We start from the raw sequence: 115,343 nt of genomic DNA on the forward strand, positions 1-115,343 counted from the left end.
TTACGTCATTGTGATGATGTTCATGTCTTTTTGATATTAGCGCACAGAAATATTTACTACAGTTTTAGCTGTCTTATATATTTGATTTTACTTACTTAAGTTATTGGTATTCAAATTACAAAGCCTGCACATCACAGCATTTTTATAAATAAACATTTGCGCTATAATCCAATATTATATTTTGTTACATTTGTGAGCCTATTATGACATCTCCTCTTTCTGTAATTATTTTAGCTGCCGGTAAAGGCACACGTATGCAATCGGCAAAGCCAAAGGTATTGCAGACATTGGCTGGGAAGTCTTTATTAGGCCATGTACTAGATACTTGTCATCAGCTCACTGTTGATGAAACCATCATTGTTCATGGCTTTGGTGGTGATCAAGTAAAGTCAGAAATTACTACTCAATATACACAAGCATCGATTACTTGGGTTGCTCAAACCGAGCAATTGGGAACTGGCCATGCAGTCAAGGTGACGCTGTCTGATTTGCCCAAATCAGGACAAAGTCTTATTCTTTACGGTGATGTGCCATTGGTAAGCTGTCAGACGCTTACAGCATTAAAAACTGCCAATACTGATGGTATGTCGATGCTGACATTGACTGTCGATAATCCATTTGGATTGGGTCGTATTAAGCGTGACCAAGCAGGCAATATTGAAGCCATCGTTGAACAAAAAGATGCTGATGCTGAAGAGCAAAGCATTAGAGAAATTAATAGCGGTATTTACTGTGTCGATAATGCGCTACTGCACAAATACTTGCCTGAGCTCTCTAACGACAATGCACAGCAAGAATATTATCTGACGGATATCGTTAAAATGGCAGTTGCCGATGGTATTACTATCGCGGCGATTGAGCCTGAGCATACGTTTGAGATTGAAGGGGTTAATAACCGCCAACAGCTTGCTAGTCTAGAGCGAACTTGGCAGCGCAAGCTAGTTGCTGATTTACAAGAAGCTGGCGTACAGTTTGCCGACCCTACTCGTGTCGATATTCGTGGTACGTTGAGCGCTGGTCAAGATGTGTTTATTGACGTCAATGTGGTATTTGAAGGTGACTGTACCTTGGGTGACAACGTCTATATCGAAGCGGGCTGTGTCATCAAAAATGCCAAGGTTGGTAATGCCTGCTACATCAAACCGTATTGTGTGATCGATCGCGCTGATATTGGTGCTGGTGTTGATATCGGGCCTTTTGCGCATCTGCGTCCTGATACCGTACTATCTGATAACAGCAAAGTTGGTAATTTTGTCGAAATTAAAAAGTCGACTATTGGTCAAGGCAGTAAAGTAAATCACTTAAGCTACGTCGGTGATGCAACCGTTGGCACAGACGTTAATATCGGTGCTGGTGTCATTACCTGTAATTATGACGGTGCCAATAAATCGCAAACCATCATTGAAGACAATGCGTTTATTGGCTCCAATGCTAGCTTAGTCGCACCAGTGACGATTGGCGATACAGCTACCGTTGCCGCTGGTTCTGTGATTACCAAAGACGTTGACAGTAGTGCGTTGGCATTTGGTCGTGCGCGTCAAGTACAAAAAAATGACTTTCAACGACCCACTAAAAAATAATTGCTCATTGGTGGTTTAGCCAACCTCAGTCATTTTTGAATAAATCTAAGCAGTACGGCAATCTTTGTGGTGCTGCTTCGCTATATTTGTCGTTTGATGACTCATCATTAATGTCCAACCAAATTCTTTGATCTTGCACTATTATATATTGAACTACTAAAAATTAAATCTAAGGAATAGCCATGTGTGGAATTGTAGGCGCCGTTGCTGAGCGAAATATCGCTAATATCTTACTTGAAGGCCTAAAACGTTTAGAATATCGCGGCTATGACTCAGCTGGTCTGACGGTTATTCGTGATGGCGAATTACACCGTGAGCGCCAAGTAGGTAAAGTACAGGCACTGGTTAATGCCGTTGCTATCAATCCAGAGTTCTTTGATGGTCATATTGGTATTGCTCATACGCGCTGGGCAACCCATGGCGAACCAGCACAGCGTAATGCGCATCCACACGTGTCAGGTAAGATTGCGGTCGTTCATAATGGTATCGTTGAAAACTACGCTGAACTAAAAGAAGAGTTAATAGCCAAGGGCTATGTGTTTACTTCACAGACAGATACTGAAGTTGTGGCGCATCTAATCCATGATATCTACAAAAAAACGCCTGACTTGTTAGAAGCGGTCCGTACCATTATCCCGCTACTGCACGGTGCTTTTGCATTGGGTATCGTACACGTAGATTGCCCTGATGAGCTCATTACTGTACGCCTAGGCTCACCTTTAGTGATTGGTGTCGGTATCGGTGAGAATTTTATCGCATCAGATCAGTTGGCGTTGCTGCCAGTGACTAACCGCTTTATGTACTTAGAAGAAGGTGATATCGCCAAATTAACTCGCAATAGCATTCAGGTTTATGCAGATGGTGTTGAAGTCCAACGTCAGATACATGAAATTGATGCAACCCAGCACAATGCCGATAAAGGCGAGTTCAAACACTATATGCTCAAAGAAATTTACGAGCAGCCAGATGCCGTCGCTCGTACGATAGAGATGGCTTTGGATAATGGTGAAACCACCAAACTACGCGACGATTTTTTACAGCGTCATGAGACACTGTTGTCAGGTATTCATCATGTGCAAGTGATTGCTTGTGGTACCAGTTATCATGCCGGTATGGTCGCAAAATACTGGTTTGAGAGCCTTATCCGTATACCTTGCTCCGTCGAGGTTGCCAGCGAATTCCGATATCGCAATCCTGTCGTCGTCGATAATACTTTGGTCATCTGTATTTCTCAATCTGGTGAAACGGCTGACACTTTATCAGCTTTACGTGATATCCAGAAGCAAACACCAGCAGGCTTAGTCAGCTTGGCACTATGTAATGTACCGACGTCATCGTTGGTACGCGAAACAGATATTTTCTTGCCAACATTGGCAGGGCCTGAGATTGGCGTCGCCTCTACCAAAGCATTTACCACTCAGCTTGTGGCCTTGATATTATTGATATTAAAAGTTGGCGTCACTCAGAAGCGCATGACTGACGAACACCTAAATACGTTATTAGGTGAGTTACATCAATTACCAGGACAACTCTACGCCAGCTTAAACCTTGATGCTCCTATCAAGACCATGAGTGAAAGCTTTGAAGATAAGAAGAGCTGTCTATTCTTAGGTCGCGGGCTACAGTTCCCAATTGCGCTAGAAGGCGCGTTAAAGCTAAAAGAAATTTCTTACATTCATGCAGAAGGTTATGCGGCAGGTGAACTCAAACACGGTCCATTAGCATTGGTCGACAAAGACATGCCCATCGTCGTACTAGCGCCCAAAGACAGTATGTTTGATAAATTAAAAGCCAACATGCAAGAAGTGCATGCGCGTCATGGTGAGCTATTTGTATTCGCTAGTGAAGCCAGTCAAATGGTCGCGGAAGATAGATTGCACTTAGTGTATGTACCCGATGTTTGTGAGACGCTTGCCCCTATCGTCTACAGCGTGCCTGTGCAGCTGTTGTCATACCATGTAGCAGTAATGCGTGGCACAGACGTCGATCAACCACGCAATTTGGCAAAATCAGTCACGGTAGAATAAAAGAATTACTCTACGAGAGCTCTGAAAAAGATAAGTATTTACCCCTGCTATTGTAAACTCAGTAGCAGGGGTTTTTTATAAGTTTAAAACGACCTACTAGCAGTTTAGAAAAAAGCAGTAAGAACTACATCAGTAAAGAATCAAATAAAAATACTTAGATCCAGCTCCAAATAATTCGCATATATTAAAAACTGGTGAAAAGCAGAATTTTGATACAAAAAAAATAGTGACACTCTATCTATTAATTAGAGTATCACTATCATTGTGCTTATCTAGTGGCTACATTTAGTCGCCTGTAACGACGTTTAGTCTCTCTCTAGCACCACTCTATAGCGAGCATTACCACTCTCTAGTCGCTCAAACGCTTCATTAATCTCAGACATTTTGTATGTTTCAGTGACTGGCTGAATATTGTGTCGCGCAGCAAAATCTAGCATTTTACGTAGCGTCGATGGTGAGCCAACTGGCGAGCCTGATAGACTGTTCTGAGCCATAATCATTGGTGCAGCCGATATCTCTAGTGGTGCTTCTAGCAGTCCAACAAAATGCAGCTTACCTTTTGGTCTTAGCGTCTTGATCACGACATCCCAGTTCATATCGACGTTTACTGTTGAGATGATTAGATCAAAAGAACCTGCGGCTTTTTCAATTTCGCTATCGTCTCTTGAGTTTAGTGAATGGTGAGCGCCCATCTCTTTTGCTTCTTCCATTTTTGATTCACTGGTAAATGCCGTCACTTCACAGCCCCACGCATTGGCAAACTGCAATGCCAAATGACCCAAGCCACCAATACCAATTACAGCCACTCTAGAAGTTGGTTTGATGTCGTACTGCATAAGTGGGTTAAACACTGTGACACCGCCACATAACAGTGGTCCTACCGCGTTAAAATCAAGCCCTTCAGGTATCTTAATAACGCTAGTATCTTTTGCACGTACTTTATCTGCAAAGCCGCCGTGGTTACCAATGATCGTACCTTCTTGCTCAGGGCATAGGTTGTGGTCTCCATCGATGCATAGATCACAAACGTTACAGTACCCTTTATGCCAACCAAGTCCGACTTTATCGCCCAATTCTAGATGCTTGACGTGCTTGCCTTTATTGAGAACTTTACCTGCAACCTCATGCCCACCGACAAACGGATATTGAGTCATGCCCCATTCGTTTTGCCACATCGATAAATCACTATGGCAGATACCGCAGCTATGTACTTCGATTTCTACTTCGTGATCGCCTAGAGCACCTGGATCATATTCATAAGGCTCAAATTTGCCACCTTTCTCTTTTGCTGCATATGCATTAATCATAGTTATTCCTTATTTTCTAGTTTTTTTAGAGATTGGTTTATCGTTCTAGAAGCTATTAATATGTTAGTAAAATTAAAATAGTGCTATAAGAGATAAACAATTTCTTCAATTAATTTGATTGGACAGACTATAGCAAAGACTGACCTAACTAATCCATTCAACTTACCAGTTTTAGACTAACGTCATACAAAGAGTCATACTTACCAAGCAGTAACTCATCAAAAATACTGCTTATCGTCAAAAAAATTGCTTGGTTACTTATATTGCTTGGTTACTTATATAGTGCATGTCTTCTTCGATACCTTATCATTTTTGGCATCTTCATTACCTGCAGTAAGAGACAGACTATCATGAGTGACATTCCTAGCCAGCCGATAGGAGAGAATGTTTCACCGATTATAATGATTGCCAATATAGTGGCCACGATAGGTTCTAGTAAAGTGATAAGCGTCGCTTTGCTCGCCTCAATCACTCTCAACGCTTGACCAAAAAGTAAATAACCAAAGAACATCGGTGCAATTGCCAGATATAGGACAACGCTTATATGTTTTGCATCTAAAAACAGGTTTTCCCCTGTTAATAATAATGATGGCAACAATAAGATTGCCGACAGACCAAACATGCTGGCCATCGCTGATTTCGAGTTTACCCCGTTCTCTATCATTTGACGTGCTGACCACGAATATGTGGCATAGGTCAATCCTGCAACTAACCCTAACAACACGCCTAATATTTGATTATTTGCTTGTGCATTTATATCTAAATATTGGGTTTTCCCTAAAGTCAGCAAAATAACGCCAACCACACCAAATATAAAACTTACCACCCATCGACTAGTGACTTTTTTATTGCTAATCAGACGCTCCATGATAACAGTGAAAAATGGCGCACTGGCAATTGAGATCACTGTACCAATAGCGACACCTGCCAATCTCATAGAGGAATAAAAAGCTAAAGGATAGATAGCAACGCATAGGCTACCGATGAATAAGAGACTGGGTTTAGAAATTAGTTTCTGTCTATCGCTTAATAAATTATTCTTAGCATTCAATACTAGCAATACACCGCCTACCCCCATCGAAAACGCACCAACGGCTAATGGACTAACGTCAGGTATAAAAGCAGAGGCTGTACCTGTCGTTCCCCAAAGGACACTGGCAGCTATCACACATAAAATAGCACTTAGACTAGATTTATTCTGCAGCATAGTAGCCACCTCTAACGTTATAATGAATAACATTATTATAGAGAGTTACAGAATATAATTTTTGCAGATTAGACGGTTTGCATGTCTGGTTAGACGTGTTTTAATTTGGAAGGAGCAATACCGAAATATTTAGAAAAGCGGCGGCTAAAAGCGCTAACATCCGTATAACCAACCAGTTCGGCTATGATAGCGATAGGTGAATCAGTATGTAATAATAAAGCTTGCGCCTTTTGCATTCTGATCTTTGTGATGTACTCAGTGACGGTTTGGCTTGTTTGCGATTTAAAGTTCTTTTTAAACTGTGTAGCACTGAGACAAGAGATATCCGCCAACACTTCGACAGAAAGGTTTTTAGCAAAATTGTGGTGAATATATGCGACGACTGCTCTAATTCGAGCGTCATATTGCACAAATAGATTTTGTTGTTCTAGGAGTTTATAAAAGGTATCAAACATTAATCTCTCTACTTCAGGATTGATTTGATACCTTAACTGACTCTCTGAAAACTCCAAAAATGCCAACAATGGCGAATTTATAGAAAAGACAACTTGTGATGAATGAAGCACATTTTCTGGCAACAGATCTGTATCCACAACGATAAACTTTGCATTCTCTTCAGCGCTAAAGTAGTGCTTTTCATTTGTCTTAACCACAACATATTCGCTTGGGATAACTTTTCCAATATAACTCCCAACTTCGATATTTATTGCCCCTCGCAAAGGCAAAACAATCTGATGAAAGTCATGAGAATGCCCTCTAGTTTGACGAGTATATGACCTAATTGAGAGCGTGTTAATCATTCAGCATTTTCCACATTGCTACTATTGTGTCGTGTCTTGGCTCACTATTTGGTTAGCTATTTGGCTTACTATTAAAGGTCACTAGGTTTACCATGTGGAGCCAGCCATTTAGCAAACCATCCAGATAAATCATCCATTAAGGTATAGACGACAGGAATAACAACCAAGCTCAATAGTGTAGAGGTTACCAGACCCCCCAATACCGCTGCTGCCATCGGTCGCCTAAAAGTAGGATCTGCATCGCCCCAACCAAATACTAGAGGCAGCATACCTGCACCCATCGCAATGGTTGTCATGATAATAGGCCGTGCACGCTTGCGACATGCATCTACGATAGCCTCAAAACGCGCCAGCCCTCGGCGCTGGGCAATCAACGCGTAATCAACCAATAGGATTGAGTTTTTGGTCGCAATACCCATGAGCATAATAAAACCAATCATCGAAGGCATCGATAAGCTGCTATTGGTAATAACCAAGCCGACAAACGCCCCACCAATCGACAGAGGTAACGCCATCAGAATGGTAAAAGGCTGCAACAAACGACCAAAAAGTAGAATCAGCACGCCTAAAATACAAACCACACCGACGGACATCGCAATGATAAAGCCACTAAAAAGGTCTGCCATGTTTTCGGCTTGGCCTTGATCAATGATGGTAATCGAAGGCGGCAGTTGCTGCATGGTCGGCACTGCTTTGACCGCTTGTACCAAATCGCCAAGCTCACCACTCGCAGGTTGTACTGTAATACTAATGGCACGCTCTCGATCCAGTCTGCTAATCTGCGCAGGCCCAGTGCCAAAGTCTAGCGTAGCAACCTCACCGACGCGCACGCCTTGACCGGCAGGCATGGTAGTCGGCACGTACAAACCTTCTAGCTGACTAACATTTTGCTTAGCCACATCAGGTAAACGTACCACGATTGGTACTTGACGCGTATCAAGATTGAGCTTGGACAATTGCTGCTCGTAGTCGCCCACCGTAGCCACACGTAGAGTCGTAGCGATATCTTGCGTGGTCACCCCTTTATCCGCCATTGCCAATCTATCTGGCGTTACCGTTAGCTCTTGGCGTGGTAAACTGCGATCACTGGTCACAGCGCCTGCACTTGGCAGACCTCGAATCTCAGACATGATTTTTTGTGCAGTTTGTTCAAGCAGTTGCGGATTGGTACTAGTCAATGAAAAATTATAGCCGCTCTCACCACCACTCGATAGCCCGACTGTAAACCGTGCTCCTGGCACTTCTGTCATTAGCTTACTAATTTTGCGCTCTATCTCTTGCTTGGTGCCTCGTTCTGCACGCGGAGCAAGCACGATATCGAGGCCCGCGATGTTTTCAGCCTTACCGCCACCACCATCTGACGCACCCATCGACGCCTGCGCCTCTCCCACTGAGGTAAAGATATTGGTCACCTCAGGCATGGCCAAAATGCGATCACTTGCTAGCGCCGCCACGCGCTCAGTATCTGCCAACGATACATCAGGCGTCAGCTCAATAGCCACTCGAGTTTGATCGATATCATTATCAGGGATAAATGACGTCGGTAGCAGCTTAACTAGAGCTAGCGATGCTACAAATAAAACAAGGGTTGCACCCATGGTTAGCCAACGATGATGTAGAGTCCAAGACACAATCTTAAGATAGTACTTCATCATCGCGCTTTGTTTTTCGACGTGCTTTTTCTCAGGCCGTAATATATAAGCTGCCATCATAGGGGTAATCAGGCGCGCTACCATCAGCGAGGCAAAAATTGATAAGGCAGCCGTCCAACCAAACTGACGGAAAAACTGTCCAACGATACCGCCCATAAAGGCCGTTGGTAAAAATACTGCAATCAAAGTAAAAGTTGTGGCGACAACGGCCAGACCAATTTCATCAGCGGCTTCCATCGCCGCTTCATAAGGCGTCTTACCCATGCGTAGATGGCGTATGATGTTTTCTACTTCAACGATTGCATCATCGACCAGCACCCCAATAACCAATGACAATGCCAGTAGTGAGATGATATTAAGACTAAAGCCAAACAGATACATACCCAAAAAGGTTGGAATCACTGATAACGGCAAAGCGACCGCGGCAACGATAGTCGCGCGTATATTGCGCAAAAACAGGAAGACTACCACTACAGCCAACAGTCCACCTTCGATGAGCATTCTTAACGAGGCTTCATAGTCTTCTGCAATGGGTGTGGCTCGGTCATAGACTTTCTCAATACTGATATTACCGACATCCGCTGTCAGCTTGGCAAGCTCCTCATCAACCAGCTCCATCACATCGACCTCACTGGCACCGCGCGATCGAGTTACGTTAAATGCCACCACGGTTTGACCGTCTAGCTTAGCAATAGAGCTTGGATCTGCTGCGCCATCAGTGATTTCTGCCATACGACCTAAAGCTTGTGTGCCCCCCGTAGGGACAGCCACTTGCAAATCGTTTAGCTCATTTGCTCGTTCAACGGCACCGAGAACACGGATGGTCTGAGTCGTATTGCCAACTTCCGCCTCCCCGCCAGAGCTGTCTTGCTGGATACCAGCGATTTGCTGCGATAATTGCGAAATAGAAAACTTTAGACCACTTAACGCAATTGGGTCGGCAGCAACCGTAATTTCACGCTGCAACCCGCCAACACGGCTCACGGTACTTACGCCTGGTATGTCAGATAGCCGTTTAGTAACGGTATCATCAACAAACCACGATAGATCCTCCACACTCATATTTTCAGCAGCGACAGAATACGTAACCACTGGAAACCCAGCAGTAGATACTTTGGTAATGATAGGGTCGTTAGCCGCAGCTGGTAGATCACCACGTACTTCGCCGACTGCTGACCGCACATCGTCTACCGCTTCTTGAATGTCTTTTTCTAAGGTAAATTCAGTGGCAATGGTCGCCGCACCCGTCTGTAGCGTGGTACGAATATGGCTCACGCCTTCGATACTGGTCAGTTTGTTTTCAATTTTTTTGGCGATATCGTTTTCAAGCTGTGAAGGCGCAGCACCGGGTAGCGTGACCGTGACCACTACAGCTGGCAAATCTATATCCGGAAACTGCTGGACTTTCATTTTCATGAAACCGTAAATGCCGCCCAACGTCAGCAGTACAAACAGCAAGATAGCAACGAGCGGGTTCTTTATCGAATAAGCGGAGACGTTTAAGCTCATGGCTGTGCCTGCACTGGCTTACTGGTTTGAGTTACACCATCAACAACACGCACTAGGTCACCATCATTTAAGAAGCTGCCACCCTGCTTTACGATACGGCTGTCACTTGGCAAAGGCTCTAGCACTGCTACACTCTCGCCCAATCGCTCACCCAATGTCACTCGCTGCTGCTTGATACGTCCCATCGATCGATCATCTCGAGTAGTCGACTCGGTAACGAGCATCACATAATCATAACCATCATTACTGACCACTGCGCTATTAGGAATCGTTTGCGTACTGGTACTTCCTAATAGGAATTCGCCTGTTTGATACATGCCTGCACGTATCTTTGAGTTGCTAGCTAGGCTAGCATAAATCGTAATTTGGCGGTTATTGTCTGCGGTTGGTGCGATGCGGTTTACTTGCCCCATCACTGTATCACCACCCGGTAGATTGACTTGTACAGGCGTACCGACGTTTATATCACCGACAAGCTTAGGATCTATATCTGCTCGCCACTCCAAAACGCCGCCTTTGATAATTGTAAATAGTGGATCCCCGCCTGCCACCTGCCCGACTTCTACCATTTTTTCACTGATAATACCGCTGATAGGAGCGACGACTTTTGCGTTCTCTAACGTCAAACGCTGATTGCTCAAACGGGCTTTAGACGCTTGCAAAGAAGCTCTGGCACGGACTTCCGAGGTACGGTAGCGATCGGCTTCTTGTTTGCTAATGGCATCGATATCGATCAATGGCAACACACGTGCAGCATCAGCGCTGGCATTGGCAAGGGTAGCTTCCGCTTCTGCGACATCTGCTTGCGCCTGTAGCACTTGCTGCTCCATAGCATCAGTATCGAACACGGCTAAGACTTGACCCGCTCTGACGCGGTCGCCTTCTTCGACCAAAATACGCTCGATAGCCACACCATTGACTTTTGCACTGATGTTCGCAGTATCCTTAGCATTGATGGTTCCATCTGCACTGAGCGTGCTGCCGATATCATCTTGGCTTGGACTGACTGTTTCTACTGAGAGTACCGATTGCTCAATACTGGCATCGCTACCAGTTGCCTGATCGTTTGCGACAGAATTAGAAGTTGCTGACTCATCTGTAGGTGCATTACTATCATTGCCCCAATACTTGCCAAGCAGCACCCCTATCACTAGTACGGCTGCCAATACGGGCCACAACCATATTGGTGGTTTTGCAGATGGTCTTTGAAGTGAAGTGTCAGTTTGACGATATGGCGGCAACTCAGATTCAGCTGCCGGCTTAGAATGGGTTTCTTCAAAATCGCTCATGATAACTCTCTGTAGGTACAGTCAATATTGAAATACTCGATATGGAATGACTAAAAATATCAATCAGTCACAGCAATAATAAAAAGTGGCACGCAATCGAAGCAATGTTTGGACAGCCTGATATATGGCTATGAGCGTTACTTACAGCGAGTATTACGATGTTCTCTAAAGCACTGTTTATTATTATAATAGTTCATCAAATTATCGAGAATAGCATATATTTGGTCATCATCTTATTTTTATATATAGTGTCTAGCGTTCATAAATTTAATTGAAACTTAGACCGAATATATATGCAGTATTAAAGGCATATTGACCAATTTAAGGCAATAAGATCGCGTATAGCCAGTCGCTGAATATCTGATGTATTCAACGACTGACTATGGATGGAGTGTTGTCTATAAAGAATTTTAACGTTGCGGCCATGCTGTTTGATTATATCCAGAGCTAGGTTCAATGACGCAATGAACCTATTTGCCAATACCGGTACTACACACTAAGCACTAAGCACTAAGCACTAAGCACTAAGCATTGGTATAGCGACTTGCCTCAGGCATCCAGCGATGAATCAATTGACTGACATCTGCTTTTCGCGCAGGGTCTGCTATCAAATGCTTCGCTAACCGCTGAGCAATAGCGAATAATTGCTCATCACGGATCAGATCAGCCAGATAGTAGCCAACGTTACCTGTTTGACGTTTGCCTAACAGCTCTCCTGGCCCACGTAGCTCTAAGTCTTTTTGAGCAATGACGAAGCCATCAGTACTATCTCGTAGGACATTTAGTCGCTCTGTGCCAGTCTCCGATAGCGGCTTTTGATATAACAGTACACAGAAGCTTTTGGTCGAGCCACGTCCGACTCGCCCGCGTAGCTGATGCAATTGGGATAATCCCAAACGCTCCGCATTTTCGATAACCATCAATGACGCATTGGGCACATCGACCCCTACCTCGATGACAGTCGTCGCAATCAGCAAGTCCAAATTACCTGCTTTGAACTCCTGCATAATGGCTTGCTTATCAGCAGACTTCATTTTGCCATGCACTAGTCCAATACGAATATCTAGACGTTCATTTAAATCCTCATAAGTAGCTTCAGCTGCCTGCGCATCCAATACGCTAGAGGCCTCTACCAGTGAGCATACCCAATACGCTTGCCTGCCCGCTTCGCAATTAATCGCAATACGTTCTATGACTTCATCGCGTCGATTGCGATCGATAGTTACCGTCGTAATTGGGGTACGCCCCGGTGGCAATTCATCAATGATTGAGGTATCCATATCGCCATAAACGCTCATCGCTAAGGTTCTTGGAATCGGTGTTGCAGTCATGATTAGCTGGTGCGGGGTGCTATTAGCAACGCCTTTATTGGTCAATGCCATGCGCTGCTCAACACCGAATCGATGTTGCTCATCAATAATAACCAAACCTAACTTAGCGAACTGAACTTGCTCCTGAAACAATGCATGAGTACCGACCACCACTTGCACGGTGTTTTCTGCAACCGCTTCCAATGCTTCACGGCGCTGTTTGGCCGTTTGCTTACCGGCAAGCCAACCGACACCAATACCTAATGGCTCAAACCATTGTTTAAAATTCAGTAGATGCTGCTCTGCCAAAATCTCAGTCGGTGCCATTACCGCGACCTGCCAGCCACTATCGAGCGCATAACCTGCCGCCCCTGCTGCCACCAACGTCTTACCAGCACCCACATCTCCCTGTACCAGTCGTAGCATCGGAATTGAGGTCGCCATATCCGCAGTGATGTCTTTCATAACTCTTTTCTGCGCACCCGTTAAATCAAAAGGCAATGCGGAAAATAGCTTGTCAGCAAGAGGACTGTTGGTAGTGCATTTAGGCGCTTTATGCTGATGTAACTGCTGGCGACGATATAGCAAACTGAGCTGATGCGCAGTCAACTCTTCAATAATCAAGCGCTGGCAGGCGGCATGCGTACGGGCACTGAGTTGAGTGAATAGTTTGTATTGCTGAGACGCACTGGTATAAGTAGGCGGCGTATGCAGCAGTACCAATGCTTCAAATATCGTTAAATTATAGACATTATGCTGAGCAATACTGGCAGCGACGTTATGTATATCATTATCTGCCTGATAGGTAGAAGGGTTGGGTTTATATACGCTATTGCCAATCGCATTATCAGGCACGCTGCGTGCTAACGTTGAGAAAATATCTTCGGTATATTCGGCCTCTGATACTGTTGATTTAGATGGCTCAAAAGGCACTAATGGCAAATCGGATACAACTGCAAAGTCTTCAGCTGTAAACAATGTCATTGGCAGACCTTGGCTTCGAACCGTTTGCAATGCCAGCTTAATTAAAGTGCGCAGCTTGTTTTGATGTAAGCCTTTGACAGTAGGATAAATAGGCTGCAATCCCGTATCGGTCATGACTGTATTGTCAGTGATAACTTGATATTCAGGATGATGTATCTGCTTACCGTAACGGCTGACTTTAACCTCACCAAACAGCTGTAAGCGTGTTCCCAAATTCATAGTCTGTACCAGACCACGATAGACCTTAAAAAACCGCAACGATATCGTACCCGTATCATCGTCCACCGTCACAGTCATCCCACTACGCTTGGTATCAACATGGACGATGTGACCAGTAATTAGCGCTGATTGTCCATGTTCTACATCTGCGATTGATACCAGTCGACTGCGATCCTCATAATCACGGGGCAAATGTAGTAGCAAATCGAATATCCGCTTGATATTCAATTGCGCCAACTGCTCTGCGACTTTTACCCCTACACCTGCTAGCGCAGACACTGGCATATCTAGTGCTGACAGCGGTATATCAGATCTAAAGTGATCTAATGAGTTGGCTGAGGCATGACTCTCCGATATTGGCATTAAAGATCCTAACAATATTATTTTTAATTTTTGTATGCTAAATCAAACATTTTTAGTAGGCTGCACATGATGACTTGTACCACAGAATAGCGATAACGATAGTACGTATAAAAAATTCGACTCATTTCATTATAGCTGACAATACAATTGCTTATGCTAGGCTATTTAGTAAAATAGCATCTATACAGTCCATCTACTATAGATAAACCGCTTCTTCTCATCATATCAATAACTGATGTCTTATTTTTTGAATTCTGGCAATTTCGTAAGGTGTTTTTCTATGCTTATTTCTATTTTGCCTCGTCAGTTTCGTCACAATCTGATTCGTCATAATTTAAAACTACTGAGGTTGAGCTTAATACCAATTCTCGGTTTTTATATTAGTGCGTGTAGCATCTTGCCATCGACTACTCCCGCCACACCAGAGCCTGTTATTAAGGTCCCTACTGTCGCACTGGTGTTGGGTGGTGGCGGTGCGAAAGGGTTTGCCCATGTGGGCGTCATTAAAGCACTAGAAGAAAACGGTATCAAACCAACATTGGTAGTCGGGACGAGTGTGGGTAGCTTGATTGGCAGCTTATACGCCAGTGGTTACACGCCTGCACAGCTTGAGCAATTGGCATTGACCACTACTGATAGCCAGCTCACAGACTTTACCTTGTCCAATCAAGGTTTCATCGAAGGTATTAAGTTAAAAAACTTTATTAATAACAAAGTGAATGCGCGTGCCATAGAGGATTTCCCCATTGCTTTTGCGGCAATCGCAGCAGAAAAACACACTCTGAAGAAAACAGTCTTTACCACTGGCGATGCTGGGCTTGCCGTGCAAGCGTCCTGTAGCGTGCCTAATATTTTTATTGCCCCGCGCATTCCTGAAAAGGTCGGTAAAAAATATATCGACGGCGGTGTGGTCAGTTTAGTACCCGTAGATAGCGCCTATGACTTAGGTGCTGATATTGTCATTGCTGTAGATGTGACGGGAGTTCAAGGCAGTGATAGTACTAATAATCTAATACCGACTATGAACTCATTGAGTGACTTTTGGGGCTTTCTAGAAACCAATATTCTAGCTACCAACCTGACTGCTAATCGCTCCGCATCAAACCAGAGCGAACGAGATCGAGCAGATATTGTTATTACTCCCAATGTCAGTCGTAACAGTTCGATAGATACGAAGCAGCGGCGTAGTCTAATACAAGCAGGTGCTCAAGCTACAACGCCACAAATCAATGCAATTAAACAACTTATCCAAGAGAAATCTAGTAGCAAATATGCCACGCTGTAGCTCAGTATTTTTACTTACTTATCAGTAAAATTATCAAACGCCCTAACACATCATAAAAAAAAGCACCGCAGCTATAAACTGTGGTGCTTTTTTATTGGTAGCTTTCAGTACTAAATGGATAGTTTTCGGTGCTAATTGTATCAATGCTAGCTAAATTCTAATCCAAAAATTCAGGACTATTTGACGCGCGCGCGGTATTTTACAGCGACGGTATCATTTAGACCTACGCCTTCTAGGTCCCAACGTACCGCTTTATAGTATTTAAGCGCAACGTCTTGTAGTTGATTATCTACCTTGGTACGTAATGGCATACGAGCAAAGTTATTGCCATCTACACTGCCGTACGGGAATTCAGGAGCAACCGTTTTTAGTAGTTCTACCTGCTCTGGGATACTCATCGTAACGGTCATTTTACGGACGCGATCTGCATTGGTATTGGTAAAGTACCCCTGATACTCCAATACATTACCTGACTGCAAACGAGTATTGGTATCTACAGGGACAAGCACTTCTTGACCGTTGGCATCAACACTGACCAATGACGCTGTGATTCTGCTGTTAACGGCCTGAGCACTTGAGTTGCTGCTCTTATTGGCACTTGTCTGAATAGCCATTGAGCTATCAACCGCTTGCTCTGGTGTTGGCAGCATCGCTGAAGCTTGTGTGACTACCATTGCACCGATGAGCGTACCGGCAACAACGTGAAATAAGCGGTGGCCGCTCCAAGCACTGAACGGGCTAGCAAACTGGTTACTTTTTTTCATGATTTTCATTATCCCTGGTTGATATATCGGTAAAACACAGATGGTGCAACTTAAGTTATTTTTATAATTTGTTCAACAGATAAAAAGCATTACGATGTATATAAGATATCGCTGTGAAATAGTTCATACAATCTATCAAACACATGAACTCATTTATCTAACCTGATTATCTTCGCTCAGCATCTGTAAAGCAATAGCGCTTAGCATAACAAAAAGCATTTGTACGTACATTAACCCAGTGTTTAGGTTGTGTATATCAGCGATTGGCAATCAGAATGCTTGAATACAGCTGAAATAAAAGATAGCTCATAACCGCGTTTTTTGCTATGGTAAATCTTTAGCGTTAGGCATTTTTTTGCTGCGCCCCTTTTCTTATTCTAACGACTACTGCTCCCATTATGACTACTAGCTCCATGCCCCAGATCAACCCTGAATACGTCCATTGGTTCCGTAACTCTGCACCCTACATTAATACCCATCGCGGCAAAACTTTCGTGATCATGTTTGGTGGTGAAGCGGTCAATCATGCGAACTTCAGCACACTTATTCATGATTTTGCCTTGTTGCATAGCTTGGGTATCAAGCTAGTACTGGTACACGGGGCACGACCTCAAATCGAAAAGAACTTAAAAGACGCTAATATTGAATCGCCGCTACATCAAGACATCCGTATTACGCCACGTGCAGCGATGCCATCTATCTTACAAGCCGTTGGTGCTATTCGTTTACAGATTGAAGCTCAGCTATCAATGGGGCTAGCCAACTCTCCGATGTATGGTTCGCGTATTGATGCGATATCGGGTAATTTCGTGACAGCTCGCCCATACGGTATCCGTGAAGGTATTGATTACCAAATGACGGGTGAAGTGCGTTCTATTGATGTAGAAGCCATCAAAAACAACCTACTTCACGACCATATCGTTGTACTAGGCTCGATGGGCTACTCTGCGACTGGCGAAGTATTTAACTTATTAGCGGAAGATGTTGCTCTAAGCGCTGCCGTAGCACTTGGCGCTGATAAGCTTATATTCTTAGGTGAAGAAGCGGGTATCAACGACGACGATCGTTTATTACGTGAAATGATTCCTAATGAAGTTGATCGCTTCTTACGTGATCGTGATCTAAATTGTGAAATCAATTATTTCTTAAACTGTGCAAGCTTGGCCTGTCGTCAAGGTGTCCATCGCACGCATATTATTTCGTATGCCAAAAACGGCGCATTACTAGAAGAGCTATTCACACGTGATGGTTCTGGTACGCTGATTAGCCACGACCCTTATGAAGAAATTCGCCGTGCCAATATCGATGATGTGGTTGGTCTTATTGAGCTACTGTCACCTCTAGAAGAGCAAGGTATCTTGGTCAGCCGCTCACGTGAGCGCTTGGAGCAAGAGATTGATAACTATAGTGTGATTGAGCGTGATGGTATGATTTTGGGCTGTGCAGCATTGCATACGCTAGATTCAGAGTCAGCGGAAGTTGCCTGTGTTGCCGTACGTCCTGAATATCGTAGTGGTAGCCGCGGCGCAGATTTGTTAGCGTTTCTAGAGCAGCAAGCGCGCAGTCATGGTTTGTACAAGCTGTTTGTTTTGACCACTCGTACCGCGCATTGGTTCGTTGAGCAAGGCTTCGCTGAAGTTGAAGCCAGTGCTTTACCTGAAGCACGTTTAGAGAAGTACCATAACGGCCGCAACTCTAAAGTCTTTCAAAAGAATCTATAGTTTATCGCCAACTTGATATCGGCTTTATAAGATCGATATCAGTCTGAGGTAAAATATTAATCGTAAAAAAGCCTTCATATAATTATGAAGGCTTTTTTTAAGTTAAGTACCTAAACAATATTTGCTTTAGATACTTATTTTACTTTTAATAGCTCAACAGTAAAGATAAGCGTGCTGTTAGGCTCGATACCAGCGTTACCCGCTTCGCCATAAGCGATGTCTGATGGGATATAGAACTCGTATTTTCCGCCTTCTTTCATCAGCTGTAGACCTTCAGTCCAGCCAGCGATTACTTGGTTTAGTGGGAACTCAATTGGCTCACCGCGCTCATAAGAGCTATCAAATACTGTACCATCAAGCAATTTACCTTCGTAGTTTACTTCAACCACGTCAGTTGCTTTTGGTGATTTACCAGTACCTGCTTTGATAACTTTATACTGTAGACCAGACTCTGTTTGCTTCACGCCTTCTTTTTTAGCGTTTTCTGCTAAGAATGCAGTACCAGCGGCTTTATTTTCTGTCGCTTTGGTTTCCATGTCTTTAACAAACTGCTCTTCTTGTTCTTTTTGATAGTCCATCAATACTTGTTGCATTTGCTCTTGGGTCAATGCTGATTCATTGCCTTCGTAGCCATCACGGAAGCCTTTTTCAAAAGTATTTAGGTCTAGATCTTTGACAGCGTCTTTATTGCCTTCTGCCATCATGAAACCTAAGCTATAACCTACTTTTTCACTAGCTGAGCTTTGTTCAGTAATGGAAACGCTTTGAGCGGCTGTTTCTTGATTGCCATTGTTGGTGCTACAGCCTGTTACTAACAACATAGCGCTAGCAAGTGCACTAACGCCTAAAGTAGTGATTTTTTTCATAAAGTACTCTCTAATTGTAAGAATAGTGGCGAGATGTCACATTCCTCTATAATAACAAATCTTAGTTTTGGGAACCACGCTTTGCACGAAATTATCGGGTCAATGTATAGTCTATGTTAATATCTTCTATCATAATAACAAGTTATCACACAAATATAGTAACAGGTAAAGCTTTCTGTCTTTAAATCCATCAATACATCAGCTAAGCTGAATTAGTTAAGGAGATAAGTAACCGAGCGTTAATTTTTATCAAAAATAAGCAGATATCGATAGCGAAGTCACTGTAATATAAATAAGAGATACTGCTGATAATAGTTTATGCTCAAAAACGATAATATCTCTATATAACTGATTCTAAAAATACTATTTATGACAACCATCTGTATGTCTTGCTCACTAATCGCTGTATGAACATTGTTTTTGGCGAGTTATATAAGATGCTTCAAGGAGGATAAGATGAACCCAATGTATACATCTTTTAACGGCTATCTCGGTGGACCTATCGGTTCCATCATTGGTGCTATTTTGATATTCGTTATTGGTTGGCTAGTAGCCCTTGGTATCGCAGCACTGGTACGCGGCGTACTCTCTAAAGTTAATCTCAATCAGCGTATGAACTCTTCAACTGGTAAGACCTACGACCTTGAAGGTATCATCTCCAAAATTGTTTTCTGGTTTATTTTCATCATTGCTATCTCAGGTGCACTTAGCCAATTAAACTTAAACTCTATCTCAGCACCATTCGCAAATATGGTTAATCAAGTATTGGCATTTATCCCTAATCTTATCGGCGCTATCGCACTTGGTGTGATTGGTTGGGTCGTGGCTACTGTTGCACGCACAGCGATCAACGCTGCACTCGCAAAAACCTCTATGGATGAGCGTTTAAGTGCACAAGCTGGTGTAAAACCAATGAGCAGTACGATTGCTGATATGGTTTACTGGTTCATCTTATTGGTTGTGTTGACCATGGTACTTGGTCAATTAGAGCTTGATGGTTTGTTTGCACCACTGACTAATATGGTCGACAAAATCTTTAGCTTCATCCCTAATATCTTGATTGCTGGTGTGGTCTTCGTCGTTGGTTATATCATTGCCAAAGTCGTACGCGGCATCGTAACCAACCTTGTTTCTACTTTTAATGTACAAGAATTGGCGTCAAAAGCAGGTTTAAGTGAGCAAAACAGCTTACCTAACATTGCAGGTTCATTAGCATTTCTTGTGGTTATCATTCCAACCATTATTGCTGCTTTAAACGCATTGAAAATCGAAGTAATTGCTCGCCCTGCGACCAATATGCTTAACAAAATCATGGAAGCATTGCCAAACATCTTTATGGCAGTCGCTATCCTAGTAGTAACTTTCTATGTTGTACGTATGGTTGCCAACATCATTAAAGGTTTGATCGAGAACACTCAAATCAATCAATTGCCTGCGAAAGTTGGTCTACAAGAAACCATGGGTGATAAGAAAATCTCTGACCTAGTTGGTTATGCGATTATCTTCTTCGCTATGCTATTTGCCGCTATCGCAGCTGCTGACTTGTTAGGTTTCGAGCCTATCTCAGCTATTATTACGATGTTTATCGCATTCGGTGCAAACATCATCCTAGGCGCAATTATCCTATTTATCGGATTCTGGCTTGCCAATATCATTGCAGGTGTGGTTGAACGTTCTGAGCAAGGTTCACAATTCCTAGCAAACATCGTACGTGTATTAATCATGGGCCTAGTATTAGCAATGGGTCTAAAAGCGATGGGTATTGCCGATTCAATCGTTAACTTAGCATTTGGTCTAACACTAGGTGCGGTAGCCGTTGCCTTTGCTCTATCATTTGGTCTTGGTGGTCAAGAAGCTGCAGCTCGCTTCCTACGTAAAATGCAGGACAAGATGGACCATGAACGTACTGAAGCGAAAGCAAAATCTGCGCTACAGCCAAGTTCATCAACTCAAGAAAAGGTTGCTGATTCAGTTCGTGAAAACACGCCATCTGCTGCTAGTACACCTACCACTGATTTACGTACCGATGTAGTTGATACACCACGTGTTGATACTAATGACATCTACAACAGTGATGACGTACTTCCTGGTAGCGGTCTCAATGACGATATCAATAAATAAGTATTTTTGATTGTTTAATTTAGATACGAAAAAGACAGCCTAGGCTGTCTTTTTTTATGTCAGTAAATATATTAATAAATCCATGGTTCTTCTTATTAATAAACGGGTAGAAAGCTAACTACGTCTATCTACTGCTTATCTTTTCGCGCTGGAATTGTTAAGCTCATCTGTACTTGAGGCAATTTTTCTTTTTGCGCCTTCACAGGTTTACTATCTTCTACGCTACTAGCAGGTGTCGTACTTTTCTTATCTAATTCTTGTTGTTTTAGTTTCTGCATTTGCTTAGTAAGTTGGCGCTCCCTTTGAGTCATTGCATCAACTGGCTGAATCCACAAATCAATATCGAAAAAATTCTCATTATTCTCAGTGATAAAGTCGATACCAAGCACAACTACATGATGTAGTTCAATAATTGGCAAACGTGTGGCAATGTCCTGTGCAATCTTTGCTAGCTTTGGTTGGACAGCGGCTTTGCTATTAGGACCCTTTGACTCCTGACCATAAAAAACCAGCACATAATGACGGCCCAAACTTTCATAAGAATGTTGATGTACGACGTAGCCATCTTTTTGCAGTGCTGCGCTTTGTTTAGGGTGTCTATATAGCGTACGAATAAGCTCGTGACGTGAAAACAAAGACTCATCTAGTAGTTGTTGTTGCCAGTGAGCTAGCGGTGTTTCTGTCTGTTCGTCATTATTAGTTACGTGCTTTTTACCATACGTATCTATCATCTGCATACTTAGCTGAGACCATATCGTGGCCGCTTGTATCATATGCTGATGGTACATCTGAGCAGTTGAACTTTGGTTCTTGTAGGCAAGCGTGATGGCGACCAATGCTGAGTTAGGTTCGTCTTGTACTTCATTTTTGATGAGCGCATTATCAACTACAATAGCAGGAGCAAACAGGTCTGGGCTTCGTAAGAAGCGCTCAACCAAAGCGTCTTCCGATTCAAAACTTGGGATATGGTTTACGGCCGATTGCTGCAGCTGCTCCAGATGATAAGCTAAGAAACGCCATAATTCACATGGGGTGCGTACTGCTGCTGCTATCGAATACCAGTCATCCCAGCTAAAGACTTGCAGCTGCTGCATGCTTTCGCTCATGTCGACAACCAAGTCTTCTAAAAAATAACGAACCCCAAAATTGTGTTTAAGTCGTTGTAGAGCACTGTTTAAATTATTTGCACTGTCATTGTTATCATCTTGATTAAGACTGCTACTTCCTCCGACAAGCTGAATGTCAAAAATCATAGCTTCATAACCAGCTAAGGCATTTTCTTCATTTTGAGACGATAATGACTTGTACCATGTAAGTGCTGACTTTACCGCAGTCATACGTACAGCCTTAATATCAACTGATTCTGTATCATAGGGTAGATATAGTGTCAGCTCCAATAGCTGCAGCTTGCCAAGTGGCAACTGATACTGGTAGTGACGAGCGATATACTGAGCATTGTACTCATGTTCAATCGTATGCATACCTGCTAGAGTCACTGCCATAGCATCTGCTTGTAAATAACTGACTAGCTCCGTCGTCAGATAGCCCCAGTCGGGCATAGTAGTAATCGAATGGGACACAAGTTCCAACCTTCTATTATCGTATGATGAATATTGCACATGCCAGCTCGTAATAAAAACATGATTATCGCGTATTACAAATATTTGAATGATGCAAAATTATGCTACATAAGCACTATCAGAGACAGTCGCTTTCAAAGCGATCACTTGTTATGATGATATCAAAGCAGTATTGCTTGCGTGCAAGTTTATGGATGACAAACTGTACTTAGTTGTATTTATCGAAACCGTAGTCATTGAAATGTTAATCATCGAATTTTTAATGACTATTATATAATAATAAGGATTAAACATTATGAAGCGTTTTAAAGAAAAGACCGTCGTTGTAACGGGTGCAGGTTCTGGTATTGGCCGTGCAACTGCCATTCGCTTTGCTGAGGAAGGCGCTAGTGTGGTTCTAGTAGGACGTACGGCAGCAACACTAGAAGAAACTGCCAAAGAGTTGCCGCAAGATCGTACCTGGATTCATACCGATAATTATCTCATTATTACATGCGACATCAGTGTCCAAAGCCAAGTACAAGAGATGGTTGAGCGCGCTATCGACAAATTCGGCAAGATTGATATCTTGGTAAACAATGCTGGCAAAGCAACTCAAGGTAAGATCACAGAATTATCTGCTGATGATTGGCGCTCTGCTATCGATGTGAATCTAAATGGGACTTTTTACGTCTCTCAAGCGGCTATGCCTCACTTAATTGCATCAAAGGGTAATATCGTCAATATCTCATCGCTCTCAGGTGTAGGTGGTGACTGGAACATGGCTGCCTACAATGCCGCTAAAGCGGGTGTGACCAATTTGACCCGCACATTGGCATTGGATCATGGTTCAGATGGTGTTCGCGTCAATGCGGTTAATCCAAGCGTCACCAAAACCGATATGACTACGGCTATCCAAGACAATGAATCTAAGACGGATAAATTCTTAGCTCGCTGTCCGCTTGGACGTTTGGCAACCCCAGAAGATATCGCCGCTGCCATTACCTTCTTAGCAAGTGATGATGCTTCTATGATTACTGGTGTCAATCTACCTGTAGACGGCGGTGTTAGTGCCTCTAACGGCCAACCACAGTTCTAAATTGTTAAGCTGATAGACATCCAAATATTATTCAAAAAAAGCCCCTGATATGATCATATCAGGGGCTTTTTCAACATCAATTATCAGAACTTAGTCGTAGGTGGCTGTTAGCCTGCGTACCCGCAATACAACCAGTTCTGTTGACTTAACTAATTGAACTAATATTTATACTATTTGGCTTATTCAGCTGCATTATTGATGTCTTGTAGTGGCTGCGACAAACGCTCAAGGTGTCTTGGTAGGACCCCTTTATACTGAGAATATATTTTTGGTAAATCCGCTTCGATATCACCCGTAGGATAAACCAGCGACATAAACCGTATTTCTTTAGTATTATAGTCCATCGCTACTGGCAAAATCGGTACACCAGCACCCACCGCTAAATAATAAAAACCTGTCTTCCACGACTCAGTATATTGCCGTGTCCCCTCTGGCGATAACCCCAGAAATAATGGTTCACCAGTTTTGAACTTATCAATACTGGCTTGCAGTACAGAGCCTTTATTACCACGATCGATAGGAATAACCCCTATCCAATTTAATAATTGCGCAAATACAGGCACTTTAAATAGCGTGTGCTTGCCCATAATACTGATTTTGATATCTAATGCAAAAAGACTTGGAATCGCATAAATACCATCCACATTAGAAGTATGTGGTAGAGCAAGCACTACAGCTTGTGAAATATTTGGAATCTCGCCTACCGTACGCCAACCTGACGCCTTTAACAGCGCGGATGCAATAACAGGCGCAAACTTGTTACCACGCTTTGGAACCTTGTCTCCCAAATGCTTTTTGCTAAGTTTTGGGAGTACTTTGGAGCGCGCAGGTTTAGAAACAACAGACTTAGAACGGTTAAAAATCTTCGGTATCATGACAGCACAATATAATGAAAGGTACTGACATAATACCATTAAGCCTTTGTGGCTAGGCTAAATTTTGCGTGCTTTTATTATGTGATAGATTGTTTAACCATAAATATAAGTAATGACCTATTTCGATATTTTGCACACATATTTCTTTAAATTCATTGCTACTTGTTAAGAAATATCGGCCAAATCACCTTTGCTCTCAAGCCACGACTTGCGATCAGAGGCACGCTTCTTAGCCAGTAGCATATCCATCACGCTATTGGTCAGTACCATGTCATCCATATCTAACTGTACTAAGCGGCGTGTATCACGGCTCATCGTCGTCTCACGTAGTTGCTCAGCGCTCATTTCACCAAGTCCTTTAAAACGTGTAATCTGGGCTTTTTTATTACCCGGTACGTTAGCCAAGATATGTGCAAGCTCCGGCTCATCCAATGCATAATGAACTTCTTTACCCACATCCACTCGGTACAATGGCGGCATGGCCACAAATAAATGACCCGCATCCACTAGCGCAGGGAAGTGCTTCACAAACAAAGCGCAGATCAATGTCGCAATGTGCAGTCCATCAGAGTCAGCATCCGCTAAGATACATATCTTGTCGTAACGCAGCTCGGACAAATCATCAGAGGCAGGATCGACACCGATAGCTATGGCAATATCATGAATCTCTTGACTTGATAACACCGTATCTGATGATACTTCCCATGTATTTAGGATTTTACCGCGCAGAGGTAATATCGCCTGATAATGACGATCTCTTGCTTGCTTAGCACTACCACCTGCAGAGTCACCCTCTACTAAGAATAGCTCGGCACCATCACGCAAATCACCACGGCAGTCTGCCAATTTACCAGGCAATGCTGGTCCCTGAGTAATCTTTTTACGAGCGACTTTTTTGGCAGATTTTAGACGACGACCTGCTTTATTAATCGCCAATTCAGCGATTTGCGTGCCCATTTCCGCATGTTGGTTTAACCATAGGCTAAAGGCATCTTTTGCCAACGTCTGTACAGCGCCCGCCGCTTCGCGACTAGATAAGCGCTCTTTGGTCTGTCCAGAAAACTGTGGCTCAGAGAACTTCAGAGACAGGATATAATTCACCCCATCCCAGACATCTTCTGCGGTTAGCTTCACACTACGTGGTAGCAAATTATGAATATCACAGAACTCACGCAGAGCTTCTAAAATTCCCGTACGTAGACCATTGACGTGCGTACCGCCCTGAGCTGTGGGAATCAGGTTCACATAGCTTTCTTGAATCGGCGTACCACCATCAGGCAACCAAGACAAGGCAAAGGTAATAGCCGCTCGTTCGCCCGCTTTCGCATCGTAATTATAATAAAACGGCGCTTCAGGCAATGTTTCCAAACCATCTAGTTGTTCGCTTAGATACTCGACTACCCCATCCGTAAACTGCCAAACGACTTTTTCATCATTGATATCGTCAGTAAACTCAATCGTCAGTCCAGCGGCCAAAACAGCCTTTGCTTTTAAATTATGCTTGAGCTGTTTTACATTAAGTTTAGGTGTATCAAAAAAACTACCATCCGCCCAAAAATGTACTCTGGTGCCACGTTTGCGTTTGTTTGAGCTGACTGCTTCTGTTAATGGCGTAACTGGTGCACCATTTTCAAACGCCATATCAAACTGTGTGCTATCACGCCATACCGTAACCTCAACGCGAGTTGATAGCGCATTGACAACAGAGATACCTACACCATGCAGACCACCTGACACTTCATAATTAGAAGTCGAAAACTTTCCACCTGCATGCAAGCGGGTCAAAATCAGCTCAATACCAGATTGACCAAACTCAGGGTGAATATCAGTTGGCATACCGCGCCCATCATCTTCGACAGACAACGATCCATCACTATGCAATTGCACCTTGATGGTTTTAGCATAACCAGCTAACGCTTCATCAACTGAGTTATCAATGACCTCTTGCGCCAGATGATTCGGGCGCGTGGTGTCGGTATACATACCCGGACGACGACGGACTGGCTCAAGACCTTCTAAAACTTCTAACGATTGCGCATTATATTGACTCACAAATGCATCCTTAACTGTTCGCGTGCGTTTAATTCTATTAAACCATTATAACGAAAAATAGCGACGTTAACGTTAATACTCCATCGCTTACGTCATATAATGTCGTCTATTTAGGCTTGTACTAAATTCTGTAAGATATTCATCACCATCGGTAGCTGATCATTAAAATCACTGAAGCGATGATCGCCACCCTCTTGCACCGTTACCGATGCGCCATGACTTTGATAAAAATCTCTAGACAGTTCAGAATTTAACAGCTCGTCGCTTTCTTTTAGCAGCACAGCAACTTTATCGGGATAATTTACTGATAACAGCTGATTATCTGCAAACCACTGTAAATCTACAGGCGTAATACTCCAGCCGCCCGCTGTCGTATGCAGAACTTTGCTAGTAGATGACTCATTTAAATTATCTTGACTTGATACTGATTGATTAGAGAAACGCTGTAAAGTGATATGGGGCTGCGTACTAGGATTGAGCAGTAAAACTGGGCAACCTATCTGATTGCTTATCAAAGTAGAAAAATACCCACCTAGCGAGCTACCGATTAATACCGTATTTGATAACTCAGTCTGCTTATCTGCTGATTTTCTATCTGCACTATTATTTAGTGCTTTGATTAAAGACAGTAATTGCTCACACACTTGAGCAGGGGTTTTATTTAAATCAGGACGCAGCACATTAATATCAGGATGATGAAGCTGGCAATATTTTTCTAACAACACCCCTTTAGTCGAGTTGGCATCACTGTCCAATCCATGGATATAAATCAAGTTCACGTATCATCTCACTTATTAATTTTGTTATGATTATCTTATAAAGGCTATCAAAGCTAAGCATAGCACCCGCTAGACGGAAATAATAACAATAAAATGGCACACTATTAGTCAGTATTTGCGACATAATAATGTTGTACAGTGATTTTATGCAGGTCAAAGGAATGACGGTAGTCATTATGGAGGAGTCATGAATCAACAGTTTGAGCTGTTCGAGATTGCCAATCCATGTATTGGTCTTTGTCAAAGCAATAAGAAGGGTTATTGCTTTGGTTGCCTACGTAGTCGAACTGAGCGCCAGCTATGGCATGACATGACGACAGAGCAGCAACGCGAGGTGCTAAGGCTTATCGCAGGACGTAAGCTGCGTATAGAGCAAATGAGACAGCGTAAGGGCGAGCAGTTAGGATTTGATTTTGAAGAAGACGTTGAGATGGGTGAGTTGTTTTAGGTTAGGCCAAATGTCATATTTAGAAGTCATTATTACGCTCATTATAATCAACCTCTGCTGCGTTTATAAGTTCTTCCAATGAAGATACGTGCCAAACCTTGCCTAGGTCTGATTCCGCATTAACTCGACCAGAGTATATACCTAGAAATTCCCAAGTAGTATTACTAGACAGACTAGCACTGATACGTTTATCTTTTATTGATCGATGACCTGATGTCCTGAATGCAATGACAGGAGAACCAGACTGACCCTGTCTAGTCCTACAGTCAATTAAAAAAACAGGATTACTTTTTGTAATCAAACCAAGTTCCTGCGCTAAAAACCCAGTTGCCCAAATAGGCAGCTTTCCAGTTGTTGACATTCCAAAAGGAAAGCCTATTACACTTAAGGTTTCTGCTGGACTTACCACCATACCAACTCGATCTAAATCTAATTTGAGGTAATATGGCAATTTAAGTACATCACTGCCCCAGTTCAAATTCAAAGCTACGATATCAGCCTTTTCACCTAACTCCGGATGTTCGATCCAAAATGGAGTTTCATCTTCCCTGTATAATGGAAGCTTAACTTTGATCCAGTTGCCTACGTCATCTCCTGAACGGTGAAAATAAATAACAATATTATTAGGAACGCCTAGAGTTGCACTTAAGCATTTACCTGTTTCTTGATGCCTGCCAGTCACATTATGACGATTAGTGACCAAAGCACAATGAGACTCTCTAGTATTTGAAATAAGAGTCGCTGTACCAGTACTTAATAACTGATCATTGAAGTACATTTCTATGAATAATGACTTTAGCGATGGTAACTCAACATCTAAAGGATAGTTACCTTCCACCGCTTGTTTAGATTCCATTTTAAACACCTACAATGTTAATGATTATTGGTTTGAATACTCATCAAGCGTCAAATATAGTCTAGATTTAATTTTACTCAAAGCTCACCAAATTATTGATTAAGACATATTCAAATTAATTATTTAGGCTAAATTCCGAACGATAAAATCTCGAAAACTGTATATCAATTTTTTTAGTTACTAATTATTATATTCAACATTATTTCCAGCGTCGGCTTGGTTTCTATGACCTAATCATACTGTTAATTTTTTTTGATCTAACTTATTATGTGCATTAATTTTAGCTAAATCTGAAGCCGTATCATACATCGCTATAAAAATCCCTAATACCAGTCATAGTATATTTTTTGTTTTCCACAAAGAAAAGCCCCTTGATACATCAGTATCAAGGGGCAAATCAGAATAGAGAGCTGACGATGACCTACTCTCACATGGGCGAACCACACTACCATTGGCGCTACGATGTTTCACTTCTGAGTTCGGGAAGGGATCAGGTGGGGCCATCGCGCTATTGTCGTCAGCAAAGGGGGTTAGATATGAGTCTGTTATTGTTTTTATTGACATCAAGTTTGAGCTTGTTGTCGATCAACTTGTAACCTAACTGAATCAAGGTTAAAGGTGATATCGAAATATTCTTTCTTTATTCTATAGCCTGAGCTATACAAGATAGATTAATTAGACTTGTATACAAACCACTTGGGTGTTGTATGGTCAAGCCAAACGAGCAATTAGTACAGGTTAGCTACACGCATCGCTGCGCTTCCACACCCTGCCTATCAACGTCCTAGTCTTGAACGGCTCTTTAGGGAAATCTAATCTTGAGGTGGGCTTCCCGCTTAGATGCTTTCAGCGGTTATCCCATCCGAACGTAGCTACCGGGCAATGCCACTGGCGTGACAACCCGAACACCAGAGGTTCGTCCACTCTGGTCCTCTCGTACTAGGAGCAGATCCTCTCAAATTTCCAACGCCCACGGTAGATAGGGACCGAACTGTCTCACGACGTTCTAAACCCAGCTCGCGTACCTCTTTAAATGGCGAACAGCCATACCCTTAGGACCTGCTTCAGCCCTAGGATGAGATGAGCCGACATCGAGGTGCCAAACACCGCCGTCGATATGAACTCTTGGGCGGTATCAGCCTGTTATCCCCAGAGTACCTTTTATCCGTTGAGCGATGGCCCTTCCATACAGAACCACCGGATCACTAAGACCTACTTTCGTACCTGCTCGACTTGTGGGTCTCGCAGTTAAGCGCGCTTTTGCCTTTATACTCTACGACCGATTTCCGACCGGTCTGAGCGCACCTTCGTACTCCTCCGTTACTCTTTAGGAGGAGACCGCCCCAGTCAAACTACCCACCATACATTGTCCTCGGTATTGTTATACCTGAGTTAGAACCCCAACATGACCAGGGTGGTATTTCAAGATTGGCTCCACCGAGACTAGCGTCTCGGCTTCAAAGCCTCCCACCTATCCTGCACAAGTCAGGTCAAAGTTCAATGTAAAGCTGTAGTAAAGGTTCACGGGGTCTTTCCGTCTAGCCGCGGGTACACAGCATCTTCACTGCGATTTCGATTTCACTGAGTCTCTGCTGGAGACAGCGCTGCCATCATTATGTCATTCGTGCAGGTCGGAACTTACCCGACAAGGAATTTCGCTACCTTAGGACCGTTATAGTTACGGCCGCCGTTTACTGGGGCTTCGATCAAGAGCTTCGCTTACGCTAACCCCATCAATTAACCTTCCAGCACCGGGCAGACATCACACCCTATACGTCCACTTTCGTGTTTGCAGAGTGCTGTGTTTTTAATAAACAGTTGCAGCAGCCTGGTATCTGCGACTGCCAACAGCTCAAGGAGCAAGTCCTATCACCATCAACAGCGTACCTTCTCCCGAAGTTACGGTACCATTTTGCCTAGTTCCTTCAGCAGAGTTCTCTCAAGCGCCTTGGTATTCTCTACCTGATCACCTGTGTCGGTTTAGGGTACGATTCGTTTATAACTATTGCTTAGAAGCTTTTCCTGGAAGCATGGTATTTGCCACTTCGCTGTACAAGTACAGCTTGCTATCAGATCTCGGTATAAAATAGCCCGGATTTACCTAAGCTATAAACCTACATCCTTTCACCTGGACAACCAACGCCAGGCTGACATAACCTTCTCCGTCCCTCCATCGCATTATAAACAAGTATCGGAATATTAACCGATTTCCCATCGACTACGCCTTTCGGCCTCGCCTTAGGGGTCGACTCACCCAGCCCCGATTAACGTTGGACTGGAACCCTTGATCTTCCGGCGTGCGAGCTTTTCACTCGCATTATCGTTACTCACGTCAGCATTCGCTCTTGTGATACCTCCAGCATGCTTTACAACACACCTTCACAGGCTTACACAACGCTCCCCTACCACTTGAAAACAAATTCAAATCCGCAGCTTCGGCTCCTAGTTTGAGCCCCGTTACATCTTCCGCGCGGGCCGACTCGACTAGTGAGCTATTACGCTTTCTTTAAAGGATGGCTGCTTCTAAGCCAACCTCCTAGCTGTCTATGCCTTCCCACCTCGTTTCCCACTTAACTAGGAATTTGGGGCCTTAGCTGGCGGTCTGGGTTGTTTCCCTCTCCACGATGGACGTTAGCACCCACCGTGTGTCTCCCGGATATCACTCATCGGTATTCGGAGTTTGCATCGGTTTGGTAAGTCGGTATGACCCCCTAGCCGAAACAGTGCTCTACCCCCAATGGTGTTCGTCCGAGGCGCTACCTAAATAGCTTTCGGGGAGAACCAGCTATCACCGAGTTTGATTAGCCTTTCACCCCTATCCACAAGTCATCCCCTGGCTTTTCAACGACAGTGGGTTCGGTCCTCCGGTGCCTGTTACGGCACTTTCAACCTGCTCATGGATAGATCACTCGGTTTCGGGTCTATACCCTGCAACTAAACGCCCTATTAAGACTCGGTTTCCCTACGGCTCCCCTAAACGGTTAACCTTGCTACAGAATATAAGTCGCTGACCCATTATACAAAAGGTACGCGGTCACCCAACAAGTGGGCTCCCACTGCTTGTACGCACACGGTTTCAGGTTCTATTTCACTCCCCTCACAGGGGTTCTTTTCGCCTTTCCCTCACGGTACTGGTTCACTATCGGTCAGTCAGGAGTATTTAGCCTTGGAGGATGGTCCCCCCATCTTCAAACAGGATTTCTCGTGCCCCGCTCTACTTAATATGTTAACTCTAATGTTTCGAATACAGGACTATCACCTACTACGGTCAGCTTTCCCACGCTGTTCTTCTACATTAGAATTAATCGGCTTCTCCCCGTTCGCTCGCCGCTACTAGGGGAATCTCAATTGATGTCTATTCCTAAGGGTACTGAGATGTTTCACTTCCCCTCGTTCGCTTCCTAATAAATTAGGATACCTACCTTATGGTAAGTGGGTTTCCCCATTCAGAAATCTCCGGATCACAGGATATTGCCGCCTCCCCGAAGCTTATCGCAGGCTGTCACGTCTTTCATCGCCTCTGACTGCCAAGGCATCCACCATGTGCGCTTCATTACTTGACCATACAACCCCAAGTAGTCTTTCGACTTCTAAGTGTCATACAATCTAATTATGATAACGATATCACCTATGTTTATACGCTTGATTCAGTTCTCTTTACTTTTTTTAATAACTCACCCCTGGGATAACAACTGATGTCGTTAAGAGGTGAGTTATTAAGGTTAAGAAGTGCGCGTGAACACGCTCTTCTTAACCCAGACTCATATCTATGTTTTTAAATAGTCTCTATGCTCTCGTCGAGTCACAGATTCTGTATAAAACAGAAAGAAGTAATCATTAACAATCACTTATTTCTATTTAATACCTATTTATTTATTGGCATCTAAAGCTTACTTAACCGTCTTAGTAGTGGTGGAGCCAAACGGAGTCGAACCGTTGACCTCCTGCGTGCAAGGCAGGCGCTCTACCAACTGAGCTATGGCCCCATTGTAAAATGGTGGGTCTAGGTGGACTTGAACCACCGACCCCCGCGTTATCAACACGGTGCTCTAACCAGCTGAGCTACAGACCCTAATACGTTTGTTAAAAACGTAAGCTTAAACTAAAGAACAACTTGTTGTGAATTCTTGCTGACCGAATGCGTCTATAAGGAGGTGATCCAGCCGCAGGTTCCCCTACGGCTACCTTGTTACGACTTCACCCCAGTCATCAACCACACCGTGGTGAACGCCTCCCCGAAGGTTAAGCTATCCACTTCTGGTGCAATCAACTCCCATGGTGTGACGGGCGGTGTGTACAAGGCCCGGGAACGTATTCACCGCGGCATTCTGATCCGCGATTACTAGCGATTCCTACTTCATGGAGTCGAGTTGCAGACTCCAATCTGGACTACGATAGGCTTTTTGAGATTCGCATCACATCGCTGTGTAGCTGCCCTCTGTACCTACCATTGTAGCACGTGTGTAGCCCTGGTCGTAAGGGCCATGATGACTTGACGTCGTCCCCGCCTTCCTCCAGTTTGTCACTGGCAGTATCCTTAGAGTTCCCGGCTTAACCCGCTGGTAACTAAGGACAAGGGTTGCGCTCGTTGCGGGACTTAACCCAACATCTCACGACACGAGCTGACGACAGCCATGCAGCACCTGTATTCTAATTCCCGAAGGCACTCCCGCATCTCTGCAGGATTCTAGATATGTCAAGACCAGGTAAGGTTCTTCGCGTTGCATCGAATTAAACCACATGCTCCACCGCTTGTGCGGGCCCCCGTCAATTCATTTGAGTTTTAACCTTGCGGCCGTACTCCCCAGGCGGTCTACTTATTGCGTTAGCTGCGTCACTAAGTCCTCAAGGGACCCAACGACTAGTAGACATCGTTTACGGCGTGGACTACCAGGGTATCTAATCCTGTTTGCTACCCACGCTTTCGAGCCTCAGTGTCAGTATGATGCCAGGAAGCTGCCTTCGCCATCGGTATTCCTTCAGATCTCTACGCATTTCACCGCTACACCTGAAATTCTACTTCCCTCTCACCTACTCTAGCCTAACAGTTTCAGATGCAGTTCCCAGGTTAAGCCCGGGGATTTCACATCTGACTTATCAAGCCACCTACGCTCGCTTTACGCCCAGTAATTCCGATTAACGCTTGCACCCTCTGTATTACCGCGGCTGCTGGCACAGAGTTAGCCGGTGCTTATTCTGCAGCTAATGTCATCGTCTCCGGGTATTAACCGAAGAGTCTTCTTCACTGCTTAAAGTGCTTTACAACCAAAAGGCCTTCTTCACACACGCGGCATGGCTGGATCAGGGTTTCCCCCATTGTCCAATATTCCCCACTGCTGCCTCCCGTAGGAGTCCGGGCCGTGTCTCAGTCCCGGTGTGGCTGATCATCCTCTCAGACCAGCTACAGATCGTCGCCATGGTAGGCCTTTACCCCACCATCTAGCTAATCCGACTTAGGCTCATCTAATAGCGAGAGCAGTAAACTGCCCCCTTTCTCCCGTAGGTCGTATGCGGTATTAATACGAGTTTCCCCGTGCTATCCCCCACTACTAGGTAGATTCCTAAGTATTACTCACCCGTCCGCCGCTCGACGCCTGGTAGCAAGCTACCATCGTTTCCGCTCGACTTGCATGTGTTAAGCCTGCCGCCAGCGTTCAATCTGAGCCATGATCAAACTCTTCAGTTTAATCTTGCTATGAAGCTCTTTAAAGAAGCTTCTAAACTTGGCTCATTTAATCTGGCAAAATCGCTAAAAATTATGTTCGTAATGAATTAACTTTGAGTTTTTCTGCTGTCTTAAATGATAATTTTTATAGTTAATAATCTTCCCGAAAAGAAAAGATAGTCAACTTTATTTTTTAGCATTCTGAATCAGCAAAAATCCACACAAGTTGTTCTTTAGTTATGCTTTTAAATAATGTCTGACACTGTCGTCCAGTGCTAGTATTTCAAACTAAACAAGTCAGCCAATGTGGCTTATCCTATTTAGCGAGCTGACCATCATATCATGTTTTAATAGTCTGTCAACTTCTTTTTTTAATTTGTTTCAACAAGTTAACTGGGTTATTAATGTGTAATCTACACACTAGCTACTTCCAGCTCGTCTTGATGAGGTGCGTATTATAGACGCTATATTTATTTAGTCAAGAAGTATTTTCTATTTAATTTAAACAATCTACATCGTTCAAATCAGTAAACCACTTCCCTTTCGACTGGGTGGCATTATACGCTTGTTTGAGTCTGGGTCAAGGTTAATTGCGCTTTTTTTATAATTATTTTACTGAACGAGATTAGTGGCTATTGATCGAAGAATCCGCCATCAAACCGCGCACAAAGAAAAGCCCCCATTGCGTTAGCAAAGGGGGCTTTATCTAGAATAGAGAGCTGACGATGACCTACTCTCACATGGGCGAACCACACTACCATTGGCGCTACGATGTTTCACTTCTGAGTTCGGGAAGGGATCAGGTGGGGCCATCGCGCTATTGTCGTCAGCAAAGGGGGTTAGATATGAGTCTGTTATTGTTTTTATTGACATCAAGTTTGAGCTTGTTGTCGATCAACTTGTAACCTAACTGAATCAAGGTTAAAGGTGATATCGAAATATTCTTTCTTTATTCTATAGCCTGAGCTATACAAGATAGATTAATTAGACTTGTATACAAACCACTTGGGTGTTGTATGGTCAAGCCAAACGAGCAATTAGTACAGGTTAGCTACACGCATCGCTGCGCTTCCACACCCTGCCTATCAACGTCCTAGTCTTGAACGGCTCTTTAGGGAAATCTAATCTTGAGGTGGGCTTCCCGCTTAGATGCTTTCAGCGGTTATCCCATCCGAACGTAGCTACCGGGCAATGCCACTGGCGTGACAACCCGAACACCAGAGGTTCGTCCACTCTGGTCCTCTCGTACTAGGAGCAGATCCTCTCAAATTTCCAACGCCCACGGTAGATAGGGACCGAACTGTCTCACGACGTTCTAAACCCAGCTCGCGTACCTCTTTAAATGGCGAACAGCCATACCCTTAGGACCTGCTTCAGCCCTAGGATGAGATGAGCCGACATCGAGGTGCCAAACACCGCCGTCGATATGAACTCTTGGGCGGTATCAGCCTGTTATCCCCAGAGTACCTTTTATCCGTTGAGCGATGGCCCTTCCATACAGAACCACCGGATCACTAAGACCTACTTTCGTACCTGCTCGACTTGTGGGTCTCGCAGTTAAGCGCGCTTTTGCCTTTATACTCTACGACCGATTTCCGACCGGTCTGAGCGCACCTTCGTACTCCTCCGTTACTCTTTAGGAGGAGACCGCCCCAGTCAAACTACCCACCATACATTGTCCTCGGTATTGTTATACCTGAGTTAGAACCCCAACATGACCAGGGTGGTATTTCAAGATTGGCTCCACCGAGACTAGCGTCTCGGCTTCAAAGCCTCCCACCTATCCTGCACAAGTCAGGTCAAAGTTCAATGTAAAGCTGTAGTAAAGGTTCACGGGGTCTTTCCGTCTAGCCGCGGGTACACAGCATCTTCACTGCGATTTCGATTTCACTGAGTCTCTGCTGGAGACAGCGCTGCCATCATTATGTCATTCGTGCAGGTCGGAACTTACCCGACAAGGAATTTCGCTACCTTAGGACCGTTATAGTTACGGCCGCCGTTTACTGGGGCTTCGATCAAGAGCTTCGCTTACGCTAACCCCATCAATTAACCTTCCAGCACCGGGCAGACATCACACCCTATACGTCCACTTTCGTGTTTGCAGAGTGCTGTGTTTTTAATAAACAGTTGCAGCAGCCTGGTATCTGCGACTGCCAACAGCTCAAGGAGCAAGTCCTATCACCATCAACAGCGTACCTTCTCCCGAAGTTACGGTACCATTTTGCCTAGTTCCTTCAGCAGAGTTCTCTCAAGCGCCTTGGTATTCTCTACCTGATCACCTGTGTCGGTTTAGGGTACGATTCGTTTATAACTATTGCTTAGAAGCTTTTCCTGGAAGCATGGTATTTGCCACTTCGCTGTACAAGTACAGCTTGCTATCAGATCTCGGTATAAAATAGCCCGGATTTACCTAAGCTATAAACCTACATCCTTTCACCTGGACAACCAACGCCAGGCTGACATAACCTTCTCCGTCCCTCCATCGCATTATAAACAAGTATCGGAATATTAACCGATTTCCCATCGACTACGCCTTTCGGCCTCGCCTTAGGGGTCGACTCACCCAGCCCCGATTAACGTTGGACTGGAACCCTTGATCTTCCGGCGTGCGAGCTTTTCACTCGCATTATCGTTACTCACGTCAGCATTCGCTCTTGTGATACCTCCAGCATGCTTTACAACACACCTTCACAGGCTTACACAACGCTCCCCTACCACTTGAAAACAAATTCAAATCCGCAGCTTCGGCTCCTAGTTTGAGCCCCGTTACATCTTCCGCGCGGGCCGACTCGACTAGTGAGCTATTACGCTTTCTTTAAAGGATGGCTGCTTCTAAGCCAACCTCCTAGCTGTCTATGCCTTCCCACCTCGTTTCCCACTTAACTAGGAATTTGGGGCCTTAGCTGGCGGTCTGGGTTGTTTCCCTCTCCACGATGGACGTTAGCACCCACCGTGTGTCTCCCGGATATCACTCATCGGTATTCGGAGTTTGCATCGGTTTGGTAAGTCGGTATGACCCCCTAGCCGAAACAGTGCTCTACCCCCAATGGTGTTCGTCCGAGGCGCTACCTAAATAGCTTTCGGGGAGAACCAGCTATCACCGAGTTTGATTAGCCTTTCACCCCTATCCACAAGTCATCCCCTGGCTTTTCAACGACAGTGGGTTCGGTCCTCCGGTGCCTGTTACGGCACTTTCAACCTGCTCATGGATAGATCACTCGGTTTCGGGTCTATACCCTGCAACTAAACGCCCTATTAAGACTCGGTTTCCCTACGGCTCCCCTAAACGGTTAACCTTGCTACAGAATATAAGTCGCTGACCCATTATACAAAAGGTACGCGGTCACCCAACAAGTGGGCTCCCACTGCTTGTACGCACACGGTTTCAGGTTCTATTTCACTCCCCTCACAGGGGTTCTTTTCGCCTTTCCCTCACGGTACTGGTTCACTATCGGTCAGTCAGGAGTATTTAGCCTTGGAGGATGGTCCCCCCATCTTCAAACAGGATTTCTCGTGCCCCGCTCTACTTAATATGTTAACTCTAATGTTTCGAATACAGGACTATCACCTACTACGGTCAGCTTTCCCACGCTGTTCTTCTACATTAGAATTAATCGGCTTCTCCCCGTTCGCTCGCCGCTACTAGGGGAATCTCAATTGATGTCTATTCCTAAGGGTACTGAGATGTTTCACTTCCCCTCGTTCGCTTCCTAATAAATTAGGATACCTACCTTATGGTAAGTGGGTTTCCCCATTCAGAAATCTCCGGATCACAGGATATTGCCGCCTCCCCGAAGCTTATCGCAGGCTGTCACGTCTTTCATCGCCTCTGACTGCCAAGGCATCCACCATGTGCGCTTCATTACTTGACCATACAACCCCAAGTAGTCTTTCGACTTCTAAGTGTCATACAATCTAATTATGATAACGATATCACCTATGTTTATACGCTTGATTCAGTTCTCTTTACTTTTTTTAATAACTCACCCCTGGGATAACAACTGATGTCGTTAAGAGGTGAGTTATTAAGGTTAAGAAGTGCGCGTGAACACGCTCTTCTTAACCCAGACTCATATCTATGTTTTTAAATAGTCTCTATGCTCTCGTCGAGTCACAGATTCTGTATAAAACAGAAAGAAGTAATCATTAACAATCACTTATTTCTATTTAATACCTATTTATTTATTGGCATCTAAAGCTTACTTAACCGTCTTAGTAGTGGTGGAGCCAAACGGAGTCGAACCGTTGACCTCCTGCGTGCAAGGCAGGCGCTCTACCAACTGAGCTATGGCCCCATTGTAAAATGGTGGGTCTAGGTGGACTTGAACCACCGACCCCCGCGTTATCAACACGGTGCTCTAACCAGCTGAGCTACAGACCCTAATACGTTTGTTAAAAACGTAAGCTTAAACTAAAGAACAACTTGTTGTGAATTCTTGCTGACCGAATGCGTCTATAAGGAGGTGATCCAGCCGCAGGTTCCCCTACGGCTACCTTGTTACGACTTCACCCCAGTCATCAACCACACCGTGGTGAACGCCTCCCCGAAGGTTAAGCTATCCACTTCTGGTGCAATCAACTCCCATGGTGTGACGGGCGGTGTGTACAAGGCCCGGGAACGTATTCACCGCGGCATTCTGATCCGCGATTACTAGCGATTCCTACTTCATGGAGTCGAGTTGCAGACTCCAATCTGGACTACGATAGGCTTTTTGAGATTCGCATCACATCGCTGTGTAGCTGCCCTCTGTACCTACCATTGTAGCACGTGTGTAGCCCTGGTCGTAAGGGCCATGATGACTTGACGTCGTCCCCGCCTTCCTCCAGTTTGTCACTGGCAGTATCCTTAGAGTTCCCGGCTTAACCCGCTGGTAACTAAGGACAAGGGTTGCGCTCGTTGCGGGACTTAACCCAACATCTCACGACACGAGCTGACGACAGCCATGCAGCACCTGTATTCTAATTCCCGAAGGCACTCCCGCATCTCTGCAGGATTCTAGATATGTCAAGACCAGGTAAGGTTCTTCGCGTTGCATCGAATTAAACCACATGCTCCACCGCTTGTGCGGGCCCCCGTCAATTCATTTGAGTTTTAACCTTGCGGCCGTACTCCCCAGGCGGTCTACTTATTGCGTTAGCTGCGTCACTAAGTCCTCAAGGGACCCAACGACTAGTAGACATCGTTTACGGCGTGGACTACCAGGGTATCTAATCCTGTTTGCTACCCACGCTTTCGAGCCTCAGTGTCAGTATGATGCCAGGAAGCTGCCTTCGCCATCGGTATTCCTTCAGATCTCTACGCATTTCACCGCTACACCTGAAATTCTACTTCCCTCTCACCTACTCTAGCCTAACAGTTTCAGATGCAGTTCCCAGGTTAAGCCCGGGGATTTCACATCTGACTTATCAAGCCACCTACGCTCGCTTTACGCCCAGTAATTCCGATTAACGCTTGCACCCTCTGTATTACCGCGGCTGCTGGCACAGAGTTAGCCGGTGCTTATTCTGCAGCTAATGTCATCGTCTCCGGGTATTAACCGAAGAGTCTTCTTCACTGCTTAAAGTGCTTTACAACCAAAAGGCCTTCTTCACACACGCGGCATGGCTGGATCAGGGTTTCCCCCATTGTCCAATATTCCCCACTGCTGCCTCCCGTAGGAGTCCGGGCCGTGTCTCAGTCCCGGTGTGGCTGATCATCCTCTCAGACCAGCTACAGATCGTCGCCATGGTAGGCCTTTACCCCACCATCTAGCTAATCCGACTTAGGCTCATCTAATAGCGAGAGCAGTAAACTGCCCCCTTTCTCCCGTAGGTCGTATGCGGTATTAATACGAGTTTCCCCGTGCTATCCCCCACTACTAGGTAGATTCCTAAGTATTACTCACCCGTCCGCCGCTCGACGCCTGGTAGCAAGCTACCATCGTTTCCGCTCGACTTGCATGTGTTAAGCCTGCCGCCAGCGTTCAATCTGAGCCATGATCAAACTCTTCAGTTTAATCTTGCTATGAAGCTCTTTAAAGAAGCTTCTAAACTTGGCTCATTTAATCTGGCAAAATCGCTAAAAATTATGTTCGTAATGAATTAACTTTGAGTTTTTCTGCTGTCTTAAATGATAATTTTTATAGTTAATAATCTTCCCGAAAAGAAAAGATAGTCAACTTTATTTTTTAGCATTCTGAATCAGCAAAAATCCACACAAGTTGTTCTTTAGTTATGCTTTTAAATAATGTCTGACACTGTCGTCCAGTGCTAGTATTTCAAACTAAACAAGTCAGCCAATGTGGCTTATCCTATTTAGCGAGCTGACCATCATATCATGTTTTAATAGTCTGTCAACTTCTTTTTTTAATTTGTTTCAACAAGTTAACTGGGTTATTAATGTGTAATCTACACACTAGCTACTTCCAGCTCGTCTTGATGAGGTGCGTATTATAGACGCTATATTTATTTAGTCAAGAAGTATTTTCTATTTAATTTAAACAATCTACATCGTTCAAATCAGTAAACCACTTCCCTTTCGACTGGGTGGCATTATACGCTTGTTTGAGTCTGGGTCAAGGTTAATTGCGCTTTTTTTATAATTATTTTACTGAACGAGATTAGTGGCTATTGATCGAAGAATCCGCCATCAAACCGCGCACAAAGAAAAGCCCCCATTGCGTTAGCAAAGGGGGCTTTATCTAGAATAGAGAGCTGACGATGACCTACTCTCACATGGGCGAACCACACTACCATTGGCGCTACGATGTTTCACTTCTGAGTTCGGGAAGGGATCAGGTGGGGCCATCGCGCTATTGTCGTCAGCAAAGGGGGTTAGATATGAGTCTGTTATTGTTTTTATTGACATCAAGTTTGAGCTTGTTGTCGATCAACTTGTAACCTAACTGAATCAAGGTTAAAGGTGATATCGAAATATTCTTTCTTTATTCTATAGCCTGAGCTATACAAGATAGATTAATTAGACTTGTATACAAACCACTTGGGTGTTGTATGGTCAAGCCAAACGAGCAATTAGTACAGGTTAGCTACACGCATCGCTGCGCTTCCACACCCTGCCTATCAACGTCCTAGTCTTGAACGGCTCTTTAGGGAAATCTAATCTTGAGGTGGGCTTCCCGCTTAGATGCTTTCAGCGGTTATCCCATCCGAACGTAGCTACCGGGCAATGCCACTGGCGTGACAACCCGAACACCAGAGGTTCGTCCACTCTGGTCCTCTCGTACTAGGAGCAGATCCTCTCAAATTTCCAACGCCCACGGTAGATAGGGACCGAACTGTCTCACGACGTTCTAAACCCAGCTCGCGTACCTCTTTAAATGGCGAACAGCCATACCCTTAGGACCTGCTTCAGCCCTAGGATGAGATGAGCCGACATCGAGGTGCCAAACACCGCCGTCGATATGAACTCTTGGGCGGTATCAGCCTGTTATCCCCAGAGTACCTTTTATCCGTTGAGCGATGGCCCTTCCATACAGAACCACCGGATCACTAAGACCTACTTTCGTACCTGCTCGACTTGTGGGTCTCGCAGTTAAGCGCGCTTTTGCCTTTATACTCTACGACCGATTTCCGACCGGTCTGAGCGCACCTTCGTACTCCTCCGTTACTCTTTAGGAGGAGACCGCCCCAGTCAAACTACCCACCATACATTGTCCTCGGTATTGTTATACCTGAGTTAGAACCCCAACATGACCAGGGTGGTATTTCAAGATTGGCTCCACCGAGACTAGCGTCTCGGCTTCAAAGCCTCCCACCTATCCTGCACAAGTCAGGTCAAAGTTCAATGTAAAGCTGTAGTAAAGGTTCACGGGGTCTTTCCGTCTAGCCGCGGGTACACAGCATCTTCACTGCGATTTCGATTTCACTGAGTCTCTGCTGGAGACAGCGCTGCCATCATTATGTCATTCGTGCAGGTCGGAACTTACCCGACAAGGAATTTCGCTACCTTAGGACCGTTATAGTTACGGCCGCCGTTTACTGGGGCTTCGATCAAGAGCTTCGCTTACGCTAACCCCATCAATTAACCTTCCAGCACCGGGCAGACATCACACCCTATACGTCCACTTTCGTGTTTGCAGAGTGCTGTGTTTTTAATAAACAGTTGCAGCAGCCTGGTATCTGCGACTGCCAACAGCTCAAGGAGCAAGTCCTATCACCATCAACAGCGTACCTTCTCCCGAAGTTACGGTACCATTTTGCCTAGTTCCTTCAGCAGAGTTCTCTCAAGCGCCTTGGTATTCTCTACCTGATCACCTGTGTCGGTTTAGGGTACGATTCGTTTATAACTATTGCTTAGAAGCTTTTCCTGGAAGCATGGTATTTGCCACTTCGCTGTACAAGTACAGCTTGCTATCAGATCTCGGTATAAAATAGCCCGGATTTACCTAAGCTATAAACCTACATCCTTTCACCTGGACAACCAACGCCAGGCTGACATAACCTTCTCCGTCCCTCCATCGCATTATAAACAAGTATCGGAATATTAACCGATTTCCCATCGACTACGCCTTTCGGCCTCGCCTTAGGGGTCGACTCACCCAGCCCCGATTAACGTTGGACTGGAACCCTTGATCTTCCGGCGTGCGAGCTTTTCACTCGCATTATCGTTACTCACGTCAGCATTCGCTCTTGTGATACCTCCAGCATGCTTTACAACACACCTTCACAGGCTTACACAACGCTCCCCTACCACTTGAAAACAAATTCAAATCCGCAGCTTCGGCTCCTAGTTTGAGCCCCGTTACATCTTCCGCGCGGGCCGACTCGACTAGTGAGCTATTACGCTTTCTTTAAAGGATGGCTGCTTCTAAGCCAACCTCCTAGCTGTCTATGCCTTCCCACCTCGTTTCCCACTTAACTAGGAATTTGGGGCCTTAGCTGGCGGTCTGGGTTGTTTCCCTCTCCACGATGGACGTTAGCACCCACCGTGTGTCTCCCGGATATCACTCATCGGTATTCGGAGTTTGCATCGGTTTGGTAAGTCGGTATGACCCCCTAGCCGAAACAGTGCTCTACCCCCAATGGTGTTCGTCCGAGGCGCTACCTAAATAGCTTTCGGGGAGAACCAGCTATCACCGAGTTTGATTAGCCTTTCACCCCTATCCACAAGTCATCCCCTGGCTTTTCAACGACAGTGGGTTCGGTCCTCCGGTGCCTGTTACGGCACTTTCAACCTGCTCATGGATAGATCACTCGGTTTCGGGTCTATACCCTGCAACTAAACGCCCTATTAAGACTCGGTTTCCCTACGGCTCCCCTAAACGGTTAACCTTGCTACAGAATATAAGTCGCTGACCCATTATACAAAAGGTACGCGGTCACCCAACAAGTGGGCTCCCACTGCTTGTACGCACACGGTTTCAGGTTCTATTTCACTCCCCTCACAGGGGTTCTTTTCGCCTTTCCCTCACGGTACTGGTTCACTATCGGTCAGTCAGGAGTATTTAGCCTTGGAGGATGGTCCCCCCATCTTCAAACAGGATTTCTCGTGCCCCGCTCTACTTAATATGTTAACTCTAATGTTTCGAATACAGGACTATCACCTACTACGGTCAGCTTTCCCACGCTGTTCTTCTACATTAGAATTAATCGGCTTCTCCCCGTTCGCTCGCCGCTACTAGGGGAATCTCAATTGATGTCTATTCCTAAGGGTACTGAGATGTTTCACTTCCCCTCGTTCGCTTCCTAATAAATTAGGATACCTACCTTATGGTAAGTGGGTTTCCCCATTCAGAAATCTCCGGATCACAGGATATTGCCGCCTCCCCGAAGCTTATCGCAGGCTGTCACGTCTTTCATCGCCTCTGACTGCCAAGGCATCCACCATGTGCGCTTCATTACTTGACCATACAACCCCAAGTAGTCTTTCGACTTCTAAGTGTCATACAATCTAATTATGATAACGATATCACCTATGTTTATACGCTTGATTCAGTTCTCTTTACTTTTTTTAATAACTCACCCCTGGGATAACAACTGATGTCGTTAAGAGGTGAGTTATTAAGGTTAAGAAGTGCGCGTGAACACGCTCTTCTTAACCCAGACTCATATCTATGTTTTTAAATAGTCTCTATGCTCTCGTCGAGTCACAGATTCTGTATAAAACAGAAAGAAGTAATCATTAACAATCACTTATTTCTATTTAATACCTATTTATTTATTGGCATCTAAAGCTTACTTAACCGTCTTAGTAGTGGTGGAGCCAAACGGAGTCGAACCGTTGACCTCCTGCGTGCAAGGCAGGCGCTCTACCAACTGAGCTATGGCCCCATTGTAAAATGGTGGGTCTAGGTGGACTTGAACCACCGACCCCCGCGTTATCAACACGGTGCTCTAACCAGCTGAGCTACAGACCCTAATACGTTTGTTAAAAACGTAAGCTTAAACTAAAGAACAACTTGTTGTGAATTCTTGCTGACCGAATGCGTCTATAAGGAGGTGATCCAGCCGCAGGTTCCCCTACGGCTACCTTGTTACGACTTCACCCCAGTCATCAACCACACCGTGGTGAACGCCTCCCCGAAGGTTAAGCTATCCACTTCTGGTGCAATCAACTCCCATGGTGTGACGGGCGGTGTGTACAAGGCCCGGGAACGTATTCACCGCGGCATTCTGATCCGCGATTACTAGCGATTCCTACTTCATGGAGTCGAGTTGCAGACTCCAATCTGGACTACGATAGGCTTTTTGAGATTCGCATCACATCGCTGTGTAGCTGCCCTCTGTACCTACCATTGTAGCACGTGTGTAGCCCTGGTCGTAAGGGCCATGATGACTTGACGTCGTCCCCGCCTTCCTCCAGTTTGTCACTGGCAGTATCCTTAGAGTTCCCGGCTTAACCCGCTGGTAACTAAGGACAAGGGTTGCGCTCGTTGCGGGACTTAACCCAACATCTCACGACACGAGCTGACGACAGCCATGCAGCACCTGTATTCTAATTCCCGAAGGCACTCCCGCATCTCTGCAGGATTCTAGATATGTCAAGACCAGGTAAGGTTCTTCGCGTTGCATCGAATTAAACCACATGCTCCACCGCTTGTGCGGGCCCCCGTCAATTCATTTGAGTTTTAACCTTGCGGCCGTACTCCCCAGGCGGTCTACTTATTGCGTTAGCTGCGTCACTAAGTCCTCAAGGGACCCAACGACTAGTAGACATCGTTTACGGCGTGGACTACCAGGGTATCTAATCCTGTTTGCTACCCACGCTTTCGAGCCTCAGTGTCAGTATGATGCCAGGAAGCTGCCTTCGCCATCGGTATTCCTTCAGATCTCTACGCATTTCACCGCTACACCTGAAATTCTACTTCCCTCTCACCTACTCTAGCCTAACAGTTTCAGATGCAGTTCCCAGGTTAAGCCCGGGGATTTCACATCTGACTTATCAAGCCACCTACGCTCGCTTTACGCCCAGTAATTCCGATTAACGCTTGCACCCTCTGTATTACCGCGGCTGCTGGCACAGAGTTAGCCGGTGCTTATTCTGCAGCTAATGTCATCGTCTCCGGGTATTAACCGAAGAGTCTTCTTCACTGCTTAAAGTGCTTTACAACCAAAAGGCCTTCTTCACACACGCGGCATGGCTGGATCAGGGTTTCCCCCATTGTCCAATATTCCCCACTGCTGCCTCCCGTAGGAGTCCGGGCCGTGTCTCAGTCCCGGTGTGGCTGATCATCCTCTCAGACCAGCTACAGATCGTCGCCATGGTAGGCCTTTACCCCACCATCTAGCTAATCCGACTTAGGCTCATCTAATAGCGAGAGCAGTAAACTGCCCCCTTTCTCCCGTAGGTCGTATGCGGTATTAATACGAGTTTCCCCGTGCTATCCCCCACTACTAGGTAGATTCCTAAGTATTACTCACCCGTCCGCCGCTCGACGCCTGGTAGCAAGCTACCATCGTTTCCGCTCGACTTGCATGTGTTAAGCCTGCCGCCAGCGTTCAATCTGAGCCATGATCAAACTCTTCAGTTTAATCTTGCTATGAAGCTCTTTAAAGAAGCTTCTAAACTTGGCTCATCTAATCTGGCAAAATCGCTAAAAATTATGTTCGTAATGAATTAACTTTGAGTTTTTCTGCTGTCTTAAATGATAATTTTTATAGTTAATAATCTTCCCGAAAAGAAAAGATAGTCAACTTTATTTTTTAGCATTCTGAATCAGCAAAAATCCACACAAGTTGTTCTTTAGTTATGCTTTTAAATAATGTCTGACACTGTCGTCCAGTGCTAGTATTTCAAACTAAACAAGTCAGCCAATGTGGCTTATCCTATTTAGCGAGCTGACCATCATATCATGTTTTAATAGTCTGTCAACTTCTTTTTTTAATTTGTTTCAACAAGTTAACTGGGTTATTAATGTGTAATCTACACACTAGCTACTTCCAGCTCGTCTTGATGAGGTGCGTATTATAGACGGTTTAACTTTTGTGTCAACCCGTTTTATTAATGTTTTTAATCTTATTTTAGGAGATGAATAAATCTGTATTTTTTTCAATAGGTTATGAATTCGATGTTATTTATTTTCTTAAATACTAGTGTGCAATACCATTTAGTTCATCAGTTTCCATTAAAGACAAGCTTTATCTAATCCTCATAACTGGACTTATTCATCTTGATATTCTTACATATTTCTCTTAAGCAGATGATCTATGATGTTTTTGAATGTTGATATTCATATAACTAGCACTATATAGAAGCTAAGTTATTCGGGGTTATATGATGCTTTCAATATATTGTCCTATATAGTTCAGTATTTGATACTACCTTTATCATAAGATATGGCTCTTATATTAGTCGTCGCGCAATCCCTTGATATCTAGTGTTGATAGACGGTTTTTGCTATAATAGGTATTTTGCTGCATTACTTATATATGTTGGCTGTTGTATTATTCATATAGCGAAATGTATTTTGCTGTAATGCTATTGATTAACTGGCTTTAAGCCTTACATCAGCTCTAGCTTATATAGTCATAGTAAGACTCTAGGTAATGCGTCCCTCTCACAACATATCACGATGATTAGATATAATTGATGTGGTCTCACGGTTATATGATTGATGGTTGCAATCATCACTGCCAACGGACCCAATAATAGGCGAATAGATTATGGTAGCGATTACTTTACCCGATGGTAGTGTAAAAGACTTTGAAGGTCATACAACAGTCATGGAAGTGGCGCAAAGTATTGGGACAGGACTCGCTAAAGCGACGGTTGCTGGACGTGTGAATGGTCATCTGGTAGATGCACATGATCCTATCATCGCTGATGCCAATGTTGAAATCGTAACGCCAAAAGATGACGACGGTGTCGATATTATCCGTCACTCATGTGCTCACCTATTAGGTCATGCTGTTAAGCAGTTATATCCTGATGTGAAGATGGTCATCGGTCCTGTCATTGATGATGGTTTTTATTACGATATCTTTAGTGAAACGCCATTTACGCCTGAGCATATGGAAGCCATTGAAAAACGCATGATGGAGCTGATCAAGCAAGATTATGACGTTATCAAAAAAATGACGCCACGTGCCGAAGCGATTGAGATATTTGAATCACGTAATGAAGACTATAAACTAAAGCTTATTAATGATATGCCAGGTGAAGAAGCCTTTGGTCTGTATCATCACCAAGAATATGTCGATATGTGCCGTGGCCCGCATGTGCCAAACACACGCTTTTTGAAAGTCTTTAAACTGACCAAAATGTCAGGTGCTTACTGGCGCGGCGATGCGAAAAACGAGCAGTTGCAGCGTATCTATGGTACTGCGTGGGCTGATAAGAAACAGTTAAAAGCTTATATCCAGCGTATTGAAGAAGCAGAAAAACGTGACCATCGCAAAATTGGTAAAGCGCTGAACCTATTTCATATGCAAGAGCAAGCGCCAGGTATGGTGTTCTGGCATGCTAATGGTTGGACGATTTATCAAGTACTTGAGCAGTATATGCGCAAAGTACAATATGATAACGGCTACGAAGAGATTAAGACGCCTCAAATCGTTGATCGTAGTTTGTGGGAGCGCTCAGGACATTGGGGCAACTACGCAACCAATATGTTCACGACTTCTAGTGAAAACCGTGATTATGCAGTAAAACCGATGAACTGCCCTTGTCACGTGCAAGTGTTTAACCAAGGTCTAAAGTCTTACCGTGACTTACCACTGCGTATGGCTGAGTTTGGCTCTTGTCATCGTAATGAGCCATCAGGTTCATTGCATGGTTTGATGCGTGTGCGTGGCTTTACTCAAGATGACGCGCATATCTTCTGTACGCAGGCACAGATTCAACAAGAAGTTGCTGATTTTATTAAGCTAACGCTTGCCGTCTATGAAGATTTTGGCTTTGATAACATTATCATGAAGCTCTCTACCCGCCCTGAAAAACGCGTTGGTAGTGATGAGTCTTGGGACTTTGCAGAAAAAGCGCTAGCAGATGCGCTTGATAGCTCAGGGCTAGACTGGGATTACTTACCTGGCGAAGGTGCATTCTATGGTCCAAAGATTGAGTTCAGTCTAAAGGATTCATTAGGACGTGTATGGCAGTGCGGTACCATTCAGGTCGATCCAAACATGCCTGAACGACTAGATGCTGAGTTCGTCAATGAGCAAAACGATCGTGAAGTACCTATTATGTTGCACCGTGCAATCTTAGGTTCGTTTGAGCGTTTCATCGGTATTTTGATCGAAAACTACGCAGGTTGGATGCCAGTATGGCTAGCACCGCAGCAAGTTGTAGTCATGAACATCACTGATAAACAAGCTGATGTATGTGAAAACGTGGTTAGCGAGCTTAAAAATGCAGGTTTGCGCGCTATTAGCGACTTGCGTAACGAAAAGATTGGATTTAAGATACGAGAGAAAACATTAGAACGTATTCCCTATATGCTAGTATTAGGGGATAAAGAAGTCGAATCGGGCAGTGTTAACGTCCGAACTCGCGAAGGTGAGAACCTTGGCGTGATGAGTGTTTCTGAATTTATCACATTAGTACAGACCGCTGTCAGTAAAAAAGGCCGACAGACCCCAAAAACAGATGAGGAGTAATACCTATTAAACAGTCCAACCGTTTGAACATCAACGAAGATATCAATGTCAAAGAAGTCCGTCTCGTTAAAGAAGATGGCGAGCAAATGGGCGTGGTTGATATCGCAACCGCGATGAAAGCGGCACGTGATGAAAATCTAGATTTGGTTGAATTAGTTCCTGAAGCTAAGCCGCCAGTGTGTAAGATCATGGATTATAAGCATTTCCTCTATGATCAAAAGCAAAAGGCTAAAGAAGCTAAGAAAAACCAAAAGCAGACTCAGCTTAAAGAGATGAAGCTACGTCCTAGTACCGAAGAGGCCGATTATCAGGTTAAACTGAGAAAAATCGTGAGCTTCTTGGAAGATCAAGACAAAGTTAAAATTAGCATCCGTTTCCGCGGACGTGAAATGGCGCACCAAGATATCGGTCGCAAACAACTTGATCGTATCATTGAAGATACTGCTGATATCTCAAACGTCGAACAGTACCCTAAGATGGAAGGTCGTCAGATGGGTATGCTGCTTGGACCCACTAAGAAAAAGTAATCTGTCTATTGGATTGCTTTGAGTGGTGGCTGTTAGTCTATATAGCTATTTATAACTCTAACCATCAATATGCTGCGGGATATTGATGGTTTTTTATTATTTGGACTCAAAAACTGCTGTAATGAACGCAGCTATATTGAACATAAATAGCCTAGCATCATTGACTGACGCTATTTTACAAAATCCACCTTCTCAACTTTCTGATTACACGGTAATCTAAAGGTCTAGTTATATTTACTAGTTAGTATTTAGCAGTAACTAATGATCATTTGATAAAAATTAATACGAGCTAAAGACAAACCTATAAATGTATAAAAGCTAAGTGTATAAATAAAAACAATGTATATCACGACTGTCAGAGTCGTTGACAAAAAACACTTCCCTTCTCCGATATCAGAGGATATTTCATGCAAGAATTGACGCCACCAGAAAACGCTACAACTCCCAGTATTTCTCTCACAGCGCCTGAACCTGTCAAAGAAATACAGAAAAGTGAAGCAGATCAGATGGTCAAATTGGATGAAAGCCAAATTCCTGAGCTCGATGCCAAGGTTGATGCTTTTGTTGATCATGTGCTTACCAACTCTGTGCATAGCGATGAGTTTCGACAGAATGTGCAGTCTATTCATAATCTAGGTACCAAAGAGATTCGTGAATCTGCACAAGTATCTAACCGAATGTTAGATTTGCCCGCAAAAAGTCTGAATGACAGCTTATTCGACAACTCTCCTATTGCTAAATCGCTAACGGAACTACGTGGTATTGTTGAAGACTTAGATCCGAGCAAAAAGGAGCTTACCAGCTCACGCAAGCTGTTCGGTCTCATTCCATTCGGCAACAAAGTACAAGATTATTTCCGTCAGTATGAGTCAGCGCAGTCGCACATCAATGCGGTCGTTACCAGTCTCTATAATGGTAAAGATGAATTGCTCAAAGACAATGCGATGATTGAGCAAGAAAAAGTCAATATGTGGGAGCTGATGCAGTCTATTCGTCAATATGTCTACGTTGGCAAAAAGATTGATGAGCAACTTGAGCAAAAGGTCTATGCGATAGAAGCAACAGATCCAGAAAAAGCTCGCATCATTAAAGAAGAGATGTTGTTTTATGTCCGTCAAAAAAACACTGATTTTTTAACTCAGTTAGCAGTGAATGTACAAGGCTATTTGGCGCTTGATACTATTCGCCGTAATAACTTAGAGCTGATCAAAGGGGTCGATCGCGCAACCACGACTACTGTGTCTGCATTACGCACGGCTGTTGTCGTCGCACAAGCAATGACCAATCAAAAATTGGTACTAGATCAAATCACTGCATTGAATAAAACCACCAGTAGTTTGATTGAATCAACTTCAGCGATGCTTAAACGTCAGTCAGGTGAGATTCATGAGCAGGCGACTAGCAGTAGCATTGAGCTTGATAAACTGCAAAATGCCTTCAATAATGTCTATGACACTATGGATATGATTAGTAATTACAAAATTGAAGCGCTAGAGAATATGAAGCAAACGGTCAATACACTTACCACTGAAGTAGATAAAGCACAAAAATACTTGGATAAATCAAATCAGACTACGGTATTAGAAGTCTCAAAAGAGTTGGATAGTAAAAAAATCACTAACCAATCTAGCAATGTCGATATTGATATTTGATTTATCCCTATAGCGGTCGCTAGAAAACTGACCGCTTCCTGCTACCGAATACACATAAGACAATTGACGCAAGATATTGCAACGTCGTTCGTGTTAAGATAGCCACTATTAATAATTTTAAAAATAGATACGGTAATTTATGAGTTGGAATGATCCAAACGCCTCAAGTGAGGCAAAAAAATATGACAACCCGATTCCTAGTCGTGAGCTGATACTAAGCACGATTAATGAACATGGGGAGGTCACGCATCAACAATTGGCAAAAGCTTTTAACATTGATGATCCTGATCAGTTTGATGCTTTGGGCAATCGCCTAAAAGCAATGGCGCGTGATGGCCAAGTGAATCGTGATGGTCGTCCTTATCGCTATCGCACAGTGACCAAGCAAGATATCGTCTCAGGTACAGTCTCTGCCCATCCAAAAGGTTTTGGATTTGTGGTGCTAAGTGATATGCCAGATTTGTTTTTACATGAAAAACAAATGCGCTGGGTATTCAATGGCGACACGGTAGCAGCCGTCGGCACTTCGACAGACAATCGTGGACGTACTGAAGGGCGTATCGTTGATGTTGTCGAACGTCGTCAAAACAACTTTATTGGTACACTTGCTCGCGATGAAGACGGCTATTGTGTTGAGCTTGGTAGCCCGAACAATCATCAACCTATTACGGTTACTGATGACAATGTTCAGGCTCTAAATATCAAGCAAGGTGCTCCTGTCAAAGTCGATATCATTGACTGGCCAAACCAGCATGAATTTGCCACTGGTAAAATCACTGAAGTGCTGTCTGATGATAATGACCGTGAATTGATTATTGAGACTACCCTGCTCAACTATGATATTCCATCAGATTTTAGCGAAGCTGCGCTCAAACAAGCTGATGACTATCAAGAGCCAACTGAGAAAGACATAAAAGGTCGTACAGACATACGTCATCTACCGCTTGTCACTATCGATGGCGAAGATGCTCGTGACTTTGACGATGCTGTATTTGCTGAAAAGCGTTCTGGTGGTAACTACCGTGTCGTGGTTGCGATTGCGGATGTCAGCTATTATGTGACACCGAATTCACCACTTGACCAAGATGCCTATGAGCGTGGTACTTCGGTATACTTCCCGCATCGTGTGATTCCGATGTTGCCTGAAGTGCTATCTAACGGTCTATGTTCATTGAACCCTAATTTAGATCGCTTATGTATGGTTGCTGATATCAAGATATCGCGCGCCGGTAAAGTGACTGGATATGAGTTCTATCCGTCAGTGATGCACTCACAAGCCCGTCTCACCTATAATCAAGTAAATGATTATCTTGTGAACCCGAATGATAAGAGATTACCTAAATCACTAACAGGTAATAAAGAAGTTAAAAAATCTGTTGATACGTTACATCAATTGTATGAGCTACTGCTTAAGAAGCGTGAAGAACGTCATGCAATGGAATTTGAAACGGTTGAGACGTATATCAAGTTCAACGAAAAAGGCGGAATCGAAGCGATTTTACCGCGCACTCGTGGTGACTCTCAGAAGCTTATCGAAGAATGTATGCTGCTTGCCAATACTTGTGCGGCAAACTTCGCGCTTAAGCATGAGTTACCAGTTTTGTATCGTAACCATGATAAGCCTGATAATGAGAAGTCGATGCGTATTCATGAATATGCGAAAAACTTTGGCTTACCATTCCCAGAAGAAAATCCAACTCAAGCGGATTATCAGCGCATTATCGAAGCGACTAAAGATAGACCAGATGCCATCAGTATTCATAGCATGCTACTGCGTTCAATGATGCAAGCAAACTATGCACCTGACAATATTGGTCACTTTGGTTTAGCATATGACGAATATAGCCACTTTACCTCGCCGATTCGCCGTTATCCAGATTTGATGCTGCATCGCGCGATTAAGGCAAAAGTCACCAACAGCCAACAACCTGTTATGGACTTTTCTCTTGAAGGTGCTGGTACACAAACATCAGATACAGAACGCCGTGCAGAAAAAGCATCACGTTATGTAGAGTCTTGGCTCAAGTGTCACTATATGACCGATCATGTCGGTGAAGAGTTCGAAGGCGTTGTGACTACGGTTACTAGCTTTGGTCTATTTGTCACACTGACTGACTTATATATCGATGGTTTGGTTCATATTTCAAACGTTGGCGATGACTTTTTTGTCTACGATGAGCAGCAGCAGCAGCTTATCGGTAAAGATAAAGGCACGCTATTTGGACTGGGCGATTCGGTTAAAGTGAAGGTTGCGGGTGTCAATATGGATCTGCTACAAATTGACTTTGATTTGAAGGCTAAATTGCAATCTAGTGCAATGAACCAAAGCAAAAAAGGTCAACCGAAGAAAGAGCAGCCTAAGAAAGCCCCAGCGAAAAGAAGCAGCAACCGCAGAGGCGCTGCCAAAAAAAGCTAAGCTTAGACTGATACTTAGATACTGGTGTTGTAACACAATAAAAAAGGCTAACGTGATCGTTAGCCTTTTTTATGCTATGTACTTTTCAATCATCAATGATATAGCTATTTATTGTGCCTATTGCGCATCGTCCAATTGCTCTACACGGTCTTGCTCGGCTTGCTGTGCTTGATCAATTTTGCTAGTAGCACTATCTACGATCGCTTTCGGCTGTTGACTAAGTGGCTGGCTAGTAATATCTGTATCAGAGGTAGCTACTGTAGAATCAGGCTGTTCAGCCGCTACACTACTGGTTGCAATCTCTCTATTTTGTTCGCGACTATTGCCATTGATAATGTTAAAGCCAAGCAATGCCACAATACCAATTATTGCAAAGATAATAACGTGTTTCATTTCCATAAAAAGCCCCGTATTTGAATAACCACCAAATATAGATTCTGTTGCACTTTTTATGCCTAAATCTTATTTAACGTCTAGTACCTATTCTTGTGGACTATTATTATTCAATAAATCAGTCTCATCTGAGCTTTGAGCAATCTCTTGCTCAACCTTTTCCATCAGCTTATCGTCAGGACGGGCGTCGAGAACCTCATTAGCACTGCGACCTTGTAAAATGGTTTTGGCTCGAGCCTTGGCTTGTTTTTTATCTTGGTCATCCGTATGACTCTCGTTGACCTGATTTGTTTCAGCAGGTTTAGGGATAGTCGGCGTAATCGTCATATCAGATTGAATATTATTAGCATTGCTGACACTGCTTTGCATGTGCTCAAAGGCTTTTTCTAACTTATTGTTGAAGCGCAAACGATAGATAGGCTCAGGTAAGCTAAAGCCTTTATCTTCTAGTGCGTGCTTGGTCTCACGAATGGCGATACTGCGTGCTTTAGCAAAGTCAGTCTCTGATTGGTCTACCCAAACCTGAAATTCCAAAACAATATTAGAATCACCCACATTGGTAATAACCGCAATCGCTTTGGGCTCGTCCAAGACAAACGCCAGCGTATGTATCGCATCCAATCCGACTTTGATTGCTGCTAATGGATCATCATTGGCATCAACGCCCAATTCAAAGGTAAATCGGCGCTCAGGGTTTTTGGTGTAATTTAGAATGGTACCTTTAAAGACTTCAGCATTAGGAATACGTAACTGATTACCATCTAATGTCATCAGTATCGTCGCGCGCGAGGTCAAACGAACCACGATGCCCTCTTGCCCATTAATTACGATATGGTCACGAGCACGAAAAGGTTGGCGAATACTCAGCATTAGTGAAGCGATATAATTCTCAATGGTATCTTTGACTGCGAAACCAACCGCAATACCAATGACACCTGCACCACCAAGCAATGTACCTAAAATAGTCTCTGCACCTATCAGACTTAGCCCTAGAATCAGACCAAAGATAATAAAGATGACTTTGACCGTTTGTGACAGCAGCTCAGCGACAAAAGGATTAGGAGTCAGACGTTGCCACATCTTTTTGCGATTAGATAACCAACTGCCAAACCATGCTACCAAGGCAAATATAACGATGCCGACCAATAGTAGTGGTAGCGCCTTCACTAGATTGGTCACCTGCGCTTTTAGACCTTGATAGACCGTTGAGACATTCTCTTGAACATCTAGCGTGCGGTTAATTCTGTCTTCTACAGTGACGACATCTGTTAGTCGGTTGGTTAAGTTAATCGCTTGCTGTGCTTTTTTTTCGTTGGCTGTTTCTCCCGTTAGGGTAACGACCCCTTGGGTGACACTAACATTGACGGCTTGTAAGCCTTCGATTTCAGAGAAGATACCGCTGATACGTTGACGAATATCGTTGTCTTTTTGTGGTGTGGGTGTGGTCTCGATTTGAGCATTATTAGTGCTTTCACCACTGATTACTGGCGGTGGATCAGGCGTTGGCAATGAGCTGGCAGGTTCTGTGGTTTCACCTGTTGATGCTTCATTTTCTGATGTGGCAGAATTATCGTTAGATACACTTGCCTCTGTCGTCTCTACACCTTCAGCTGTCTCTATACCTAGTGCTGCTGAGATACCAGAAATTTCTTCACTGGCAGCATGCGCTGAGAACGTAAAAAGGATGCTTAGTAGCAACACTATTTGACCCCACGCTTTTATAAAACTGCGTATTATTGGACGGTCAATATAAGTGGCCATAAGCATCCTTTATTTTTTACGGATTTTTCTCGCTTAGCTGATTGCTGATGATTAGCTGCCTGATTTTATTTAGCTATCTAAATAGAGCTGTGCTTCGCTCAAGTTCAGCGTGCCTTCGTAGATAGCGCGACCAGTGATGATACCTTCGATACAATCACCATACGGCTTTAACAGCTCGATATCTTTCATATCGGTAACGCCACCCGATGCAATCACAGGTAATCCGCCTTCACGCGCCAGATTAACGGTTTGTTCGACGTTGACGCCTTGCATCATGCCATCACGGGCGATGTCAGTATAAACGATTGATGACACGCCGACGTCTGCAAAGCGCTTAGCAAGTTCGGTCGCTTTGGTGTCTGTCACGTTTGCCCAGCCATGAGTGGCTACCATACCGTCTTTGGCGTCGATACCGACGATGATATGTCCTGCAAATTCGCGGCAAGCTTCCGCGACAAAATCAGGATCTTCAACAGCTTTTGTACCGATAATGATATACGTCAAACCTGCGGTAATATACTGCTCGATAGTGTTCATGTTACGTACACCACCACCCAATTGAATAGGCAGGTTCGGATAGGCTTTGGTGATATCATTGACCACTTGTCTATGTACTGGCACGCCATCAAAAGCACCATTCAAATCGACCAAATGCAAGCGACGCGCACCTTCATCTACCCAACGTGCTGCCATGGCAACTGGGTCATCAGAGAATACCGTATCATCTTCCATACGGCCTTGTTTTAAACGTACACACTTACCATCTTTTAAATCAATAGCCGGGATAATGACAGGCACAGCACACATATAGCATTCCTTATAAAGCACAAGATTGGCAATAAATTTAGTAAATTAAAATTTTGAGAATGAAACGTTATTGAAGCGTCAAATAACGAGAGAAAACGCTGCTTAAAAGTAGCATAAATTATGGACAGATCGAAAACCAAGACATCGCTAAGTTAGCAATCTGTTTGAATACAAATAAGAAAGACAGAAACTAGACAATCATAACCATAAGTTTTAATACGTAGAATCACTACCAACAATCGTTAAATTCTATTACTGACTGGCAATTTTAGGTCAATTTAGCGTATAATCCTAGGTAAATTTTTATTTGTTTCTATGTGATAGTAACCATGTGTTACGCTTTTTGTTGAGTTGTTACAACTCACTAGTACAGCATGGTGATCAGGATGGATCGAGCAATCGTTCAATACGCCAATAAAATATTGGCCAAGAAATTGCTAAAAAGGACTATCTGAAAAAATCTCAACCAATAGTCTCTAAACCATCGATTCTGCGGTATTTAACCTTAATTAGATGTCTTGCAAGTCCCTATCACTAGCTAACTATATTAAAACTGTTACGATTGAAACTATAGCAGCTTATAATAAGCGAGGTTTGCTTATCAGTTGCTTAGCTAGTTTGTCTTTTAACCAGTATATCATCTACCTTAATAGATCGTTATTTGGCCACACTCTTATTCTATCGAATATCTTTAAACGGTATTCGTAAACGAGAGATGGTCAAACATGCTGGTGTTACAAGTTTTAAATTTCAATGAAACGTGTGATAAAGCCATTTGTATTTAAACCAGTCTCTTTTAGCCATGTGCTGTAGCGATTGATTTCGATGAAACGGTTTTAGCATACACCTTGGTAGCCAGTCGCCACTTTGGTAATTCGAATAAGACATTAACGTGTTGTTAAGGAGTCTAAGGTCAGCGTTAATACTCTTACTAGTAGTTATGATCATGTATTGTCTTCACAGAGCTTTCATCCCTATTTCACTATAAAGGAAATAGACGATTGAAGGCTTTGTTGAGTGATACAAACGTTCATGCTACCGATATACCAAACAGGACGTCTGGTATCGTTTTAGACTATGGACTAAGTTTTCGCTTATGATTACCATCAAAAAAGGTTTGGATTTGCCCATCACTGGTGAACCCTCCCGCGAGATATCTGAGCACCAACCGACACATGTAGCACTTGTTGGCTATGATTACGTGGGCATGAAGCCCACTATGAATGTCAAAGAAGGTGACATTGTAGCCAAAGGTCAGCCCGTTTATGAAGACAAAAAACGTGTTGGCGTGATCTACACTGCCCCTGCTGCCGGTAAGGTCGTCGCTGTTAAACGTGGCGAACGTCGAGTGTTTGAGAGTCTTGTGATTGCGGTCGACCCAAATGGTGAAGAAGTAGACTTTGAGCGCTATGACTCACAGCAGCTTGCTGACCTAGACTCTGAAGTCGTTGAAACCCAACTGATTGCCTCTGGCGAATGGACGGCGTTCCGTACGCGTCCTTATAGCCGCGCACCCGAAATCGGCGCTCGTCCACATGCTATCTTTGTCACAGCAATGGATACTAATCCACTTGCCTTTGACCCGATGCTTGTGATCAATGAGCAGCTACAAGCGTTCAATGATGGACTTGCTGTATTATCTACGCTTAGTCCAAAGACCTTTGTCTGCCATCATGGCGATACCCAACTGACGCCAGTTACAAAAACTGCAGCGAATAACGTCACTGAGTATCATGGTTTTGCTGGTAAGCATCCTGCTGGTCTTGCTGGTACGCACATTCACTTTTTGCATCCTATTAGCCGCGGTGTAACCGTATGGACGATTGGTTATCAAGACGTGATTGCAATCGGTAAATTGTTCACGACAGGTCGTCTATATACGCGCCGCATGGTGAGCTTAGCAGGTCCTGCTGTCACTAACCCGCAGTTGGTTATGACTGAGCGCGGTGCTGATATCACTGCATTGACCAAAGGTAAGCTGGCTGCTGGCGAGAACCGTATCATTTCAGGTTCAGTATTGTCTGGTCGCAAAGTGTTTGAAAACATCGCCTATCTAGGTCGTTTTCACAATCAGATCAGCGTATTGACTGAAGGCCGTGAGCGTCCTGCGTTCCACTTCTTTACTCCAGGTAAAAACCGCTTCTCAAAACTGCCTATCTATATTTCGCAGTTTTTTGGTGGCAAAAAATACGACTTTACTACGACCAGTAACGGCTCACCACGAGCGATGGTACCAATCGGTGTCTATGAAGAAGTCATGCCACAAGATTACCTACCAACTCAATTACTACGTGCATTGATCGTCGAAGACATCATTAGCGCCGTAGATTTGGGTGTGCTTGAACTGGACGAAGAAGATTTGGCACTATGCACCTTTGTATCTCCTGGCAAATATGAATTCGGTGATATTTTGCGTGATAACTTAACGCGCATTGAGCTGGAGGGCTAACCACGATGAAATTTTTACACAATATGTTCGATCGTATGGAGCCATCTTTCACCAAAGGCGGCAAACACGAAAAGTACTACGCTATTTTTGAGATGTTTGATACGTTCTTACGTCAACCAAGCTCAACCACATATGCGTCATCGCATGTACGTGACGGGATTGACCTAAAACGTATTATGATTACTGTATGGCTATGTACCTTCCCAGCAATGTTTTGGGGTATGTACAACATCGGTCATCAAGCACTAACCGCTATCGCTCAGCTTGGCTTGCAGCCTGAAGGCTGGCGTACTGTGATCACTAGCATGGCAGGCTATAACCCAGATAGTATCTGGGCAAGTTTCGTCTATGGTGCGATGCAGTTTTTGCCTATTTATATCGTGACGTTTGCGGTAGGTATTCTCTGTGAGATTATCTTTGCTGTCGTCCGTGGACACGAAGTTAACGAAGGTTTCTTTGTGACTTCAGTTCTATTTGCATTATGTCTACCACCTGATATTCCTTTATGGCAAGTTGCCCTAGGTATTATCTTCGGTGTAGTCGTCGCAAAAGAAGTGTTCGGTGGTACTGGTAAAAACTTCCTTAACCCTGCCCTATCGGGTCGTGCATTCTTATACTTTGCTTATCCAGCCTATATGTCTGGTGACTCAGTATGGACAGCAGTAGATGGTTTCTCAGGTGCAACCCCTCTTGGCCTTGCAGCCCTTGGTGTGGTTCCTCAGGACTTCGTCGATGTCTATGGTAATGCCATCACGTGGAGTGATGCATTCTTAGGTAACATGCAAGGTAGTATCGGTGAAGTATCGACGCTAGCTATCCTAATGGGTGCTGCAGTGTTGCTATGGACGCGTATTGCTTCTTGGCGCATTATGGCAGGTTGTGTGGTCGGTCTGATTGCGACGTCTCTTGTATTCAACATGATTGGCTCTGAAGACAATACGATGATGAGCTTGCCGTTCTACTGGCACTTGGTTATCGGTGGCTTTGCTTTCGGTGCTGTATTTATGGCAACCGACCCAGTATCAGCTGCGCATACAAACAAAGGCCGCTGGGCTTACGGTATCTTGATTGGTTTTATGACCGTATTGATTCGCGTCATCAACCCTGCTTTCCCAGAAGGCATCATGCTGGCCATTCTATTCGCCAACTTATTTGCTCCATTGTTTGATTACTTTGTGACTCAAGCAAATATCAAACGCCAAACCGCTCGGAGGGTTCGCTATGTCCAAGCCCAAAAGTAATAACGCGAAAACCATCAGTGTGGCTTTGACGCTATGCTTGGTGTGTTCAGTGTTGGTCTCAGCAGTGGCTGTTGGTCTAAAGCCTGCGCAAGTCGAAAACGCACGTTTAGACCGCAACAAAAACATCTTAGTTGCGGCTGATATGTATGACGCTGAGTCTGATACAGCAGATGATGTCGCCGAACGTTTTAAAGACTTTGAAGTAAAAATCATTGATCTAAACGAAGGTACTTATCTCGATGATGATGCGCTAAAAACTGCTGGCATCCCTGATCGTAATGCTTATGACGCCAGTCAAGCGACAAAAAACCAAGCTCTAAGTGAAGACTTGGGTGACAACGATCCTGCTGGTATTGGTCGTAAGCCAAAATATGCCAAGGTCTATGTTAAAAATGATGACGCCGGTCAACCAGAAACGGTTGTATTGCCAATTCAGGGCTACGGTCTATGGGGCACTATCTATGGTTTCTTAACGCTCGAAAGTGATATGAATACCATCAAAGGTATCAGTTTCTATGAGCATAAAGAAACCCCAGGTCTTGGCGCTCGTATCGAAGAGCCAGAATGGCGTGCAAAGTGGAGCGGTATCGAGTCTTATGACGAGAATGGTAACGTTGCCACTGGTGTAACCAAAGCTGGTAACCCAAAAGAAAACTGGGTTGATGGCATCAGCGGTGCAACATTGACTAGCCGTGGAGTCAGCAACATGATTCAGTTTTGGTTAGGCGAGCAAGGTTATAAGCCTTATCTAGATACGCTACGCGAAAAGAGCGGCCAAACGGTTGAAGGTGCAAACACGCAAGCAAGTCAATCAAAGCTGGCAGCTCAACCTAAAACCGAATTGGCAGCCAAGCTACCAGTAGCAAACGGCAAGGAGGCATAACATGGCTGACACTAAAAGCATTTTAACCACGCCTATCTTTGATAATAACCCTATTGCCCTACAGATCCTTGGTATCTGTTCGGCATTGGCTGTCACCACCAGCATGGCTAACGCTATGGTCATGTGTGTGGCATTGACCTTAGTAACGGCATTTTCAAGCTTCTTTATCTCGATTATCCGTAAGCAGATTCCATCAAGCATTCGTATCATCGTACAGATGACGATTATTGCTTCGTTGGTTATCTTGGTTGATCAGGTACTAAAAGCAGTTGCTTATGACGTCAGTAAAGGTTTGTCAGTTTTCGTTGGTTTGATCATCACGAACTGTATCGTTATGGGCCGTGCTGAAGCATTTGCTATGAGCAACCCACCAATCCCAAGCTTTTTAGATGGTATTGGTAACGGTCTTGGTTACTCAGCAGTATTGCTATTCGTCGCAACTATCCGTGAGCTATTGGGCGCTGGTACTTGGTTCGGTATTACGATTCTACAGCCAGTCACTGATGGCGGTTGGTACATACCAAACGGTTTATTATTGTTACCACCATCAGCGTTCTTTATCATTGGTTTGTTCATCGCTGTTGTCCGTATCTGGAAACCAGAACAAGTTGAAGAAGCTGAGTTTGTAATGAAGCCGCAATCTAAAGGCATGGCACATGGAGGCGGTCACTAATGGGACATTATGTTAGTTTATTTATAACCTCAGTCTTTATTGAGAACATGGCGCTTGCCTACTTTTTAGGCATGTGTACTTTTTTGGCCGTATCCAAAAAAGTCTCTACAGCGATTGGTCTAGGTGTTGCGGTTGTTGTCGTGATGGCAATTACCGTTCCACTAAACAATTTACTATTCCAGTTCATCCTAAAAGATGGTGCGCTGGCATGGGCAGGGTTCCCTGATATCGACTTGAGCTTCTTAGGATTGCTAAGTTATATCGGTTTGATTGCAGCCACCGTACAGATCCTAGAGATGTTCTTGGACAAGTTTGTACCGAGTCTATATAACGCACTTGGGGTATTCTTACCGCTAATCACCGTAAACTGTGCCATCTTAGGTGGTGTACTATTTATGGTTGAGCGTGACTATAACTTTGGTGAATCTGTTGTCTATGGTGTGGGTGCAGGCTTCGGTTGGGCACTTGCTATTACAGCATTGGCGGGTATCCGTGAAAAGCTAAAATACTCAGATATTCCAGCACCGCTGCGTGGTCTTGGTATTACTTTTATCACGGTTGGTCTTATGTCGCTCGGCTTTATGTCGTTCGGTGGTATGTCCATCTAAACCGCTAAGCTCAAAGCTTTCATTAGCTATTTGACTTATTTAATTCATTTATTCGGTAGAGGTTTGGGTACAGCATAGATTATGCCCCCTCACCCCTACCCCATAGATTAAGGATACCTACCATGGATTACGCTACGGCGATTGGTGGCGTTGCTATGTTTACCTTGATCATCATGGGCCTCGTCGCTATTATTTTAGCGGCGCGCTCAAGACTGGTCAGTTCAGGCGATGTCACTATCCATATTAATGATAATCCCGATAATGATGTGGTGACACCAGCTGGCGGCAAACTACTACAAACGCTAGCGGGCGAAGGTATATTTTTATCTTCAGCTTGTGGTGGTGGTGGTACTTGTGCGCAGTGTCGTTGCCGCGTTATTGAAGGTGGTGGTTCTATTTTGCCCACCGAAGAAGGCTATTTTACCCAAGGTGAAATCCGCAATCACATGCGCTTAGCTTGTCAGGTAGCTGTTAAGCAAGACATGAAAATTGAGATTGATCCTGAGTTCTTTGATGTACAGAAATGGGAATGTGAAGTTATCTCTAACGATAACGTTGCCACTTTCATTAAAGAGCTGGTACTAAAAATTCCAGAAGGCGAAGAAGTAAACTTCCGTGCTGGTGGTTATGTACAGTTGGAAGCGCCACCGCATGAAGTGCACTACAAAGACTTTGTGGTTGATGAAGAATATAGAGAAGACTGGGAAAAATTCGGTATCTTCAACTATGTCTCAAAAGTTGATGAGCCAGTTATTCGTGCTTACTCAATGGCTAACTATCCTGAAGAGAAAGGCCTCATCAAATTTAACATCCGTATCGCAAGTCCACCGCCACGTGGTCCTGACGGTATTCCACCAGGCAAAATGTCTTCATGGGTATTTAGCTTAGTACCTGGTGACAAAGTGACAGTTTCAGGTCCTTACGGTGAGTTCTTTGCCAAGAAGACCGAAGCTGAAATGATCTTTGTTGGTGGTGGTGCTGGTATGGCCCCAATGCGCTCGCATATCTTTGATCAGCTCAAACGCTTGAACACTGATCGTAAAATTAGCTTCTGGTATGGTGCTCGTTCTATTCGTGAGATGTTCTACGTTGAAGACTATGATCAGCTAGAAGAAGAGTTCGATAACTTTGAGTGGCATGTTGCACTGTCTGACCCATTACCAGAAGATAACTGGGAAGGTCCAACAGGCTTTATCCATAACGTATTGCTCGAAAACTATCTGAAAGATCATCCAAACCCAGAAGACTGTGAATATTACATGTGTGGGCCACCGATGATGAACGCTGCCGTCATCGACATGCTACACAGCATGGGCGTGGAAGACGAAAACATCATGCTTGATGATTTCGGTGGTTAAGTTAGATACTTAATCTAGCAGCACAAATCTAAGAATAAAAAAGAGTCTCAATTGAGGCTCTTTTTTTTTGCGATTTTTACACATAACTGTGTCTTTGTAGGCTACAAATCTAGCTAGTAGAGTCGCTTTATTATCCTATATCATGGACTATCTAAACATTGAGAAAGGACTCTTATGAAAACGAAATACAAAGATCTAACCATTTGGATTACAGGTGCTTCTAGTGGTATTGGACAAGCATTAGCCGTTGCCTTCGCCAAACGCGGAGCTAGGATTATTCTAAGTGGACGTGACAGTGATAAGTTGGAGGTGGTCAAAAATAGCTGCAAACGCGCTAACAAGCATATCGTTGTTCCTTTTGATATCAGTGATGCCAATCAAACCAAAGAAGCTTATGACACTGCTAAAGCTCAGGCGGGGAAAATCGACTGGCTTATCAATAACGCTGGTATCAGCCAACGCTCACTCATCATGGACACGGCTGAAGAGGTTGAGCGTCAAATCATGGAAATAGATTACTTTGCTCAGACGCGTCTTACTAGACTTGCATTGCCTGACATGATTGCACAAGGCGGCGGCAAAGTCGTGATGGTCTCGAGTGTGGCCGGCCTATTGGGTACACAATATCGCGGTGCTTATGGGGCAGCCAAGGCAGCGCTGCATATGTGGGCAAACAGTTTGAGAGCTGAGCTACATGACCAAGGTATCGAAGTAGCCACGATATTCCCCGGGTTTATCCAGACTAATATCTCTATCAATGCGTTGACTGGCGACGGTAGCGCACAAGGTACGATGGATGAGGCAACCAATAATGGTCTGACTGCGACTGAGTTTGCCAAACAAGTCGTGAAGGCGCTCACCAAGGGAGAGGAATATATCATCGTCGCTGGTCGTAAAGAAAAACTGGCCACACGGGTCAACCGCGTCTCTCCGCCAAAACTCTATAAACTCATACGTGAGTCACAAGTGAAATAAGCTACTTAACCGAACGAATTGTCGCTGAATGGTGCCTACATTGGTATTTTTGGGTTCAAGGGGTGTAAAATAAGCGTGGCTTGTTTTACACCCTACTCATTTCTACGCCATACCGAAAATATTATGAAAAACACTATATCTAGCTCATCTTCTAAAAAACCTCTGCACCTTACCTTAGTAGGCGTCGTCGGCCTTGCTAGTACTTTAGGACTCAGCGCTTGCCAGCAAACCCCAGACTATAATTATCTGATCGGTGAGACGATGGGGACGAGCTACCATATTAGCTATCAGTTGCCTGATGATGCAGACGAAGCTGCCATACAAGCTGCGGTAGACGAGCGCCTAAAACAAATTAACGATAGCATGTCTACTTATCAAAACGACTCGACTATATCTACATTCAATCGTTTGGGCAAAGACAAACCTATCACCATCGATGCGGATTTTAGTCGTGTGCTAGATGTTTCGCAAATTGTCTATCAGCAATCAGGCGGTGCTTTTGACCCTACTGTTATGCCACTCGTAAACACCTGGGGCTTTGGGAGTACCATGACAGTCGAGCGCCTACAAAGTCCACCGACTGCCGTTGAGATTGCGCAAGCCAAAGCGTTGGTCGATTTTGAGAGCATCATAAAGAAAGACGACACCATCTATAAAACCAAAGACGGCGTTGGTTTAGATTTTTCTGCTGTTGCCAAAGGTTATGGCGTCGATGTCATCGCTGATGTGTTGAGAGATGATTATCAAATTCGTAACTATATGGTTGAGATTGGCGGTGAAATTGCCACCTCTGGTGTCAATAATCAGCAGCAGCCATGGCAAATTGCGATTGATGCCCCTATTGAAGGCAGTACTGTCAGCGAACGTCAGACCATATCTGCTATTCGCCAACCAAAAAATACGGCTAGTCAAATGCATCTAGCGACCTCTGGTAACTATCGTAATTCTGTCATATTCGATGGCAAACGCTATAGCCATACTATCGACCCGACAACGGGCAATCCCATTGCAGGTGGTGCACCTTCAGTCACTGTCGCAGCTGACTCTGTCGCGTTGGCAGATGCATGGGCAACCGCTCTTACCGCGATGCCTTATCACAAAGCACTAGATGTCGCTAAAACACAAAATCTAGCAGCCATGTTTGTGGTACTAGCTGACGATGTAAAAGCAAAGGGTTCTGACGATATGTCTAACGAAGCTGCTGACGATAACATTGACGATTGGCAAGTGGTACAGACACCAGCGATGAAGGCGTTACGTGCTGATAAAAAGCTATAAACGTTCTCCAAACTATAGATGGCACACTCTAGAAGTCACTGGTAAGTGATAGATGTGAAACAAGAGAATACGTTAACGCACAACGAGCCACACTAAAATTTGCTATACTATTATACAGTTGTTATTAACGGTGCTTAGCTGTCATTGACTTAGGTAACACCACTAATAACTGCCCTACTTTTTAAAATGAGGTTTCCTCTATGCTTAGCCAACTGCTTCCTATGCTTGCCATTACTTTCACCGTATTTGTCCTATTCTTCATTTTTATGGGCGTCGGTTATATGGTCAAAAAAAAGCCGCTTAGAGGATCTTGTGGCGGTGTTGCCAAATTGATGGGCGACGAAAATTGCTCGTTTTGTGGTAATGATCCCAATAAGTGCGATTCACTAATCGCTGAACAACAAGAGAATGCATTAAGAGCTGCTCAATTGGGTAAATCAGTTTAATAGCCTATTGGTTACCATACGCTGGTAGCATTTACCTGACATATGTTCTTATAATAGCGTCAAGTCATTCAAAAGTGACTTGGCGCTATTTTTATTGTGCGATAAGACTACTTATTTAAGTTTCCTTATTATCGCCATCTTTTATTATCACTGTTCTAAAGCCGTAACTCGAAGTAACCACCCATATATTTTGACTAACCTGCCTGCCAATTTAGCAAAGTCAGTTAAGCAAACTGTATGTCTTACGCGCTACATATATTTTTCGGTAACATTTAAGATATCGATTACCGTTTAGGTACGTGTCTGGGTAAATGCCTTCTGGTGTTATTTTATAAGCGGCAATGTCTTGGCGCTGTTTAATAACGTGTTTTTTTTCGCTGTCATCGTTGTGCTGCTATGTCTACCTCGTCCAATCTATCTGCTTCATCTAGCCTGCCCTCCTCACGCTTTACCTTTTGGTTGGTACTGTGTGCCATGGTTCTGCTAGCCACCAATATGCGTGCACCTATCGTCGCGCTAGGTTCTATCGCCCCAGTGGTAAAGGACGCGCTTGGTATCTCTGAGTTTCAGATAGGCTGGCTAGGGGCAGTACCTATGCTGAGCTTTGCCGTTGGTGCGCTGATTTCCCCAACCATTGGCAAGCGATTCGGGCTAGAAAACACACTGATTGCTATGATTGGGCTGTTAACGGTAGGAATGGTTATCCGTACCGTTATCCCGACGTGGAGTGGATTTTTAACTGGTACTTTGTTGCTTACCCTCGCCATTGGTTTTGCTAATACTTTGGCAGCACCTGTTATTAAGCAGCGTACCCCTCAACATATTCCGCTAATTACAGGGTTGTTCAGTTTAACGATGACCACAGCAGCAGGTATCGTTGCAGGCGTCGTATTACCGTTATCTGAGCAAGTTGGTTGGCAGTGGGCATTAGGCGGTTGGACGGTACTAGGTGTTTTTGCTTTCGTGATTTGGTTGTTCTTACGTGTGCGGTTGGGTTCATCCAACCATCAAGCAGTTATCCCTGCGGCGTTAGGTTCTTCTGAAATTTCTATGTGGCGAACCACCTTTGCGTGGCAGATTGCTATTTTTATGGGATTGCAGTCATTATTGTTTTACACCGTTGCCAGTTTTCTACCCTCGATTTGGGTTAGTAAGGGACTATCTGCCGTCAGTGCTGGACAGATGGGCTCTGTATTTCAGTTTATGGCACCGGTTTCTATATTAAGTTTAACTTGGCTAGTCAATCGTGGCCGCCCCATTCAAGCATTAGCAGTATTTGCAGCTGTGCTAAATGTCGTTGGCATATTGGGCGTCAGCTATCTATCGACTGATTTGGCATGGCTATGGTCAGGCATGATGGGCATGGGCTGTTCAGCGATTTTTACCTTAAGCATGATGCTATTCTCGATGCGTACCTATACGACCAATCAGGCAAGTGAGCTGTCTGGTATGGCTCAAGCAGTGGGTTATGTTATTGCGTTTTTTGGCCCATTGGGTACAGGTTGGCTGCATGAAATGACTGGTAGCTGGAGTATGCCGCTTTTTATTATGCTGATACTGATGATTGTCAACGTCGTGATTGCTTGGCTTGTTAGTCGTCCAGTGATGGTCGATGGCAAATATATTTGATTGCTATCAGCTTTCATTTCTATCAGTTTTTGTGGTCTACAAGGCTATGATTGCTAACGCGCAATAAAGCGGCCTTAAATTAACCTTAGGGCAATATAGGTCGCTGTCTTATTTTGCTATAGTCAGTTCAATATAATTTAGATACTTAATATAAGCTGGATACTCAATGTAATCTGGATAAAATAAAGGCGAGTAAAAGCACTACCAATCGTAGACTGAACGAGCCTGACGATTCATTTGACTGATACTGTATCTGGTTTAGATAGGATTTGACTATACCCTGGTTTGATTGCATATAGGACATAACACCCATGATGAATTTTCCCTCTCGTTTTGCTCAGCGCTTGCCTGCTATCGCCATGCTCGCAGCTGTAATGGCTATCAGTGGCTGTCAAAAAGAGGCCGAAACCACATCTGCTGATGACACGCAGAGTACCAGTACTGAAGCGACTAACAGTCAAGCCAGCACTGCTCCAGTAGCCACTGAAACCTCAGCAACAACTGATCAACAGGTCAAATCCTCATCACTTACTATTCTAGCGCTTGGTGACTCACTGACAGAAGGTCTGGGAGTGGACAAAGACGACAACTATCCTGCTCAGTTAGAAGATCGTCTGCAAGAGATGGGCTATGCTAACGCCAAAGTTATCAACTCAGGTCTAAGCGGTGAGACCAGTACTGGTCTGGTCAATCGATTGGACTGGGTATCGCAAACCAAACCTGACATCACCATATTGACCATCGGTGCTAACGATGCGATACGCGGTATCGATGTGGCGACCATTGAAGCCAATATCCGTACTGCGGTTAAGCATCTGCAGGACAATGGCAGTGTCGTCATCTTAGGAGGTATGTCGATCTATGACAATCTAGGCAGTGAATACGTTGCGGCATTCTCAGACATTTATCCTCGTATTGCTAAAGACATGAATCTGACGCTTATTCCGTTTTTCTTAGAGGGTGTCGGCGGTGACCGAGAGCTTAACCAAGCAGATGCGATTCATCCGACTAAAGAAGGCTACGAGATTATCGTTAACAACAATATCTTGCCTATTCTAGAGCCGAAATTAAATGAACTAGAAGAGCTAAAAACAACCGGTACAGATAAAACAGCTGCAACGGCTCAAGACAATACGACAAAAAATAAGACAAACGAGACTACTTAACGAGACCATTAAACGAGACACTGTAATGACATCATCATCTTCGACTGCCACAGCAACGCCACAAGCAGATGCTAAGACACAAGCTCTACTGACCGCCTCACAGTTAAATAAAACCGTGCAAGTCGGTGAGCAAAAGCTGTCCATCATCAAAGACGTAGATATTTATGTCAACGCTGGCGAGTTTGTGGTCATCATGGGTAAATCAGGCTCAGGTAAATCTACTTTGTTAGGTTTACTCGCAGCATTAGACTATCCCGATAGCGGTACGGTATCGCTGGCAGGTCAAATGCTCAGTAGTCTGGACGAGGATGCTCTGGCGGTGATACGTCAACAGGATATGGGCTTTGTCTTTCAGTCATTTCATCTACTGCCCACACTAACCGTCGCTGAAAATATTGCCTTTCCACTTGATATTGCCAGACGTCCAAACCCATCACGCGTAGACGAGCTGATAGATGCGGTCGACTTAGGTCATAGACGTAACAGCTTACCCAATCAATTATCAGGTGGTGAGCAGCAGCGTACAGCGGTGGCGCGAGCACTGGTATCGCATCCAAAGATTGTGTTTGCTGATGAGCCAACGGGCAACTTAGATGAGCAAAATGCCGATCAAGTTATGCAGCTGCTATTGGACTTACGCCAACAGGTTGGCTCGGCACTGGTGGTCGTGACTCATGACCCTGCACTTGCCGAGATGGCAGATCGCGTCATCACCATGCATGACGGCCGCATTGTACCTACATGAATAACTGGATTGTATCTTAATGAATAGTAAGCCCACAGACAACAAATCGCCTGATACAAAAAAGACTGATACCAGTATGCATCAAGAGTCCAGTTATCCTAGCAGCATCCTTAGTCAACTATTTACCCGTACTCTAGGTTTTCAAACTCTAGGCTCGCAAGCACTCAGCCGTAGCTGGTGGCAGCACTGGGTGTATCCCGTGTTGTTTCTACTGACCTTGACCTTGTCACTTGCAACCTACTTGACTCTCGACTCGGTGCAGCAGTCTGTCGATAGTTATATCAATGACAATCAGCGCGCGCTCGTTGGTGGGGATCTAATCCTAAACAGTAAGCAAGACTGGCCAAGCGAAGTATTGTCACAGGTAGAAACTCTCCCTGATACACAGACGGTGTATGACTATCAGTTTAGCGCCATGCTGGTCAATGATGAGCAAACCTTGCTTGCCAGCGTCAAAGCCGTCTCGCCGTCGTATCCCTTATACGGCACAGCGGAGCTTGCCTCAGGACAGCCGCTGTGGGATCAGCTAACATCTGACAGTGTGATCGTCGCGCCAGAAGTGCTCAGTAGTCTACAGGCTGATGTCGGCGACCGTATCACCATTGGCGATGCGCAATTTACGATCAGTGATGTACTGACCAAAGAGCCTGACCGTCCGCTGACTACCTTTGGTTTTGGTGGGCGTGTGTTGATGAAACAAGATGCACTTCCGGCGACCAACCTATTGGGTCAACGTAGCCGCATAAACTATCGTATTGAGATGGCAGGCGACCCAGAGCTGATAACCACGCAGCGTGATGCGCTTACAGATATCCTGACCAACTATCCTGATATCGAGCTATCTGATGCAGAGTCTGCAGATACCTCGGTCTCGCGCATCTCTGACAATGTGCTGATGTTCTTAAAACTGCTAGTCATCGCGGTGTTGCTACTATCTGCGGTCGCCATGTACGGTGTCATTAGTGCGTTTGTCAGTAAGCAGCAGTCCAATAATGCCATTCGATTGGCGTTAGGCGAGCCGCTTGGCTCACTCAAACGTAGCTATTATCAGCTGCTTATTGTCACGACTGTCATTGCTTGTATCGCAGCGGTTGCCCTTAGTCTGGGCTTGCTCAAAATAGGTCAGCCGTATCTGGTGGCTATCTTGCCTGCTGATGTGGGTCTCGCCATCAATCCAATCAGTGCGATCAAAACTATTGTAATTGCTTTAGCCTTGACGCTACTGATTGCACAGCGTGGTTTAAGCGCACTTAACACGACCAAACCGGCTACCCTACTCAATCAAGGGGCGAGCACGCAAACGCAAAACTTGCCGTGGTATCGACGCGTGCCGCTACTATGGTATGGCTTGGTGCTGGCAGGACTGTATGCCTTCTTTGCCTATGAAGTTGGCTCACTGTCATTAGGCGCACAGCTATTGGGCGGCTTGATTGGCTTTGTGGCGATATTTTGGCTATTGGCGCGTGGGTGGCTATGGCTGCTTAATAAGTTAGCGAGCAATACCAAGGTCAGTTGGATGCAGCGTATCGCCATTCATAACCTCGCGCGTAAAGGCAACCAATCAGCGTTGTTCTTTGTCACCTTATCGCTATCGGTGGCGGTGCTGACGCTTATCACCACGCTCAATCACAGTATCAATGCGCAGTTTATCAATGCCTATCCTGAAGACGCGCCCAATCTGTTTTTACTCGATGTACAAAGCGAACAACATGACGATATTGATGCGATCATTGAGGCACCCGTCACTTATTATCCCGTCATTCGTGCCCGTGTGGAGACGGCCAATAATGTGGCGGCAAAAGACATCGAGCCTGCTGATGGCTTTGATGATCCTACGCGTGTCTTTAACTTAAGCTATGCAGATACGGTCATGGAGACCGAATACATCACTGAATCGCTCACAGATGACGCGCTATACACCCCTATCGATGCGACAAATGAGCAAATCAAACCCTTGTCTATCTTGGACACTGCCGCCAGTATGCTTAATGTTGGCATGGGCGATCAGGTACGTTTTAACATTCAAGGTATCGAAATCATCGGGCAGATTACCAGTATTCGCAAGCGCTATGAGCGTGGCCCAAGTCCGTATTTCTATTTCTTATTTGAGCCGTCCGTGCTGTCCGCTGCCCCGCAGATTCAGTTTGCCACTGCCCACGTATCAGAAGACGCCATTCCAGAACTACAAGGCAAACTGGTACGCGAGTTCCCTGCGGTAACCACAATCGATGGGACTGCTATTGCGAAGCAAATCCAAGAGCTGGTGGTACAAATGAGCCGCTTAGTCTATGTGTTCACCTTGCTTGCCCTGCTCACTGGAGTCATGGTGCTGATCAGCTCGCTGTTGTCTACTTCGCAAGATCGTATGAAAGACAGCGCGTCATTTAGACTGCTCGGTATGCAAAAGCGCGACTTATATATGCTCAATATCTTAGAGTTGGGCGTGCTTGGGATTAGCGCGGCGACGTTTGCCGTGGTCATTGCTAGCGTTGGTGCATGGGCGGCAATCACTCAGTGGTTTAATCTACAGTTTAGTGTGCCGTGGACGAGCTTGGCGATTGGCGGTGTGGCGTTAATCGTATTGCTGTTTGCCATTGCCGTTATTTATGTGAGATTAGTGATTGGACGCGGAATTATGGCAAGGGTCAGGGCGATGATTTAATTGTATTAGATTTTGGCTTTATACAAGAAAACCTCTTTATAGGGTTTTTTTTAATTCGCTATCATTTATCAGTCGCAGTAACGTCATGTACTTGCTAATATCTATTAACATTTTATCACTCAATCTCTTAAAGGTACAAAATGATAATCCAACCAGATTGGAGTGTATTTAAAGCAAAATTCAGTGCTAATCCTCATGATACTTTCGAATGGTTTAGTTATTTATTATTTTGTCGAAAGTATGACCTTAAAGAAGGATGGTTTGGTTATAAAAATCAGTCAGGAATAGAAAAACAACCACTTGTACTGGGTAATAAAGTTATAGGCTTTCAGTCCAAATTTTACGACGTACCTTTATCATCTAAAAAAGATGAATTGATTAAAACTTTAAATACTTCTAAAGAACATTATCCCAATTTAACTCACTTAATAATTTATACGAATCAATTATGGGGACAAGGTAATGCTAAAGATGGTAAATCTACAGCTCTTATAGCTATTGAAGAGCGCGCATCTGAATTAAATATTGAAATTATTTGGAATGAGCATTCATTCTTCGAATCAGAATTTGTTTGTATAGAAAATAACGACTTAGCCAGACACTTTTTTACGAATGATGATTATCAAGGTTGGGATAGATTTAAGGATTGGTCTAGCACCCAAGCCAATGTAGACTCTCTATATTTTACTGATAACGATATCAAGGTAGTACTACCTAATCAGAAAAGAGAAGATGCAAGTCACGTAATCAACGGCATAAACGCTATACGTAACGAGTTAAAACAGCCTAAAACCTCTGTTCGGCTTGTAGGCTTATCTGGTGTCGGTAAAACTAGATTAGCTCAAGCACTATTTGACGACCGTATAGGTAAGAATCCACTAGACGTTAGAGAGGTTTGGTATTGTGATTATGGTGAATCACCATCCCCTCTTCCACTACACTTTATAGAAGATCTTAAACAGAAAAATAAGAAATTTATCGTTATCGTTGATAACTGTGGGCGTGACCAACACGAAATATTAACTAAATCTATCACTAATGATAATAGTCAGATTTCTCTACTGACTATCGAATATGATATTTCTGATGACTTACCCGAAAAAACGTCAGTTTTTAAACTTGAGCCAAATAGTCCTACTCTTGTTCAAAAGGTAATAGAACGCCATTACCCTAAAATCAACAGTCCTATCCCACATGATATTGCGCAGTTAACAGGTGGCAATTATCGACTAGCTCTTGCTATCGCGTCGACTGTGAATAAGGTAGATAATATTGCTATATTAAATGATAAACAATTATTTGAGCGTTTGTTTTATCAAAATGGCCAGATCAATGAAGAGAACTACAAGATTGCTCAAGTTTTCTCATTGGTTTTTTCATTTAATATTAAGGATTTATCAGAGCCAAACTCAGAACTCCAAATATTGTCTGATATCGCTGAAGTATCACCTAGAACTGCAAAACAAGTCATTGAGCAATTAAAGGCTAAAGATGTTGTTCAACAACGTGGTGATTTTAGAGCCATACTACCTCATGTCTTAGCAAACCATCTCTCTAAACAAGCCTTACAGTGGATTGATGATGATGAACTACACGACATATTTGTTAAAATGCCAAGTCGATTACAACGCTCGATGATTAAACGTTTAAGTTACTTACATGATAATGAAGTAGTATGCAATTTTGTTCAAAAAATATTAACTAAGGAAGGATTTATAGGTAAAAAGCTTCTTGATGGATCTATCTCTGAAGAAGAAATTAATTACTTGCGACTACTATCCCATATTGAACCTAGAGCTATCTTAGAGTTAATAGAAGAACGTCATACTCGAGATAATCTCTTTTTAACTTCTGAAAACCCTCACATCTCTAAAATCGAATATCTTATTAAACTTCTATCTTATAAATATGAGAACTTCAGTCAGTCTTTTAATTTACTATTAGCTATAGCAAAAAATAAGCCAAAAGACTCATCTACTCAAAGCACTCTAACTTCAATGTTTAGTCTTTATACATCTGAAAGCTTAGCTACATTGGATTTGAAAAAACCACTACTACAACATCTATTCGATAATAAAGACTTTGAGATACTCTTAAACATATTAAAATCAGCAATAGATTTTAATTCAGGTGGTGTTTTATATTCAAACTTAGATAATGGTGAAAAAAGAGATGGATATGGCTATCACCCCAAGACTAATGGTGAAATTTGGAATTGGACTGAATTTTTGTTAAACCTTTTGAATCAACTCGATATTTTGGGGTATAAAGAAGCTAAAGAGATTTTTACCAGTCAGCTAAAGCCACTCATTCGAAGTTGTTATCAAGGTGGGTTTATGGATAGATATGTACTAGATTTCCATAGTAGGAAACCGTTTATCAAAGCCTCAATTGCCTTGAATGAGCTTATTTCATATGATTATGAAGAATTACAAAGCAATCACCCTCAAACCCTTAAAAACTTACAGAATTTAATTATTACGCTTCAACCTAAACTAGGTGAATTAGAACAGTTAATTCAGCACTATATACTGATAGGTGGTTTTGAGTTAGCAAGGTATCAAAGAGAGGCTGAAAAAAGATTAAGCCTTAAAGTTCCTAACTTTGATAGTTATGATGAATTTATTCAATATATTTCTAAAGAATTAATGAACAGTAATGACTTGCGCTCCTGTCTTGCACTATTACTAAGTAGTGATAACCCACACCTCAAATATACTGGCATAGTAATCTATCCAAAAATAGTAGAAAACAGCAATTTAAATGACGTCTTACAGGGACTGACGGACTTGTCAATAAGTAGGCGTCCTTACTTATTACTAGGCTTGTTAAAGGAATTGAAAAACAACTCCCTTAATGACTATAAATCAACTATCTTAGAGTTAGTGAAATCAGATGAATTTAAGCAAGTCGTACCTTGGTTAACTTTTGAGCTAAGTCAAACAGATGACGACTTTGACTTTCTGTGTGAATTGTTAGACTTAAAACTAGATATTGATTTTTACGACTATGCTTGGATTTCTGTAAAAAAAGAACGTGGGGAAATATCATCAGAGCAATTCGAAAAAGTTTTTGATTCTTTGATCCAGAATAGTTATGAAATTGCTATTGATCAAACCTTTCAACTTGAATCAACCTACATGAAAAGCCTGTCAGATAAATATATTTCTCCCTTTTTAAAACGTGTACCTTCAATCTATAGTAGTCATAAAACCTTTGACATAGAGGGTATGCTTAAGCTTTTACTCTCTAACAATAAGAGTATTGAAAGAGCTTTTGACGTATTCATTGAGCTATTTAACTCAGAAAAATATTTATCATTAAACCAAGAAAACCAAACTTTTGTAGCTTTAAAAGCTCTATTAAAAACTGATACTAAGCAGTTTATCAAAAGATTTGTAGAGAATGGATATCTAATATTCAATTTTATATCGTGGGGCCACTCAGATTTGCTATTTTATGCTGAAGAAAGTGCAGTAACTGATTGGATAAGTGAAGATGAGCAAGTAAGGATAGATTTTTGGATTAGATACGCGAATTTATTAAGGATTGAAGATCAAATAGGAATTAGAAAATTCCATTGGAGTCACTTAATAGTTTATCTAATTGATAAGAGCAACAACCCTGAGTCTGTTATAGATGCAGTGTTAGCCCATAATGTTTATGAAATACACAGTTATACAGGTAGTTACTCCAATGGCATGCGAGATCAACTTGATGTCTTCGACTCACTTAAAGAACATTTAATTAAGAATAGCTTAGAAAAGTATATTCTATATTTAGAAATTAAACACACTGAATGGTTAGAGGCTATTAAAGCTCAAGAGTTAAAAGAAGCTGAAAAAAGGAAAAAAGACGAAGGTTTTGATTATTAGACAATTGCAATAAATACGTTGTACTTCTTTTATCCATCTAAAGCCTTATTAAGCTCCTCAAAACAAAAAGTCTTCTATCCATACAGAGGACGTTTTTGCTTCATTCAATGTATCAGAATATAAACCAATATCAGCCATGCAGTTTGCTTATTTATTGGGGGGATTACCTAGCCCTCATTTGCTATACTAGCCTAATTTTTATCAATCAAATTCCTTCTTATAACACCCTCCCAAACAGCATGGTAGCCTTATGAAATTCTCAAAGTTCGGTCAAAAATTCACCCAGCCTACTGGCATCTCACAATTGATGGATGATCTGGGCGACGCGCTAAAAAGCGATCAGCCAGTCAACATGCTAGGCGGTGGTAACCCTGCCAAAATTGATGCCGTCAATGAGCTGTTTTTGGAGACCTATAAAGCGCTGGGCGTTGATAACGATACAGGCGTACCCAATAGCAGCGCGATTATCAGCATGGCGAACTACTCCAATCCGCAAGGCGATGCCGCCTTTATCGATGCGCTCGTTGGCTTCTTTAACCGTCATTATGATTGGAACCTCACTTCAGAAAATATCGCTCTGACCAATGGCTCACAGAATGCGTTTTTCTATCTGTTTAATCTATTTGGCGGTGCGTTCACAGATGAGCAGAACGAATCTGTCGATAAGTCCATTCTACTGCCATTGACCCCTGAGTATATTGGCTATAGTGATGTGCATGTGGAAGGTCAGCATTTCACCGCCGTATTACCGCATATCGATGAAGTGACGCATGATGGCGAAGAAGGCTTCTTTAAATATCGTGTGGATTTTGACGCGTTAGAGAACTTGCCAGCGTTAAAGGAAGGTCGTATCGGCGCGATTTGCTGCTCACGTCCGACCAATCCAACTGGTAATGTGCTAACTGATGACGAAATGGCGCATTTGGCTGAGATTGCCAAACGCTATGACATACCGCTGATTATCGATAACGCCTACGGTATGCCCTTCCCCAATATCATCTACTCTGACGCGCACCTGAATTGGGATAACAATACGATTCTATGCTTTAGCCTGTCGAAGATTGGTTTGCCTGGTATGCGTACGGGTATTATTGTGGCCGACGCCAAAGTAATCGAAGCGGTTAGCGCGATGAATGCCGTGGTCAATCTAGCACCGACACGCTTTGGTGCAGCGATTGCCACGCCATTGGTAGAAAACGACCGTATCAAGCAGTTATCTGATAACGACATCAAGCCGTTTTATCAAAAGCAGGCCACCCTTGCCGTTAAGCTGTTAAAAGAAGCCTTGGGCAACTATCCGTTGGTCATTCATAAACCTGAAGGCGCGATATTCTTATGGTTATGGTTTAAAGACTTGCCGATTAGCACGCTGGATCTATACGAGCGCCTAAAAGAAAAAGGCACGCTTATTGTACCAAGTGAGTACTTCTTCCCTGGTGTCGATGTTAGCGATTATCAGCATGCGCACGAGTGTATCCGCATGAGTATCGCCGCCGATGAGCAGACGCTAACTGATGGTATCAAAGCCATCGGTGAAGTCGTACGTGAGCTTTATGATGAAGCCGAAAAATAAGATGAGCTGCTAAAATCATAAATTCAAATAGCAAAACGAAAAAACGGACTAATTAATAGTCCGTTTTTTTATGGCGTTTGGTCAATGAAGTCGATTTATTGGTTGGTCGAAATATAGTCGTCCACTTATTCAGTGCAAAGAGCACATACGGCAGCATACAGGTATTAATCAAATCACGAATACTTGCGAGTATTTGATCACGGCTCAAGCCTGCCAAGCCAAGCGATTCAATCGTATCTCGATTGTCCAGATACTCACCCAACAGCGCAATGCAAGTCACGACGATCAATGCAATAAATGACCGAATACCTTGGCTTTTGATAATAGGACGCAGCGCAACCAGACACAGCAGATAAACACCGACACCGACATAGATATGTAAGGCATCTTTGGCAAGGCCAGTTGTTTCCACAACATTCATTTTAAAGGCAGTAAAATCCACTGAGATATTCCAAGTATAAGCGAGTAGAAAATAACTGAGCGTATCACTAAACCATGATGGCTAAACTATAATAGCTAAAGAATAGTAGCTACAAAGTGATGGCTGAGCATAAAAAAGGCAGATTATACAATTGATAATCTACCTTCTACTAAATTAAATATTCACTTCACGTTTATCGCCTACTCACACATTCCACTCTACAAAGTTCTTGAGCAGTTGCAAGCCAGCAGTATGGCTCTTTTCTGGATGGAACTGGGTGGCAAATAGATTGTCTTGGATCACACTGGCACAGAACGGTTGACCATAGTCACATACCGCCGCTACTTGTGAGCTATCGGCAGGCTCACAGTAATAACTATGCACAAAGTAAAAATGCGCGTTGTCTTCGATACCGTGCCATAGCGGATGGTCAAAATCCATATCGCTAATGGTATTCCAGCCCATATGCGGTACTTTTATCGTTGCACCCTGCTTGTCTTTCCACGTAGGGTCAAACGCTTCTACAGTGCCGTTTAAGATGCCCAAACAGTCCGTGCCACCATTTTCAGCTGACTGCTCAAACAATGCCTGCATGCCCACACAGATGGCCATAACGGGCTTGTTAAACACTGCATGACGTATCACTTCATCAATGCCCGCCTCTTGCATGCCAGCGATACAATCACGCATCGCACCCACACCAGGGAAAACGATTTTATCAGCCGCCGCCACGACTTTTGGATCATTGGTGATAGAGACTTCTGCCCCGACTACCGATAGGGCCTTGCTAGCAGAGTGCAGGTTGCCCATACCATAATCTAATAGTGCTACTTTAGTCATCGATTGGTTCTCATTTTTAAATATTTTGACTACTGTACTATTTATATTATTGACCATTTATATTGTTGGCTATTACTAAGGTGTAGATAAGGTTTTGCTACAAGGAAGTCAAGCGCAGGCTGTACAACCAGTACGCTAAGCTTGACTGACACCGTAGAAGAGCCTTAAATGCGCCTTAGAAAGCCTCTTTGGTCGATGGCAAGGTGTTTAGCGCACGCTCATCATATTCACAGGCCATACGTAATGCACGAGCAAAGGCTTTAAAGGTTGATTCGATCTGATGATGGCTGTTTTTGCCTTTTAGATTATCCAAATGCACAGTCATCCATGAGTGATTGACGAACCCGTAAAAGAACTCACTGAACAAATCAACATCAAAACGGCCGACGTGCGAGCGTGTAAATGGGATATCCATGTGTAGACCAGGACGCCCTGACAGATCGACGACAGCACGGGTCAATGACTCATCTAGCGGCGCATAAAAATGCCCATAACGACGAATGCCTTTTTTGTCACCCAATGCTTTGTTAAATGCTTGGCCAAGCGTAATGCCAGTGTCTTCGACGCTATGATGGTCATCAATAAACGTATCACCGGTACATTTGATGTCTAGGTCAAACAAACCGTGACGCTTGATTTGATCAATCATATGATCCAAAAATGGCACACCTGTGTCTACCGTGCCTTTACCTGTACCATCTAAATTAACGGTACAAGTGATTTGCGTTTCGGCAGTGATACGCTCAACGGTCGCGATACGTTCAGGGCGACCATATAGATTTACGTTTTTTGACTCAGTTTGCTCAGGTGTGGCAGCAGTCGTCGTTGCATTGGCTGTCATGGCTACTCTCTATCAGTTTTTATCAGTGAAAAGCGGTCAATAAATAAGGAAAAAACCTGCCCAAAATATTTTACTAGTGTCTGGGACAGACCTTAGCAGAAAATGATATATACAAAAGATATCAACATATTAGGGCTGATACATACTAAATATTATATAGCCTCATCATAGCAAACCCTAACATTTACTGCCACGACCAAGCGGTAAACCACGCACAAAATCACCTCATTCTGCTAAAATAGTGTGTTCAGTATTATCAATCATGACTCGCGCTGACTTTGAAGACCCTTACTTACGGCACTACACGCTATGACATTGTGCTGTCTCATATTGCTAATTTATACTATAGAAACCCTCTATTTATAGGAACTGCTATGCCTTTAGAAGCGATCGCCATTAATAGTTTGGATGCGCCACTTATCAAAAAACCTGCTCGCGACAATGAGCTAGCAGAGCGTTTGCAGGCGTTGTACGATAGTGATGATGCGCAGCCTGACGGTATCGAGGTATTAAATATCGTTGAGCAAGGGTTTAAACGTGGACAGTACCTGTATGTTGGGATGTTCAATGATAAGCCTATCGCTGCGGTCGCCTGCTTTGATGACGGGCAGACCAATGCTAAGCGTCTACAATATCTCACTGTGCATCCAGAGAATCGTAAACGTGCTATCGATGCTAAGTTTATTAAACTGGTCTATGATTGCGAAGTTAGAAAAGGCGTACGTGAATTTGTCCCCGCGGACGCCGATATTCACCGTATCATGAGTGAGTACGAACTGTTGCGTGTAAAAGACTAAACTGAGCGCTAAAATGGTTAATTTTGCCAATATCTAATTATTTATCGTCTTTTATCAGATATAATGCAAAAACAGCTTGACAGAAGCGCGTATATTTAGTTTAATAGCGACCTCAACGAAGACGGCTCGATAGCTCAGTAGGTAGAGCAACGGATTGAAAATCCGTGTGTCGGCAGTTCGATCCTGCCTCGAGCCACCATTCGTTAATAGAATTCTAAAAAGCCCTGAACAGCAATGTTTGGGGCTTTTTTTATGTTTAAATTTTACCCTACTCTTTAGCGTTCATTCTATTCATGCGTCGCTCTTATTTGTAGAGCCGACCACTATTCGTAAAAACGACAACTATTCGTACAACCGACCACGTAGTAGTAAATTACAGCGCTCACGCGAATCCAAGTCGTATATAGTTGCGCGGTAATCAATACCGTGACGCCCCTCAAAGAATATCACTCGGTCGCCTACTGCCAAAAAACAAGACGTACGCGCATCATAGATAAAGCCATCTATCACAAATGCCAAATCGCGATCTATCTCGCGTACCGTATAAGTCTCCCCTTGCGGAATCAAACGTTCAAACCACGCGCTGTGGGCAGCCGTAGTAGCTAGTATGCTTGTCGTTAACAATAGCCATGCCACCAGTGTATTTTTGGGCAATAGCAAGCGGCTCGGCTTCTTGACACTTATCTTATTTCTCAACATAGTATCTCTCGTGGCATTGCGTTCATCATATTTGTAGCCTTCATATGTCTCGCATCTGACTTTACCATAACAATTTCTACTTAACGCTCTTAATGCTAAATACCTACTGTCACGGTTGCATAACATTTTTGTGCTTTTATCTAAACAGCTTGGCTAAGTATACTCAATAACCATATACGAATAGATAAGAATAATAGGTCATAGATATGAGAGAGTTTGATTACGACTTGGATTATAAGAGTTTGGATTTGCGCGCTCAGCCTGAGTTGTACCGTGTTGGTCGCGGTGAGCAAGGCGTGTTACTGGTAGAGCCTTATAAGTCTGAGATTTTACCCCATTGGCGCTTTGCGACTCCTGACATCGCCCGCGAAAGTAGTGAAGCTATCTATCAGATGTTTTTAGATTACTTGGCTGACGATGACTTCGTCGGTGCAGATATGGCGCGCAAATTTATCCAAATGGGCTATACCCGTGCTCGTCGTTATGCCAATCACAAAGGTGGCAAAAAATATAAAGGCGCGGTACCTGATGATAAAAAAGGTCAAAGCGGCGCCCATGGCCGCGAAGAACTGCCACGACAAGAGGAAGATCCAGTCAAAGCAGAATCTGCACGGATCTTTAAAGTTAAATGGGATGAATGCCGCGAGAACGAAGATTATTTAAGAATGAAGAAAGAGCATCGTGAACGCTATAAAGATGTCGAATAGTTGCTAATACTCAAGATATTAAGCACAACAAGTAACTAAATTGACTGGTCTCGAAATACTACTGTGCTAAGGTATGGCCAATATAATAAATATAACGATTTTTAATAGTGAGGAACAATGAATAAGCAGCTTTTAATTTTTGATTTTGATGGAACACTCATTGATAGCGTACCCGACTTGGCCGACGCAACTAACGCCATGCTAACCACATTGGGCAAAGACACCTACCCTATCGAGACGATACGCAATTGGATAGGAAATGGTTCGCGACTGCTCGTAGAGCGCGCGTTGGTTGGCAAGGTAGAAGTAGCAGAAGGTGAGCTAACAGTCGAGGAAGCCGATCACGCAGAGCAAATATTTTTTGAGGCTTATAAGAATCTTAGTGGCAGCAAAACCGTTGCCTATCCAGATGTTGATGACGGACTCAAAAAACTGCACGCAGCTGGCTATACACTTGCTTTAGTCACCAACAAGCCCATTCGCTTTGTACCGAAAATATTACAGTCATTTGGCTGGCAAGACTTATTTAGTGAAGTGATGGGCGGTGACAGTTTACCTGTCAAAAAACCAGACCCAACGCCCCTACTGCATGTCTGTGAGACTCTCAATGTCAGTGTCGAGCAGTCAGTGATGATTGGGGACTCTAGGAACGATATGTTGGCTGGACAGAACGCCAATATGGACACGCTCGGCCTGTCTTATGGCTACAACTATGGGCAAGATATTCGCGAATTAAATCCGACTGAGGCATTTGACCACTTTGCTGACTTGGTTGCTTGGATTATGAAAGATAAAGGCTAGTCTATAAAGAACCTATCAAATCATCATGATGTAACTTGCTCAAACATAGGTTACGCTTTGCTGCGATAGCTCAGCGCCTCAGATACGTGGGCGCTGTTGATATCGGTACTGTTAGCCAAATCAGCGATTGTACGTGCGACTCGTAACACTCGGTGGTAGCCACGCGCGGACAAATTCAAACGCTGCTGAGCAAGTTGCAGTAACTGCTTTTCATTGTCGCCTAGCTGGATATACTCATCGATTTCGCTAGGGCTAAGCTCATTATTAACCTTTTGCTGGCGCTGCATTTGATGCTGATGCGCGACCACTACCCGATCCCGTACTTGCTTGGAGGTTTCACCTACCTGACTATTTTGCAGATCGGCAATCGGTAATGCAGGTACGGTGATATGCAAATCAATACGATCTAAGAGAGGCCCAGATAATTTGTCTTGATAGCGTTTGATCTGCTCAGGTCGACAGTGACAACGTCCTGATGTATCGCCATCATAGCCACATGGGCAAGGATTCATCGCAGCGACCAGTTGAAAATTCGCCGGAAAAGTCATTTGAGAGTTAGCGCGGCTAATAGTAATTTGCTTAGCTTCTAGCGGCTGACGCAATACTTCCAGTACGCTTCGATCAAACTCAGGTAACTCATCTAGAAATAACACGCCTTTATTAGCTAGCGTAATCTCCCCCGGTTTTGGCCGTGAACCACCACCGACCAACGCCACAGCAGATATCGTATGATGCACTTGTCTGAACGGCCGCGTCCCATAATCGTAGTCGCTGTCTGCCACCGAGTAGGTACTGGCAACCTCTAGCGCATCTTCATCACTCAAGTCTGGCAATATCGTTGGCAATCGTGATGCCATAAGCGTCTTACCAGAACCCGGTGGCCCTGTAAATAACAATGAATGACCACCCGCAGCGGCAATCTCTAACGCGCGTCTGGCATGGTGCTGTCCCTTGACATCAGCTAAATCCACTTGATAGCCAACATGCTGCTGTGCAGGACTAGGCTGTACCACTGACAAACTCTCATAGCTTGCACTTGGGTTAACGAGTGACTGCAGATGATCGCAAACCGCTTTTAGACTCTGAGCAGCTAGTATCGTTACGCCATCAACGCGGCTGGCCTCACGACCATTATCAATCGGTACGATCAGTTGCGGTGTTATCGGCGGCGAGGTATCCGAGTTATTTTGCTCTTGGTCACTCGCTGCTACTAACTTCGACAATGCTAATGCCAACTTCTCAGCTTTGATTGCTCGTGCGACTGCCAAACTACCAGTTACTTGTCGCAATTGACCATTGAGCGCTAATTCGCCAATAAACTCATATCCTGATAGCACCTCTGGCTCAAGCTGTCCGCTTGCTGCCAGTATACCGATAGCAATTGGTAAGTCTAAACGCGCCCCATCTTTAGGTAAATCAGCAGGAGCTAAATTGATTGTGAGGCGGCGGTTAGGAAACTGGAAACCTGAATTGAGAATGGCGGAGCGTACCCTGTCCTTACTCTCACGCACGGCGGCCTCAGGTAGCCCAACGATGGTCAATGCAGGCAGTCCTTGCGATAGATGCACTTCAATGATGACCTTGGGAGCATGCAGACCAACCACCGAACGGGTATAGACTTGGGCAAACGACATCAGCATCTTCCTAATACAGAGTGTCATTGATAATAAAGTATTATTTATCAACGCGCAAATGTCGTGTTTTATTGTTGGTATAGAGAGAATCACCAAAACCTCAGCGTCGTTCTGGGGTTTTTTATGTATAAATAACGCTCTATTTCAATAGTTAAGAATACTCACTGACCACCCCACTGCTAATAAGGATTTGTTATACTATCTACTATACATTTAGCGATACATACTGCTGCCGATGACGTATTCAAATTTTATTATCGATCATTCATAAAATTTGAAAATAAACACCACATCCGAAATCATTTTTAATCCAAAAACCAGCAGTATCTAGAGTAAAGACGAGGAATATCGCATGACAGACTATTCAGAACAGAATACTCAGCAGCCCTACAACCGTGCGGACGAGCCGCCCACGACTGTGCGCCCTGTTATGCAACCTGACAACCCTTATGCCAGTACACGTGGCAGTATTACTAGCAAGCAGCTACCAGCATTTGATGAAGCAATTATCAATAAGTACAATCGCTCAGGGCCACGTTATACCTCTTATCCGACTGCTTTAGAATTTACTCCAATACCGGATAGCTTCGAGAATATCGGTCTTGAGACAAAAATCCTACAGAATCGTGAAGCGCGTGCTCCCTTATCGCTATATTTTCATATTCCGTTTTGTCGCCACCTTTGCTACTACTGTGCTTGTAATAAGATTATTACCAAAAAAAATAGTGATTCTGGTGATTACTTGCAGTATTTAATTACTGAAATTACGCATAAGCGCCGTTTGTTATCTACGCCAGAAGGCAGCGACAAACCATTGGTCAAACAGCTACATTTGGGCGGTGGTACACCAACGTTTTTGCATGACGAAGAGATGGTGCAGTTATGGGAGTTTTTACAGACTCAGTTTGAATTTTTGCCAGAAGATGATGGTGACTACTCTATCGAAATTGATCCTCGTGAGCTGAGTGAAAACACCTTACAGATATTGCGTAATCTCGGTTTCAATCGTATCAGCTTAGGCGTGCAAGATTTAGATGAAACGGTGCAAATCGCTGTTAATCGTGTGCATTCAGCAGAGCTTATTGAAAGCGTGCTAACAGAAGCACGTGAGCTTGGTTTTCGCTCTATCAATATTGATTTGATTTATGGTTTGCCGCATCAAACACCTGATACGTTGGACAAAACTGTAAATCGTATCATCGAGATGTCACCAGACCGCCTGTCAGTCTTTAACTATGCGCATTTGCCTGAGCGATTTAAGGCCCAACGTCAGATAAAAGATGAAGACTTGCCCAGCCCAGCTGCCAAACTGACGATGCTCGGCAATACTATCAACACATTGACCGAAGCTGGCTATCAATATATCGGTATCGATCATTTTGCCAAACCGGATGACGAGTTGGCTATTGCCCAGCGCGAAGGTAAATTACATCGTAATTTTCAGGGTTACACCATCATGGGTGATTGTGACTTATTAGGCTTTGGTGTCTCATCAATCAGTCAGATTTCTAATGCCAATACGCGCTATATTTTGCAAAACGATACTAATCTACAGAGCTATCAAGCCAAGATTGATATGGCGAAAATCAATCCAACTGTCATGCCTGCGGTAAAGTACATAAAAACCTCTATCAAAGACCGCTTGCGTGAATACGTCATCATGAACCTACTGTGTCATGATTACCTCGATTTTAAAGATGTGAATCAAAAGTTTGGTATCGATGCCATCACCTACTTTATTAATGAGATACAGCAGTTAGGCGCTATGCAAGACGACAGGCTGATAGATATGGATGCAGCAGGTATTCGCGTCTTACCCAGAGGTCGCTTGCTTGGCCGTAACGTCGCCATGGTATTTGATGAATACTTAGAAAAGAAACACCAAAACCGCTTTTCAAAAGTTATCTAAGTTAGCGAGTCATTCCTCAATTATTAAACATAAAAAAGACCTCAAGCGAGGTCTTTTTTTATTATTGCTGTGGCTTTTTAAACTTTTAATTTATCACCGACCATACCTTTTACGGTACTTAAAATATCTGCTGGTAGTACCACCATTTTGGAGTTATCGGACTCAGCCAACTCTCGTATCGCTTTGATATACTGCTCACCCAGCAAGTATACGATCGGCATCTCTTCCTCTCCCATCGCGCTAGTAATCAAACGAATCGACTCTTCAGAACCTCTGGCTAGTACCACCTGCGCTTCAGCATCACGGCGTGACGCTTCCAGGCGACCATCCGCTTCTAAGATAGCAGCTTGCTTTTGACCATCAGCACGGGTCACGGTTGCACGGCGTAAACGCTCTGCCGCTGCTTGCTCTTCCATGGATGCTTGCATGGTCTGCGAAGGATTAATATCTTGAATCTCTACTGTCTTAAGGGTAATACCCCAATCCGCGATATCTTCTGAAATCGCATGTTTTAGCTTGGTTTTGATCTCGTCGCGACTAGACAATGCACTATCAAGATCCATTTCACCAATAATCGAACGTAGCGATGTTTGCACCAGATTACGAATACCGTACTCATAATCTTCGATGCCATAGACCGCTTTATCAGGACGCACGATATTAATATAAGCGACAGCGTTTGCAATAATAACGACGTTGTCACGAGTAATGACTTCTTGTGACGGAATATCAAGTACGATGTCCTTGGTCGTTACCTTATAAGCCACATCATCTACATAAGGGATGATGAGGTTGAGTCCAGGCTCTAGCGTTTGGCTATATTTGCCCAGTCGCTGCACAACCCATTTATAACCTTGCGGTACAATACGTACGCCTTTAAATACGGTGAATACCACCAGTGCAATCAATACCACCATGACAATACTAAAGCTTTCCATAACTCATCCCTTATTATTATACCTGCATACTTTTATGCATCGCTGCCTGCGCTTTTGTACTGCTCACAATCAGCTCATTACCCACGATATCTGTCACGACCACTCTATCGCCGATTGCCACCTGCTCCCCTCTCGTACGGCACATCCATTCAGCCGCACCAACGATAGGAACACTAAATCTAACCGTGCCAGCTTTATCTAGCTGCGGTGACACGATAATCATGCCGACCTCACCAACTATGACACTACCGCCTAGCCCAGCTTTGGTACGATCTACTGACAACGGTTTGATAAACTTGAACCAAGCCAGCAAAAACACAGCTGAGAGCACTAACCAGACAATAATCTGAACAGAGACAGAAATAGGCAGCAGCCATGATAGCGCTGCTACGATGATGGCGGCGGCACCAAACCACAGACTGGCAAACGTCGGTACAAACATTTCAACTATTAATAATAAGAAGCCTAATACTAACCAATGCCAAGGTTCAATCATCCAAAGTATCTCCATCCTTGCCACCATTCCTATCTTTATCAATCCAGTTTTTAATGTAGCACATTTTTAAGGATAACAACGCTTTAACGATAATGATATATTACTTATTGGATGCTTATAAATTACCGTCCTAAAAGCTTCTGCATAAATTTTAAGCAAAAAAAACGACCACTTAAAGTGATCGTTTCTTTATTATAGCTGTTTAGCTAAAAGCTTATTTTCTAAGTGCTTAGAATTTTAGCTGTGCGCCAACAGTCATAAGATCTGTATCATCGCCTAGCATATCGTATTCAGCTTCAACACTGAAGTCAGAGTTTACTGCATAACCAAGACCTACACCGCCAGCAAGGTTGGTATCATCTTTTGAACCGTCGTATAAACCTAAAGTAGTATTAGATGCTTCTACTTCAGTTTTTGCAACACCTAGCTTACCTTTTGCGTACAAGCCGCTATTTGGGAATGCATAACGGTAAGTACCATAAGCGCCGTATGTCTTAGCATCGATGTCACCGCCTCTATAGTCAGCATCATCTGAACCTACATATTCTGCTTCTACACCGAAATTAGGATCAAAGTTATAACCAGCAGTCACACCATATGCAGTTGGGTCATCAGCACCATCGATATCTAGATCGAACTGACCAACTTTAGCAGCAACGTATGGCTGACCTGTGTAGCCATTGCCATAGTTAACAGCGGCTTGTGCGCCTACAGAAAGTAAAGAACCAGTTGCTAGTGCAAGTATTGTTTTTTGTAAAGTTTTCATTATTAGCTCCTTGAAAGAAATTTGGACAAACAAGTTATTTATTTATATTGGCCTTGTGGCCCTATCGCCTTGTCTGCTAACGATGAATACATAGTAACAAACTATTTCAGACACTCTGTCAGTGTTTAATGGTACGAAAGTTAAGATTTGAAAGTGTTTATCAGTGTGTGGGTTACAAAGGCTTAGATATGAAACCTTTTGTTACATCCACTCAGTTTATGCAATAATCCGTACTCATTTCACAGTTTTCTTGCTAGATAAGTCAGCTAAACATGGCTGATATAACAATAATTAGAGAGAGAAAATGCAAAATTCTATCACTGAGCGTGTGCAAAGCGCACTTGCAGACTTAAAAGCAAAGCAGCAGTATCGTCAATTACCAAACTTGCAGCACGATGGACGATACGTCGTTAGTGCAGGTAAGGCTTTACTCAATATTGCGAGTAACGACTATCTTGGCTTAGGTGGTGATACTGAGCTGCAAGCTGAATTTCTAGCTCAAGTGGGACAGCTATCTACTACGCACACTCCTAAAATGAGTGCCACTTCCTCACGCCTACTCACAGGCAACGATATGCAGTTAGAAGCTCTAGAAGAGGAACTGCAAAACTGGTATCACAGTGTCATAGAGAAACAGAGTTTAACCGATTCAAAGTCGGTGCTGGTGTTGAACAGTGGCTATCACGCCAACCTAGGTATCTTGCCAGCATTGACAGCTTTGCCAGTCAAGACACTCGTTTTGGCTGATAAGCTAGTACATGCCAGCATTATCGATGGGATGCGCTTGAGCCAAAGTAAACTTGTCACCTATCGTCGTTACCGTCATAACGATTACGAACATTTGGCCAAGTTTATTGAACAAGCAGACGAGACGGTTGAACGCATCATTATTGTCACCGAGAGTATATTTAGTATGGATGGTGACCGTGCTGACTTGCCTCAACTAGTACAATTAAAATCCAAAGATGCTCGTATTGAGCTGTATGTCGATGAAGCACACGCTGTTGGAGTGCTTGGCGATACAGGTTTAGGATTGGCGGAAGAAACGCAGACCTTGGCGGATATTGATTATTTGGTGGGTACCTTTGGTAAAGCATTTGCTTCAATGGGTGCTTATATAATGTGTGATAAAGTCGTCAAACAGTGGCTGATCAATGCCATGCGTCCACTGATTTTTAGTACTGCACTCCCTCCTATCAATCACGCATGGACACGATTTATCTTAGCAAAAATGCCGACCTTAACTGACCAACGTGCGCATCTAGCACAGCTATCTACCACGCTTAGTCAAGCCATCGACCCACGACACCGTGTATCGCCAACTGTAGAAGATATAGATTATCAGTCTCCTATCATTCCTTATATATTAGGCGATAATGCGAGTACCCTTGCCAAAGCACAACAGTTACAAGCCGCTGGATTTTACGCGCTGCCTATCAGGCCACCTACTGTGCCTGCAAACACTGCTCGCATTCGTTTAGTTATGAATGCCAAACTGACTAACGAAGACTGCGAGCGATTGATACAGCAGTTGTAACCTTATCGTTTGACACAAACTTTACTCCTACTATTGATAGATAACTGGCGCACTTGGACATAATAAAGCCTATGACAACATTCGACACAGCTGACGACCTCAGTGTTAGAAAACAAACCATCGCTCGCCACTTTGCTAATGCAAGCGATTATGACCAGCATGCCAGTATCCAGCAAACCGTTTGTCAGTACTTATTAGACAGTATTGCTCATACCAAGCAAAGTAGTGTGCTAGAAGTGGGTGCAGGTACAGGTCAAATGACGCGCCTACTCGCTGATCATATTCAAGGCCAGTACTGGCTCATCAATGAGTTATGTAGTGAGCAGACTGCTACATTGCAATCAATACTGCCGACTGCTGAGATCATTATCGGCGATGCTGAAACGATAGATTTAGCAGAAAATCATAGCTTGATAGTTAGTGCCAATGCCGTGCAGTGGTTTGATAATCCATTGAGTTTCGTCACGCAATCAGCGCAGCGTCTACAATCTGGAGGCCAGCTAGTCTTTAGTACTTTTACGCCAAATAACTTTTTACAAATTAAGACTCTCACTGGCCAAGGACTTCACTACCCAGATATTGACGAATGGCAATTGGCATTAGATAGTGCTGGCTTTGAGAATATTGAACTCTTAATTCGGCGCTTTGATTTACCATTTCCTACCCCCTACGCTATCTTAAAGCATATGAAACTCACCGGCGTATCGACCAATCAAACGCAAGTTAAATCAGAAGATACTCAAACCTTTGTATGGACAAAGTCGCGTTTACAGCAATTTGAGTCAGACTATTGGCAACATTTTTCAGAAGTGGACGAAACAGGACAGCTCATGGTTAATTTAACCTATGAAGTGCTCATAATAAGTGCGTTTAAACCATAAGCACATAACTTATTAATAGAAACAATAGTTAGCAGAAACAGTAGCCGATAGGAAAAACAGCCATAAAAAAACGCACCCCAAAGGATGCGTTTTTTAATTTAACTAGTTATCGATTTGTATCGACTATACCATTTTCAAAAACTTGAGTAGCAAGGAAAACGAGCGTAAGTACTACATTGAGTAGACTAAGCGAGTTTGACGCAGCTAATCGCGTTTTTGGATTTGGTATTATTTTTTGTCTTCGTCTACTTCAGTGAACTCAGCATCAACGACGTCGTCATCAGCTTTGTTGCTACTAGCATCGTCAGCACCTTGTTGGAACTGGCTTGGATCCATACCTTCTGCGCCAGCGCCGCTATCAGCGTAGATTTTTTGGCTGATTGGCAAGAATGCATTGTCTAATGCTTCAAGCTTAGCTTTGATTTCGTCATGGTCATCTTCTTTCGCTGCTGCTTCAAGCTCAGTGATAGCAGATTCTACTGTTGATTTTTCTTCATCAGTGACTTTATCTTCTGCTTCTTTTAGCGCTTTTTGTACAGCATGAATACGACCATCTGCTTCGTTACGAACTTGCGCTAGGTTAGCGAATTTCTCATCTTCAGCAGCATTGGCTTCTGCATCGCGAACCATTTGTTCGACTTCTTCGTCCGACAAACCAGAATCCGCTTTGATTTGGATACTTTGCGCTTTACCAGTACCTTTATCCGTTGCAGAGATGTTCATGATACCATCAGCATTGATGTCGAAAGACACTTCGATTTGCGGTAGGCCACGTGGTGCTGGTGGAATATCCGTCAAGTCAAAACGACCAAGCATTTTGTTTTGATTAGCGATTTTACGCTCACCTTGATATACCTGAATCGTTACAGCTGGCTGGTTGTCTTCAGCCGTTGAGAATACCTGTGATTTCTTAGTAGGAATCATAGTGTTTTTCTCGATAACTGGCGTCATAACACCGCCCATCGTTTCGATACCTAGGGTCAATGGCGTTACATCAAGTAGCAATACGTCAGTTTTGTCACCCGACAATACGGCACCTTGAATCGCTGCACCAGCTGCAACTGCTTCATCAGGGTTCACGTCTTTACGTGGCTCTTGACCGAAGAAGTCTTGTACTTTTTGCTGTACTAGTGGCATACGAGTCTGACCACCAACCAAGATTACATCGTTGATGTCGCCAATTTTTAAGCCAGCATCTTCAAGTGCAGTCTTACAAGGACCCATTGTACGTTGTACCAATTCTTCAGTTAGGCTCTCTAGTTTCGAGCGGCTGATAGTAACAACCAAATGCTTAGGGCCACTGCTATCAGCAGTGATGTATGGCAAGTTTACTTCAGTGCTTTGTGCACTTGATAGTTCAATCTTCGCTTTTTCAGCGGCTTCTTTTAGACGCTGCATCGCAAGAGAGTCACCTTTTAGGTTAACGTCTTGCTCTTTTTTGAATTCAGCAACTAAGAAATCAATCAATGCTGAGTCAAAGTCTTCACCACCTAGGAAAGTATCACCGTTGGTTGCTAGTACTTCGAACTGTTGCTCACCATCTACGTCTGCGATTTCGATAATTGAGATATCAAAAGTACCACCGCCCAAGTCATATACAGCAACAGTGCTATCGCCCTGCTTCTTGTCCATACCATAAGCAAGTGCAGCAGCAGTTGGCTCATTGATGATACGTTTTACATCAAGACCAGCGATTTTACCCGCATCTTTAGTTGCTTGACGCTGTGAGTCATTGAAGTAAGCAGGTACAGTTACAACCGCTTCAGTCACGCTCTCACCAAGATAATCTTCTGCTGTTTTTTTCATTTTTTTCAAGATTTCAGCAGAAACCTGTGGTGGCGCAAGCTTTTTACCGTTGATTTCTACCCATGCATCGCCGTTGTCTGCTTTAGCGATTTTGTAAGGAACCATACCGATATCTTTTTGCACGACTTTGTCATCAAAACGACGACCGATCAAACGCTTGATCGCAAACAAAGTGTTGCTTGGGTTGGTTACTGCTTGACGCTTAGCTGACTGACCAACAAGCGTTTCGTCATCTTTATAAGCGACGATCGATGGTGTTGTACGAGTACCTTCAGCATTTTCGATGACTTTAACTTTGTCACCTTCCATTACTGCTACACACGAGTTAGTAGTACCTAGATCAATACCAATTACTTTACCCATAATCAATTGCTCCTAATTTGTTTTTAACTATAAATACTTATTTATCCAGACCGTAGTCGGTCACTTGTTGCTATATATCGGTTTACCCGTCGTATTTTTCAAGGTAGTAATCACGCAAAAACTGTGTTTCATGTCATTTTTTGTGAAAAACCTTCATATTAGTAGGGTTTAGCCCTAAAAATATTACTGACCAACACGAACCATGGCCGGACGTAATAGACGGCCGTTTAGGCTATAACCTTTTTGTAAGACTGTACCAACTGTGTCTGCCGCTGCTTCTGGGTCAATGCCCACTGCTTCATGGAAGTCAGCGTTAAATTTTTCGCCTTGTGGATCGACCACTTCTACGCCGTTTTTGGTCAATACTGCTACCAATGCTTTGTGCGTTAATTGCACACCCTCAGCGACTGGATCATTGGCATCGGCATTTTCGATAGCGCGCTCTAAGTTGTCAACGATGTCTAACAATTCTTTAGCAAATTTCTGTAGCGCAAACTTTTTGCTCTTATCCGCTTCTTGCTCCATGCGTTTTTGCGCATTGTAAGCTTCAGCATTAGCGCGTGCAGTACCTTCTTTGGCTTGTTTTACTTCGCCTTCTAGCTCAGCAATACGCGCTTTGAAAGTATCAAGGTTGATTTCGTTTTCGATAGTCGTTTCTTCACCTGAATTATTCTGTGGATCAAACTCTTTCATGGTTTCTTCTAAGATACTGTCATTGTGATCAATATTCTCATGTGCCACATTTTGGTCAAGATTTTCGTGGTTCGGGTTTTGCTCGCTCATGATAGCTCCTTGGAATTTCAATAATGAAGATTAAGAGACAGCACAGTAGACCGAATAATTACTGGTCCTACTATGCCATTATTAAATGCTCGATGTTTCTGACTCATTGTTTTTTTAATACGCTTCAATAGCTGCTTGATAAAGGTGATAAGGACAAATTTCAAGCCTAGAGCAAAGGAATTTTTACCATTTATGACAAATATTCATGAAGTGTCATTAATACGATGCGTCAAACATTTTTGTTCCATGTCAATAAATCTCAATATTTACTCACAAAAAGAACAAAAAACCGCTATTTATTCCCATTGCTTTACGCTTATTAATCAAGCTATTACCAAACGATACGCTATTACTCTGCTGTCTATTTTATCATTGCTATAAATATTATCGCCCACACTCAAATGCACGCTAAAAATCATTTATGAGAGCTGTTATGTCTAATTCAAAAAATTTATCTATCAATACTTTGCTTAATAAAGCATTGATGACATTGCACTTAGCGTCAAAAGAAAATCCAGTGTCAAAAGAATCATCAAATCAAGATGCGAAAGCGTATGACTCATTAGAAAAACGTTTGAGCGTTAAAGAGAAAATACTCGCTTATAACCCTGTGGCAAACTATCAGCCGCATACATTGCATTACGCAATGAAAAGTCTCGGCTACTTACCAGACCCTATTTTGGAAGGCGCGATTGGTTATCTTAAAGGCCCTAATTCAAAACAGTATCTGCATGCAAACGCTCATCTACGTCTCATCCTTGCAGTAAATAGTTACCTCAAAACGCCGTTAGAACTAACCCCAATGCCGGAATTGCGTGAGAGATTTACTGCTGATGCGGTAGCCATGCAATCACCTAGAATATGGCAGCAAGCCAATACGACTATGCTAGGCAATATAAAGCCCTTCACTAAAAAAGGTGACTCAGCTGTTAGTTGGAAAGATGAAACGATTGCCAATGCGGATGATGGCGACATGACTGTTCGTTGCTATAAAGCAGGCGGCAAAAAATCTGGTTTTAGAAGGAAACGTATCCATAACCCTGATGAAACAGTCATGCTGTTTTTTCATGGTGGCGGGTTCTGCATTGGTGATGTCGATACACATCATGAGTTCTGTCATGCGGTCTGTGAGCAGACTGGCTGGTCTGTGGTTAGTGTCGATTATCGCTTAGCGCCTGAATGCCCTGCTCCAGCAGCCTTAAAAGACTGTATCACTGCATATGCTTGGTTGGTTGAGCATTGTCACACGTTGGGCGCATTACCTTCTCGTATCGTCTTGGCTGGTGATAGCGCAGGTGGTGGTCTATCAACTTTAATTGCGCAGCAGCTGACCGCGCCGAGTAAAAGCGCATGGGCAGACCTAGGCATAGATGGTCAGAAAATATTTAGTCTATTAGAAAAACTACCCGAACCTCTAGCGCAGATGCCTTTGTATCCAGTCACTGATATTGAAACGGATTACCCTAGTTGGGAGCTATACGGCGAAGGTCTACTATTAGATCATGCTGATGTAGCAGTATTTGATGCTGCTTGTTTGGAAAATAGCCCACTGCCTCGCTTGCATATACTGAATTCACCTATGCTGGGCGATAACAGTAAAGTTTGCCCAACTTACATTGTGGCTTCTGAGCTCGACGTATTACGTGATGAGGCATTTGCTTATGCAAAGCAGCTGAAAGGTTACGGCGTTGCTGTAGAGACCTATACTGTGCTTGGTGCACCGCATGGCTTTATTCATTTTATGAGTGTTCATCAAGGTCTTGGACAAGAAACAAACAATATCATTCATGGGTTTAATAGCTTTGTACGTGAAATCATCAGTACACAGTCACGCTTAGCTGCATAGACCGTTAATTAGTTAGTTATCGGTTTGTATAACTAATTAATTTGTATTGCCAGATAGCGTAATCAACCAAATCTCTGAGCGCGATCCCAATCGAAAGGGAATGCCCCAAAAGCCATAACCAGAGGATACGACAAAGTGTCCTTTACCAATCTGCTCATAGCCATAGCCTAATCTATTAATAGCATTTACGATGAAATTAGCGGGAAATACTTGACCATTGTGAGTATGTCCCGAGACTTGTAAATCAATAGGTAATTGACTGTGATTATCTATATCACTCGGTCTATGATCTAACAATATCACTGGCTGCGACGTATCTACTTGCGCAAGCAGCTCGGTAGTCGCTATACGTTGACGTTTATGATTATCAAAACGTCCAACTAACCATACTGGTTGTCCCTCATGCTCGATACAGAGCACCTTATCGTTCAACAGTTGTGTACCTGCATTTTGCAGCGCTTCGCTAATAGGTCGCTCGTGACCATATAAATCATGATTGCCCAATGTCGCATAGACACCACCTGGCAGACTATTGCACAATTCTGCTAGGTTTTGCTCCATATGATATTCATTAAAGGCCTCTGTATTATCATCCATAATATCCCCTGGCATTAGTAGCATATCTGCACCAGAGCGAATCATAAGTTGCTGCAATCTATCTATGGCTTTTACACCAAATAATCGCCCTATATGCAAGTCACTAGCGACTGCAATGCGTAGCGGCTTGGTTAAAGGTTTATCTATCTTAATAGACAACTTGCGTATAACAGGAGCATAGGCACTATATAATGAATAAATAAATAGTCCTATAAATAGGAATAGCGCTAGTACTCTTAGACCTATAGCCATCTCATTCGATTGGTGCAACGTACTGCCTGATAAAGCATTTACTAGTAGATACCCTCCGTAGAGTAGACTCACTGCCAACGCTGTCAGTATCATAAAATGCATGATTAGCATCCACCCACTAATCCAACGATAACTGTTAGCAAATGCTCTTTTTACGCTCAATACTAATAGGCCATTAGTAATAATGAATACACTGGCCCATATCATGGTCTGTAATGTTGGCGTTATCCAAGGCTGGAGCCACCACTGTATGCTCAATACTGTACCTAAGCTAAACAACTGTAATAGCAAAAAGATGGTGAAGAAAAATGCGTAACGCATGGACTGCCCTTAGACATAAATACGGATCGGTAAGCGATTATCAGAAGATAGTTTGTAATGTTTCACATGAAACAACTGCTATATAACTATTTCCGATTTTCTAATGCTTGCTGGAGTGTCGAGTGTTTGAACGAATAACCTGCATCCAATAGCGCCTGTGGCAGTACCTTTTGACCATCGATAAGTAAGGTCGACATTTCGCCAAACATCAGCTTAAGCAAAAACTCTGGTAAAGTAAAAAACGTTGGGCGATGTAGCCATGAACCAAGTGCTTTGGTAAAAGTATGATTGGTCACAGGATTCGGAGCAGTAAGGTTATATACGACTGCATTTCTATTATTTGCGGTACCGCTTGCAGATTTGATAGTGCTGTCACTAATAGGTGTATTGTCTTGGGCTAAGCTTTCAATGTGATTAACGTCTGGTTCTTTAGTAAGTTTAAGCTGCTGCTCAATAATAAAGATGACCGCACTAACCCAATCTTCACGGCTGATCCAGCTCATGATTTGTTGTCCATTACCCAACTGACCACCGACACCAAATTTAAAGGGTAGTAATAATTTAGCCACCATACCACCTTCAGGATGGATGACTACACCTGTTCTGACGATAGCTACAGGAACATCGTGATCGGTTGCTTTAAGTGCTAATTGCTCCCATTCATCACATAATGTATGAGCAAAGTCTGTCTCATAATCGCTGTTTTCAGTCAGTGGCTTATCGCCTTGTGTACCATACCAGCCAATCGCTGATCCGCTCATCAGTAACTTGGGTTTTATACTAGCACGTGCGATAAAATCCAATATTGACTGAGTAGGTTTGATACGGCTCGCCATCAACTGTTCTTTTCGCTCATCGCTCCAACGAGAGTCAGCAATCCCAGCACCTGCTAAATTTAATATGACATCAAAGCTCATATCAGAATTCGCAAGTTCATCATAAGTCATCATATTGATATCATCGGGATGTGGTTGACCGCTATTACGAGTTAGCCAAGTAATCGCCACGTCTTTATTTTGCGCGCGAGACCGTGCTAGTAGCTCTCGACTGAATGCACTTCCCAAAAACCCTGAACCGCCACTGATCAAAACATTCATACCCTACTCCCTATATGCCTCAAATATCACCACTATGACTTATCTTTGAGTTACTCATCGTTGAATTACTTATCGTTCAATAAAAACCAGACCGTTATAACCATCGTCTGCTTTTTTGTGGTTTTTATCAAAACGACTTTTACATGTTTTTGGTAAAGGAAGGTAGAAAAATAGGCAAGCTAGCAAATAATTAATCTATAAACGCTCACGTAGATAAGGCACAGCGAAACCTATCACTTTGCATTGCAAGCAATCGCATCTGAGAAATTTAAGAGTTCGTATAGAGATCGCTATCGAATGACGAAACCTGTCGTTGCGTCCCGAATCTGGCTAGGCAAGGTATAACCTAAAGTATCGCCCTGCAAATAACCAATTTGCTCATCAAAATAAGCATAGGCGGCTTCAAAAGTGCTAGCAGGCGTTTGCCCTGATGGGTTGCAGCTTGTAGAAACTAATAGACCAAATGGATTCTGCTCACTGACCATCTGCTGGCAAAGCTGGCGAACTGTAGGATGCGAGATAACTCGGACTGCAATAGTCTGATGCTGACCTGTGATCCAAGTGGGTACAGTGCTCGCAAGCGGCTGAGGAATCGGTAATAACCAAGTATGTGCTTGGCGATTGTCCTGTTCATCTCCGCTATCATCTGTCTGCCAACTATCAATAATATGCTGGCACTGAACATCATTTAAAGAGGCTAGTAAGGGGGCTAAGCGAGACACACTATCAGTAACGACTATCATGCCTTTGGCTTGTGGACGTTGTTTGATATCCAAAATACGCTGAACAGCTGCTTGGTCATAAGGGTCGCAACCAATACCCCAAACGCTTTCTGTAGGGTACGCGAGCAGTTGCCCTTCTTTTAGCCATTTAGCAGCTTGGGTAGCAGAATTAGTAATAAGAGGTGTAAGTTGGCTCATGACTTAAATGGTTCGTAGAAGTAAATTCTAATAATACCACAAGAGAGATATTGTCTAGGAGAGTCTATAACTAAGGGCTGTCTATGCCAGTGTCTAATAAGGAATATTTACAATACTTTAAACGCGCAAATATCGTCCACCTTGTTCGCTGATAAGACCCATTAGTTCAAGCTCCATTAGCTGACCAATCAACTGCGGCGGTGCAAGCTTGGTTGCACTAATAAGCGCATCTAAATCTTGCCCATGCCAGTCAAGCTGCTCATAGATTGCAGCTAAATGCTCAGGCACAAAGACTGTGCTGCGCGCAGGTTTTATCTCAAAGGATGATTGCTGGCTAGTAGATTTGATTGAGTTTTTCTCTATCTCAAACTCGTCAGAAGTCTGAGTAATATTCGAGAGATTGCTATTAGAATTGGTAGCGTTCGCTGTTCTATAAGTGCCTTTATCATAGTCAAGCTGACCATTGACGTCTTCTAGTACTTGCTGAGGATGATAAACCAAGGTTGCGCCTTCACGTATCAAATGATGACAGCCCTCTGCATTGCTATTGTCAATATGACTGGGAATAGCAAAGACCTGTTTACCTTGTTCAGACGTGAGACGTGCTGTGATAAGCGAGCCGCTTTTAATTGTCGCTTCTGTTACAATGGTTGCGAGACTCAGCCCAGCTACCAGACGATTACGACGCGGAAAAGTATGTTTATGAGGCTGCGTATGCGGTAGTAGCTCACTGATAATGCAGCCACCTTGCTCAATAATTTGAGTAAATAACTGATCTCGATGATTGGGATAGTTTACATCGATCCCCGTACCCATTACACCAACCGTCCGTCCCTGATAGTCAGGGTCTGCCTGTGCTAGTGCACCTAAATGTGCGCGTTTATCTACACCCATAGCTAAGCCGCTAGTAACAATATAGCCTGCCTGCGCTAGGTATTGCGCCATATCAAACGTGATTTTTTGCGCATGCGCGGTGGGTTTGCGGCTACCTACTATAGCTATTTGTGCTTGATGTAGGCGCGCGCTATTCCCACGATAAAATAATAATGGCGGCGGGTCGTAGATTTGTGAGAGTTGGGCAGGATAATCGGCGTCATCAGCGAACAGCAAACCATAACGCCCATCTATCAATGCTTGCTGAATCTTATCGATATTGGCGAGTGTTTGCTCTGGCTGTTCATGACGTTTGAGATGAGTATGATGAATACCGAGCTGCTTCCATGCCTCTACTTTAGCTTGCCAAGCAAGCTGCGGATAACTGAAAGAAGTGATCAATTTGTGATAAGCAGATAACGATGCATTCACCTCGTACCACAGCGCTAGGATAGCGCGCTGATCGTCGGATAAAGAAGAGGTGACTGCCGTCATTGTCATCTGTCTCGTATAGGCAAGCTTAGATTAGTATTTAGTTTAATATATTGCTTAATAAAACCTTATAGTTATTTATAAATAAGGAGGTGGTAATAACTGATCGCCAATATTAAGTGGCAGCTCAGAATCAAGTACATAAGCATAGCTGATGTGGTCAAAGGTATTAAAAACCATTACCATACCGCTAGGCTCGTTTGGTAGACGTACCGGTGTGTCATTATCTTTAGTATCACGTACCAAAGGCCCTTTTTGATAAACCGTCAGCACATCACCTGGCTTAGCACCTTGTAAGCTGCCTAAATTGATGGCGACCACACTACCCTTCGCAGCCGAGCTGATAGAGTCCATCACACGTACGATCATACCGCCGCGACTGACACTTGCAGGCGTTGGATAAAAGACAGGAGGAATAGCGTTGTCTAACTCTACAAACACCCGATCCCCTTCACGCACTTCTTTGCCATAACTATCAATAAGCTGCAAGCTAGTCACACCATTACTTTCTGTAGAAGTAACGAGACCAGTCGCCACCTGCGTAACTTCTAAGCCGATCACTTCTTGCGTTTTGGGGTCTACATATAGCTCACCCTCACGGTAGACACCGTAACGCTGGCCTACGATAAGCGGTACGCCTTTAGCATAGACTTTATCACCGCGCGCAGTAATTAAGTTACGGTTTTTAGAAGCTAAAATATAAGGCGTGGTATTAAAGTCTTGAGGATTAACGATAAGCGTTTTATCAAGCCAATGCTGAATAGCCGACCACGGAATAGGAGGAATGCTATTGGCCGTCGAGGTAATCGCGACCGTGCTCGTACTTACATTTCCAGTAAGCTGCTTTTCAACGCCAGCACAGCCTTCACCAGTATCAACGCCAATCAGCGTTTTACCTTGAATCACACAAAGGATAAGAACGTCATTAGGGTAAATAAGGTTTGGATTTTTGATTTGCTTATTGGTTGCCCAAATTTCTTTCCAGCGCCATGGGCTATCTAGATAGCGACCTGAGATGTCCCATAAAGTATCGCCTTTTTTGACGATATAACGATTGGGCGCATCAGCTTTGATAGTTGGCGGCGGATTGTTAGCTTGAGCCGTGCTCATCAACATGGCACTACTAAACGTCGTAATTAACAGTGCTTTTGCTATCTTTTTTAAGCTCATCTTCATCGTTATATCCACAATATATACCACTGTGTTCGACACAAAGAGCTGTACTTAACTTATCACTGCAAAAAACCTCTAAAATTAATAAAAGTTTAATTATGTCAGCAACTTATCAGTAAAATTCTCATGGCGATTATAGGGTAACTGTTCAGTGTAATTGGCTAGAATAATTCCTAAAAAAGCGCCTAGCACGATGATGACTTGCTGACGCTGTTTCTAATATTACAATTATATCTACCATAACACAATCATAAACACTTTATTACAATGGTGTAACTTTCACGCGGATACTTTTCTTTGTTGATGATAAGCATAAAGACCGTAATTACTTAAGTAAGATTCGGCGTGACATGTTGGCGGATTTGTTCAGCGACCAGTTCGGCCTTATTATCCAGTACCACTACATGCTGTGGTAAATCTTCTAACCCTTCAGTGTGTGCTGGACGAGCAATGTCTATCTGACCAATGGCCTCAACGATAGTATCTGCAAACTTAACAGGTAGTGCCGTCTCTGCACAAACAATGATTTCGCCATCCAGCTGTAGCTCTTTAGCAACTTTAATTCCGTCTGCGGTATGTGGGTCAACCAATTCACCATGCTGCTCATAAAGCGCTTTGATAGTCTGCAAGCGGTCGCTATGAGTAGATTTACCAGCAGCAAAGCCATAGCGATTATTAACTGCTTCCATTAGCTCAGATAAATCGAAACCTTGACCAGATTTCACCCCTTCAAATAACTCATGAACGCGTACGCTGTCTTTTTCTAATAGCAAATAAACAAAACGCTCAAAGTTAGATGCTTTTGAAATATCCATCGACGGACTAGAGGTTACGTAGGTTTTTTCAGTCGGACGTGGTTGATAAGCACCTTGGTTAAAGAAGTCATTTAAAACGTCGTTTTCATTGGTTGCGACAATCAGACGGTCAATTGGCAGTCCCATTTCGCGAGCGATGTGACCGGCACAAATATTACCGAAGTTACCTGATGGTACGCTAAAGCTGACTTTTTCATCGTTGCTCGTCGTGACCGCAAAGTAAGCTTTAAAATAGTAAACAATCTGCGCTAGGATACGACCCCAGTTGATAGAGTTTACCGTACCTAAATTATAAGCCGCTTTAAACTCTGCATCTTGCTGTAGCGCTTTAACGATGTCTTGGCAATCATCAAACATCCCATCGATAGCAATGTTATGAATATTATCATCGGTCAAACTATACATCTGCGCACGCTGGAATTCACTCATTTTGCCATGTGGAGATAGCATAAAGACTTCGATGTTTTCTTTGCCACGCAATGCATACTCTGCTGCACTACCCGTGTCACCACTGGTCGCACCAATGATCGTAATACGTGCGTCTTTTTTCTTAAGCACATATTCAAAGGCATTACCCAAAAACTGCATAGCAACATCTTTAAATGCCAATGTCGGACCGTTTGATAGTCCTAGAATATATAAGTTATCTTCAAGTTTGCGGACAGGAACAATCTCGTCAGAGCCAAACACCTCAGTGGTATAAGTGCGTTCAATGAGGTCTTGCAAATCAGCCACAGGAATATCTGTCGCAAAACGCTGCATAATCGCCATCGCAAGCTGTGGATAGCTGAGCGTACGCCACTCATCAAGCGTTGCACTATCGATATTCGGATAATGCTCAGGCAACATCAAACCACCATCTGGGGCAAGACCCATCAAAAGCACATCACTAAAATCCATCGGCGCTGTCTGACCACGGGTACTGATATATTTCATTAGATTGTCCTGTCTACAATAATGTTGTTCAATATTTAAAAACGGTTTATTCAGCAGTTTTTTGTAGCAATGCATAATAAAAACCATCGCCACTCGCGCTATCAATCGGCAAGCACTGACGACCGATTGCTTGTTCGATGCCCCAGTTGCAATCGTCGGTAAACTCAATCACTACCGCATCATTATGATGAGTGATAAAGTCCTGCATTTGCTCGACGTTTTCTTGCTTTAAGATGGAACATGTCACGTACAGCAAATAACCACCAGCTTTGAGTTGTGGCCATAAGTTATGCAAGATATCTGCTTGCAACAGTGCCGTTTGCTCGATGTCTTCTTCAGTACGTAAGATACTGATATCTGGATGACGGCGAATCACGCCAGTCGCGGTACAAGGAGAATCTAATAATATCGCATCAAACACGGGCTCATTTGTCGCCGCTTTCTTATTTTTGCCATGCTGCCATCTGGTTGCATCTGCACAGACGATATTAAGTGCGACGCTTTTCTCTGCTTGCTGCAAGTCATGCTGACTCAGATTTAGGCGCTGTAAGTTCTCGCGAATACGCTCGATACGCGGTGCTTCATTATCGATAGCCGTTACCTTGATATCAGTAATCGCAGGTGACGTTTCAGATGATATCTCATTATTGCCTTGTTTCACGTGAAACAACGATGACTCGTCACTAGCGCTCATGAGCTCTAACCAATGAGCAAGCTTGCCACCAGGTGCCGCACATGCATCTAGAATATGTATCTCATTATTCGTATTTTCCGTATCAGATTTTTCAGCACTAAGCTTAGCCATTAATGCTTTATTGATAATCGGTGCAGCTAACTGAGCATGCATATCTTGAACGCTAGCTGTTCCTAAAGCAAAATCAGGCAAAGCGTTAACGGCAGTGCTTTGATGTAGTCTAAGACCTTTGGTTGATAGCGTAGCAGTGGCAGACTCTGATGAGTTCGCTACCTTAAAGCCAGTCGTTAGCTCAACGATATCTGCATCAATTTCTGCGCCATCCAATGCATGCTGATAATCCTCTACCGAAGTAACCGCCGAATTCACTCGTAAAAACATCGGGGCTGGTTGGCGCAAGCCTTGTGTCAGCTCATCATATTGTTCGCTCCAATCTTGTTTAAGCTGATAAGCGAGCCAATTCGGTAGACTATGCTTTTTATCGCATTTCTTACGGAATTTGCTTGGATTCTTGGCGACTTTACGCAAAATAGCATTTACTAAACCAGTCGAGTGAGCGAATTCAATCTCTTTGGCTGCTTCAACGGTTTCATGAATCGCAGCATGGTCAGCCACTTCTAAATATAGCAACTGTACTAAGCCGACTTGAATAGTGGTACGTACTTCAACTTCGTCGATAGGGTTGTCTGCTAAGCTGTCGAGCAAACGTGCCAGCGCATGCCACTGGCGCAATGTCGTGAGCAGTAAGGCATGGGCGAAACCTTTATCGCCATCGTGCAAACTATTCAATAATGGATCAAGGACGCTTGAGAGCGACTGACCATTTTGAATAGCCAGTAAGGTGCGAATCACACGCACGCGTACGCTGCCATTCATAATAAGATTGCTTGATGGTTTGAGCTTATTGTTTCTAGGCGCAGTACTGTTTTGTCTCATTAAATTTCATTTCCTTGACGTATGATCGATAGCGTCTTGTGCAAGTAGGTTAAATATAAGTAACGTTATTTTGTTTCTGACGTAAATTGATCGCCGTCATTTAACTGGTTACCGTGGCAAACTTGTTCGGCAGTCATTGGCTTACCACCCGCAAACTGCAAGTGAGTAATGGCTAAAGTGGTGGCTGATGATTCAGCGTCACTCTCTTTACCACAAGCGACTAAAATCGCTTTTCGTCCAACACTGATAACCGTTCCAGCAGGCTCATTGGTTTGCTGCGATGTATTTACAGGTAAGCTAGCCAGTACTTTAACGCGCTGCCCTGCTAGGAAAGTATAAGCACCTGGCCATGGCGTCAGCCCACGGATTTGGCGTTCAATAGCGGCAGCAGGCTGCGACCAATCAACTTCGCCTTCGGTTTTGACCAGCTTTTCAGCGTAGTTGGCTTGACTATCATCTTGAGCGATAGCTTGAGCTTGATAAGTGGGCAAATCCTTTAGCACCGTACTAATAGCTGTCGCACCAAGTGCAGCCATCTTATCATGTAGGCTAGCAGCGGTATCATCAGAGGCAATACTTTCGCTGACTTTATAAAGCATGTCACCTGTATCAAGACCTTTGTCCATCTGCATAATGGTAATGCCGGTCTCATCATCTCCGGCTAAAAGTGCACGATGGATAGGTGCAGCACCGCGCCATCGTGGCAACAGTGAAGCGTGAATATTCAAGCAACCGTGAGTAGGCGTCTCTAATACACCGATAGGTAGAATCAATCCGTAAGCGGCGACAATCATCACATCTGGTTGATAGGTGTGCAGAGTCTGCCTAGCAGCTAGCCCTTCTGCACTAGACTTTTTAAAAGTGACTGGCTGCTCTACAGCGATATCATTTGCCAATGCAACTTCTTTTACCGCGGATGCTGACAACTTTTGACCACGACCTGCTTTACGATCAGGCTGCGTGTAAACAGCGACTATCTCTATATTCAGCGCTTCTTGCTGCTTAATTAATGACTTAAGGCTAATAGCAGCAAATTCAGGCGTACCCGCAAATACTACCCTTAATCGGTTAGTAGTTGGGTTATCATAGTCAGTAAGCGAGTTAGATGTATCAAAGGTAGGAGCAATTGTAGTCATAATCATGCATTATATAAGGTTTATTTGTTCATTATAGGTGAGTTTACGGCGCAGTGCCATGATTGTAATGACCTCACTTCATGATAACCAATGACATTATTTGTCTTTATAATACCAAGAACATCGAACGTTCTATTTATAGTTTTTACAAAACAATTTGGTGTTAATAACCACTCTTTATAAACAGTAAGCCGTTATTCTGCTATAAATAGAAGGTAACACTAAAAATTTTAGGCAATTCAACTGCCGTATAATTCACCTACTATATGTAGAAACTTCGTTTTTATTTCACTATATTCTTTCGTGTCGAGATAGGGCCACGCTTTCATGCAACAGTTTCAGTCCTTACAGCGCTTATTGATTTTTTATGCCTTGTCTCTCACGGTTATGTTACTGCTGTACTATGTCACAATGTTTGATGGGATGAAAAAACATAGTGAGCAACACAGCATAGATACTTTTTATGCCCTACAGCACAGTATCATTGAGCATGCAGTGCCTGTAGATAGTGAAATAAAAAAAATCTTAGAACAGCCTACTTTTGAGCATCTTAGTTATCAGCTGATTTTAATGACGCCTTCTGGGCAGACCTATATTCATCATAATACTCGTCCCAATGAATCTGCTGTTTCTACTGTTGCTTTCCCTACCATCGGCACTACCACTTTTAGCAGTAATGATCATAGCGCTTATACCGTCAATAGCAGTGAACTAACAGGAATCATTAATCTAAAAAGCGGACATCAGATTTATATCGTATTACGCCATGAGCCTTTTGTTGTCGACTGGATATCTTACCGTTACTGGCTTCCTTTGATGGTCGCGATCGTACTGTTCTTCATGGCATTGCTCTATATGCTCAATCGTCGTACTAACTGGGAGCAATTACTGGTTTATACCGATAATTTGAGTAGCCGCGCCAAAGAATCTTATACGCCGCCACCGTTTTTACAAAAGAAATCTACTACCGAGTTCATGTTATTAGGTCATGCGCTAAGTCGCGTCAGCTACCAGCTACATAATGACTATCGGCGTATCAAAACATTGACTCATCGTTTAGAACGCTTGGTTGATCAAGCACCCTTACCGATGTTGATGAGTATACGACATGGTCAAATTAGTTTCTATAATCAGCGTTTTGAGCAAGTGTTTACTCCTCCTACACAGAGAGAGCAAAGCTATGAGCTAACTGATTTTGTTGAAGGGAAAGATGAGGCCACTCAAATACTGTTAAAAACTATTTCAAGTTTGCGCGTTACTCGCACACTGATAGTTTATGGCTTGGAGAATAAACAAGCCTACCAACTACACGTAACACCATGGTTCGGTGAACATGGGCAAGTTCATGGTTTTACTGTGATTTTCAATAATGTCGATGAGATTTTCCATCAGTCTGAACAACTACAGCTGCACAACCAACAACTGCAATTACAAATTGATGAATCAAACGAAGCCCAAGCATTTATAGGTCGTAAGTTAAGGTTACCACTAGAGAAGATAGTTGATTCGTTGGAACCCATCGACCCTTCAACATTGACGGCTCAAGGCAAAAAAACTCTAAATACATTGATTACAACCAGTCAAAGCATGTTGACTGTGCTCAATGAGACGCTAGCAACAGAGGAAGTTGAAGTCAGAAAAACACGTCTGAGTATCGAAACGGTTGATATTTATAAGGTAAGCAAAGAGGTTAGCAATTTAGTCACACAAGAAATAAGACAACAAGGGTTAGAATTGATTTATTTCTTTGCACCGGACTGTCCTCGTTACATCGAAACTGATTACATTCGACTGCACCATATCCTATTAAACTTGTTAAAAAACGCTATTAGTTTTACAACATCAGGCTATGTCGCGCTCACTGTTGATCGTGTATCTGAAGATAAGGTAACGCGAATAAGTAATCAGCATTTAACTCCTAACAATAACACGACAATGCCTGCGCAGACATCTTATTGGATTCGGTTTAGCGTAAAAGACACTGGAGTAACTATTATTCCTGAGAGAAAAAATCAATTAGTCAATATCTTGAATCAAAGCAATCATAACTTAGTTGAGGACAGTAATATTGGCTTGAGTGATGCCAATAGCTTTGCTCAGTTACTCGGCGGTTTTATCGAACTAAGTAATACGGTGGATAAGGAAACGATATTTAGCCTCTACCTTCCTTATGCTCATATCACTTATCAATCGGTATATCATCGTTGTTCGCAGCTACCCCATATCCACCTTATCGCTATCATCAATCAGCCTCTAGTTGCTGAACATTTACAACGTTTGTGCGAGTACTTAACGATATCCGTGACTATCTACAGCACTTTAGAAAGAGCCACTGTACAGCAGCTAAAAAATAAATTAAAGCAAGATGAGCAAACCGTCATTCCTGTCTTGTTATTAGATTATGAGTACAGCCAATCCATCACCTTACCAGCTCATGCGAGCAACAAGTATAGCGAGCAACAAGAAGTGTTAAACGACCTAGTCGCTACGCCTTCACTACCGAAGATATTACTTAGCATGAAACTTGAAAGGCATATCCCTTCTACTTTACTAGGCCAATATGATGGATTTTTGACCAAACCCTTGGACGCAAGTTTACTACTTTCTGAACTGCTACGTTTAACCTTGTTTGCAAGGAAAACACTAAACATACTGGTCAAACATCAATATGACAGCAGTCTATCTTTTGTAGAAGATACACCTAAGAAAGAAATCTTGTCTCCACTTATCTTAGTAGTAGAAGACAGTCCTACTAACCAAAAGATAGCCTGTAAGATGTTAAGTAAGCTTGGTTATCGCAGTATCGTTGCAGAAGATGGACAGCAAGCACTTGAGAAACTTAAAAGCCAACGTGAAGAGATTTCTTTGATTTTGATGGACTGCCGAATGCCCGTTATGGATGGCTTACAAGCCACACAAGTGATTCGTTCACAAGGTGATAAAATACCGATTGTGGCGCTAACTGCAAATAATACAGAAGAAGATCGCGAGGCTTGTATGCAAGTCGGTATGGACGAGTTTTTATCTAAACCCATTAGCAAAAAAGACTTAGAATCCGTTCTGCAGAGTTTTATACAATAAATCTCTAGTGCAAATAAAAAACACCCTATCGATATCACTCAGTCTAAGTAATATCGATAGGGTCAAAAACTTGGTACGAGGATAATATTTCGGTAAGCTTAATTGTTATTTCATAAACCCATTATCGGCCAGAAATGCTTCTGTGATTTGGCTTTGCGGGCTTGACGCGTTCATACCGCCAGATTGAGATTTATTTAATAGACGCTCTAGATAACGGGCAACGATATCTACTTCAATATTAACTTTATTACCTACTAACCAATGCTTAGCGATATTTGTCACTTGAGCAGTATGCGGAATGATATTTAGAGAAACGATGTTGTCACGTACTAAGTTAGTCGTTAGGCTAATACCATCTACTGTAATAGAGCCCTTGGTCGCTGTATAGTGCGCTAGATCTTGCGGTATCTCAATCTCTATATAAATAGAACGAGCATCTTGTTGTAATTTGCTAACGACCCCTACTCCATCCACATGACCAGCGACAATATGACCACCAAAACGAGTCGTCGGTAGCATGGCCTTTTCTAGATTGACGGTATGTCCTGCTTTTAACCCTTCCAATGCTGTTCTAGCAATAGTTTCACGTGAGACATCAACAGAGTAACAGTTACTTCCGAGCTCCACCACAGTTAAACAAATACCATTTGATGCAATAGAATCGCCTAGCTTCACGTCACTGAAATCTAAGTCATCAGACTCTACTGTCAAACGTATATCACCGCCTGTCGCCTGCATAGATTTAACTTTTCCAACGCTTTCTATAATTCCAGTAAACATATTACCCTCATCTCATTACAGTATTGCCTTCATAGGCGAATATTTTAGTTTATCAAATCATCTATCAATTCTTTATCACAATTTGTTCAAATATCTGACAGTGAAACATCGTTAGACTTGACCTTTAATAGGATAGATTGTGGATAAGTAAGGATAAATCAATAGAAGTATAGCTAGAAGTTGCTATAAATACATAGTTATCCACAACAAATGAAAATTTCACATGAAACCTATTTATTTATGAATAAACTGTTAAGGTATTGATTTATATAAATATTTATTAAAATAATCGAGATATAAATATCTTTTTTGTTTCATGTGAAACAAAGTTATACACAGTTTCATGTGAAACACGTAAATTAATAATTGATTTATCCATATTCTAAGCTTTTTTTTATAATTTGTGGAAAACCTACTCATACGAAGAGTATTTATTTATAAAGGTAATAAGGTTAATTTAAGATCTGGGCCAAGCTGCTGATGACTTTCTATATCAAACCGTAACTGCTGAGCAAGGGACATAGGATTAAAATCAACCATTGGACGAGCGTCATCACCAAGTAAGCAAGGTGCTTGATAAACGATTAACTCATCTACCAACTGTTGACTCAAAAAGCTACCTGCAACGCTAGCACCTGCTTCCACCAACACATCATAGCACTGGTGCTCACTAACCAGTTTCGCCAACAACGCCGACAAATCGTCTTCATGCCAATAGATAGTATCTGGATGCCGGCATAGCTGATACTCAGACTGTAGGCTGTGCTTTAAACGCTGACGCCTATCAAGTATGACTATTTTAGGATTAGGTATTTTCTCAGGTGGCACGTCCAATTGTTCTGAGCGCACATTGAGCTGCGGGTTATCAGTTATTACAGTTTCACTACCTGTAATAATCGCACCACTTTGTGCTCGTAGTTTTTGTACATCTTCGCGAGCAGCGATCGAGGTAATCCACTTAGATTCGCCAGATGCCATCGCTGTACGGCCGTCTAAACTGGTCGCTATTTTCAATCGTACATAAGGCATTTGAGTACGCATGGCTTTTAGAAAACCACGGTTTAGTACTTCTGCCTGCTCTGTCAGAACACCGACTGTCACTTCTATGCCAGCTTGCTCTAATAGTTTCACACCACGACCTGCGACCTGCGGATTTGGATCTAGACCTGCAATCACAACGCGCTTTACCTTAGCAGCAACCAGTGCCAATGCACATGGTGGTGTACGTCCCGTATGACTACAGGGCTCTAATGTAACGTAAGCAGTTGCATCTGCTGCCTGTGTACCAGCCTCTTTCAGTGCAAATACTTCTGCATGTGGCTCACCAGCTTTAGGGTGAAATCCTTGACCAACAATCTGCTCTGCCTGAACAATAACGCAGCCCACTGCAGGATTGGGTCTAGTAGTATATAAACCGCGCTTCGCTTGTTCGATAGCGAGCATCATAAAGTAGCGGTCTTGTGCATCTTGAGCATGGCTTTGAATAGACATAAGGCTAGGCTTAATAAATGATTGAGGGTTCTATATAAGAAAGTAAGGTTTGAAAGCTGATTGGTAATTCTGATAAGTAATTAGGATTCACTTATCAGCTAGGGTTTACTTAAAAGCTTGCTTCACTTACTTTTCATTTGGACGAATATTGGCAATCTCTTGATGAAATGCATCGATATCTTGAAAGTCGCGATACACGCTAGCAAAGCGTACATAGGCGACATCATCCAAAGTTTTGAGTTCACTCATGATGATTTCACCCAAGACTTTACTACTGATTTCTCGCTCACCCATCTGCCTAACACGCTTTTCAATACGACTAATCATCGCCTCTTGCTCATCGATAGTGATGGGACGCTTTTGTAAAGGTAGTAAAATAGAACGGCGCAGCTTTTCATTATCGTAAGGTTCAATCTTGTTGCTTGATTTGATAATCCTTGGCATGACAACTTCTACCATCTCAAAAGTCGTAAAACGTTCTTGGCAGCTGTTACACGAACGGCGTCGACGCACTTGTGCACCTTCCGCAGCAAGACGTGAGTCAATAACCTTGGTCTCTGACGCATTACAGTACGGACAGTGCATAGCATTTCCTTATTTTACGATTGAGAATAAGAGCAGTGTTTCTAAGTTAGCTAGGTTTATTGGATAATAACAAAGACTACTTACCAGTTATTTACCAATACAAAAGCTACCAAATATCTTACCCAATAAGTCATCGGCGCTGAACTCACCTGTGATTTCACCCAAGCTCTGTTGGGCCTGACGTAAACTATCAGCAACCAATTCACCCGCTTCGAATACGGTTAATTGTTCATGAGCTTCTGCCAAGAAATTAGCAGTTCGTCTAAGCGCATCGAGATGTCTGGTACGAGCAATTAAGCTATTCTCTGGTGGATGAAAGCCTACTTTCTCACATAGTGCTTCAACCAAATTATCAATACCAATACCTGTTTCACATGAAACATTAACTTGCTGATAACCTCTATTCTTGATTTCAGCTTGAGTCTTAGCAGCACTTTCTTCTCTATTATTATCGCTCAATAAGTCGCTCTTATTAGCAATGATTAGTAAGCGTTTAGCTTCTGGCAGTTCACCAAATAATTGTTCAGCAAGCTGTAACGGGGTGCTCTCTTCTTCAACATCACGAGTCACATCATAGACCATCAGTAGCATATCAGCCTGCGTGATGGCTGTACGGGCACGTTCGATTCCGATACGTTCCACAGTGTCTTCTGTCTCACGTAGGCCTGCTGTGTCAGTCAGATGTAGCGTCAAACCATTGAGCACGACTGTCTCTTGCAGCGTATCACGCGTAGTACCGGCGACATCAGTCACGATAGCACGCTCTTGCCCTGCAAGACGGTTAAGCAAGCTAGATTTACCTGCGTTTGGCCTACCTGCTAGCACGACATGGATACCATCGCGCAAAAGCTGACCTTGCTTTGCCGTTGCTAAGACTTGTTGTATCTTATCTTGCGTTTGCTCAAGTTTGCCTTGTATAACGCCATCAGACAAAAAGTCCACGTCTTCTTCATCAGGGAAATCAATCGCAGCTTCGACATGTAAACGAAGGTGAATGAGTTGTTCTAGTAGCTGGTTAATTTTTTGTGAAAACTCACCACTTAAAGAACGAATCGCACTACTGGCGGCGGCAGCACTGGTGGCATCAATCGCATCAGCGATCGCTTCGGCCTGCACCAAGTCCAATTTATCATTATCAAAGGCACGATAAGAGAACTCTCCTGCACTTGCTTGCTTGGCACCTAGCTCAAAAACTCGCGCGAGCAATTGGTTTTGCAAAATAACACCACCATGCCCTTGCAGCTCAATCACATCTTCACCTGTGAATGAGTGCGGACCTTTGAAGAATAATACCAATCCCTCATCGATGACAGTGCCATCAGCTTGATAAAAACGACAGAAGCTAGCCATCCGCGGCGTAAAAGCAGACTTACCTGTTAGAACGCATGCCATGTCGTAGGCACGACTGCCTGATAGACGTATGACACCCACACCCCCTCGCCCGAGCGGCGTTGCAATCGCAGCAATTGTGGTCAATCCAGATGTATTAGACTTTTCAGAAGAATTAGGTACGGCTAATGCTGTCTCTAAGGAATCCACAATGACTCTCAATATTTAAAAGCTCCATTATAGACGTCTGGACTCATACTGACAAAGCAAACTTTGAAATGTAGCCGCATCAGATATATTTTCGTTTTAATATTTATAAGCTGTGGATAATGTTGATAAGCTGTGGATAACATTTACCACTTGTCCACCACGTATAAAAAAACCACCGCTTGCGCGATGGTTTTTTGTATTTCTGAAAAAGAACTAGTTAATCGACCACTTTTAACGTACGACGCTTTTGCTCTTCATCAACTTTCTTATTGACAATATATTGCTGAGTCATACTAAACAAGTTATTGACTGTCCAATATAAAACCAAACCTGCTGGGAAGAACAGCATGAATGCAGTAAAGATAATCGGCAAGAACTTCATTACTTTTGCTTGCATCGGATCTGCTGGCTGCGGGTTCAACTGCTGCTGCACAAACATCGACGCACCCATTAGCAACGGCAAGATAAACCATGGGTCCATCGCTGACAGATCTTGAATCCACAAAATCCATGGTGCATGACGCAGCTCAACACTCTCTACCAATACCCAATATAAAGCTAAGAAAATCGGCATCTGCATCAAGATTGGTAGACAACCTGCCATCGGATTGACTTTTTCTTCTTTGTATATCGCCATCATCTCTTGCGACATTTTCATACGATCATCGCCATGCTCTTCTTTAAGCACTTTGAGTCTTGGCGCAATGGCACGCATTTTAGCCATCGAGTAGTAGCTCTTATTAGAGAACCACATCAAGGCAATTTTTACTAAGATAGTCAGTAAAATAATTGACCAACCCCAGTTACCAACAACCTTATGCACACCTTCCAAGATAGCAAACAAGACCTTTGATATTGGCCACAGCAGACCATAATCAACTGTTTTGTTAAGGCCTACCGCAACGTCTTTCAGCTCAGACTGAACTTTTGGACCTGCATACAGTGTTGCATTTAAAGTAACTTGTTTGTTTGGTGCTACGTTCACTGGTTGGCTATTAAAGCCGATAAAATAGTCATTACCTGTTTCACGTGTAAAGAATTTACCAGTGAAGTTTTCAGGCGTCCAAGCA

At 43.4% G+C, this 115,343-nt stretch carries 74 protein-coding genes, 7 tRNA genes and 9 rRNA genes (2 of these 90 running past the window's edge); 36 read left to right on the top strand and 54 right to left on the bottom strand.

The window, feature by feature from the left end; translation table 11 throughout:
• The 3 genes from IEE84_RS12585 to glmS all read left to right on the top strand — a co-directional run.
• Window positions 1-34, top strand: the end of a protein-coding gene (locus IEE84_RS12585) for a phosphatidylglycerophosphatase A family protein (RefSeq protein ID WP_191114394.1). 572 nt of this gene lie to the left of the window's left edge; only the last 34 of its 606 coding nucleotides appear in the window; its start codon lies off the left edge, out of view; the stop codon is at window positions 32-34.
• A 169-nt stretch (window positions 35-203) separates the two neighbouring features.
• On the top strand, window positions 204-1,580 hold the full coding sequence (gene glmU, locus IEE84_RS12590; protein ID WP_191114395.1) for a bifunctional UDP-N-acetylglucosamine diphosphorylase/glucosamine-1-phosphate N-acetyltransferase GlmU: 1,377 nt from the start codon (window positions 204-206) through the stop codon (window positions 1,578-1,580).
• A 182-nt stretch (window positions 1,581-1,762) separates the two neighbouring features.
• Window positions 1,763-3,607: a glutamine--fructose-6-phosphate transaminase (isomerizing) gene (gene glmS / locus IEE84_RS12595; RefSeq protein WP_191114396.1), complete on the top strand. Its 1,845-nt coding sequence runs from the start codon at window positions 1,763-1,765 to the stop codon at window positions 3,605-3,607.
• Between the two features lie 305 nt (window positions 3,608-3,912).
• On the opposite strand, the gene ahr is transcribed toward glmS, so the two are convergent.
• From ahr to recG, 6 genes are all read right to left on the bottom strand, one after another.
• Window positions 3,913-4,914, bottom strand: a complete 1,002-nt coding sequence (gene ahr / locus IEE84_RS12600; protein WP_114701908.1) for an NADPH-dependent aldehyde reductase Ahr — start codon at window positions 4,912-4,914, stop codon at window positions 3,913-3,915.
• Between the two features lie 271 nt (window positions 4,915-5,185).
• On the bottom strand, window positions 5,186-6,121 hold the full coding sequence (locus IEE84_RS12605) for a DMT family transporter (RefSeq protein ID WP_191114397.1): 936 nt from the start codon (window positions 6,119-6,121) through the stop codon (window positions 5,186-5,188).
• A gap of 89 nt (window positions 6,122-6,210) precedes the next feature.
• Window positions 6,211-6,921, bottom strand: a complete 711-nt coding sequence (locus tag IEE84_RS12610) for an AraC family transcriptional regulator (protein WP_191114398.1) — start codon at window positions 6,919-6,921, stop codon at window positions 6,211-6,213.
• 71 nt (window positions 6,922-6,992) lie between these two features.
• Window positions 6,993-10,082: an efflux RND transporter permease subunit gene (locus tag IEE84_RS12615; protein WP_191114399.1), complete on the bottom strand. Its 3,090-nt coding sequence runs from the start codon at window positions 10,080-10,082 to the stop codon at window positions 6,993-6,995.
• Window positions 10,079-11,371, bottom strand: a complete 1,293-nt coding sequence (locus IEE84_RS12620; RefSeq protein ID WP_191114400.1) for an efflux RND transporter periplasmic adaptor subunit — start codon at window positions 11,369-11,371, stop codon at window positions 10,079-10,081. The genes IEE84_RS12615 and IEE84_RS12620 overlap by 4 nt, the downstream gene beginning before the upstream one ends.
• A 524-nt stretch (window positions 11,372-11,895) precedes the next feature.
• Window positions 11,896-14,247 carry an ATP-dependent DNA helicase RecG gene (recG, locus tag IEE84_RS12625; RefSeq protein WP_191114401.1) on the bottom strand — a complete coding sequence of 784 codons (2,352 nt, stop codon included), beginning with the start codon at window positions 14,245-14,247 and terminating at the stop codon, window positions 11,896-11,898.
• A gap of 280 nt (window positions 14,248-14,527) precedes the next feature.
• Here recG and IEE84_RS12630 point away from each other — a divergent pair, with 280 nt between their 5' ends.
• Window positions 14,528-15,532, top strand: coding sequence for a patatin-like phospholipase family protein (locus IEE84_RS12630; RefSeq protein ID WP_191114402.1), 1,005 nt, complete (start codon window positions 14,528-14,530; stop codon window positions 15,530-15,532).
• 176 nt (window positions 15,533-15,708) lie between these two features.
• On the opposite strand, the gene IEE84_RS12635 is transcribed toward IEE84_RS12630, so the two are convergent.
• On the bottom strand, window positions 15,709-16,296 hold the full coding sequence (locus tag IEE84_RS12635) for a hypothetical protein (RefSeq protein WP_191114403.1): 588 nt from the start codon (window positions 16,294-16,296) through the stop codon (window positions 15,709-15,711).
• 398 nt (window positions 16,297-16,694) lie between these two features.
• On the opposite strand from IEE84_RS12635, the gene argA reads away from it, so the two are divergent.
• Entirely contained in the window at window positions 16,695-18,017 is a 1,323-nt protein-coding gene (gene argA, locus IEE84_RS12640) for an amino-acid N-acetyltransferase (protein WP_057762129.1), read from the top strand.
• Between the two features lie 134 nt (window positions 18,018-18,151).
• Here the strand turns inward: argA and IEE84_RS12645 are convergent, their stop codons facing one another.
• Window positions 18,152-18,883 carry a BamJ family beta-barrel-assembly machinery protein gene (locus IEE84_RS12645; RefSeq protein ID WP_057762133.1) on the bottom strand — a complete coding sequence of 244 codons (732 nt, stop codon included), beginning with the start codon at window positions 18,881-18,883 and terminating at the stop codon, window positions 18,152-18,154.
• Window positions 18,884-19,339: 456 nt separating this feature from the next.
• Here IEE84_RS12645 and IEE84_RS12650 point away from each other — a divergent pair, with 456 nt between their 5' ends.
• Complete coding sequence (locus IEE84_RS12650; RefSeq protein ID WP_057762135.1) at window positions 19,340-21,004, top strand: mechanosensitive ion channel; 1,665 nt, start codon at window positions 19,340-19,342, stop codon at window positions 21,002-21,004.
• A gap of 128 nt (window positions 21,005-21,132) precedes the next feature.
• Here IEE84_RS12650 and IEE84_RS12655 read toward each other — a convergent pair whose 3' ends face one another.
• The gene (locus tag IEE84_RS12655) at window positions 21,133-22,584 is read right to left on the bottom strand and encodes a hypothetical protein (RefSeq protein ID WP_191114404.1); all 1,452 of its coding nucleotides are present in this window, start codon (window positions 22,582-22,584) and stop codon (window positions 21,133-21,135) included.
• A 295-nt stretch (window positions 22,585-22,879) separates the two neighbouring features.
• Here IEE84_RS12655 and budC point away from each other — a divergent pair, with 295 nt between their 5' ends.
• Window positions 22,880-23,662, top strand: a complete 783-nt coding sequence (gene budC, locus IEE84_RS12660) for a meso-2,3-butanediol dehydrogenase (RefSeq protein WP_057762139.1) — start codon at window positions 22,880-22,882, stop codon at window positions 23,660-23,662.
• 179 nt (window positions 23,663-23,841) lie between these two features.
• On the opposite strand, the gene IEE84_RS12665 is transcribed toward budC, so the two are convergent.
• The 3 genes from IEE84_RS12665 to IEE84_RS12675 form a co-directional block, all read right to left on the bottom strand.
• Entirely contained in the window at window positions 23,842-24,537 is a 696-nt protein-coding gene (locus IEE84_RS12665) for a lysophospholipid acyltransferase family protein (RefSeq protein WP_057762140.1), read from the bottom strand.
• Window positions 24,538-24,702: 165 nt separating this feature from the next.
• Window positions 24,703-26,589 (bottom strand): DNA topoisomerase IV subunit B, encoded by a 1,887-nt coding sequence (gene parE / locus IEE84_RS12670; protein ID WP_191114405.1) that lies wholly within the window; start codon window positions 26,587-26,589, stop codon window positions 24,703-24,705.
• A gap of 110 nt (window positions 26,590-26,699) precedes the next feature.
• Complete coding sequence (locus IEE84_RS12675) at window positions 26,700-27,368, bottom strand: YqiA/YcfP family alpha/beta fold hydrolase (protein ID WP_191114406.1); 669 nt, start codon at window positions 27,366-27,368, stop codon at window positions 26,700-26,702.
• A gap of 187 nt (window positions 27,369-27,555) precedes the next feature.
• Here IEE84_RS12675 and IEE84_RS12680 point away from each other — a divergent pair, with 187 nt between their 5' ends.
• The gene (locus tag IEE84_RS12680; protein ID WP_191114407.1) at window positions 27,556-27,816 is read left to right on the top strand and encodes a DUF1289 domain-containing protein; all 261 of its coding nucleotides are present in this window, start codon (window positions 27,556-27,558) and stop codon (window positions 27,814-27,816) included.
• Window positions 27,817-27,835: 19 nt separating this feature from the next.
• Here IEE84_RS12680 and IEE84_RS12685 read toward each other — a convergent pair whose 3' ends face one another.
• The 16 genes from IEE84_RS12685 to IEE84_RS12760 all read right to left on the bottom strand — a co-directional run bounded on the left by IEE84_RS12685 (window position 27,836) and on the right by IEE84_RS12760 (window position 46,306).
• Window positions 27,836-28,672, bottom strand: a complete 837-nt coding sequence (locus IEE84_RS12685) for a trypsin-like serine peptidase (protein ID WP_191114408.1) — start codon at window positions 28,670-28,672, stop codon at window positions 27,836-27,838.
• Between the two features lie 408 nt (window positions 28,673-29,080).
• Window positions 29,081-29,194: ribosomal RNA gene (gene rrf, locus IEE84_RS12690) — 5S ribosomal RNA — on the bottom strand.
• A gap of 185 nt (window positions 29,195-29,379) precedes the next feature.
• Window positions 29,380-32,235: ribosomal RNA gene (locus IEE84_RS12695) — 23S ribosomal RNA — on the bottom strand.
• Between the two features lie 347 nt (window positions 32,236-32,582).
• Window positions 32,583-32,658, bottom strand: a tRNA-Ala gene (locus IEE84_RS12700).
• Between the two features lie 9 nt (window positions 32,659-32,667).
• Window positions 32,668-32,744 (bottom strand) — tRNA-Ile (locus IEE84_RS12705).
• 75 nt (window positions 32,745-32,819) lie between these two features.
• Window positions 32,820-34,358: ribosomal RNA gene (locus IEE84_RS12710) — 16S ribosomal RNA — on the bottom strand.
• 696 nt (window positions 34,359-35,054) lie between these two features.
• Window positions 35,055-35,168, bottom strand: a 5S ribosomal RNA gene (gene rrf / locus IEE84_RS12715).
• A gap of 185 nt (window positions 35,169-35,353) precedes the next feature.
• Window positions 35,354-38,209, bottom strand: a 23S ribosomal RNA gene (locus tag IEE84_RS12720).
• 347 nt (window positions 38,210-38,556) lie between these two features.
• A tRNA-Ala gene (locus tag IEE84_RS12725) sits at window positions 38,557-38,632 on the bottom strand.
• Window positions 38,633-38,641: 9 nt separating this feature from the next.
• Window positions 38,642-38,718: transfer RNA gene (locus tag IEE84_RS12730), tRNA-Ile, on the bottom strand.
• A gap of 75 nt (window positions 38,719-38,793) precedes the next feature.
• Window positions 38,794-40,332 (bottom strand): 16S ribosomal RNA (locus tag IEE84_RS12735).
• A 696-nt stretch (window positions 40,333-41,028) separates the two neighbouring features.
• Window positions 41,029-41,142: ribosomal RNA gene (gene rrf / locus IEE84_RS12740) — 5S ribosomal RNA — on the bottom strand.
• Window positions 41,143-41,327: 185 nt separating this feature from the next.
• Window positions 41,328-44,183: ribosomal RNA gene (locus IEE84_RS12745) — 23S ribosomal RNA — on the bottom strand.
• A gap of 347 nt (window positions 44,184-44,530) precedes the next feature.
• A tRNA-Ala gene (locus IEE84_RS12750) sits at window positions 44,531-44,606 on the bottom strand.
• Between the two features lie 9 nt (window positions 44,607-44,615).
• Window positions 44,616-44,692 (bottom strand) — tRNA-Ile (locus IEE84_RS12755).
• 75 nt (window positions 44,693-44,767) lie between these two features.
• Window positions 44,768-46,306: ribosomal RNA gene (locus IEE84_RS12760) — 16S ribosomal RNA — on the bottom strand.
• The 16S, 23S and 5S rRNA genes sit together here with 6 tRNA genes alongside, the layout of an rRNA operon.
• A 1,132-nt stretch (window positions 46,307-47,438) precedes the next feature.
• Here IEE84_RS12760 and thrS point away from each other — a divergent pair.
• The 4 genes from thrS to rnr all read left to right on the top strand — a co-directional run bounded on the left by thrS (window position 47,439) and on the right by rnr (window position 53,968).
• Window positions 47,439-49,373 (top strand): threonine--tRNA ligase, encoded by a 1,935-nt coding sequence (gene thrS, locus IEE84_RS12765; RefSeq protein ID WP_191114409.1) that lies wholly within the window; start codon window positions 47,439-47,441, stop codon window positions 49,371-49,373.
• A 23-nt stretch (window positions 49,374-49,396) separates the two neighbouring features.
• Window positions 49,397-49,900: a translation initiation factor IF-3 gene (infC, locus tag IEE84_RS12770; protein WP_057762155.1), complete on the top strand. Its 504-nt coding sequence runs from the start codon at window positions 49,397-49,399 to the stop codon at window positions 49,898-49,900.
• A 407-nt stretch (window positions 49,901-50,307) separates the two neighbouring features.
• Window positions 50,308-51,552: a toxic anion resistance protein gene (locus tag IEE84_RS12775; RefSeq protein WP_057762157.1), complete on the top strand. Its 1,245-nt coding sequence runs from the start codon at window positions 50,308-50,310 to the stop codon at window positions 51,550-51,552.
• 139 nt (window positions 51,553-51,691) lie between these two features.
• Window positions 51,692-53,968 (top strand): ribonuclease R, encoded by a 2,277-nt coding sequence (rnr, locus tag IEE84_RS12780; RefSeq protein WP_191114410.1) that lies wholly within the window; start codon window positions 51,692-51,694, stop codon window positions 53,966-53,968.
• 117 nt (window positions 53,969-54,085) lie between these two features.
• Here the strand turns inward: rnr and IEE84_RS12785 are convergent, their stop codons facing one another.
• The 3 genes from IEE84_RS12785 to hisA all read right to left on the bottom strand — a co-directional run bounded on the left by IEE84_RS12785 (window position 54,086) and on the right by hisA (window position 56,929).
• On the bottom strand, window positions 54,086-54,367 hold the full coding sequence (locus IEE84_RS12785) for a hypothetical protein (protein ID WP_191114411.1): 282 nt from the start codon (window positions 54,365-54,367) through the stop codon (window positions 54,086-54,088).
• An 81-nt stretch (window positions 54,368-54,448) separates the two neighbouring features.
• On the bottom strand, window positions 54,449-56,122 hold the full coding sequence (locus IEE84_RS12790; RefSeq protein ID WP_191114412.1) for a mechanosensitive ion channel domain-containing protein: 1,674 nt from the start codon (window positions 56,120-56,122) through the stop codon (window positions 54,449-54,451).
• A gap of 69 nt (window positions 56,123-56,191) precedes the next feature.
• The gene (gene hisA / locus IEE84_RS12795; protein WP_102091064.1) at window positions 56,192-56,929 is read right to left on the bottom strand and encodes a 1-(5-phosphoribosyl)-5-[(5-phosphoribosylamino)methylideneamino]imidazole-4-carboxamide isomerase; all 738 of its coding nucleotides are present in this window, start codon (window positions 56,927-56,929) and stop codon (window positions 56,192-56,194) included.
• Window positions 56,930-58,025: 1,096 nt separating this feature from the next.
• Between hisA and IEE84_RS12800 the strand changes: the two genes are divergently transcribed.
• The 15 genes from IEE84_RS12800 to IEE84_RS12870 all read left to right on the top strand — a co-directional run bounded on the left by IEE84_RS12800 (window position 58,026) and on the right by IEE84_RS12870 (window position 78,490).
• Window positions 58,026-59,378 (top strand): Na(+)-translocating NADH-quinone reductase subunit A, encoded by a 1,353-nt coding sequence (locus IEE84_RS12800; protein WP_191114413.1) that lies wholly within the window; start codon window positions 58,026-58,028, stop codon window positions 59,376-59,378.
• Window positions 59,379-59,383: 5 nt separating this feature from the next.
• Window positions 59,384-60,619, top strand: a complete 1,236-nt coding sequence (locus tag IEE84_RS12805) for an NADH:ubiquinone reductase (Na(+)-transporting) subunit B (protein WP_191114414.1) — start codon at window positions 59,384-59,386, stop codon at window positions 60,617-60,619.
• Window positions 60,600-61,502 (top strand): Na(+)-translocating NADH-quinone reductase subunit C, encoded by a 903-nt coding sequence (locus IEE84_RS12810; protein ID WP_191114415.1) that lies wholly within the window; start codon window positions 60,600-60,602, stop codon window positions 61,500-61,502. Before IEE84_RS12805 ends, IEE84_RS12810 begins: the two co-directional genes overlap by 20 nt.
• A 1-nt stretch (window position 61,503) precedes the next feature.
• Window positions 61,504-62,175 carry an NADH:ubiquinone reductase (Na(+)-transporting) subunit D gene (locus IEE84_RS12815; RefSeq protein WP_057762168.1) on the top strand — a complete coding sequence of 224 codons (672 nt, stop codon included), beginning with the start codon at window positions 61,504-61,506 and terminating at the stop codon, window positions 62,173-62,175.
• The gene (gene nqrE / locus IEE84_RS12820; protein WP_011281361.1) at window positions 62,175-62,783 is read left to right on the top strand and encodes an NADH:ubiquinone reductase (Na(+)-transporting) subunit E; all 609 of its coding nucleotides are present in this window, start codon (window positions 62,175-62,177) and stop codon (window positions 62,781-62,783) included. The genes IEE84_RS12815 and nqrE overlap by 1 nt, the downstream gene beginning before the upstream one ends.
• A gap of 122 nt (window positions 62,784-62,905) precedes the next feature.
• The gene (gene nqrF, locus IEE84_RS12825; protein ID WP_102078341.1) at window positions 62,906-64,141 is read left to right on the top strand and encodes an NADH:ubiquinone reductase (Na(+)-transporting) subunit F; all 1,236 of its coding nucleotides are present in this window, start codon (window positions 62,906-62,908) and stop codon (window positions 64,139-64,141) included.
• 174 nt (window positions 64,142-64,315) lie between these two features.
• Window positions 64,316-65,116, top strand: a complete 801-nt coding sequence (locus IEE84_RS12830) for an SDR family oxidoreductase (protein WP_191114416.1) — start codon at window positions 64,316-64,318, stop codon at window positions 65,114-65,116.
• Between the two features lie 123 nt (window positions 65,117-65,239).
• Entirely contained in the window at window positions 65,240-66,394 is a 1,155-nt protein-coding gene (locus tag IEE84_RS12835) for an FAD:protein FMN transferase (protein WP_191114417.1), read from the top strand.
• A gap of 200 nt (window positions 66,395-66,594) precedes the next feature.
• Window positions 66,595-66,840 (top strand): (Na+)-NQR maturation NqrM, encoded by a 246-nt coding sequence (nqrM, locus tag IEE84_RS12840; protein WP_057762175.1) that lies wholly within the window; start codon window positions 66,595-66,597, stop codon window positions 66,838-66,840.
• Window positions 66,841-67,236: 396 nt separating this feature from the next.
• The gene (locus IEE84_RS12845) at window positions 67,237-68,469 is read left to right on the top strand and encodes an MFS transporter (RefSeq protein ID WP_191114418.1); all 1,233 of its coding nucleotides are present in this window, start codon (window positions 67,237-67,239) and stop codon (window positions 68,467-68,469) included.
• Window positions 68,470-68,783: 314 nt separating this feature from the next.
• Complete coding sequence (locus IEE84_RS12850) at window positions 68,784-69,635, top strand: arylesterase (RefSeq protein ID WP_416383499.1); 852 nt, start codon at window positions 68,784-68,786, stop codon at window positions 69,633-69,635.
• 25 nt (window positions 69,636-69,660) lie between these two features.
• Window positions 69,661-70,380, top strand: coding sequence for an ABC transporter ATP-binding protein (locus IEE84_RS12855; RefSeq protein WP_191114420.1), 720 nt, complete (start codon window positions 69,661-69,663; stop codon window positions 70,378-70,380).
• 19 nt (window positions 70,381-70,399) lie between these two features.
• Window positions 70,400-73,042: an ABC transporter permease gene (locus IEE84_RS12860; RefSeq protein WP_191114421.1), complete on the top strand. Its 2,643-nt coding sequence runs from the start codon at window positions 70,400-70,402 to the stop codon at window positions 73,040-73,042.
• Window positions 73,043-73,182: 140 nt separating this feature from the next.
• On the top strand, window positions 73,183-76,917 hold the full coding sequence (locus IEE84_RS12865) for a hypothetical protein (RefSeq protein WP_191114422.1): 3,735 nt from the start codon (window positions 73,183-73,185) through the stop codon (window positions 76,915-76,917).
• A 250-nt stretch (window positions 76,918-77,167) separates the two neighbouring features.
• A complete protein-coding gene (locus IEE84_RS12870) occupies window positions 77,168-78,490 on the top strand; it encodes a valine--pyruvate transaminase (RefSeq protein ID WP_191114423.1) in 1,323 nt (440 codons plus the stop codon).
• A gap of 52 nt (window positions 78,491-78,542) precedes the next feature.
• On the opposite strand, the gene IEE84_RS12875 is transcribed toward IEE84_RS12870, so the two are convergent.
• From IEE84_RS12875 to hisB, 3 genes are all read right to left on the bottom strand, one after another.
• Window positions 78,543-78,911: a hypothetical protein gene (locus tag IEE84_RS12875; protein WP_224738026.1), complete on the bottom strand. Its 369-nt coding sequence runs from the start codon at window positions 78,909-78,911 to the stop codon at window positions 78,543-78,545.
• 204 nt (window positions 78,912-79,115) lie between these two features.
• Window positions 79,116-79,751, bottom strand: coding sequence for an imidazole glycerol phosphate synthase subunit HisH (gene hisH, locus IEE84_RS12880; protein ID WP_191114425.1), 636 nt, complete (start codon window positions 79,749-79,751; stop codon window positions 79,116-79,118).
• A gap of 175 nt (window positions 79,752-79,926) precedes the next feature.
• The gene (hisB, locus tag IEE84_RS12885) at window positions 79,927-80,592 is read right to left on the bottom strand and encodes an imidazoleglycerol-phosphate dehydratase HisB (protein ID WP_220455963.1); all 666 of its coding nucleotides are present in this window, start codon (window positions 80,590-80,592) and stop codon (window positions 79,927-79,929) included.
• A 374-nt stretch (window positions 80,593-80,966) separates the two neighbouring features.
• On the opposite strand from hisB, the gene IEE84_RS12890 reads away from it, so the two are divergent.
• Together IEE84_RS12890 and IEE84_RS12895 are read left to right on the top strand one after the other, a co-directional pair.
• Window positions 80,967-81,389 carry a hypothetical protein gene (locus IEE84_RS12890; protein ID WP_165597781.1) on the top strand — a complete coding sequence of 141 codons (423 nt, stop codon included), beginning with the start codon at window positions 80,967-80,969 and terminating at the stop codon, window positions 81,387-81,389.
• A 123-nt stretch (window positions 81,390-81,512) separates the two neighbouring features.
• Window positions 81,513-81,588, top strand: a tRNA-Phe gene (locus tag IEE84_RS12895).
• A 143-nt stretch (window positions 81,589-81,731) separates the two neighbouring features.
• Here the strand turns inward: IEE84_RS12895 and IEE84_RS12900 are convergent.
• Window positions 81,732-82,088 carry a hypothetical protein gene (locus IEE84_RS12900; RefSeq protein WP_191114426.1) on the bottom strand — a complete coding sequence of 119 codons (357 nt, stop codon included), beginning with the start codon at window positions 82,086-82,088 and terminating at the stop codon, window positions 81,732-81,734.
• A gap of 206 nt (window positions 82,089-82,294) precedes the next feature.
• Between IEE84_RS12900 and IEE84_RS12905 the strand changes: the two genes are divergently transcribed.
• On the top strand, window positions 82,295-82,795 hold the full coding sequence (locus IEE84_RS12905) for a DUF4385 domain-containing protein (RefSeq protein ID WP_165597783.1): 501 nt from the start codon (window positions 82,295-82,297) through the stop codon (window positions 82,793-82,795).
• Window positions 82,796-82,912: 117 nt separating this feature from the next.
• Window positions 82,913-83,596, top strand: coding sequence for a phosphoglycolate phosphatase (locus IEE84_RS12910; protein ID WP_191114427.1), 684 nt, complete (start codon window positions 82,913-82,915; stop codon window positions 83,594-83,596).
• Between the two features lie 50 nt (window positions 83,597-83,646).
• Here the strand turns inward: IEE84_RS12910 and IEE84_RS12915 are convergent, their stop codons facing one another.
• Window positions 83,647-85,230, bottom strand: coding sequence for a YifB family Mg chelatase-like AAA ATPase (locus IEE84_RS12915; RefSeq protein ID WP_191114428.1), 1,584 nt, complete (start codon window positions 85,228-85,230; stop codon window positions 83,647-83,649).
• A 430-nt stretch (window positions 85,231-85,660) separates the two neighbouring features.
• Here IEE84_RS12915 and hemN point away from each other — a divergent pair, with 430 nt between their 5' ends.
• Window positions 85,661-87,139: an oxygen-independent coproporphyrinogen III oxidase gene (gene hemN / locus IEE84_RS12920; protein ID WP_416383500.1), complete on the top strand. Its 1,479-nt coding sequence runs from the start codon at window positions 85,661-85,663 to the stop codon at window positions 87,137-87,139.
• A gap of 77 nt (window positions 87,140-87,216) precedes the next feature.
• Here hemN and IEE84_RS12925 read toward each other — a convergent pair whose 3' ends face one another.
• The 3 genes from IEE84_RS12925 to IEE84_RS12935 form a co-directional block, all read right to left on the bottom strand.
• Window positions 87,217-88,077, bottom strand: coding sequence for an SPFH domain-containing protein (locus IEE84_RS12925; RefSeq protein WP_057762202.1), 861 nt, complete (start codon window positions 88,075-88,077; stop codon window positions 87,217-87,219).
• A 16-nt stretch (window positions 88,078-88,093) separates the two neighbouring features.
• Window positions 88,094-88,573: an NfeD family protein gene (locus IEE84_RS12930; protein ID WP_057762204.1), complete on the bottom strand. Its 480-nt coding sequence runs from the start codon at window positions 88,571-88,573 to the stop codon at window positions 88,094-88,096.
• 229 nt (window positions 88,574-88,802) lie between these two features.
• The gene (locus IEE84_RS12935) at window positions 88,803-89,339 is read right to left on the bottom strand and encodes a porin family protein (protein WP_057762208.1); all 537 of its coding nucleotides are present in this window, start codon (window positions 89,337-89,339) and stop codon (window positions 88,803-88,805) included.
• Window positions 89,340-89,643: 304 nt separating this feature from the next.
• On the opposite strand from IEE84_RS12935, the gene IEE84_RS12940 reads away from it, so the two are divergent.
• Window positions 89,644-90,876, top strand: coding sequence for an 8-amino-7-oxononanoate synthase (locus tag IEE84_RS12940; protein ID WP_191114430.1), 1,233 nt, complete (start codon window positions 89,644-89,646; stop codon window positions 90,874-90,876).
• A 71-nt stretch (window positions 90,877-90,947) separates the two neighbouring features.
• Window positions 90,948-91,757, top strand: coding sequence for a methyltransferase domain-containing protein (locus IEE84_RS12945; RefSeq protein ID WP_191114431.1), 810 nt, complete (start codon window positions 90,948-90,950; stop codon window positions 91,755-91,757).
• Window positions 91,758-91,985: 228 nt separating this feature from the next.
• Here the strand turns inward: IEE84_RS12945 and dnaK are convergent, their stop codons facing one another.
• A complete protein-coding gene (gene dnaK, locus IEE84_RS12950) occupies window positions 91,986-93,926 on the bottom strand; it encodes a molecular chaperone DnaK (protein WP_191114432.1) in 1,941 nt (646 codons plus the stop codon).
• A 183-nt stretch (window positions 93,927-94,109) separates the two neighbouring features.
• The gene (gene grpE, locus IEE84_RS12955) at window positions 94,110-94,709 is read right to left on the bottom strand and encodes a nucleotide exchange factor GrpE (protein ID WP_057762215.1); all 600 of its coding nucleotides are present in this window, start codon (window positions 94,707-94,709) and stop codon (window positions 94,110-94,112) included.
• 433 nt (window positions 94,710-95,142) lie between these two features.
• Between grpE and IEE84_RS12960 the strand changes: the two genes are divergently transcribed.
• A complete protein-coding gene (locus IEE84_RS12960; protein ID WP_191114433.1) occupies window positions 95,143-96,555 on the top strand; it encodes an alpha/beta hydrolase in 1,413 nt (470 codons plus the stop codon).
• Window positions 96,556-96,591: 36 nt separating this feature from the next.
• Here IEE84_RS12960 and IEE84_RS12965 read toward each other — a convergent pair whose 3' ends face one another.
• The 8 genes from IEE84_RS12965 to fmt all read right to left on the bottom strand — a co-directional run bounded on the left by IEE84_RS12965 (window position 96,592) and on the right by fmt (window position 106,797).
• Window positions 96,592-97,725 carry a metallophosphoesterase gene (locus IEE84_RS12965; protein ID WP_191114434.1) on the bottom strand — a complete coding sequence of 378 codons (1,134 nt, stop codon included), beginning with the start codon at window positions 97,723-97,725 and terminating at the stop codon, window positions 96,592-96,594.
• A gap of 86 nt (window positions 97,726-97,811) precedes the next feature.
• Entirely contained in the window at window positions 97,812-98,822 is a 1,011-nt protein-coding gene (locus IEE84_RS12970; RefSeq protein ID WP_191114435.1) for a TIGR01777 family oxidoreductase, read from the bottom strand.
• Between the two features lie 290 nt (window positions 98,823-99,112).
• A complete protein-coding gene (locus IEE84_RS12975; protein WP_191114436.1) occupies window positions 99,113-99,742 on the bottom strand; it encodes an L-threonylcarbamoyladenylate synthase in 630 nt (209 codons plus the stop codon).
• Window positions 99,743-99,859: 117 nt separating this feature from the next.
• Window positions 99,860-101,110, bottom strand: a complete 1,251-nt coding sequence (gene dprA / locus IEE84_RS12980; protein WP_191115488.1) for a DNA-processing protein DprA — start codon at window positions 101,108-101,110, stop codon at window positions 99,860-99,862.
• A gap of 75 nt (window positions 101,111-101,185) precedes the next feature.
• Window positions 101,186-102,283: a LysM peptidoglycan-binding domain-containing protein gene (locus IEE84_RS12985; protein WP_416383470.1), complete on the bottom strand. Its 1,098-nt coding sequence runs from the start codon at window positions 102,281-102,283 to the stop codon at window positions 101,186-101,188.
• A 326-nt stretch (window positions 102,284-102,609) separates the two neighbouring features.
• Window positions 102,610-104,031, bottom strand: coding sequence for a threonine synthase (gene thrC / locus IEE84_RS12990; protein WP_191114438.1), 1,422 nt, complete (start codon window positions 104,029-104,031; stop codon window positions 102,610-102,612).
• Window positions 104,032-104,077: 46 nt separating this feature from the next.
• A complete protein-coding gene (locus tag IEE84_RS12995; RefSeq protein WP_191114439.1) occupies window positions 104,078-105,661 on the bottom strand; it encodes a transcription antitermination factor NusB in 1,584 nt (527 codons plus the stop codon).
• Between the two features lie 65 nt (window positions 105,662-105,726).
• A complete protein-coding gene (gene fmt, locus IEE84_RS13000; protein ID WP_191114440.1) occupies window positions 105,727-106,797 on the bottom strand; it encodes a methionyl-tRNA formyltransferase in 1,071 nt (356 codons plus the stop codon).
• Between the two features lie 327 nt (window positions 106,798-107,124).
• On the opposite strand from fmt, the gene IEE84_RS13005 reads away from it, so the two are divergent.
• Window positions 107,125-109,878, top strand: coding sequence for a response regulator (locus IEE84_RS13005; RefSeq protein WP_191114441.1), 2,754 nt, complete (start codon window positions 107,125-107,127; stop codon window positions 109,876-109,878).
• A 105-nt stretch (window positions 109,879-109,983) separates the two neighbouring features.
• On the opposite strand, the gene IEE84_RS13010 is transcribed toward IEE84_RS13005, so the two are convergent.
• From IEE84_RS13010 to yidC, 5 genes are all read right to left on the bottom strand, one after another.
• Window positions 109,984-110,658, bottom strand: a complete 675-nt coding sequence (locus IEE84_RS13010) for a riboflavin synthase (protein WP_191114442.1) — start codon at window positions 110,656-110,658, stop codon at window positions 109,984-109,986.
• Between the two features lie 435 nt (window positions 110,659-111,093).
• Window positions 111,094-112,149: a bifunctional diaminohydroxyphosphoribosylaminopyrimidine deaminase/5-amino-6-(5-phosphoribosylamino)uracil reductase RibD gene (ribD, locus tag IEE84_RS13015; RefSeq protein ID WP_191114443.1), complete on the bottom strand. Its 1,056-nt coding sequence runs from the start codon at window positions 112,147-112,149 to the stop codon at window positions 111,094-111,096.
• A gap of 126 nt (window positions 112,150-112,275) precedes the next feature.
• On the bottom strand, window positions 112,276-112,734 hold the full coding sequence (gene nrdR / locus IEE84_RS13020; protein ID WP_057762240.1) for a transcriptional regulator NrdR: 459 nt from the start codon (window positions 112,732-112,734) through the stop codon (window positions 112,276-112,278).
• A gap of 87 nt (window positions 112,735-112,821) precedes the next feature.
• Window positions 112,822-114,210, bottom strand: a complete 1,389-nt coding sequence (gene mnmE, locus IEE84_RS13025; protein WP_191115489.1) for a tRNA uridine-5-carboxymethylaminomethyl(34) synthesis GTPase MnmE — start codon at window positions 114,208-114,210, stop codon at window positions 112,822-112,824.
• A gap of 280 nt (window positions 114,211-114,490) precedes the next feature.
• Window positions 114,491-115,343 carry the 3' portion of a membrane protein insertase YidC gene (yidC, locus tag IEE84_RS13030; RefSeq protein ID WP_191114444.1) on the bottom strand. Its footprint extends 830 nt past the window's final position, so the window shows 853 of its 1,683 coding nt (coding positions 831-1,683); its start codon lies off the right edge, out of view — the gene reads right to left on this strand; the stop codon is at window positions 114,491-114,493.

Origin of the sequence: Psychrobacter sp. 28M-43 (assembly GCF_014770435.1) — a bacterium.
Classification (GTDB): Bacteria; Pseudomonadota; Gammaproteobacteria; order Pseudomonadales; family Moraxellaceae; genus Psychrobacter.

Coding starts and splice junctions, on each gene's coding strand:
- IEE84_RS12630 (WP_191114402.1), top strand. CDS start 14,528: ATGCTTATTTCTATTTTGCCTCGTCAGTTTCGTCACAATCTGATTCGT.
- ribD (WP_191114443.1), bottom strand. CDS start 112,149: ATGTCTATTCAAAGCCATGCTCAAGATGCACAAGACCGCTACTTTATG.
- IEE84_RS12800 (WP_191114413.1), top strand. CDS start 58,026: ATGATTACCATCAAAAAAGGTTTGGATTTGCCCATCACTGGTGAACCC.
- IEE84_RS12910 (WP_191114427.1), top strand. CDS start 82,913: ATGAATAAGCAGCTTTTAATTTTTGATTTTGATGGAACACTCATTGAT.
- IEE84_RS12890 (WP_165597781.1), top strand. CDS start 80,967: ATGCCTTTAGAAGCGATCGCCATTAATAGTTTGGATGCGCCACTTATC.
- IEE84_RS12635 (WP_191114403.1), bottom strand. CDS start 16,296: ATGAAAAAAAGTAACCAGTTTGCTAGCCCGTTCAGTGCTTGGAGCGGC.
- rnr (WP_191114410.1), top strand. CDS start 51,692: ATGAGTTGGAATGATCCAAACGCCTCAAGTGAGGCAAAAAAATATGAC.
- nqrE (WP_011281361.1), top strand. CDS start 62,175: ATGGGACATTATGTTAGTTTATTTATAACCTCAGTCTTTATTGAGAAC.
- IEE84_RS12870 (WP_191114423.1), top strand. CDS start 77,168: ATGAAATTCTCAAAGTTCGGTCAAAAATTCACCCAGCCTACTGGCATC.
- IEE84_RS12680 (WP_191114407.1), top strand. CDS start 27,556: ATGAATCAACAGTTTGAGCTGTTCGAGATTGCCAATCCATGTATTGGT.
- IEE84_RS12915 (WP_191114428.1), bottom strand. CDS start 85,230: ATGTCGTTTGCCCAAGTCTATACCCGTTCGGTGGTTGGTCTGCATGCT.
- IEE84_RS12845 (WP_191114418.1), top strand. CDS start 67,237: ATGTCTACCTCGTCCAATCTATCTGCTTCATCTAGCCTGCCCTCCTCA.
- IEE84_RS12905 (WP_165597783.1), top strand. CDS start 82,295: ATGAGAGAGTTTGATTACGACTTGGATTATAAGAGTTTGGATTTGCGC.
- IEE84_RS12940 (WP_191114430.1), top strand. CDS start 89,644: ATGCAAAATTCTATCACTGAGCGTGTGCAAAGCGCACTTGCAGACTTA.
- argA (WP_057762129.1), top strand. CDS start 16,695: ATGACTACTAGCTCCATGCCCCAGATCAACCCTGAATACGTCCATTGG.
- IEE84_RS12935 (WP_057762208.1), bottom strand. CDS start 89,339: ATGAAAACTTTACAAAAAACAATACTTGCACTAGCAACTGGTTCTTTA.
- IEE84_RS12790 (WP_191114412.1), bottom strand. CDS start 56,122: ATGGCCACTTATATTGACCGTCCAATAATACGCAGTTTTATAAAAGCG.
- IEE84_RS12615 (WP_191114399.1), bottom strand. CDS start 10,082: ATGAGCTTAAACGTCTCCGCTTATTCGATAAAGAACCCGCTCGTTGCT.
- IEE84_RS12645 (WP_057762133.1), bottom strand. CDS start 18,883: ATGAAAAAAATCACTACTTTAGGCGTTAGTGCACTTGCTAGCGCTATG.
- IEE84_RS12785 (WP_191114411.1), bottom strand. CDS start 54,367: ATGGAAATGAAACACGTTATTATCTTTGCAATAATTGGTATTGTGGCA.
- IEE84_RS12830 (WP_191114416.1), top strand. CDS start 64,316: ATGAAAACGAAATACAAAGATCTAACCATTTGGATTACAGGTGCTTCT.
- IEE84_RS12930 (WP_057762204.1), bottom strand. CDS start 88,573: ATGATTGAACCTTGGCATTGGTTAGTATTAGGCTTCTTATTATTAATA.
- IEE84_RS12855 (WP_191114420.1), top strand. CDS start 69,661: ATGACATCATCATCTTCGACTGCCACAGCAACGCCACAAGCAGATGCT.
- IEE84_RS12875 (WP_224738026.1), bottom strand. CDS start 78,911: ATGAATGTTGTGGAAACAACTGGCCTTGCCAAAGATGCCTTACATATC.
- IEE84_RS12620 (WP_191114400.1), bottom strand. CDS start 11,371: ATGAGCGATTTTGAAGAAACCCATTCTAAGCCGGCAGCTGAATCTGAG.
- IEE84_RS13005 (WP_191114441.1), top strand. CDS start 107,125: ATGCAACAGTTTCAGTCCTTACAGCGCTTATTGATTTTTTATGCCTTG.
- nrdR (WP_057762240.1), bottom strand. CDS start 112,734: ATGCACTGTCCGTACTGTAATGCGTCAGAGACCAAGGTTATTGACTCA.
- IEE84_RS12650 (WP_057762135.1), top strand. CDS start 19,340: ATGAACCCAATGTATACATCTTTTAACGGCTATCTCGGTGGACCTATC.
- IEE84_RS12975 (WP_191114436.1), bottom strand. CDS start 99,742: ATGAGCCAACTTACACCTCTTATTACTAATTCTGCTACCCAAGCTGCT.
- nqrM (WP_057762175.1), top strand. CDS start 66,595: ATGCTTAGCCAACTGCTTCCTATGCTTGCCATTACTTTCACCGTATTT.
- IEE84_RS12610 (WP_191114398.1), bottom strand. CDS start 6,921: ATGATTAACACGCTCTCAATTAGGTCATATACTCGTCAAACTAGAGGG.
- IEE84_RS12925 (WP_057762202.1), bottom strand. CDS start 88,077: ATGGAAAGCTTTAGTATTGTCATGGTGGTATTGATTGCACTGGTGGTA.
- budC (WP_057762139.1), top strand. CDS start 22,880: ATGAAGCGTTTTAAAGAAAAGACCGTCGTTGTAACGGGTGCAGGTTCT.
- IEE84_RS12775 (WP_057762157.1), top strand. CDS start 50,308: ATGCAAGAATTGACGCCACCAGAAAACGCTACAACTCCCAGTATTTCT.
- IEE84_RS12985 (WP_416383470.1), bottom strand. CDS start 102,283: ATGAAGATGAGCTTAAAAAAGATAGCAAAAGCACTGTTAATTACGACG.
- thrC (WP_191114438.1), bottom strand. CDS start 104,031: ATGAAATATATCAGTACCCGTGGTCAGACAGCGCCGATGGATTTTAGT.
- hemN (WP_416383500.1), top strand. CDS start 85,661: ATGCAACCTGACAACCCTTATGCCAGTACACGTGGCAGTATTACTAGC.
- IEE84_RS12945 (WP_191114431.1), top strand. CDS start 90,948: ATGACAACATTCGACACAGCTGACGACCTCAGTGTTAGAAAACAAACC.
- IEE84_RS12850 (WP_416383499.1), top strand. CDS start 68,784: ATGAATTTTCCCTCTCGTTTTGCTCAGCGCTTGCCTGCTATCGCCATG.
- IEE84_RS12605 (WP_191114397.1), bottom strand. CDS start 6,121: ATGCTGCAGAATAAATCTAGTCTAAGTGCTATTTTATGTGTGATAGCT.
- IEE84_RS13010 (WP_191114442.1), bottom strand. CDS start 110,658: ATGTTTACTGGAATTATAGAAAGCGTTGGAAAAGTTAAATCTATGCAG.
- IEE84_RS12865 (WP_191114422.1), top strand. CDS start 73,183: ATGATAATCCAACCAGATTGGAGTGTATTTAAAGCAAAATTCAGTGCT.
- IEE84_RS12815 (WP_057762168.1), top strand. CDS start 61,504: ATGGCTGACACTAAAAGCATTTTAACCACGCCTATCTTTGATAATAAC.
- IEE84_RS12995 (WP_191114439.1), bottom strand. CDS start 105,661: ATGAGACAAAACAGTACTGCGCCTAGAAACAATAAGCTCAAACCATCA.
- ahr (WP_114701908.1), bottom strand. CDS start 4,914: ATGATTAATGCATATGCAGCAAAAGAGAAAGGTGGCAAATTTGAGCCT.
- IEE84_RS12835 (WP_191114417.1), top strand. CDS start 65,240: ATGAAAAACACTATATCTAGCTCATCTTCTAAAAAACCTCTGCACCTT.
- dprA (WP_191115488.1), bottom strand. CDS start 101,110: ATGACGGCAGTCACCTCTTCTTTATCCGACGATCAGCGCGCTATCCTA.
- IEE84_RS12665 (WP_057762140.1), bottom strand. CDS start 24,537: ATGATACCGAAGATTTTTAACCGTTCTAAGTCTGTTGTTTCTAAACCT.
- IEE84_RS12960 (WP_191114433.1), top strand. CDS start 95,143: ATGTCTAATTCAAAAAATTTATCTATCAATACTTTGCTTAATAAAGCA.
- dnaK (WP_191114432.1), bottom strand. CDS start 93,926: ATGGGTAAAGTAATTGGTATTGATCTAGGTACTACTAACTCGTGTGTA.
- hisB (WP_220455963.1), bottom strand. CDS start 80,592: ATGACAGCCAATGCAACGACGACTGCTGCCACACCTGAGCAAACTGAG.
- grpE (WP_057762215.1), bottom strand. CDS start 94,709: ATGAGCGAGCAAAACCCGAACCACGAAAATCTTGACCAAAATGTGGCA.
- hisA (WP_102091064.1), bottom strand. CDS start 56,929: ATGTGTGCTGTGCCTGTCATTATCCCGGCTATTGATTTAAAAGATGGT.
- IEE84_RS12970 (WP_191114435.1), bottom strand. CDS start 98,822: ATGAATGTTTTGATCAGTGGCGGTTCAGGGTTTTTGGGAAGTGCATTC.
- IEE84_RS12860 (WP_191114421.1), top strand. CDS start 70,400: ATGAATAGTAAGCCCACAGACAACAAATCGCCTGATACAAAAAAGACT.
- thrS (WP_191114409.1), top strand. CDS start 47,439: ATGGTAGCGATTACTTTACCCGATGGTAGTGTAAAAGACTTTGAAGGT.
- recG (WP_191114401.1), bottom strand. CDS start 14,247: ATGCCAATATCGGAGAGTCATGCCTCAGCCAACTCATTAGATCACTTT.
- fmt (WP_191114440.1), bottom strand. CDS start 106,797: ATGACTACAATTGCTCCTACCTTTGATACATCTAACTCGCTTACTGAC.
- IEE84_RS12810 (WP_191114415.1), top strand. CDS start 60,600: ATGTCCAAGCCCAAAAGTAATAACGCGAAAACCATCAGTGTGGCTTTG.
- glmS (WP_191114396.1), top strand. CDS start 1,763: ATGTGTGGAATTGTAGGCGCCGTTGCTGAGCGAAATATCGCTAATATC.
- IEE84_RS12900 (WP_191114426.1), bottom strand. CDS start 82,088: ATGTTGAGAAATAAGATAAGTGTCAAGAAGCCGAGCCGCTTGCTATTG.
- glmU (WP_191114395.1), top strand. CDS start 204: ATGACATCTCCTCTTTCTGTAATTATTTTAGCTGCCGGTAAAGGCACA.
- IEE84_RS12965 (WP_191114434.1), bottom strand. CDS start 97,725: ATGCGTTACGCATTTTTCTTCACCATCTTTTTGCTATTACAGTTGTTT.
- IEE84_RS12805 (WP_191114414.1), top strand. CDS start 59,384: ATGAAATTTTTACACAATATGTTCGATCGTATGGAGCCATCTTTCACC.
- IEE84_RS12685 (WP_191114408.1), bottom strand. CDS start 28,672: ATGGAATCTAAACAAGCGGTGGAAGGTAACTATCCTTTAGATGTTGAG.
- nqrF (WP_102078341.1), top strand. CDS start 62,906: ATGGATTACGCTACGGCGATTGGTGGCGTTGCTATGTTTACCTTGATC.
- hisH (WP_191114425.1), bottom strand. CDS start 79,751: ATGACTAAAGTAGCACTATTAGATTATGGTATGGGCAACCTGCACTCT.